Annotated in this window: 110 protein-coding genes and 2 tRNA genes (1 of these 112 running past the window's edge); 54 read left to right on the forward strand and 58 right to left on the reverse strand. The window is 35.2% G+C overall.

The features are described from left to right. Positions 1-532: 532 nt before the first annotated feature. The 11 genes from ACSVH9_RS00005 to ACSVH9_RS00055 all read right to left on the reverse strand — a co-directional run bounded on the left by ACSVH9_RS00005 (position 533) and on the right by ACSVH9_RS00055 (position 10957). Complete coding sequence (locus ACSVH9_RS00005; RefSeq protein WP_438061929.1) at positions 533-1243, reverse strand: DUF4369 domain-containing protein; 711 nt, start codon at positions 1241-1243, stop codon at positions 533-535. Between the two features lie 120 nt (positions 1244-1363). Next, complete coding sequence (locus tag ACSVH9_RS00010) at positions 1364-3220, reverse strand: peptidase M61 (protein ID WP_438061930.1); 1857 nt, start codon at positions 3218-3220, stop codon at positions 1364-1366. A 122-nt stretch (positions 3221-3342) separates the two neighbouring features. Then, positions 3343-3621 carry a DUF2805 domain-containing protein gene (locus ACSVH9_RS00015; protein ID WP_159686937.1) on the reverse strand — a complete coding sequence of 93 codons (279 nt, stop codon included), beginning with the start codon at positions 3619-3621 and terminating at the stop codon, positions 3343-3345. Positions 3622-3738: 117 nt separating this feature from the next. Next, positions 3739-4566 (reverse strand): sterol desaturase family protein, encoded by an 828-nt coding sequence (locus tag ACSVH9_RS00020; RefSeq protein WP_438061931.1) that lies wholly within the window; start codon positions 4564-4566, stop codon positions 3739-3741. 26 nt (positions 4567-4592) lie between these two features. Next, positions 4593-5195 (reverse strand): alpha-ketoglutarate-dependent dioxygenase AlkB family protein, encoded by a 603-nt coding sequence (locus tag ACSVH9_RS00025; RefSeq protein ID WP_438061932.1) that lies wholly within the window; start codon positions 5193-5195, stop codon positions 4593-4595. A gap of 68 nt (positions 5196-5263) precedes the next feature. Next, positions 5264-5971: an aquaporin Z gene (aqpZ, locus tag ACSVH9_RS00030; RefSeq protein ID WP_438061933.1), complete on the reverse strand. Its 708-nt coding sequence runs from the start codon at positions 5969-5971 to the stop codon at positions 5264-5266. A 50-nt stretch (positions 5972-6021) separates the two neighbouring features. Beyond that, positions 6022-6378, reverse strand: a complete 357-nt coding sequence (locus tag ACSVH9_RS00035; RefSeq protein ID WP_438061934.1) for a DoxX family protein — start codon at positions 6376-6378, stop codon at positions 6022-6024. A 74-nt stretch (positions 6379-6452) separates the two neighbouring features. Beyond that, positions 6453-7346 (reverse strand): EamA family transporter, encoded by an 894-nt coding sequence (locus ACSVH9_RS00040; RefSeq protein ID WP_438061935.1) that lies wholly within the window; start codon positions 7344-7346, stop codon positions 6453-6455. 70 nt (positions 7347-7416) lie between these two features. Further along, on the reverse strand, positions 7417-8586 hold the full coding sequence (locus tag ACSVH9_RS00045) for a DUF1501 domain-containing protein (RefSeq protein ID WP_438061936.1): 1170 nt from the start codon (positions 8584-8586) through the stop codon (positions 7417-7419). Between the two features lie 9 nt (positions 8587-8595). Continuing rightward, on the reverse strand, positions 8596-9978 hold the full coding sequence (locus ACSVH9_RS00050; RefSeq protein ID WP_438061937.1) for a DUF1800 domain-containing protein: 1383 nt from the start codon (positions 9976-9978) through the stop codon (positions 8596-8598). Positions 9979-10033: 55 nt separating this feature from the next. Beyond that, entirely contained in the window at positions 10034-10957 is a 924-nt protein-coding gene (locus ACSVH9_RS00055; protein ID WP_438061938.1) for a LysR family transcriptional regulator, read from the reverse strand. Positions 10958-11042: 85 nt separating this feature from the next. On the opposite strand from ACSVH9_RS00055, the gene ACSVH9_RS00060 reads away from it, so the two are divergent. From ACSVH9_RS00060 to ACSVH9_RS00080, 5 genes are read left to right on the forward strand one after another with little or no spacing between them, the layout of a single operon-like run. After that, a complete protein-coding gene (locus ACSVH9_RS00060; protein ID WP_315144636.1) occupies positions 11043-11222 on the forward strand; it encodes a hypothetical protein in 180 nt (59 codons plus the stop codon). Between the two features lie 19 nt (positions 11223-11241). Beyond that, positions 11242-11526, forward strand: coding sequence for a hypothetical protein (locus ACSVH9_RS00065; RefSeq protein ID WP_438061939.1), 285 nt, complete (start codon positions 11242-11244; stop codon positions 11524-11526). After that, a complete protein-coding gene (locus tag ACSVH9_RS00070) occupies positions 11504-12361 on the forward strand; it encodes a DUF6671 family protein (protein WP_438061940.1) in 858 nt (285 codons plus the stop codon). The genes ACSVH9_RS00065 and ACSVH9_RS00070 overlap by 23 nt, the downstream gene beginning before the upstream one ends. A gap of 3 nt (positions 12362-12364) precedes the next feature. Beyond that, positions 12365-13321, forward strand: coding sequence for an L-threonylcarbamoyladenylate synthase (locus ACSVH9_RS00075; protein WP_438061941.1), 957 nt, complete (start codon positions 12365-12367; stop codon positions 13319-13321). 20 nt (positions 13322-13341) lie between these two features. Then, positions 13342-14310, forward strand: coding sequence for a sodium-dependent bicarbonate transport family permease (locus tag ACSVH9_RS00080; protein WP_342693519.1), 969 nt, complete (start codon positions 13342-13344; stop codon positions 14308-14310). Here ACSVH9_RS00080 and ACSVH9_RS00085 read toward each other — a convergent pair. The 4 genes from ACSVH9_RS00085 to htpG form a co-directional block, all read right to left on the reverse strand. Then, positions 14283-14714 (reverse strand): DUF2721 domain-containing protein, encoded by a 432-nt coding sequence (locus tag ACSVH9_RS00085; RefSeq protein ID WP_438061942.1) that lies wholly within the window; start codon positions 14712-14714, stop codon positions 14283-14285. The two genes, ACSVH9_RS00080 and ACSVH9_RS00085, sit on opposite strands and share 28 nt — an antisense overlap. A gap of 100 nt (positions 14715-14814) precedes the next feature. Further along, complete coding sequence (locus ACSVH9_RS00090) at positions 14815-15648, reverse strand: hypothetical protein (protein WP_438061943.1); 834 nt, start codon at positions 15646-15648, stop codon at positions 14815-14817. A gap of 108 nt (positions 15649-15756) precedes the next feature. Beyond that, complete coding sequence (locus ACSVH9_RS00095) at positions 15757-16704, reverse strand: MASE1 domain-containing protein (RefSeq protein ID WP_438061944.1); 948 nt, start codon at positions 16702-16704, stop codon at positions 15757-15759. A gap of 148 nt (positions 16705-16852) precedes the next feature. Continuing rightward, on the reverse strand, positions 16853-18739 hold the full coding sequence (gene htpG, locus ACSVH9_RS00100; RefSeq protein WP_438061945.1) for a molecular chaperone HtpG: 1887 nt from the start codon (positions 18737-18739) through the stop codon (positions 16853-16855). 183 nt (positions 18740-18922) lie between these two features. On the opposite strand from htpG, the gene ACSVH9_RS00105 reads away from it, so the two are divergent. From ACSVH9_RS00105 to ACSVH9_RS00115, 3 genes are all read left to right on the forward strand, one after another. Beyond that, positions 18923-19423: a hypothetical protein gene (locus ACSVH9_RS00105; RefSeq protein ID WP_438061946.1), complete on the forward strand. Its 501-nt coding sequence runs from the start codon at positions 18923-18925 to the stop codon at positions 19421-19423. A gap of 10 nt (positions 19424-19433) precedes the next feature. Next, positions 19434-20123 carry an OmpA family protein gene (locus tag ACSVH9_RS00110; protein WP_315145774.1) on the forward strand — a complete coding sequence of 230 codons (690 nt, stop codon included), beginning with the start codon at positions 19434-19436 and terminating at the stop codon, positions 20121-20123. Positions 20124-20253: 130 nt separating this feature from the next. After that, positions 20254-21198, forward strand: a complete 945-nt coding sequence (locus ACSVH9_RS00115) for an ABC transporter ATP-binding protein (RefSeq protein WP_438061947.1) — start codon at positions 20254-20256, stop codon at positions 21196-21198. Between the two features lie 70 nt (positions 21199-21268). Here ACSVH9_RS00115 and ACSVH9_RS00120 read toward each other — a convergent pair whose 3' ends face one another. Then, on the reverse strand, positions 21269-23677 hold the full coding sequence (locus ACSVH9_RS00120; protein WP_438061948.1) for a prolyl oligopeptidase family serine peptidase: 2409 nt from the start codon (positions 23675-23677) through the stop codon (positions 21269-21271). A 401-nt stretch (positions 23678-24078) separates the two neighbouring features. Between ACSVH9_RS00120 and ACSVH9_RS00125 the strand changes: the two genes are divergently transcribed. The 16 genes from ACSVH9_RS00125 to ACSVH9_RS00200 all read left to right on the forward strand — a co-directional run bounded on the left by ACSVH9_RS00125 (position 24079) and on the right by ACSVH9_RS00200 (position 39740). Beyond that, on the forward strand, positions 24079-25086 hold the full coding sequence (locus tag ACSVH9_RS00125; protein ID WP_315144656.1) for a 3-oxoacyl-ACP synthase III family protein: 1008 nt from the start codon (positions 24079-24081) through the stop codon (positions 25084-25086). A gap of 172 nt (positions 25087-25258) precedes the next feature. Further along, positions 25259-25840 (forward strand): zeta toxin family protein, encoded by a 582-nt coding sequence (locus ACSVH9_RS00130; protein ID WP_438061949.1) that lies wholly within the window; start codon positions 25259-25261, stop codon positions 25838-25840. Next, positions 25830-25976, forward strand: coding sequence for a hypothetical protein (locus ACSVH9_RS00135; protein ID WP_201296286.1), 147 nt, complete (start codon positions 25830-25832; stop codon positions 25974-25976). Before ACSVH9_RS00130 ends, ACSVH9_RS00135 begins: the two co-directional genes overlap by 11 nt. Before the next feature lie 132 nt (positions 25977-26108). After that, complete coding sequence (locus tag ACSVH9_RS00140) at positions 26109-27104, forward strand: isoaspartyl peptidase/L-asparaginase family protein (protein ID WP_438061950.1); 996 nt, start codon at positions 26109-26111, stop codon at positions 27102-27104. Positions 27105-27604: 500 nt separating this feature from the next. Beyond that, the gene (locus tag ACSVH9_RS00145; RefSeq protein ID WP_438061951.1) at positions 27605-28279 is read left to right on the forward strand and encodes a copper homeostasis protein CutC; all 675 of its coding nucleotides are present in this window, start codon (positions 27605-27607) and stop codon (positions 28277-28279) included. A gap of 385 nt (positions 28280-28664) precedes the next feature. Continuing rightward, positions 28665-29057, forward strand: a complete 393-nt coding sequence (locus tag ACSVH9_RS00150; RefSeq protein ID WP_438061952.1) for a hypothetical protein — start codon at positions 28665-28667, stop codon at positions 29055-29057. Positions 29058-29111: 54 nt separating this feature from the next. Further along, positions 29112-30332 (forward strand): DNA cytosine methyltransferase, encoded by a 1221-nt coding sequence (locus ACSVH9_RS00155; protein ID WP_438061953.1) that lies wholly within the window; start codon positions 29112-29114, stop codon positions 30330-30332. Continuing rightward, entirely contained in the window at positions 30329-31468 is a 1140-nt protein-coding gene (locus ACSVH9_RS00160) for a restriction endonuclease (RefSeq protein WP_438061954.1), read from the forward strand. The genes ACSVH9_RS00155 and ACSVH9_RS00160 overlap by 4 nt, the downstream gene beginning before the upstream one ends. A 254-nt stretch (positions 31469-31722) precedes the next feature. Further along, positions 31723-32298 (forward strand): outer membrane beta-barrel protein, encoded by a 576-nt coding sequence (locus ACSVH9_RS00165; protein ID WP_438061955.1) that lies wholly within the window; start codon positions 31723-31725, stop codon positions 32296-32298. A 65-nt stretch (positions 32299-32363) separates the two neighbouring features. Continuing rightward, on the forward strand, positions 32364-34097 hold the full coding sequence (locus ACSVH9_RS00170) for a DMP19 family protein (protein WP_438061956.1): 1734 nt from the start codon (positions 32364-32366) through the stop codon (positions 34095-34097). Positions 34098-34656: 559 nt separating this feature from the next. After that, positions 34657-36105, forward strand: coding sequence for an FAD-dependent oxidoreductase (locus ACSVH9_RS00175; protein ID WP_438061957.1), 1449 nt, complete (start codon positions 34657-34659; stop codon positions 36103-36105). Positions 36106-36840: 735 nt separating this feature from the next. Beyond that, positions 36841-37470: a hypothetical protein gene (locus tag ACSVH9_RS00180; RefSeq protein WP_438061958.1), complete on the forward strand. Its 630-nt coding sequence runs from the start codon at positions 36841-36843 to the stop codon at positions 37468-37470. A 621-nt stretch (positions 37471-38091) separates the two neighbouring features. After that, positions 38092-38574 (forward strand): glutathione peroxidase, encoded by a 483-nt coding sequence (locus ACSVH9_RS00185; protein WP_024981277.1) that lies wholly within the window; start codon positions 38092-38094, stop codon positions 38572-38574. Between the two features lie 2 nt (positions 38575-38576). Next, positions 38577-39026, forward strand: coding sequence for a MarR family winged helix-turn-helix transcriptional regulator (locus ACSVH9_RS00190; protein WP_298297473.1), 450 nt, complete (start codon positions 38577-38579; stop codon positions 39024-39026). A 169-nt stretch (positions 39027-39195) separates the two neighbouring features. Then, the gene (locus tag ACSVH9_RS00195; RefSeq protein ID WP_438061959.1) at positions 39196-39432 is read left to right on the forward strand and encodes a hypothetical protein; all 237 of its coding nucleotides are present in this window, start codon (positions 39196-39198) and stop codon (positions 39430-39432) included. Next, positions 39423-39740, forward strand: coding sequence for a type II toxin-antitoxin system RelE/ParE family toxin (locus ACSVH9_RS00200; RefSeq protein WP_159686848.1), 318 nt, complete (start codon positions 39423-39425; stop codon positions 39738-39740). Before ACSVH9_RS00195 ends, ACSVH9_RS00200 begins: the two co-directional genes overlap by 10 nt. Positions 39741-39961: 221 nt before the next feature. Here the strand turns inward: ACSVH9_RS00200 and ACSVH9_RS00205 are convergent, their stop codons facing one another. Then, positions 39962-42376: a TonB-dependent receptor domain-containing protein gene (locus tag ACSVH9_RS00205; RefSeq protein ID WP_438061960.1), complete on the reverse strand. Its 2415-nt coding sequence runs from the start codon at positions 42374-42376 to the stop codon at positions 39962-39964. Between the two features lie 342 nt (positions 42377-42718). Between ACSVH9_RS00205 and argS the strand changes: the two genes are divergently transcribed. The 4 genes from argS (at position 42719) to ACSVH9_RS00225 (ending at position 49108) form a co-directional block, all read left to right on the forward strand. Then, positions 42719-44497 carry an arginine--tRNA ligase gene (gene argS, locus ACSVH9_RS00210; protein ID WP_438061961.1) on the forward strand — a complete coding sequence of 593 codons (1779 nt, stop codon included), beginning with the start codon at positions 42719-42721 and terminating at the stop codon, positions 44495-44497. A gap of 30 nt (positions 44498-44527) precedes the next feature. Continuing rightward, positions 44528-46006 (forward strand): SGNH/GDSL hydrolase family protein, encoded by a 1479-nt coding sequence (locus ACSVH9_RS00215; protein ID WP_438061962.1) that lies wholly within the window; start codon positions 44528-44530, stop codon positions 46004-46006. Positions 46007-46073: 67 nt separating this feature from the next. After that, a complete protein-coding gene (locus ACSVH9_RS00220) occupies positions 46074-47402 on the forward strand; it encodes a GDSL-type esterase/lipase family protein (protein WP_438061963.1) in 1329 nt (442 codons plus the stop codon). Positions 47403-47410: 8 nt separating this feature from the next. Continuing rightward, entirely contained in the window at positions 47411-49108 is a 1698-nt protein-coding gene (locus ACSVH9_RS00225) for an MBOAT family O-acyltransferase (RefSeq protein WP_438061964.1), read from the forward strand. Positions 49109-49330: 222 nt separating this feature from the next. On the opposite strand, the gene ACSVH9_RS00230 is transcribed toward ACSVH9_RS00225, so the two are convergent. From ACSVH9_RS00230 to ACSVH9_RS00245, 4 genes are all read right to left on the reverse strand, one after another. Continuing rightward, positions 49331-50758: a TolC family protein gene (locus ACSVH9_RS00230; protein ID WP_438061965.1), complete on the reverse strand. Its 1428-nt coding sequence runs from the start codon at positions 50756-50758 to the stop codon at positions 49331-49333. A gap of 33 nt (positions 50759-50791) precedes the next feature. Further along, positions 50792-53914 carry an efflux RND transporter permease subunit gene (locus ACSVH9_RS00235; protein WP_438061966.1) on the reverse strand — a complete coding sequence of 1041 codons (3123 nt, stop codon included), beginning with the start codon at positions 53912-53914 and terminating at the stop codon, positions 50792-50794. Between the two features lie 28 nt (positions 53915-53942). After that, the gene (locus ACSVH9_RS00240) at positions 53943-55055 is read right to left on the reverse strand and encodes an efflux RND transporter periplasmic adaptor subunit (protein WP_438061967.1); all 1113 of its coding nucleotides are present in this window, start codon (positions 55053-55055) and stop codon (positions 53943-53945) included. A gap of 101 nt (positions 55056-55156) precedes the next feature. Next, positions 55157-55492, reverse strand: a complete 336-nt coding sequence (locus tag ACSVH9_RS00245; RefSeq protein ID WP_438061968.1) for a hypothetical protein — start codon at positions 55490-55492, stop codon at positions 55157-55159. A gap of 518 nt (positions 55493-56010) precedes the next feature. Between ACSVH9_RS00245 and ffh the strand changes: the two genes are divergently transcribed. From ffh to ACSVH9_RS00275, 6 genes are all read left to right on the forward strand, one after another. Next, positions 56011-57369 carry a signal recognition particle protein gene (ffh, locus tag ACSVH9_RS00250; protein WP_300976866.1) on the forward strand — a complete coding sequence of 453 codons (1359 nt, stop codon included), beginning with the start codon at positions 56011-56013 and terminating at the stop codon, positions 57367-57369. Between the two features lie 100 nt (positions 57370-57469). Further along, positions 57470-58348: a bifunctional 5,10-methylenetetrahydrofolate dehydrogenase/5,10-methenyltetrahydrofolate cyclohydrolase gene (locus ACSVH9_RS00255; RefSeq protein ID WP_159686821.1), complete on the forward strand. Its 879-nt coding sequence runs from the start codon at positions 57470-57472 to the stop codon at positions 58346-58348. A 226-nt stretch (positions 58349-58574) separates the two neighbouring features. Further along, positions 58575-59501, forward strand: a complete 927-nt coding sequence (locus ACSVH9_RS00260; protein WP_438061969.1) for a magnesium transporter CorA family protein — start codon at positions 58575-58577, stop codon at positions 59499-59501. A gap of 66 nt (positions 59502-59567) precedes the next feature. Next, positions 59568-60182, forward strand: a complete 615-nt coding sequence (locus ACSVH9_RS00265) for a hypothetical protein (protein ID WP_438061970.1) — start codon at positions 59568-59570, stop codon at positions 60180-60182. A gap of 6 nt (positions 60183-60188) precedes the next feature. Then, on the forward strand, positions 60189-60482 hold the full coding sequence (locus ACSVH9_RS00270) for a winged helix-turn-helix domain-containing protein (protein ID WP_438061971.1): 294 nt from the start codon (positions 60189-60191) through the stop codon (positions 60480-60482). Between the two features lie 52 nt (positions 60483-60534). Continuing rightward, positions 60535-61914, forward strand: a complete 1380-nt coding sequence (locus ACSVH9_RS00275; protein ID WP_438061972.1) for a DUF4153 domain-containing protein — start codon at positions 60535-60537, stop codon at positions 61912-61914. Positions 61915-61958: 44 nt separating this feature from the next. On the opposite strand, the gene rluF is transcribed toward ACSVH9_RS00275, so the two are convergent. The 4 genes from rluF to ACSVH9_RS00295 all read right to left on the reverse strand — a co-directional run bounded on the left by rluF (position 61959) and on the right by ACSVH9_RS00295 (position 65651). After that, entirely contained in the window at positions 61959-62777 is an 819-nt protein-coding gene (gene rluF / locus ACSVH9_RS00280) for a 23S rRNA pseudouridine(2604) synthase RluF (protein ID WP_438061973.1), read from the reverse strand. A gap of 87 nt (positions 62778-62864) precedes the next feature. Next, complete coding sequence (locus ACSVH9_RS00285; protein WP_438061974.1) at positions 62865-63716, reverse strand: alpha/beta fold hydrolase; 852 nt, start codon at positions 63714-63716, stop codon at positions 62865-62867. A gap of 36 nt (positions 63717-63752) precedes the next feature. Then, positions 63753-64532 carry a zinc ribbon domain-containing protein gene (locus ACSVH9_RS00290; protein WP_298295269.1) on the reverse strand — a complete coding sequence of 260 codons (780 nt, stop codon included), beginning with the start codon at positions 64530-64532 and terminating at the stop codon, positions 63753-63755. A 3-nt stretch (positions 64533-64535) separates the two neighbouring features. Further along, the gene (locus ACSVH9_RS00295) at positions 64536-65651 is read right to left on the reverse strand and encodes a Nif3-like dinuclear metal center hexameric protein (RefSeq protein WP_438061975.1); all 1116 of its coding nucleotides are present in this window, start codon (positions 65649-65651) and stop codon (positions 64536-64538) included. Between the two features lie 227 nt (positions 65652-65878). Here ACSVH9_RS00295 and ACSVH9_RS00300 point away from each other — a divergent pair, with 227 nt between their 5' ends. The 3 genes from ACSVH9_RS00300 to ACSVH9_RS00310 are packed head-to-tail and all read left to right on the forward strand — an operon-like array spanning position 65879 to position 68484. Further along, positions 65879-66619 carry a hypothetical protein gene (locus tag ACSVH9_RS00300; RefSeq protein WP_438061976.1) on the forward strand — a complete coding sequence of 247 codons (741 nt, stop codon included), beginning with the start codon at positions 65879-65881 and terminating at the stop codon, positions 66617-66619. 55 nt (positions 66620-66674) lie between these two features. Continuing rightward, the gene (lpxK, locus tag ACSVH9_RS00305) at positions 66675-67700 is read left to right on the forward strand and encodes a tetraacyldisaccharide 4'-kinase (RefSeq protein ID WP_438061977.1); all 1026 of its coding nucleotides are present in this window, start codon (positions 66675-66677) and stop codon (positions 67698-67700) included. Further along, a complete protein-coding gene (locus tag ACSVH9_RS00310; RefSeq protein WP_438061978.1) occupies positions 67672-68484 on the forward strand; it encodes a purine-nucleoside phosphorylase in 813 nt (270 codons plus the stop codon). Before lpxK ends, ACSVH9_RS00310 begins: the two co-directional genes overlap by 29 nt. Here ACSVH9_RS00310 and ACSVH9_RS00315 read toward each other — a convergent pair. The 11 genes from ACSVH9_RS00315 to recF all read right to left on the reverse strand — a co-directional run bounded on the left by ACSVH9_RS00315 (position 68481) and on the right by recF (position 79916). Further along, positions 68481-70664 carry an ATP-binding protein gene (locus ACSVH9_RS00315; protein ID WP_438061979.1) on the reverse strand — a complete coding sequence of 728 codons (2184 nt, stop codon included), beginning with the start codon at positions 70662-70664 and terminating at the stop codon, positions 68481-68483. The two genes, ACSVH9_RS00310 and ACSVH9_RS00315, sit on opposite strands and share 4 nt — an antisense overlap. After that, the gene (gene gap / locus ACSVH9_RS00320) at positions 70664-71668 is read right to left on the reverse strand and encodes a type I glyceraldehyde-3-phosphate dehydrogenase (RefSeq protein WP_438061980.1); all 1005 of its coding nucleotides are present in this window, start codon (positions 71666-71668) and stop codon (positions 70664-70666) included. The genes ACSVH9_RS00315 and gap overlap by 1 nt, the downstream gene beginning before the upstream one ends. A 28-nt stretch (positions 71669-71696) precedes the next feature. Then, positions 71697-72566: a lipoyl synthase gene (gene lipA, locus ACSVH9_RS00325; RefSeq protein ID WP_342692863.1), complete on the reverse strand. Its 870-nt coding sequence runs from the start codon at positions 72564-72566 to the stop codon at positions 71697-71699. A 124-nt stretch (positions 72567-72690) separates the two neighbouring features. After that, positions 72691-73512, reverse strand: coding sequence for an energy transducer TonB (locus ACSVH9_RS00330; RefSeq protein ID WP_438061981.1), 822 nt, complete (start codon positions 73510-73512; stop codon positions 72691-72693). A gap of 200 nt (positions 73513-73712) precedes the next feature. Next, positions 73713-74264 (reverse strand): RNA polymerase sigma factor, encoded by a 552-nt coding sequence (locus ACSVH9_RS00335; protein ID WP_159686777.1) that lies wholly within the window; start codon positions 74262-74264, stop codon positions 73713-73715. Then, positions 74255-75361: a glycosyltransferase gene (locus tag ACSVH9_RS00340; protein WP_438061982.1), complete on the reverse strand. Its 1107-nt coding sequence runs from the start codon at positions 75359-75361 to the stop codon at positions 74255-74257. Before ACSVH9_RS00340 ends, ACSVH9_RS00335 begins: the two co-directional genes overlap by 10 nt. Before the next feature lie 73 nt (positions 75362-75434). Next, the gene (locus tag ACSVH9_RS00345; RefSeq protein ID WP_438061983.1) at positions 75435-76049 is read right to left on the reverse strand and encodes an FMN-binding negative transcriptional regulator; all 615 of its coding nucleotides are present in this window, start codon (positions 76047-76049) and stop codon (positions 75435-75437) included. Positions 76050-76224: 175 nt separating this feature from the next. After that, on the reverse strand, positions 76225-77238 hold the full coding sequence (gene murB / locus ACSVH9_RS00350) for a UDP-N-acetylmuramate dehydrogenase (RefSeq protein WP_438061984.1): 1014 nt from the start codon (positions 77236-77238) through the stop codon (positions 76225-76227). A gap of 31 nt (positions 77239-77269) precedes the next feature. Then, entirely contained in the window at positions 77270-77941 is a 672-nt protein-coding gene (locus ACSVH9_RS00355) for a DUF2461 domain-containing protein (protein WP_438061985.1), read from the reverse strand. A gap of 2 nt (positions 77942-77943) precedes the next feature. Then, positions 77944-78642 (reverse strand): thioredoxin domain-containing protein, encoded by a 699-nt coding sequence (locus ACSVH9_RS00360; protein WP_438061986.1) that lies wholly within the window; start codon positions 78640-78642, stop codon positions 77944-77946. A 194-nt stretch (positions 78643-78836) separates the two neighbouring features. Continuing rightward, on the reverse strand, positions 78837-79916 hold the full coding sequence (gene recF, locus ACSVH9_RS00365; protein ID WP_438061987.1) for a DNA replication/repair protein RecF: 1080 nt from the start codon (positions 79914-79916) through the stop codon (positions 78837-78839). Positions 79917-80117: 201 nt separating this feature from the next. On the opposite strand from recF, the gene ACSVH9_RS00370 reads away from it, so the two are divergent. The 7 genes from ACSVH9_RS00370 to ACSVH9_RS00400 all read left to right on the forward strand — a co-directional run bounded on the left by ACSVH9_RS00370 (position 80118) and on the right by ACSVH9_RS00400 (position 87922). Beyond that, positions 80118-80891, forward strand: a complete 774-nt coding sequence (locus ACSVH9_RS00370) for a tetratricopeptide repeat protein (protein WP_438061988.1) — start codon at positions 80118-80120, stop codon at positions 80889-80891. A 321-nt stretch (positions 80892-81212) separates the two neighbouring features. Then, a complete protein-coding gene (gene ribH / locus ACSVH9_RS00375; RefSeq protein WP_438061989.1) occupies positions 81213-81785 on the forward strand; it encodes a 6,7-dimethyl-8-ribityllumazine synthase in 573 nt (190 codons plus the stop codon). A 174-nt stretch (positions 81786-81959) separates the two neighbouring features. Then, positions 81960-83825: a DNA mismatch repair endonuclease MutL gene (gene mutL, locus ACSVH9_RS00380; RefSeq protein ID WP_438061990.1), complete on the forward strand. Its 1866-nt coding sequence runs from the start codon at positions 81960-81962 to the stop codon at positions 83823-83825. Then, the gene (locus ACSVH9_RS00385; protein WP_438061991.1) at positions 83822-84580 is read left to right on the forward strand and encodes a rhomboid family intramembrane serine protease; all 759 of its coding nucleotides are present in this window, start codon (positions 83822-83824) and stop codon (positions 84578-84580) included. The genes mutL and ACSVH9_RS00385 overlap by 4 nt, the downstream gene beginning before the upstream one ends. A 57-nt stretch (positions 84581-84637) precedes the next feature. Beyond that, positions 84638-85504 (forward strand): rhomboid family intramembrane serine protease, encoded by an 867-nt coding sequence (locus ACSVH9_RS00390; RefSeq protein WP_438061992.1) that lies wholly within the window; start codon positions 84638-84640, stop codon positions 85502-85504. Positions 85505-85553: 49 nt separating this feature from the next. Beyond that, complete coding sequence (locus ACSVH9_RS00395; protein ID WP_438061993.1) at positions 85554-86597, forward strand: endonuclease/exonuclease/phosphatase family protein; 1044 nt, start codon at positions 85554-85556, stop codon at positions 86595-86597. Between the two features lie 323 nt (positions 86598-86920). Beyond that, on the forward strand, positions 86921-87922 hold the full coding sequence (locus tag ACSVH9_RS00400) for an IS110 family transposase (protein WP_438061994.1): 1002 nt from the start codon (positions 86921-86923) through the stop codon (positions 87920-87922). 245 nt (positions 87923-88167) lie between these two features. On the opposite strand, the gene ACSVH9_RS00405 is transcribed toward ACSVH9_RS00400, so the two are convergent. From ACSVH9_RS00405 to ACSVH9_RS00440, 8 genes are all read right to left on the reverse strand, one after another. Next, on the reverse strand, positions 88168-88791 hold the full coding sequence (locus ACSVH9_RS00405) for a WbqC family protein (protein WP_438061995.1): 624 nt from the start codon (positions 88789-88791) through the stop codon (positions 88168-88170). 78 nt (positions 88792-88869) lie between these two features. Then, positions 88870-90426: a signal peptidase I gene (lepB, locus tag ACSVH9_RS00410; RefSeq protein WP_438061996.1), complete on the reverse strand. Its 1557-nt coding sequence runs from the start codon at positions 90424-90426 to the stop codon at positions 88870-88872. A gap of 35 nt (positions 90427-90461) precedes the next feature. Next, the gene (gene dapB / locus ACSVH9_RS00415; protein ID WP_438061997.1) at positions 90462-91166 is read right to left on the reverse strand and encodes a 4-hydroxy-tetrahydrodipicolinate reductase; all 705 of its coding nucleotides are present in this window, start codon (positions 91164-91166) and stop codon (positions 90462-90464) included. A 26-nt stretch (positions 91167-91192) separates the two neighbouring features. Continuing rightward, positions 91193-91753, reverse strand: a complete 561-nt coding sequence (locus ACSVH9_RS00420; protein ID WP_438061998.1) for a DUF5683 domain-containing protein — start codon at positions 91751-91753, stop codon at positions 91193-91195. After that, on the reverse strand, positions 91753-92652 hold the full coding sequence (locus ACSVH9_RS00425) for a ParB/RepB/Spo0J family partition protein (RefSeq protein ID WP_300978707.1): 900 nt from the start codon (positions 92650-92652) through the stop codon (positions 91753-91755). The genes ACSVH9_RS00420 and ACSVH9_RS00425 overlap by 1 nt, the downstream gene beginning before the upstream one ends. Positions 92653-92657: 5 nt before the next feature. Continuing rightward, positions 92658-93425: a ParA family protein gene (locus ACSVH9_RS00430; RefSeq protein ID WP_438061999.1), complete on the reverse strand. Its 768-nt coding sequence runs from the start codon at positions 93423-93425 to the stop codon at positions 92658-92660. 227 nt (positions 93426-93652) lie between these two features. Further along, positions 93653-94042: a hypothetical protein gene (locus ACSVH9_RS00435; RefSeq protein ID WP_438062000.1), complete on the reverse strand. Its 390-nt coding sequence runs from the start codon at positions 94040-94042 to the stop codon at positions 93653-93655. A gap of 85 nt (positions 94043-94127) precedes the next feature. After that, positions 94128-94766, reverse strand: coding sequence for a PliI family lysozyme inhibitor of I-type lysozyme (locus ACSVH9_RS00440; protein ID WP_438062001.1), 639 nt, complete (start codon positions 94764-94766; stop codon positions 94128-94130). Between the two features lie 231 nt (positions 94767-94997). On the opposite strand from ACSVH9_RS00440, the gene ACSVH9_RS00445 reads away from it, so the two are divergent. Continuing rightward, a tRNA-Pro gene (locus ACSVH9_RS00445) sits at positions 94998-95072 on the forward strand. A 220-nt stretch (positions 95073-95292) separates the two neighbouring features. After that, positions 95293-96240: a thioredoxin-disulfide reductase gene (gene trxB, locus ACSVH9_RS00450; protein ID WP_438062002.1), complete on the forward strand. Its 948-nt coding sequence runs from the start codon at positions 95293-95295 to the stop codon at positions 96238-96240. 205 nt (positions 96241-96445) lie between these two features. On the opposite strand, the gene ACSVH9_RS00455 is transcribed toward trxB, so the two are convergent. From ACSVH9_RS00455 to ACSVH9_RS00470, 4 genes are all read right to left on the reverse strand, one after another. Continuing rightward, positions 96446-97186, reverse strand: a complete 741-nt coding sequence (locus tag ACSVH9_RS00455) for a head GIN domain-containing protein (protein ID WP_315144195.1) — start codon at positions 97184-97186, stop codon at positions 96446-96448. A gap of 2 nt (positions 97187-97188) precedes the next feature. Continuing rightward, on the reverse strand, positions 97189-98913 hold the full coding sequence (locus tag ACSVH9_RS00460; protein ID WP_438062003.1) for a PspC domain-containing protein: 1725 nt from the start codon (positions 98911-98913) through the stop codon (positions 97189-97191). Between the two features lie 2 nt (positions 98914-98915). Then, positions 98916-99248: a PadR family transcriptional regulator gene (locus ACSVH9_RS00465; RefSeq protein ID WP_078212445.1), complete on the reverse strand. Its 333-nt coding sequence runs from the start codon at positions 99246-99248 to the stop codon at positions 98916-98918. Positions 99249-99370: 122 nt separating this feature from the next. Next, entirely contained in the window at positions 99371-99826 is a 456-nt protein-coding gene (locus ACSVH9_RS00470) for a DUF4870 domain-containing protein (protein WP_438062004.1), read from the reverse strand. Between the two features lie 254 nt (positions 99827-100080). On the opposite strand from ACSVH9_RS00470, the gene ACSVH9_RS00475 reads away from it, so the two are divergent. After that, positions 100081-100533: a DUF4442 domain-containing protein gene (locus tag ACSVH9_RS00475; RefSeq protein WP_438062005.1), complete on the forward strand. Its 453-nt coding sequence runs from the start codon at positions 100081-100083 to the stop codon at positions 100531-100533. Between the two features lie 53 nt (positions 100534-100586). On the opposite strand, the gene ACSVH9_RS00480 is transcribed toward ACSVH9_RS00475, so the two are convergent. Together ACSVH9_RS00480 and ACSVH9_RS00485 are read right to left on the reverse strand one after the other, a co-directional pair. Next, the gene (locus ACSVH9_RS00480; protein ID WP_315145814.1) at positions 100587-100769 is read right to left on the reverse strand and encodes a hypothetical protein; all 183 of its coding nucleotides are present in this window, start codon (positions 100767-100769) and stop codon (positions 100587-100589) included. 203 nt (positions 100770-100972) lie between these two features. Continuing rightward, positions 100973-101049 (reverse strand) — tRNA-Met (locus ACSVH9_RS00485). Positions 101050-101198: 149 nt separating this feature from the next. Between ACSVH9_RS00485 and ACSVH9_RS00490 the strand changes: the two genes are divergently transcribed. Then, positions 101199-101591, forward strand: coding sequence for an START-like domain-containing protein (locus ACSVH9_RS00490; RefSeq protein WP_315140340.1), 393 nt, complete (start codon positions 101199-101201; stop codon positions 101589-101591). Between the two features lie 55 nt (positions 101592-101646). Further along, positions 101647-102486 carry an aminotransferase class IV gene (locus tag ACSVH9_RS00495; RefSeq protein ID WP_438062006.1) on the forward strand — a complete coding sequence of 280 codons (840 nt, stop codon included), beginning with the start codon at positions 101647-101649 and terminating at the stop codon, positions 102484-102486. On the opposite strand, the gene ACSVH9_RS00500 is transcribed toward ACSVH9_RS00495, so the two are convergent. From ACSVH9_RS00500 to ACSVH9_RS00520, 5 genes are all read right to left on the reverse strand, one after another. After that, on the reverse strand, positions 102483-103043 hold the full coding sequence (locus ACSVH9_RS00500) for a YqgE/AlgH family protein (protein WP_159682461.1): 561 nt from the start codon (positions 103041-103043) through the stop codon (positions 102483-102485). The genes ACSVH9_RS00495 and ACSVH9_RS00500 overlap by 4 nt on opposite strands. 119 nt (positions 103044-103162) lie before the next feature. Beyond that, the gene (locus ACSVH9_RS00505) at positions 103163-103435 is read right to left on the reverse strand and encodes an HU family DNA-binding protein (protein ID WP_064714443.1); all 273 of its coding nucleotides are present in this window, start codon (positions 103433-103435) and stop codon (positions 103163-103165) included. Positions 103436-103610: 175 nt separating this feature from the next. After that, positions 103611-104558 (reverse strand): methionyl-tRNA formyltransferase, encoded by a 948-nt coding sequence (fmt, locus tag ACSVH9_RS00510; RefSeq protein WP_438062007.1) that lies wholly within the window; start codon positions 104556-104558, stop codon positions 103611-103613. 1 nt (position 104559) lies between these two features. Then, complete coding sequence (locus tag ACSVH9_RS00515) at positions 104560-106452, reverse strand: RecQ family ATP-dependent DNA helicase (RefSeq protein WP_438062008.1); 1893 nt, start codon at positions 106450-106452, stop codon at positions 104560-104562. Between the two features lie 46 nt (positions 106453-106498). Next, the gene (locus ACSVH9_RS00520; RefSeq protein WP_315140332.1) at positions 106499-107041 is read right to left on the reverse strand and encodes an ATP-binding protein; all 543 of its coding nucleotides are present in this window, start codon (positions 107039-107041) and stop codon (positions 106499-106501) included. A 300-nt stretch (positions 107042-107341) separates the two neighbouring features. Here ACSVH9_RS00520 and ACSVH9_RS00525 point away from each other — a divergent pair, with 300 nt between their 5' ends. The 4 genes from ACSVH9_RS00525 to ACSVH9_RS00540 all read left to right on the forward strand — a co-directional run bounded on the left by ACSVH9_RS00525 (position 107342) and on the right by ACSVH9_RS00540 (position 110679). After that, positions 107342-107638 carry a DUF493 family protein gene (locus ACSVH9_RS00525; RefSeq protein ID WP_159690785.1) on the forward strand — a complete coding sequence of 99 codons (297 nt, stop codon included), beginning with the start codon at positions 107342-107344 and terminating at the stop codon, positions 107636-107638. A 2-nt stretch (positions 107639-107640) separates the two neighbouring features. After that, positions 107641-108360 (forward strand): DUF4290 domain-containing protein, encoded by a 720-nt coding sequence (locus tag ACSVH9_RS00530; protein ID WP_300978096.1) that lies wholly within the window; start codon positions 107641-107643, stop codon positions 108358-108360. Between the two features lie 44 nt (positions 108361-108404). Then, complete coding sequence (gene murA, locus ACSVH9_RS00535; RefSeq protein WP_300978097.1) at positions 108405-109715, forward strand: UDP-N-acetylglucosamine 1-carboxyvinyltransferase; 1311 nt, start codon at positions 108405-108407, stop codon at positions 109713-109715. 97 nt (positions 109716-109812) lie between these two features. Further along, a complete protein-coding gene (locus ACSVH9_RS00540; RefSeq protein ID WP_438062009.1) occupies positions 109813-110679 on the forward strand; it encodes a cation diffusion facilitator family transporter in 867 nt (288 codons plus the stop codon). A gap of 182 nt (positions 110680-110861) precedes the next feature. Here the strand turns inward: ACSVH9_RS00540 and ACSVH9_RS00545 are convergent, their stop codons facing one another. The 3 genes from ACSVH9_RS00545 to ACSVH9_RS00555 all read right to left on the reverse strand — a co-directional run bounded on the left by ACSVH9_RS00545 (position 110862) and on the right by ACSVH9_RS00555 (position 114485). Beyond that, positions 110862-113351: a DUF5686 and carboxypeptidase regulatory-like domain-containing protein gene (locus ACSVH9_RS00545; protein WP_438062010.1), complete on the reverse strand. Its 2490-nt coding sequence runs from the start codon at positions 113349-113351 to the stop codon at positions 110862-110864. A gap of 82 nt (positions 113352-113433) precedes the next feature. Further along, positions 113434-113847 (reverse strand): type II 3-dehydroquinate dehydratase, encoded by a 414-nt coding sequence (aroQ, locus tag ACSVH9_RS00550; RefSeq protein WP_438062011.1) that lies wholly within the window; start codon positions 113845-113847, stop codon positions 113434-113436. Between the two features lie 74 nt (positions 113848-113921). After that, positions 113922-114485, reverse strand: coding sequence for a porin family protein (locus ACSVH9_RS00555; RefSeq protein WP_438062012.1), 564 nt, complete (start codon positions 114483-114485; stop codon positions 113922-113924). Positions 114486-114860: 375 nt separating this feature from the next. On the opposite strand from ACSVH9_RS00555, the gene ACSVH9_RS00560 reads away from it, so the two are divergent. Then, positions 114861-115343 carry the 5' portion of a hypothetical protein gene (locus ACSVH9_RS00560; RefSeq protein ID WP_438062013.1) on the forward strand. Its footprint extends 15 nt past the window's final position, so 483 of the gene's 498 nt are visible here — the first part of the coding sequence; its start codon is at positions 114861-114863; its stop codon lies off the right edge, out of view.

Here is a 115343-nt window from a genome sequence, read left to right on the forward strand (position 1 = left end):
CAGTAGCTGTTAGTAAATGTTATTAGTAATTGCTATTAATTAATACTGGTTTACATGAGTGTTAACGATTAGGCGATTCTTTAGTAATTTACTTTTAGACAATTGTACTATTACATTGATTGTTTGTGTTGACTTTTCTATGTTCAATTTTTTGGGGCTCTATATTTATCAGTTGCTAATGGTTATAAGTCTTATTGATTCTAAAGGAGTAGGTATTTTTATTTAGTTTTATTTTGTTAGAGACTAGGTTTCTTTTGTTTTTACAAGATTTTTTTATCTATTCAAGCCTGATAGGATGCTTTTTTTCATAAGTAATGATTTTAATTATTATTTAGTCTTTCCTATGTTTTCTATTTTTCTATGTCTTGCGACTTTAAAAGTAGTATGTCTGCTATAAATATAGTATCTCCTTATTGTTTTTGACTGTCTTTAACTAATCATTTTCATCTTATTTTAGCTTACTTTGATTTTGTTGTAACAAAAAAAGGCTGTCTATATATTATAGACAGCCTTTTTATCTGATGAATATTTTTTATTCCTGTTTTTTTATCTCGTTCACGAATTTTGTCAATTTTTTACCATAAAGTGATTGTGCCACTTTTGGTGTCATGGATTTTTGAATGGTATCTAAAAAGCGTATGTTGATATCATATATTTCTGAAAGGGCAATATATGGTGCTACTTCGTGATCTTTGTGGTTCACTGCAAAATTTGTAGCGTACAAGTATTTTCTTTTGATATTAGATTCTTCTTTAGTCTTTATACTATCAAGTTTTTTTAAATTATTGAACTTGATAGCTTTAAATTTTTGTTCAATTAATGTAAGATTTTCTTCTTTGAATTTATTGTTTATTTTCTCAAATTCTACGTATAAATCGTGGTTTACTGAGCCTGTAACTTTTGCACCATAGGAGAACTGATCTAAGTTTGTCTCAATGTTCATTTCGCCAGGTTCAGCAAAAAACAGCAAATTGTTGTCTAATGAATTAGAAACACCTCTGTTTAATGATAAGTAAAACATCTCTGGAGACTCTATTGCGATATTTGTTTCAAATTTTGAATCCCCTTCAATTTTTATGGAGTCTATAGTTACAAGTGAGGTGTCTTTTAATCGTTGTATGTATAAGGTTCCTTTTTTTAACCCTGACACATTTCCAGTTAAATGTAGGTTGTTTTTGGATTCTTTTTCAGAACAAGCCAATATTGTTGATAGTGCTACTAGAGCTAGTACAGTTTTTTTCATTTTCATTTTTAATTTGGCGCAAAATAAAGAAAAATGTTGAATTGTGACACTATCATTAGTAGTAAAATAAAAAAAATCCCAATCTATTTCTAAATTGGGATTTGTTTCTGTTAAATGGAATTAGCCTTTTAACCAAGCTTCTTTTAAAGTGTTTTTCGAAGTATCTTTTGCGCTAAAAGTTTCTTTTTCTTCGTAAGGCAAAGCTACTTTTCCATTTATCGTTTCTTCTTTACCATTTCTTTTTATTTTTAATGCGATAGCATCGTTTTCTTTCCATTCTTGACTAGTCGTTATCAATTCAAATATATTTTCTTTATTAAAGTTTTTACCATTGATGGCAACTATAATGTCACCACCTTTTAATGATAATGTTTTAAAAAATTCATTTAGTTCGATGTTTGGAAGTATTACAATTTCATTAGTTTGTGGATTAATTGTAATATATGGTCTTTGACCTTTCAAAAATATTCCTCCTGGCACTTTAACGGTCGATTTTGATACGCCTACTTTGTTTAGAAATAAGTCATAAGGAATTGGTGTTGCTCCAGAAACATAAGTCTTAAGGAAGTCACCCACTTCTGGATATGTTAATGATACAATTTTATCAAATAATTCTTTGTCATCAAAAGCTTTTGTTACACCATATTCATTTGATAGTTTGTGCATTAAATCAAGGATTCCTCTTTTTCCTTCTGATTTTTCACGAATAATAATATCAATGCACATTCCAATTAAAGCTCCTTTCTGATATACATTAAGGTATTGTGCTTTGTATGGTTCTTGAAGTACATTTGCGCTCATTGTAGTGAAAGGCATAGTGTCATTCATTCTTTTGGCTTGCTCGATTTTGTCAGCAATTCTATCATAGAAAGCTTCTTCTGTAATCAGACCTTGATTGATTTGGAATAGATTAGCAAAATACTCAGTTACCCCTTCGTACATCCAAAGGTGCTCTGACATTTTTGGCGTGTTATAATCAAAATATTGAATTTCTTTTGAATGTATGGTTAGTGGCGTAACAATATGGAAGAATTCGTGCGACACAACATCTTTCATTTGTTCTTGAAGCATGTTCAATGGAATTGTTTCTGGCATTACAACTGTAGTTGAAGTTGGATGTTCTAGAGCTCCAAAACCTTTCGCATCATTTGGTTTCATGCTTGATAAATACAATAGCACAGTGTATTTTTTATTTGCATTGATTTTACCCAGAAATGTTTTTTGAGCAATCATCATTTTCTTCATTTCTGGAGTAATGTTCTCAGCAGTTACTTTTTTTCCTGGAGAAAAAACGGCAATTGTAATGTCCATTCCATCAACCGTAAAAGTAGTATAGTCTGGTTTTGCATACATTACTGGGTTTTCAACTAACTCTCCATATCTTGAAACCACAAATTCGTCCGAGTTGTTTTTTGAATCTAAATCAATCATGGATGTAGCTCCCCAAAGTGTTTCAGGGTGTGTAATATTAACTCTGTATGGAATTTCTTTTTTGTCTTGAAAGTAGCCAACAAAACCGTGCATGTTAACCATAAAATTGGTTCCTACCTCAATGTTTGTTCCTGCAGGAGAAAAAATGTCTTCTTGACCAAAGCCAGCACCTTTTTCAGAATCAAAAGTGTCATTGACTAAGTAAGTGATTTTGTATAATTTTTTTGCAGCTGGAATGGTCCACGTATTTTCGTCCGTTTTTTTTACTTCTAATAGTGTACCTTTATTATCGAATGCTTTTAAATCGTCGATGTATCTGCCGTAATTGTCATTAGAGTAGGTTCCTGGGATGATTTTTGGAATACTATAGGTTATTTGGTCTGAGTTGATTTTTGGTGCCAAGATGGTTACTTGTACTTTATCGTCTTTTACATCAATAAGGTCTATGGTTACCTTTACCTCTTCTTTTTTATTTGAAGTAGCAACGGTTGATTTACAACTTAGCAGCACAGATGCTAGTGCTAAGGACACTATTATTTTTTTCATGTTTTTTGTTTAAGTTTTACATAGGTCGATTAGTTTGAGTAATTGTTACATAATTAGTAAGCCAAATTGTTTTTTCTTTTTTCAAAAAAAAACTCCTACATAAGAGTAGGAGTTTATCAGTGTTAGTCTAATTTATTTTTAATGTAATATTTGCCATCTAAATCTTCATCAAAATCGTCTATTTTTAATGGTTTAGGTTTAGGTTTACTTGCAATTGCTTTCTTCTTCCACATTTCATATTTTTCGGCAGGCATCTTCTTTTTCATAAATTCTAATACTTCTTTTTCAGAAAGTCCGAATTCTTTTTTAATTATCTCGAAGGGATTTCTTTCTTCTAAGGCCAACGTAACAAGCTTTTCTGTTTGTTCCCAGTTCAATTCTTTGCGGTTACTCTTTTTCATCACATGAAAATTAATTCAAAATTGGTGTTAATGATTAATAAAATAGGTATCTAACGATATATCAATATTAATAAAAATAATAATTACTTTAATTAAAATGCCATTTTTTTTTGCTTCTTATTCTATTTCAGGAGACCTGTGTTTTTGAAAAGGAATATTTAATAAGTTTTTTAACTCATTGTGTTCTTTTGGGTCTTGATGGGTATCAATACCGTATATTATTTCTTCTCTTGGCATGGATTTAAAGGTTCCAAACAGACGGTCCCAAACAGAAAAAATATTACCATAATTACTATCTGTATATGGGAGTTTGTAATGATGGTGAATTTTATGCATGTCCGGTGAAACAATGAAATAGCTTAAAAAAACATCTAACTTTTTTGGCAAGGCTATATTCGCATGGTTAAATTGAGTCGCCACAACCGATAATGTTTGGTATAAGAAGACCATCCACATTGGGCTTCCAACGATAAAAACTCCCAATAGTGTAAATGCAAATCGAATGACACTTTCACCTGGGTGATGCCTATTGGCCGTTGTAGTATCTATCCAAGTGTCTGTATGATGGATAAGATGAAAACGCCACAAAACTTTTGTTCGATGCTCGATATAATGAACTAAATACGCTCCAATTAAATCCAATAGCAATAATCCAATAATAGCGTACAACCATAGTGGCATTTCAGGAAGCACTTGAAGTATTCCAAAATTATTTTCAACAGTCCAATCGGCTGTTTTTAATAAAAGATAGGCTAAACAAAAATTAATGACAATGGTCGTTAATGTAAAAAAAATATTAATTCCGGCATGTTGCCATTTTTTATAATCAAAACGGAACAATGGAAATGCATTTTCGATAATCCAGAAAATCGTAATTCCTACAACTAAAATTAGGCTTCTATGCGAAGAAGGAATAGTGGTAAAATAAGAGACAATTTCATTCATAATCAATTTGGTTAAGTTTTTTGGTTTTATGTAATAATTCTGAAAGTTAGGTTAATTCTAGGGCCAATTGGTTTTGTTGTTTTCGGAATTTGATGTTTCCAAAAGTGCTGGGTAGTCCCTTTCATTACTAAAAGACTGCCGTGTGCTAAAGGTATATTTATTTTTTGATTTGGAATAGCATTGTGTTTGAGTTGAAACATTCTTTCTGCTCCAAAGCTCAATGAGGCTATGATGGGATTGGTTCCTAATTCTTTTTCATTGTCGGCATGCCATCCGTTACTGTCTTTGCCGTCCCGATAATAATTAAGTAATACTGTAGAATATATTGCCTCAGTTGCTTTTTCTACTTTTTCTTTAATGCTCATTAGCAGTGGTGACCATTTATGAGGATGCATAGTAATATTGGAGTACGAATAGGATTTTCCTTCGTTACCAAAAAGCGCTGTTAATCGCGGTTGTGGATATACTTTTCCGTAGACTTTGATGTCGTCTTGTTGCCAAGGAATTTCCTTTTGTAAAGTATCAAAAAGGATGGTTGCTTCTTCAGTTGAGAAGAAATTAGGGTAATAAATAATGGACGCATCTGGGACATCAAAAACAATAGGGTCAGAGTCAAAGAGGGATTTCATTTGGTAAAAATAAAGAGAAAAAGAACATGAATTTTGTCCTTTTTCTCTTTTTGATAAAAGATTATTTTTTATGCTTCTGAGTTGTCTTGTAATAAATTTTTATAAATAAAACCAGCTACTACAGCCCCTAATATAGGCGCAACCCAAAACAGCCATACTTGCCCTAAAGGTTCTCCTCCCACAAAAATAGCTTGTGACAATGAACGAGCAGGGTTTACAGAAGTATTGGTAATTGGAATACTGATTAAATGAATTAGAGTCAGTGCTAAACCAATGGCAACCCCAGCAAATTTTCCATTTGCAAATTTATCGGTAGCGCCAAGTATAACCAGTAGAAAGAACAAGGTTAAAACAAACTCTGCTATAAATGCAGCTTGCATAGAATAACCATCAGGTGAGAAAGCTCCAAAACCGTTAGATGCGAAAGCTCCAGCTTTGGTATTGTCAATCACGAAGCCTACTTTTCCAGAAGCAATAGTGTACAATGTTCCTGCAGCTGCTAATGCGCCAACACATTGTGCGATGATGTATGGAACTAAATCTTTGGCTGAAAATCGTCCGCCAGCCCATAATCCAAAAGAAACGGCGGGATTAAAATGCCCACCAGAAATGTGTCCAACAGCATAAGCCATTGTCAGTACTGTTAATCCAAAAGCTAGAGCAACTCCAGCAAAGCCAATTCCTAAATTAGGTATGCCCGCAGCGAATAAAGCGCTACCACATCCTCCAAAAACAAGCCAAAATGTTCCAAAAAATTCTGCAAATAGTTTTTTCATAAGTATTTAGTTTTTATATGGTTACTAGTTTGTTGTGAATTCTTAAAAGTTTATAAGGTATAAGTGTAAGCCCAATACATCAGTAGGAATTGTAAGGGTAAACGCAGGTATAGCAACCATTTGGGAAGTCCCATACTTGCTTTTGGATTGGTTAACATAAAAATATGTGTTGGAAAAATAGCAATTAGCAGCAGGATAATTCCCCAAGCTGCATATTGTGTAGTGGCGGGAAACAATAATGAAATTCCTAAAACAATTTCTATTGCCCCGCTTAAAATGTTTAGTAAAGAGGGATTAGGAAAATAGGTAGGTATGATTTTTTGATATAAACGAGGAACTCTAAAATGATTGATTCCAGCAATTATATAGAGAAAAGCCATTACATACAAATGCCAAGGTGAATTCATAACAAGTTGTTTGTTACGAATTTATAAAAAAATTAACAGTTTGATGGTGTTATTGAAAAATATTTTGGCTTTGATTACTTTTTTGAAGAATTGGTATTCATTATTATGATAGCAACGATGATTAAAACAATTCCCAACCATTGTAGGATGTTTACTTTTTCATTCAAAAGAATATAAGCCATTGTTACAGAAACGGGTAATTCAAGGGCAGAAACTATACTGCCAAGTCCAATTCCAGTAAGAGGAAAACCTGCATTCATCAACAAAGGAGGAATAATCGTTCCAAAGAGAGCCAAAACAATTCCCCATTTCATAAAAATTCCCATTTGAAAAGGACCTACTTGGGTAACTAGTGCAAAACCAAACACGATGATGGCACCGCCAAGCAGCATATATAAACTTCGTTGAGCAGATGAAATGTGATTAGCAATATGATTTGCAGTAAACATAGTAGCGGTAAAAGATGCAGCGGCAAGTAAACCTAAGACAATTCCTCTCCAATCCAAAGAAGCCGTTGTAGCCATTACGTTGGTAGCCAAAAACGTTCCTATTAAGACAATGATTACAGCAATTATTTTCTTGAGTGCTGGTAATTTTTTGTCGATGGCCATTTCTACGACTACCCCCATCCAAACGGTTTGCATCAACAGTACAATAGCAATAGAAACTGGAATGTATTTTACAGCTAAATAATAGAAAACACTCGTCATTCCCAATGAAGTCCCAGCGGCGATGAGTTTGAAAATGTTTTTAGAAGTTGCTTTTACAACCGTATTTCCTTTTTTGTTTTTTTGAAATAAATTAATCAATAGCATACCAAGAATACCAAGTACGAATTGAGCAGTCGTTACTTCTGGAGTTGAATAGCCTTCATCATAGGCCATTTTTACAAAAGTAGCCAACATTCCATAACTCGTTGCGCCTAATCCTACCAGAAAAACTCCTTTCAATACTTGATTCTTTGTCATTTTTTAATTTTTAAAAAGCGGGCAAAGATACGGCATTTCTTTTGAAACGATTCTCAAATGGTCAACTGGTTTAGAATAAACCTTGAAGGGGACTATTTTTTATGCCGATTTTCGTTGGGTCAAAGGCCAATTTCTGTTGTAAAAGAGAGGAATACACACTTCTAAAATCGATTTGGTATTTTAAATCGCCTTCGTCTAAATCTGTCAAGTTTGGATTTTTTCCAATAACGTTGCCTTTTGTGTTGCCACCAATGACAAAAAGTGGTGCTGCTGTTCCGTGATCGGTTCCTTTTCCGTTGTCTTTTACTCGGCGACCAAATTCAGAAAAGACCACAATAGTTGTGTTTTGTAATACTTGTGCTTTTTTCAAATCACTATAACAACTAAAAATGGCATCATTGAGTTCGCTTAATTTATTTTGATGAATGGCCAATTGATTGTCGTGCGTATCAAATCCTCCAAGTGAGGTATAGTAGACTTTTGAATTCAAATTTCCTTTTATCAATTTGGCAATCCATTCTAAATTTTTGGCTAAGCTAGTTTTTGGATAACTAACTTCAGAAGCTGTACTTTTTTTGAGAGCATCTTGAATGGCATCGGCGCCTTCTGAAACAGAATTGGCAATTTTTCTAACAAAATCCAATTGTGGGTTGTTAGATAATTGATCTTTGGTTTCTGCAGCGTTACGGCTGTTGAACCGATTGGGGTCTTTTACTGTAATACTGTTGGGTTCTTCGCCTTTTAATGCTAATGTATCAATGGTATCGATGTTGATTCCTGCTGTGGGTTGGTGGTCATTGCATTGTAAATCTAAGTAGCGTCCAAGCCAACCTTGACTAAGGTATTCTTGATTAGTAGGAGCAGTTTGCCAAATTTCTTGACTTCTAAAATGAGATCGGACAGGATTCGCATATCCCACATTTTGGATGATTGCTAAATCACCATTTTGTTGTATCCTAGCAAAATCCTTTAGCGCAGGATGGAAACCCATTCCGTTATTTCCAGCAATAACATTATGTTTCGCGATTCCAATTGATGGACGATGATGGTAGTACAACTCGTCTTGATAAGGAATGTAAGTATTGAGTCCGTCGTTTCCTCCATTCAACTGAATAAAAATCACGCATTCATTTCCCGTAACAAGTTGTTGTTGTGCGCCAAAGGCGTGAAGAAACTGAGGTAGAATCAATGTTCCTCCAGTAAAAGTTCCTGTTAGGGCTAAAAAATTTCTTCTGTTCATAACTTGGGATTAAATAAGTTGAAATTCAGGTGATTTTATAATGGCATTAAAAAGCCGTAAAACAGCATTATTGGCTCCAAGCGATTGGGGGTCAAAATCATACTTTAGTATTTTTTCAAGGTCTTGCTGTAAAGAGGTATCTGTAGAAAAAAGTAATCGGTCCGTTAGTTCTTTTATGATTTCTTTGTTTGTTCCTTTGGTATTCCAATCTAAACTGATAGAAAATGCCTGTTTTTTATTCACAGTGTTTTCTTTTTCTAGTTTAGGTCTTGGAATGCTTTTTCCGCTGCAAAGCAAGTCGGCAACATTGTTTCGCTGTAAGTAAATTTGTGAGGTAAGCCAACTTTTTCCGCCATCCCATCCTTTTACATTAGGAGGATTGAATAAATCCATTCCTTGTTGTTTTAAGAAAAAAGCAATAGTGGTAGATTCTGGTCTTTGAGTTTTTAATTCGCTAGTAAGTAATAGAATGTATTCTAATGGATTTTTAATTTTCGAACCTCCAGTATCGTTTTTAGCATATTCTTCCAAAAATATTTTGACTAACAATGGTTTGATTTCAAAATTGACTTTTCTGAAGTAGTCACCATAATAGGTCACTAATTCTTGTTTTGGTTCGTCATAAAGGAACCATTTTAGCATTTTTTGTGTGAGCAAATAGGGGATTTTTGGGTGATCAAAAATAGCGTCGACCATTTCATCCAGTTTTAAAATTCCTTTTTTACCAAGGTATTCAATGGGTTCATTGTCTTCTAAAAATCGGCGATACATCGCTGTGGTTTCTCCAATTCCTAATCCTGCCAATCCTTTGGCTCCATTTTTTATGTCGGTTTCAGAGTAGTTGCCTATGCCTAGAGTGAAAAGTTCTAGGAGTTCTCTGCTCAGGTTTTCGTTCAATTTCCCTTTTTTATTATCAACATTATCGAGGTAGCGTACCATTGCGTTGGTTTGCATTACTTTTTTGGTCAATGTTTTAAAATTGCCAAAAGCATTTTCTCTAAGGAGTTGGTTCTTTTGGAAAATCCAATAATTGACTTTGACTTTTTGATAAGCTGTAACAAAATGATTCTCCCAAAAAAGTGTCATCTTTTCTCTCAACGGAAACTCGGTTGTTTTCATTTCATCAATCCACCAAGCTTTTAATTCATTAGAGGTTTGAATTTCCTTTTTTAGCAATTCTTTACCAACTTCTGGATCTTCTTTTCTGGTTTGTCTGATTTTTTTGAGATCCTCTAATGACTTTGGACTGTCAGAAAGTAACTCAGGTTTGCTGGTATTATAAGGTGCTTGAAACGATTGTTGAAGAAAACGTTCCATCCCTAATTTTTGAATTGCAAAGGCTTGTTGATTGCTAAAACCTAATCGTTGAGACCATAGAAACTCTTTTTTCATATTCCAAGCTATTTCAGGATAAGACTCAAGGAGTTGCTAATAGTTTAATTAACCTTTAAATGGAATTGGCCCAATCAAATTTACTTTTGATGATGTCTTGTTTGTATTCTTCCAAAAACGCAAGATAGGCCTTGGCTATTGGAGAGAAGTTTTTGTTTTTGTGCCAAATTAAATTCCAAGTGGATTGAATCGGTAAGCCGCGCACAGGAATGATTTGAAGATTACCAGTAGTGATTTCATTTTTTATTCCAATGATGGGCATAATCGAACATCCTAATCCTGCAATTACGGCTTGTTTTACGGCTTCATTACTCGTTAGTTCAAGTTTTTTCTTGACGTTCAAATTATTCAAAAGCATGAATTGCTCCATACTTTGTCGGGTACCAGATCCCATTTCTCTCAGAATAATTGGAATGTTTTCTAAAATGTTTTTATCGTATATTTTTTCTGGAAACTCGGTAGCTGAGTTCGAAACTAGAAACAGGCGGTTGGGCATTAATTCAATGCGATTAACTGTTAAGGTTTCAGGTAAAATAGAAACTAAAGAAAAATCGACTTCATTTCTTTCTAAACTTTTAATAACTTTTGATTTATTGGTTACATCCAAAATTAATTCTACATCAGGATGCAGTTTTAAGAAATCGGCAAGAAAATAAGGCATGATGTATTTTCCAGTGGAGACGATAGAAATCTTAAGCCTTCCGCTCAATTTTCCTTGATAGGCCTGCATTTTATAATTGATGGCGTGTACTTCATTGATGATTTTTTCGGCGGCTAGTACAATTTCTTTCCCGAAATCAGTTACATACAATTTTCTACCAATTATTTCTGTCAGCGGAATTTCAAATTGATCTTGGAAATTTTTGAGTTGAATAGAAACAGCGGGTTGTGTCAAATGCAGTTCTTCAGCTGCTTTTGTAATGCTTTGGCATTGCGCTACTTTTAGAAATACTTGCAATTGATGGAGTGTGTAATTCATAAAAATATTTAATGATATTTATTACAAATATAAATAAAAATTAATGACTTGAATTATTGAATTTTGCCACAGATAAAATAAAATTATGAGCCATCAAGAATTGACATTATTTCAAAAAGTGAAACTGACGGCAGTACTTATTGTATTAGTTGTTTTGCTTGTTTTTGCTTTTTTAGAACCTGAGAATTCCTTTTTTAGTGTACTGTTGGTAATTGGAATTCTTTGTGGTACTCAGATTTTGAAAGATTTAAAATATAAACTTTAATTTAAATAGCCACTTTTTTATGGAAAATGACTTCCAATTTCAATTAATCGATGGAGAATTTACTCCAGCAGGAGCAGCCAAAGTGCTATTCCCTTTGATTAACAATAAGATTAATTATCATTCTTTGGAGAGTTTTAGTAATGAAATTCGGTTTGAGAAAGATGCTACCAACTCTAAGAAGAGAATTTCAGAGTTGCAAGAAGTACAGTTGCAAATTCAAGAATTATTAGAGAATGCAGAAGAAAACGGTTTTAAGTTAAAAATCACTAGCCAAATTAAAATTGAGTTGGACAACGCTAAATAGTTTCAAAGGGCGTCAGCTTGTGATAGCCACTATGCATCATAAAGAGCAAGTGATGGCTCCTATTTTAGAAAAAGGTTTAGGTGTTATTTGCACTACTCCAAAAGATTTAGATACCGATAGTTTTGGTACTTTTTCTGGTGAAACGGCTAGAGTTTCGGATGCGTTGACTGTGGCGCGTCAGAAATGTTTAGCAGCAATTGTTGCCACAGATTGTGATTTGGCGGTAGCTTCTGAAGGTTCTTTTGGTCCGCATCCTTCCGCTTATTTTGCAACAGCAGATGATGAGCTAGTGGTGCTGCTAGATCGAGAAAACCAACTGGAGATTATCGGTCGTTCAGTAAGTTTTAAAACCAATTTTTCAGGTTCATCTATTACCACTGAGCAAGAACTTTTGGATTTTGCTGCTCAGGCGAAATTTCCAAGTCACGGACTTATTCTTAGACCGAGTCAGTATAGTACCGAAGATATGGTCAAAGGAATTGTTTCTCCAGACGTCTTGTTAGAAGAGTTTCATTACCTAAAAACGAAGTACTCAACAGTATTCGTAGAGACCGATATGAGAGCTTTGTACAATCCTACCCGAATGGAAATCATTAGTATGGCTACAAAGCAATTGGTTCAAAACGTTCAGTCCTTGTGTCCAGAATGTCAAACTCCTGGATTTACTATTACAGATGTAAAAACAGGTTTACCTTGTTCGTGGTGTGGGAGTGCTACTTCCTCTGTATTGAGTCATATCTATAGTTGTAAAAAATGCGGCTTTGCCAAAGAACAGCTGTATCCTAATCATAAAAAAACAGAAGACCCCGGTTTTTGTAATTATTGTAATCCTTAAAAAATGAGTGATACTAAAGATTTAACAAAAGCAATACAATTGCTACAAAAGGAATCAGTAGTTGCTATGCCTACTGAGACTGTTTACGGCTTGGCTGGAAACATATATAGTGAAAAAGCCATCCGAAGTATTTTTGAGTTAAAGAATCGCCCAATGTACAACCCTTTGATTGTGCATTTAAAATCCTATACCGAATTAGAAAAAGTTGCTGCGAATATACCAGACAAAGCGAAATTGTTAGCAGAAACTTTTTGGCCTGGACCATTGACATTGGTTCTTAAAAAGCAAGATAATATTTCCGACTTGATAACTGCAGGAAAAGATACAGTTGCGGTTCGAGTGCCCAACCATCCTGTTGCGCTGGCACTTTTGAATCAGTTGGATTTTCCTCTAGCTGCTCCAAGTGCGAATCCATTTGGCTCAATCAGTCCTACTACAGCAGTGCATGTTGCCAATTATTTTGATTCTAATTTAGTACATGTTTTAGATGGGGGAGCTTGTTCGCAAGGCATCGAGTCTACAATTGTTGGATTTGAAGAAGACCAAGCTGTTTTGTACCGTGCAGGTGCCACATCCATAGCGGCTATTGAAGCATTAGTTGGACCTTTAAAAATTTTCACAAAAGATGATGCAGCTCCTATAGCTCCTGGAATGTTATCCAAGCATTATGCGCCTTCTACTAGTACAATTTTCTCAGAAGATGTTGAAAAATCACTTGCAACCCTCACAGAAAGAAGGGTAGGCGTGGTGTCTTTCTGCAAGAAATATAGCCATCCTGCAATTCATTATCAAATAGTCTTGTCAAGCAATGGTAGTTTAGAAGAGGCAGCCAGTAGATTGTATGCCACACTTCACGAAATGGATGCGCAACCTATTGATGTAATTATAGTTGAACAAGTTCCTAACGAAGGTATTGGGGTAGCCATCAACGACAAGTTGTTAAGAGCCTCAGCAATATAAATTTTAAAAAAACAAAACCTATGAATTTAGACTTATTAATTGAAAACGTTACTAATCCTGCATTGCTTTTCTTTCTACTCGGAATCATAGCCGTATACTTAAAAAGTGATTTAGAAATTCCAAACAATACCTCCAAGTTTATTTCTCTTTACCTTTTGTTTTCTATTGGGTTTAAAGGAGGGCAGGAGTTGGCGCATAGCGAAATCAATATTGATATATTTTGGTCCATTATATTTGGAATGGCAGTTTCTGTTTTGATACCCTTATACACTTTTTTCATCCTAAAGAAAAAATTTAGCATAGACAATTCAGGCGCTATTGCTGCGGCCTATGGCTCTGTTAGTGCGGTTACTTTTGTGACGGCGATTTCTTTTTTAGAGATGCAAGGTCATAGTTTTAGTGGACATATGGTCGCGGTTATGGCGCTTATGGAAGCTCCAGCAATTATTGTGGGTGTAATCTTAATCAGAATGTATAGTAAAAAAAGCGCTACTGAACAGCCATCTAAATTATCTGAGGTTATTAAACATTCATTTACGAATGGAAGTGTATTGTTAATTATAGGTAGTTTAATAATTGGTTTGCTGGCTAGTGATAAAGCAGCTTTAGGAATCAAACCTTTTACAACCGATATTTTTAAAGGGTTTTTGGCAATATTCTTACTTGATATGGGAATTGTAAGTGGTAGAAAACTAGGTGACTTCTTTAAAAGTGGTTGGTTCAGCTTTTTCTTTGCAATCATTATTCCGTTGATTAATGGTTGTATTGTTGCTTACCTGAGTCAATATGTTACTACAGATATTGGTAATCGCTTTATTTTTGCCGTTTTAGCTTCGAGTGCTTCTTATATTGCTGTACCTGCGGCAATGAAAATTGCAGTTCCAAAAGCGAATCCGGGGATTTTCTTACCAATGGCTTTAGCAGTTACTTTTCCTTTCAATATTACTTTCGGAATGCCAATTTATTTGTCGATTGTACTAGCGGGATAGTCTTTTGTTTTTTCTTTTTGAGTCAAATCACTAAGATGCAATCGCAAAGCACCGACAGAAATATTGATTTCCCAAAACGATAATCCCAAGGAAAGTAATAAAGCCAATAAACTAAAACCAAATAAGTAAATCCCAGCAATTTGTTGGTTGAGATATAGCAATAACATGGCGAAAACAGATAAAAACAAACTCATTACGCCTGCCATTTGCATGTACCGAATTAGTGTTAACCGCAAATTTAGATTTTTGATTTCTAACAAAATCATACTGTTCTCTTTCTCTTTGTAGGCTTTTTTTAACCCACGTATAATCGTGGCTAAAGTTAAAAAGCGATTGGTATATGCCAATAAAATCAAGGAAGTTGCAGAGAATAGTAGTGCTGGGGTTTCTATTTGTAGTGTCATCTTTTTTTTTACAAAGGTCGGACAACTTTGACTTGAATTCAAAAAAAAATCTTCGTTTCAATTACTGAAACGAAGATTTTTTTTAAACGAAGATTTTGAATTACATGGTTAAGTTAAAAACCATACCATTTTCATGGGTATAAGTGAATTTATTGTCACAATCTCCATTTCCGTAATCAATTGTACCGTTCAGTAAGGTGCCTTTTACGGTTAGTTTTCCTTTTGAAACATAATTACAATCGTATTTTTTTATCAAAGATTCAGCTACAGTTAAAGTTAAACTTGGTCCGTTTTCTTTGCTTACGGTATGATTTCCTTGTGTCATTTCGTAAGTGTTGTCCGAAAGGACTAATGGAGTACCTCCGCCTTCTGTTTGTTTGATGGTATGCGTTCCAGCATTCAAGAACACCATTCCTTCTAAATTGGTAAGTTTTCCATTGGTAATGGTTCTGCTCCATTGAGGGACATTAGGAGTTACAGTTTCATTAACATATACAATTGTTCCTTCTACTTTTAATCCGTTTACATAATAGTTTTCGCGTTCTATTTTCATAGTAGCTTTTGGAGTGCTTACTAAACCAGACAAAGTAACTTTCAATTTTCCTTTTCGAGTGATGTTGTTAGTAGTACAACCCGTTCCAAAGTCTATTGTTATCACTTTTGGAAAAACATTAGGCGTTAAGTTGTCTACGGTGATAGTAGCACAAGCTCCTACTAAAGAATTGACAGTAGATTTATTGGTTGATTTCGATAAAGAATTTTCGAAGGTAACTTGCGTTCCAGTTTTAAAATCCAGTTCGTTGATAGCATCAATAGTGGCAGAAGCAACTACAGTATTAGTGTCTGTAGCGTTTACGATTTCATCTTTGGTACAAGAAGTAACAGAAAAAGCGGCTGCAATTACTAATAGAAGAATTTTTTTTGCATTTTTCATACGGATAAGTTTAAGGTTTGGTTGCTTCAAAAATAGTAAAAGCAATGACATAGCCATAATAAATCTCAGAAAATAATTAACAGCTGTTTAAGTAAGTGGTTTCTTTTTTTACGCTTTTACTTTGTCTAGTTTTTTATGCAAATAATCAGAGTAGAAACCAGCCATTATCAAAGCGATTATGGTACTTAACCCGAAAAAGGAATTAATATAGGTCAATGAAGCTTCTGGCGTTGTCATGGCAAATGAACCATAGCCTAAACTTCCGTAAATCGTTGACAATAGTGCAAACAAAGCCGCAATAATAGAAACACCTCGAATTCTGAAACGGAATGTAGCCCAAAGTAAAACGATGATTAAAAGGTATTGGTCGTCTGCATGGTCGAAGGCAACCAAAACACAGATGAAAATAGTAAGCAATCCTAAAGCTAAAGCCTCTAATAACGAGGTAGCAATAATTTTGATATGATAACGGTAAAGCCAGGAAGTCAAAAATGGAGTAAGTATTATCGTTCCAATAAAGTCGCCTTGCCACCACGTAGTCCAGTTAAAAATAAAATGATTGGGAGCATTTAATCCAAAAAGAGATATGACGCTTACTCCAAGTAAAGAACAGATAGCGGAATAAAACACACTAATTGCCAAAAATATAATAACTCCCCATCCTGTCTTTAAAGGATAAGTCCCTTTGTTTAGAAGATTAATGAAATAGGCTCCTAAAGCTGCACCCAAAGTAACACCAGAAGCCACTAAAACTGCCGACAAAATGGTTGAAATTAAGGGTAATTCAAGCATTTGACTAGTATCCCAAAAAGAAAACAGATTAGCGACCACTGAGCCAATCCAAATGCCGATTAACGTTTTTCTCCCCATAATTAAAACCGAGGCTAATGCAAATCCAGCTGCGGTGTAAATTGGAGCGATGTTATCTGGAGTAACCGTAATTTGATAGCTAATAAAGGCTAGGGCATTATAAATAAAAGCGACTAATGCAATTTTTATGGGAGCTGATTTTAAAAAAGAGGGAAGGAAATAATCGTTGACTGTTTGTTTGTACATAATGGAATACCTTTGGAATTTCTCAATAAAAATACACAAAATTTTATGATTCGCTTAAACAGTTGTAAAAGTTCTATTTTTTCTCAGTAGAAAGCAAAAAAAAACCTGCAAATCTTCATTTGCAGGTTCTTCATTAGGTTTGAAAATTTTATTTAATCATTTCAAAACTTCTTTTTACAAAGGCAGTCAAAGCTTCTCCTTTCAATAAGTTTTGAGATAGTTTCGCCAAATCTAAAGCTTGTTTTACCAAGTTTTCTTGAACGGTTTTGTCTTCGTTGTTCAAAATGCTAGTAGCCAAATCAGAATTGGTGTTCACTACTAAGTTGTACATTTCTGGGAAATTACCCATTCCGAACATTCCACCGCCACCGGTTTGACTCATTTCCTTCATACGACGCATGAATTCTGGTTGCGTGATGATGAATGGCGCTGCACTGCTATCCAAAGCTTCTAATTGAACGGTGTATGTTTGTTTTGGAACGATAGTTTCCACTACCGTTTTCAAACTTTCTTGTTCTTCTGTAGATAATTTAGAAATCGCAGTTTCTTCTTTTTTGATTAAATTATCAATGTGGTCAGAGTCAACACGAACAAAAGTTAGTCCGCTATTGTCTGATTCTAATTTTTGAATCAAGTGAGGAATGATTGGAGAATCTAGCAACAATACTTGATACCCTTTGTCTTTAGCAATTTCGATATAAGAGTGTTGTGCTTCTTTGTTTCCAGCATACAATACTACCAATTTGCCATCTTTATCCGTTTGGTTTTCTTTGATGGCTTCTTTCAATTCGTCAAGCGTGAAATATTTATCATCTACCGTTGGATACAATACGAAGGCGCCTGCTTTTTCATAGAACTTGTCTTCAGAAAGCATTCCGTATTCCAATACAATTTTGATATCGTTCCATTTGGCTTCAAAATCAGCTCTGTTTTCGTTGAACAAAGATTTCAACTTATCCGCAACTTTACGAGTAATGTAGTTTGAAATTTTCTTCACAGCACCATCAGCTTGTAATCCAGAACGAGAAACGTTCAACGGAATGTCTGGTGAATCAACTACTCCGCGAAGCATCATCAAGAATTCAGGAACAATACCTTCTACGTTATCGGTCACGTAAACTTGGTTTTGGAACAATTGAATTTTATCTCTTTGGATTTGTAAATCAGCTCCTAATTTTGGGAAGTACAAAATACCCGTTAAGTTGAAAGGATAATCAACATTTAAGTGAATGTGAAACAACGGCTCTTCAAATTGCATTGGATACAATTCGCGATAGAAGTTTTTGTAATCTTCATCTTTTAAATCCACAGGTTGTTTGGTCCAAGCTGGATTTGGGTTGTTGATGATGTTGTCAACTTCAATAGTTTCTGCAGTATAATCTTCTGGAGCATCTTCAGGTTTAGGAAGCGTTTCAGTTTTAGTTCCAAATTTAATTGGAATCGGCATGAACTTGTTGTATTTGTTCAACAACTCTCTGATTTTGCTTTCTTCCAAAAACTCTAAAGAATCTTCTGCAACGTGCAACACGATTTCAGTACCGCGGTCGGTTTTGTCACAAGGTTCTAGTGAAAATTCTGGGCTACCGTCACAAGTCCAGTGAGCGGCTGGTTCGTCTTTGTAGGATTTGGTGAAGATTTCTACTTTTTCAGCCACCATAAAGGCAGAGTAGAATCCTAAACCAAAATGACCGATAATACCTGAGTCTTTAGCAGAATCTTTGTATTTGTCCAAAAACTCTTCAGCACCAGAAAAAGCCACCTGATTGATGTATTTTTCTACTTCATCAGCAGTCATTCCAAGACCTTGGTCAATGATGTGAATTTTTTTTCCCTCTTTGTCAATTTTAACTTCAATGATTGGATTGCCATACTCTACTTTAGCTTCTCCTATACTCGTTAGGTGCTTTAATTTTAGAGTAGCATCGGTTCCATTTGAAATCAATTCACGCAAGAAAATTTCGTGATCACTGTATAAAAACTTTTTGATTAGAGGAAAGATGTTTTCTACTGAAACATTAATTTTACCTGTTGTCATAATTATAATACTATTTTAAGTTGAATTAGATGCAAACCTTGCTTCAAATAGAATACCATTTGCTATGAAAATGACAAAATGTCGCAACAGCTGATTTTTTAAAAAAAAACAGTTGAATTCGTGTTAAAGCAATTTTTTGAGTTGTATCTTTGTTAATCTATTAATTTTAAACTAGTTATAGTTATGAGGAAATTTATTCTATTGGGCACCTTTGTTTTTTTGCTTTTCGCTTGTAAATCAAGTGCCCCAGCAGTTGCCCCCACCGCTCCCGTTGCAGCAACCAAATTGGATAAAAAATCACAAGTTGCCATTAAAGGAAATTGGCAAATTGCAGATGTCACGTATCCAGGTTCTGAGTATTTTAAAGTAAATTCATTCAACATTGCCGATTCTAAATGCTTTATTGGTAGTACTTGGAATTTTATTTCCAACAACAATAAAGGTAGTATGGCATTGGCTGGAGCTGGATGTGCCTCGTTTTCTTCGCCTATTGTTTGGAGCATTAACAAAGATGGAATGTTTGTCCTTAAGATTGTTGAAGCAGGTGTAAAATCCAAAACCGTACAATCCGGATTTTTATTGAAAGTTGCTAATCAAACCGAGACTAGCTTTGAACTTATCGATAAAATAGATGTTGCGGGACAACAGAAAGATATTGTTTATCATTTTAAAAAAACTAATTAATTTATAACTTATGAAAAAAATCACCATACTAAGTCTAACTGCTTTATTTCTGTTTAGCAGTTTTTTCACAGCTTGTAACTCAGTAAAAAATGCCAATAACACGCAAAAAGGAGCGGGAATCGGTGTAGCTGCTGGTGCTTTGATTGGAGGAATCCTTGGGAATAATTTAGGTAAAGGAGGAAATGCTGCATTAGGAGCGGCTATTGGAGCTGCTATTGGTGGAGGAGCAGGAGCCCTGATTGGAAACAAAATGGACAAGCAAGCTCGCGAAATCAGTCAAGCTTTGCCAGGAGCAGATGTGCAACGCGTGGGTGAAGGAATCCATTTGACATTGAATGAAAATGCCGTGCGTTTTGATTTGAACAAATCGAGTTTGACTCCTCAAGCACAAGCCAATCTAGACAAACTGATTCCAGTATTTAAAGAATACGGCGATACCAACATTGAAATTTTTGGGTACACTGATAGTTCAGGAAAACCAGAATACAATTTGACCCTTTCTGAAAAAAGAGCCGAATCCGTAAAAACCTATTTGATTGGAAAAGGATTGGACGCCAGCCGATTTAAAACCTCAGGTTTTGGAATTGCTGACCCAATTGCTCCAAATGATACGCCAGAAGGTATGGCCAAAAATCGTAGAGTTGAATTCGCGATTACTGCTAATGCCAAAATGATTCAAGATGCCAAAAATGGTCAATAATTCGATATAGAAAAGTAAGCTAAAAAGCTGTTTCTTTGGAGACAGCTTTTTTTTATATAAAATAAAATTTTCAACCGCTTATTTTTTCTAAAGCCACTATCTTTGTTTTTTATTAATGATACAATAAATAATGCTTGAAGTTCAAAATATTTCCTTCGCTTATACAGACAAAGCGATTATTCAGAATGTTGATTTTACCGTAGAAAAAGGACAAAATATTGCACTAATTGGCGAGAGCGGTTGTGGCAAAAGTACTTTGTTGAAACTTATTTATGGTATCTATGATTTAAATGAAGGGAAAATTTTCTTTAATAAGACACGTGTGCTAGGCCCCAAATACAATTTGATTCCGGGGATGCCCTTTATGAAATATCTGGCACAAGATTTTGATTTGATGCCTTATGAAACGGTTGCCGAAAATGTGGGCAAGTTCTTGTCTAATGGTTTTATGCCTTTAAAAAAACTGCGTATTCAAGAATTACTCGAAATGGTCGAAATGACAGAGTATGCCAAAGTGCGCGCCAAAGATTTGAGTGGAGGACAGCAACAACGCGTAGCCTTAGCCAAGGTTTTGGCGGTAGAACCTCAGGTGTTGTTGTTAGATGAACCGTTCAGCCATATTGATAATTTTAGAAAAAACGCTTTACGTCGTAATTTATTCGCTTATTTAAAGAAAAAAGAAATTACCTGTATTATTGCGACACACGATAGTACCGATGCACTCTCTTTTTCTGATGAAACCATCGTTTTACAACAAGGGAAAATAATTGAGAAAGCACCTTCTGCAGAAGTCTATCAATTTCCGATTAATAAATATGTAGCCTCTTTATTTGGTGAAGTCAACGAATTGAGAATGTCGCAATTAATGCCGATTGAGGGTGAGGATGAAATGGTGTTGCTGTATCCGCATCAATTGAAGGTCTCTCCAGTTGGAACGGTGAAAGCGGTGGTCAAACAATCCTATTTCAAAGGAAGCCGTTTTTTAATTAAAGCTGCTTTTGATAGAAAAGCCATTTTCTTTGAACACGAAACCGCATTAGAAGTGAACCAAGAGATACTATTGAAAATTATGTAACTTCTAATTGAAAGTATAAAAAAAGAGACAACTTTTCGGGTTGTCTCTTTTTTGTTGGAACTATTTTGCCTTAATTTTTCAAATGCTTTTCTAAGAATTGGTCTTGTTCCCATAGTAAGTGCAAGATGTTTTCTTTGGCTGCGTAACCGTGACTTTCTTTAGGTAAAATCACCATTCGTGCAGGGCCACCCAATCCTTTTATGGCTTGGAAATAACGTTCTGTTTGCAAAGTAAAAGTACCAGGATTGTTGTCCGCTTCTCCGTGAACTAATAGTAAAGGAGTTTTCATTTTGTCTGCGTGCATAAAAGGCGACATCGTATTGTATACCTCAGGTGTTTCCCAATAATTACGTTGTTCACTTTGGAAACCAAAAGGAGTTAAAGTTCTGTTGTAAGCGCCACTTCGAGCAATCCCACAAGCAAAAAGATTGGAATGTGTCAATAAATTAGCCGTCATAAAAGCACCGTAGGAGTGCCCACCTACAGCTACTTTTTTTCTGTTGATATAGCCCAAAGCATCAACCGCATTGATGGCAGCTTCTGCATTGTCTACTAGTTGGGAAATAAAGTTGTCGTTAGGTTCGGTTTTGCCTTCTCCAATAATTGGGAACGAAGCGTCGTCTAAAACCACATAGCCTTTGGTCACCCAATACACAAATGAGCCATAGTTAGGAAAGGTAAATTCGTTAGGATTTTGAGTACTTTGTCCCGCGCTGTTTTTGTCTTTGTATTCGGCAGGGTAGGCCCAAATTAGTAACGGCAATTTTTCTTTTTTGGCTTTGTCATAACCAACAGGCAAGTACAAGGTTCCAGATAATTCAACACCATCTTTACGTTTGTACTTGATTACCTCTTTGCTCACATTTTTAATGCTTTCAAATGGATTTTTGAAATCGGTGATAGGTGTGAGTTTGTCTTTTTGGTTGATGTTTCTAAAATAGTAATTTGGGTAATCGTTTTTGGACTGAATTTGTACCAAAACCGTTCCTTTTTTGAAATCCTCTACTTCGATTAAATCTTCTTTTTTGTCTTTAAAGGTAGAAGTGTACAAACGTTTGCTTTGTAACGTTTTTAAGTTCAATTCGTCAATGAATGGGAATTGTCCTTCTTTGGTGTATCCATCTCCAATACGGAAAGCTTTGTCGTTTTCGATAGCCAAAACATAGCGGTTGTATTGGTTTTTTCTAGTTTCAAAATTACCTGGATCAGCGTAAACGTCTTGTGAGTTTCTGTCGGTAATTACTTTTGGTTGTTGTGATGGATTTGACGGATTGATTAAGTATGTTTTGGTATTTCTGGTGTCATACCATTCGTCAGAAACAATGGCAACATTGTCATTCCCCCAAGTAATATCGCTAAAACGTTGAGGTGTTTTTACTAACGAAGTTGGATTGGCTGTAAATGGAGCTTCCCATAAAAACATTTCGTCTCTAAAGGCAACTTTATTTGCTGGGTCTCCTTCGTCTAGCGCTTGAACAAAAGCCAAAGTAGCTGGTTTGTCGTTTCTCCACATCAAGGATCTTTTTCCTTTTTGAACCGCCATAAATCCTTTTGGCATAATTTCGGTCAATGGGGTTTCGTTTACGATTTTTACTTCCCTTCCGCTTTTGTCATAGACTACGGATTTCATTGGGAAACGATTCAAAGGAACGATATAAGAAAACGGTTTTTGAATCGTAGTAATCATAATATAATTCCCATCAGGAGACAAACTCTGACCAGCAAACATATCTGCCGATTTGAATAGCGTTTTGTTACCACTTAAGGTGATTTTGTATAATTCAGAAGTGATGATGTTTTCAAAATTGATCTCGTCATTTTTGTTTTTCAACATGTCTGGATAGGTTCTGTTTTGGGATTTTGCACCACTAGCATTCGAGATGATTGGTCCAGCCGGCAAATCTTTTTTAGCATCCAATAAAGGTTTTCTGTCGCTAGGCAATAGTTTTACCAATACTGTTTCGTTGTCGCCAAACCAGCTAAACGGAGCGCCTAAGTTGGCATTCAAATTCGCCTCGGTTAATTTTTTGGCTTGAGCCGAAGCCACGTCAATTACCCAAAGTTCTACACCATTGGCAGCGGTATTTGTAAACAAAATTTTAGTGTCGTTTGGCGACCAAGATAGATTGCTGATTTTTGCATTAGCTGGTAATCCCGCCACTTGAACTTCGTTTTTATCTTTTATTTTTCGAAGTTTTAAGTTATTGATGTACGTTACTGTACTCGAAATGTTGGTAATAGGATTGATACGCAATCCGCCCAAACGCAATTCTTCTTGGTTGAGGTCGTCAAGGGTTTTGTAGGTGTTTCGGTAAGAAAGCAAAAGGTATTCTTTTTTGGTATCCATCGAAACCGAAGGAGCTCGTTCGTAATCGGCTAAGTCTAAAATGGATTTAGAAGGTTTTTGATAGCTCAGGTTTTCTTGGGCCATCATAGAAAAACCGAAACCTAGAAACAGGAGTGTGAGTTTTAACTTCATGAAGTAGTGAATTAGTTGAATGAATTAGTTATGGTATAATTAGTCCAACGGATGCGAAAAATGTTACAACTCGAAAGTGTTAAATTGATTTTTATTTTGACCTATGATTTTTTATGGTTTTATGAATCTATGGAGTCTTCAAAGCTGTTGTTTTCTAGGATTTCATTCATAGAAATGGATTGTAATAAAAGAGAGATGACTACTGCTTTTTTCTGGAAGAGATAGAAGATGTAGACTTATTTTTAGACTTGTTTTCAGTACAAGAGCCTATTGGCTTAAATATAAATGATTTATTTTTTTAGGTTAAAAATGATTATATCAAAAAAAAGACTAAATTGTATGGCGTCTTTTTAAAAGATGTTTAATTTTGCCAATCAATTTTTAATGAAAAACAAGTACTTATGTATCACTCTAAAATAGCAGGGTTAGGATTTTATGTTCCTTCGAATGTGGTTACAAATGACGATTTATCAAAGATAATGGAAACCAATGATGAATGGATTCAAGAGCGCACCGGAATCAAAGAGCGTCGCCACATTATCAAAGGGGAAGATACTACCACTACAATGGGAGTAAAAGCAGCCGAGATTGCTATTCAGCGTGCCGGTATTGCCAAAGAAGATATTGACTTTGTAGTTTTTGCTACTTTGAGTCCCGATTATTATTTTCCAGGACCAGGAGTTTTGGTGCAACGCGATTTAGGTTTAAAAACGGTTGGCGCTATTGATATTCGAAATCAATGTTCGGGTTTTGTGTACGGATTGTCAGTTGCTGATCAATACATCAAAACTGGAATGTACAAAAACGTTTTGGTGATTGGATCTGAGGTGCATTCTTCAGGATTGGACATGACAACACGTGGTCGTGGTGTATCTGTAATTTTTGGAGATGGAGCAGGAGCCGCTGTTTTGTCAAGAGAAGAAGATTTGACCAAAGGAATTTTGTCCACACATTTGCATTCAGAAGGGCAACATGCTGAGGAATTATCGCTTATTGCACCGGGAATGGGTGGTCGTTGGGTAAATGATATTTTGGCCGATAATGACCCGAATGACGAAAGTTATTTCCCTTACATGAACGGACAATTTGTATTCAAAAATGCAGTAGTTCGTTTTGCGGAGGTAATCAACGAAGGCTTACAAGCCAACAATTTAGAAGTTTCAGATATTGATATGTTGATTCCACATCAAGCGAATTTGAGAATTTCTCAGTTCATTCAGAACAAATTCAAATTGAATGATGATCAAGTATTCAATAACATTCAGAAATACGGAAACACAACCGCAGCTTCTATTCCAATTGCTTTGACTGAAGCTTGGGAACAAGGAAAAATCAAGTCAGGCGACACTGTGGTTTTAGCTGCTTTTGGTAGTGGTTTTACTTGGGCAAGTGCGATTATTAAATGGTAAACTAAAGTTACCACTAAGGATACGAAAAGGTCTAGAGCAAATGTTCTAGACCTTTTTTTTGTTAATTGGCATTGACTCGTGTAAGTTCGAGAGTTTTATTGTTTTTAGCGAATTCAAAAGACTTTAATGGTTTGTGAATGGATAGTAATTGATTTTTTCTATATTTGATAGTATGGAAGAAAGAAACTTATACATTATTGCAGGGTGTAATGGAGCAGGAAAAACGACCGCTTCATTTACAATTTTGCCCGAAATATTGGATTGTAAAGAGTTTGTAAATGCAGATGAAATTGCCAAAGGACTTTCTCCTTTTCAACCTGAAAAAGTTGCGTTTGAAGCTGGAAGAATTATGCTTAATAGAGTAAATGAACTTCTTTTGCAAAGGGTTAACTTCGCTTTTGAAACAACACTTGCGACGAAAAGTTACAAAAACAAAGTTCTTGAAGCTAAAAAGAGTAATTATAATGTTGTTTTACTTTTTTTTTGGTTAAAGAATCCTGAATTAGCCAAGGAAAGAGTAAAAACAAGAGTTTTTGAAGGAGGGCACAATATTCCAACAGATGTTATTGAAAGAAGATACTTTAAAGGGATTAAAAACTTATTCGATATTTATATACCAATTACAGATCAAGTTCTTATCTTTGATAACTCAGAAGGTAAACCTCAATTAATTGCTGAAAAATCAAGTACTGATCAACTTATGATTCTTGATGAAAAAAAGTTTACTGAATTAAAAAAATATTATGACCACTGAAACTAAAATAGAGCGAAGAAATAAAATTCTAAAGGGACTGGAAAAAGCCTATGAGAAAATGCTTGATTTTAAAAAAGAGCGTAAAAGTGAGCTTGTAATTATTAGAGACAATAAAATAGTGAAGATAAAATTATAAGATAGTTAAAGCACTATTCTTGCAAGTTACTTAGTTTTTCCTTTTTTTAATTTTTTTGATTATTGGTGTTTTGTTATATGTTTGGGATTGCATTTATTTCCCTAATTTGGTCACAACCAAAAAAACAGTACCATGACCAACCGTCGCCAATTTTTAAAAACCGCCTCAATTGCCTCAGCCGCTGTGGTTTTACCTTCGTTTGCTGCTACTTCAGAAGAAACATCTATTCCAGCCCCTTCCAAAGTCCGAAAACCTATAGTATTGTCCACTTGGAACTTTGGTCTTCAAGCCAATGCTGCCGCTTGGGAAGTCCTCAAAAATAATGGCAAAGCCTTAGACGCAGTAGAAGCAGGGGTCAAAATTCCCGAAGGCGATCCCAACGAACGCAGCGTAGGGTACGGTGGCCGACCTGATCGCGACGGACGTGTCACGCTCGACGCTTGCATTATGGACGAAAAAGCCAATATTGGTGCCGTGGGTTGTTTGGAACACATCAAGCATCCTATTTCGGTGGCGCGTGCTGTGATGGAAAAAACGCCTCATGTGATGTTGGTAGGTGATGGCGCTCTGCAGTTTGCCCTTTCGCAAGGATTTGCCAAAGAAAATTTATTGGTCGAAGCCAGCGAAAAAGAGTGGAAAGAATGGCTCAAAACCAGCAAATACAAACCCATTGCCAATATCGAAAACCACGATACCATTGGAATGATTGCTTTAGACAGTCACGGCGATTTGTCTGGCGCTTGTACCACTAGCGGTATGGCGTTCAAGATGCACGGACGTTTGGGCGATTCGCCCATTATTGGAGCAGGTTTGTATGTCGATAACGAAATTGGAGCCGCTACCGCCACAGGACATGGCGAAGAAGTGGTGCGTATTTCGGGTTGTCATTTGGTGGTTGAGTTGATGCGACAAGGAAAATCTCCACAAAAAGCCTGCGAAGAAGCCGTGGCACGCATCGTAAAACTCACCCAAAACCGTGGCAAAAACCTCAAAGATATCCAAGTTGGATTTATTGCGTTGAACAAGCAAGGCGAGTATGGTTCGTATTGCATTCAAGGTGGATTCAATTATGCGGTGCACGATGCTTCGGGCAACCAACTCATCGATGCGAACTACTTTTTAAAATAATTTAGAAAAAACAGTAAACGAAACCATTGAGAGAATGAGATATTTGATGAACAAAGGATAGTTAAATGTTTGCAGATACAAATTCCCCTCTTGAGAGGGGTTAGGGGTGTGTTTTTTTGCTTTTTGAAATAATAACTTTTTCGATTGCTAGTCTACTTTGAAAGCATCATATTTAAAAAAGTTAAATGACTTAGTTGCAAAAGTAGTGGTAAATTAGTTGTGCCAAATTAAACGGTAATGAATCTTAATTATTTTTATGCTAAAAAAACAATATAAAATGATGTTTACTTTGTCAGGTTGAGCGGTCATTCTGAGCGGAGTCGAAGGACGAAACCCTTCTTAAACAAAACGTAAATGGTAGTAGTTTATACTGAGCAAAGTCTAAGTACAGTCGAGAACCAGAAGAGCCTCTCGACTGCGCTCGAGGTGACAAAAAAGACGATAGCAACCGAATTAACGCTCTTCATAGTAAAAAGTAAAGTCTGTAACTAAGAATAAAAATGAACCAATTAGAAATCGCCTGTTTTAGCATAGACGCCATTGCCATCGCCCAAGAAAATGGCGCCGACAGAATCGAATTATGTCTCGACCGAGCCGCTGGTGGCATCACACCTCCTTTCGAAATGGTGCAAGCCGCTCGTGCTCTGACCACCGTAGCGCTCAATGTGATGATTCGCCCACGCGAAGGCGATTTTGTCTACACCGAAACCGAGTTCCAAGCGATGAAAAACAGCATTACCGCTTTCAAAAATCTCGGGGTCGATGGTTTTGTGTTTGGCATCCTCCATCCCGACGGCAGCATTGATTCCGAGGCCAATGCCGCTTTGGTGGATTTGGCACAGCCGTTGCCTTGCACCTTTCACCGCGCTTTCGATGGCATTGCTGACCCGCTGCAAGGGTTGGAAACGTTAGTGGCTTGTGGCTTCAAAACCGTCCTCACTTCTGGAGTGCGCACCAATGTGACCGAAGGCGCTGACCTCCTACAACAATTGGTCGCTCACGCCGGTGACCGCATTACGGTAATGCCCGGAGGCGGATTGCGTTCGAGCAATGCCCGTTGGCTGAGCCAAACCACCCGAGCCGTGTACTACCATTCCGCCGCGATTACCGACCACAGCGAACTTCCCAATCCCACCGAAGTCGCCTTGCTAAAACAGCAATTGAATACCCTTTAAAATCCTATTTTGGGCATGTCCCCGAGGCACACGATTTTGCTCAACCACAAGTTTCTGCACCTCGGGGTCGGGCTATACGCTATATCTCTTAGGGCGAACCCCGCCCCAAGAGGATGCCGCTCCCATCCCTCATGCGGGCAAGTCGGCAGTTTTTAGTGCTCAGAAAGCAGTAAGTAATGGTGATATTTTGTAAGAAGATTTCAGAAAATTTTTATAATTTTTGTGGAAAAATGGATATATTTGGGATTACATAAAGTATGACGCTTATCATACCTATATACCCTCAATTAGGGTGGATTTGTATTTATTTGTTATACATAAATATAAATATAAGTTGTAGAAATACAACCGAAACGCGAAGAAAAACAACTAAATAATAGAAAATATGCCAAATACCGGGAATTTTTACATTGCAACTCTTAAAAAAACACATTTAGGTTGGGGAACTCATAGAACAACAAACTCAAGACCAAAAATTAAGAATGAAGGATATATTCCAATACCGTTTAAATATGCTTTGTCTTTTCACATAACAAATTTGCATTATACTAAACAAAGTAATGTCTATAAGTTTAGCACCAATGACGGATTTATAAAAGACCATGAATTAAAAGCGTCAGGAAATCGAAAACGTGGAGATAAATATGCAAAAAACCTTCATGGGAATGGAGATTTGAAACTTTTGGGAACATGGTTTTTGCATAATAATATGCAAATTGGTGACCAAGTTAAAGTTGAGTTTGTAAGCCCGTCAGAAATTCTTTTGACAAAAATATAATCTTAAATTTCATTTAAAATTCTTAAATTGCAACTTTAATTTTAGATAAAGTAAATGAACGTATTAGAAAAAATAAGTATTGAAGAGTTTGATAGTAAAAGCTATCAGGTTAAACTTGTTGAACCATACGATAAAGCGCTAATTACACACTATTTACACAATTATCATAACGGAGTTTCAAAGCATTATAAAAAAGATGCAGTGAAAATTTTAAACAACTTTGTTGAATACAAACAAGTTGAAGAAAAAATAAATATTGTCGCAGAAGACGCTTTGCAACAACTTCTTTTTGAAGTTGAAAATGTTCCGTTTCCAACTCCAAAAAATTACACTTTTAAATTTATTGACCTTTTTGCAGGAATTGGTGGTTTTCGTTTAGCAATGCAAAACGTTGGTGGAAAATGTGTGTTTACAAGTGAATGGGAAACATCAGCTCAAAAAACTTACAGATTAAATTTTGGCGAATTTCCATTTGGAGATATTACAAAGGACCGTGTTAAAAATTACATTCCGCAAGAATTTGATGTATTATGTGCAGGTTTTCCTTGTCAAGCCTTTTCAATTGCAGGAAATAGAAAAGGATTTGCTGATACAAGAGGGACATTGTTTTTTGACATTGAGCAGATTATAGAAAAGCATAAACCAAAAGTTGTATTTTTAGAAAATGTAAAAAATTTAGTTTCTCACGATAATGGAAATACTTTTAAAACAATTATTTCAGTTTTAGAAGATAAATTAGGTTACAAAGTTTTTACTAAAATTTTGAACTCAATGACACATGCAAATATCCCACAAAATCGTGAAAGAATTTTCATTGTAGCATTTGACCCAAATCAAGTAGAAAATTATTCTCAATTTAAATTTCCTTCGGAAATTAAGTTAACAAAAACTATTCACGATATATTAGAAAAAGGTAAACAAGTAGATAATTTATATTATAAAGAAGACCATGCATATTTTCCAGAACTTGAAAAAGCGATGACTTCAAAAGACACAGTTTATCAATGGCGTAGAGTTTACGCAAGGGAAAATAAAAGTAATGTTTGTCCAACATTAACTGCAAATATGGGAACAGGCGGACACAATGTACCACTTATAAAAGACGATTTTGGAATTAGAAAATTGACTCCAAAAGAATGTTTTTTATTTCAAGGTTATCCCGAAAATTATATTTTGCCAAACTTGGCAAATAGTAAACTTTATATGCAAGCAGGAAATTCTGTAACTACAACATTAATTGAGAGAATTAGCAATGAAATCATAAGAGTTTTATGAAATCGTTCGCAGAAATAGACATTGAAAAAAACGGAAATTATTTGAAACTGCTTTCAGCAGTTTCAAAGCTTTCGGGTTTATTCAGTGATAGTGCGGTTCCGTTTATAAATTATCGTGTTGCCGAAAATATATTTTGTAGAAGTTTTGATGCGGATAATTTATCTCGTTCAGATACGGCTTTTGATGCAAATTATAATTCTGTTGGTGTTGGTTTGAAAACTTTTGTTTGTAATGGTAATTCTAGTACAGAAAAAATAGCGGAATTTAACTCATTATCAAGAACTTTACAAGATTTCAAAGGTGAAGAATTAGCTTTAAAACTTGGAGAGTTCAGAAACGATAGAATTAATTTAGCTAATCGTGTTTACAATATACAAGATTCACTTTATCATATTGTTGCTCGAAAAGAAAAGGAATTATTGCTTTATGAAACGGACTATAACATCATAGATGTTGCTAATATACATTCGGTTAAAGATAATAAAGCAAGTTTACAATTTGAAGATGGAAATAATTTATACACTTTCAATTATTCAAAAAGTACACTTTTTAGAAAATTTATAATTCCTCAAAATGCTTTTCATTTACCAATTGATATAATTGAAGACCCGTATTCCTTGCTCCTTGAATTGTTTGAGGAGAATAAGAATTTAAAAACTGCAACTGACAAACTTGTTAAGGGCGAAAATTATGTGATTTTGCCTCTTTATGGCATTCAGAAAGGAGAAAAATTTATTTTTGAAAGAAGTGGTTTGAATCAATGGAATGCGAATGGAAGAAAAAGAGATTTTGGAGAAATTTATATTCCAATTCCTGCGGAATTGCACAGGAAATATCCAAATTTTTTTCCAAAACGTGACCAAGATTTTAACTTACAAATTCCAACAGGAGAAATATTTACTGCAAAAGTTTGTCAAGAAAACTCAAAAGCCTTGATGACTAACCCAAATAAAGCTTTATCTGATTGGTTATTACGTAGAGTTTTGCAGCTTGCAGAAGGCGAATTGGCGACGATAGAAAAACTTGACAAATTAGGTTTTGATAGTGTTATAATTATGAAAGACGAAAAAGGAGATTTCAAAATTGACATTATGAAAACCAACACTTACACCGAATTTAATGCCGAAATTGCATAAAAGACATCAGTAATACATGCTACAAGTAATTTGGGAATTTGGCTTAATTTGAAATTGGTTTTGTATTTGGAATATTAGGCAAATTTGAATAATGGGCTTAATTTAGTTCCAAACTGCTTTAGCGCGGGAACGTTATCAGCAAGTTTATCCCCCCCGCTAGCGCGAGCGTCCCGCTCGTGTCCATAACGAAGTCTCATTACTAAAAGTAAGTTTACATAATTATAATAATCCATTTATCTAGATTTCAACACAAAATGAAGTATTTGACTTTTTCCTTACGTGCTATTGTTGCATTCGTTTTTTTTCTTTTTTCTTTTTCATCCCAAGCACAATTACAACCGGGTCGCTATTTTAATGCTTCGTTGGGTATTGGGTATAGCTTTCCTAATTCAGATATTGATGTAAGCGGTTCTGGGTTTTATGCTCAAGGTGAGTATGTGTACAATCTAACCAAATGGTTCGGACTTCGTCCTTATGCAGGTGTTATTCTTACCTCTCCAGATGATAACAAAGACCAACAATTTCCAGGAGATTTTCAGGTTAGTACCAAGGCTTTTGTACTTGGAGGAAAAGCTCGTGTTGCAGCACCCATTCCGTGGGTAGCTCCTTATTTTGAAGTCGGTATTGGAGCTTCGATGGGTTCATTCAAAACCATCACACCCGAATTCAATATCAAAAAAAGCGGCGTTTTGCTGCACGTGCCTTTTAGTATTGGTTTGGCTCTTGGTCGTAAGCATAATTTTGATGTTGGATTTACGTATTATATCCACGATGCTGCTGAGCAATTTAATGGTGCTTTTGCCATTGGATATTCTATTCCTTTAGAGTGATTTTTGTTATAGTAGAGCCACTTTTATAGTTGAAACAATAGTTGTAATAACGAACATTTTTACTGATGAAATATTTAATTATAAGATCGATAGTTCTAATAAGTTTTTTAAACTTTTTTGTTTGTAAAGCTCAAAATGAAGACGATCCTTATTGGAAGTTTGATAAAGACAAGCATTTTCGTCCTCAACTTGAAAAGGGAGATTTTTTTAAGTTAAAAGGTTATGATTTTGGTTGGTTTGTAGTTGAACCCATATCTAAATTTTTAAAGGATAAGAAGCAAGAAGTTCAACTTGTTCAGTCATTGTCTTTTGGGCAAAAAGCACTTTACTACTGGTTTAATTTCGATTCTCTTGTTGCAAATGGAGGGTTTTCTCTATTTTATGAAAATGATAATTCAAAATATGTTCCGACAATTATTAAAGGTCTAGAATACGTTGGAGCAACTGAGGCGGCAAGTCTTGTAAAAAAATCATTTATAATCTATAACAAAAACAAAAAACAAGAAGCTAAAAAACAGGATGTTGATTTGTTAGATAGTGATTTTAATGATGATTTTTATGAAATGTCTTTGTTGGATGAAGAGTATATGCGAATTAATGAAAAGACAATGACAATAATTGAAGATTACATTCGTAAAAATTCAAATGAGATTTGTCTTGATGAAAATGGCAATGAGTTTTATATGAATAGTAAAGGGCTTCAAAAGACATTTTATCCCAATAAAAATATTAAAGCAGAATTTAGTCTCGAACAAGGTTTGATAAATGGTAAATTCAAGTCTTTTTATGAAAATGGTAATCCAAAAGAGATAGTAGAATATAAAAATGGAAGACAAACAGGGGAGCGTAAAGAATATTTTGAAAATGGAAAATTTAAATATGATGTTTCAATAGATGAAAAGAAAGATTTAGCAATTCATAAATGGTATTATGAGAATGGAAAAGCAAAAAAACTTGAAACAAAACTACTCAATAAAGACGAAAGGTTTGGAGAGTACAAAGAATGGCACGAAAACGGAAAACTAGCAGTAATTGGATCATATAAATCAGGACGCGATGGACAATGGCTTGAATTTTATAAAAATGGTGGACCGAAAATCAAAGCTACTTATGCTGGTGGAGATTTCAAATTGATAAATTGTTGGAACGAAAAAGGGGAACAGACACTTACAAATGGAACTGGATTGTATGTTTATGAAATTTTAACGTTCGATAATAAAGTTCAGAGGCACGAGGAAGAGTATAAAAATTATAAAAGACACGGCAAGCAAAAAATCTATACTGATAGAATTCTTACTTTCTATCAAGAAATGGAAAACGGTAAGCATAACGGAATTACTAGACGTTATTATTTAAATGGGAATTTAAGGGATGAAACTATTTATGAAAATGATAAGGAGATTTCTTCATTCAAAAGATCAAAATTTCAAAATCCAAAAGTGAGCACAGTTATTGTATCAAAGTTATGTTCGGAATGTTATAAAAATTATGAGGATTATGTATTGCCTGATAATACCCCTTCACCAGTAAATCATTTAATAATCGCAGAAAAATTTAAAGCAGAAACGTCGATTTTCGAGCATTATAATGATGACTATATTTTGACTTATGGTTATTTTTTACATGTAGATGAAAAAGGAGCCATAGTTGAGATAAATTTTGCTGTAGCTGATAATGGGTGGTTGGATGAGCAAGTTAAAGCAAGTATGTCTGAATTGCTATTTGAACCAGCATTGAAAAATGGAAAGCCTGTAAAAAGCATACATTATGTTCAGTATAAATTAAAATTGACGGAATAGTCTATATCCCGCTCCCCACACGATTCTTACTTTTATATAAATTTATTGTATGTGCTGCTCGAACGTCTCTGACTTCGAGCTATTGTACGTCGTGTTGCCATCCGTAGACGTGATTAAAGTCTCACGACTTTTTACGATAACTATCTTTCGAATGATTACCTCTTCAAAAGGTTGAAAAAACTACAAAATAACCATTGGGCTATTTTGTAGTTTTTTGTTTTTTATAAGTTGTTATTGGGTTCTGAAAACAAAACGTCTCGCCTAGCCCCGATTGTAGTGGAAATCCTCTTGTGCCGGGGTTCGGCATAAGAGATTGTAGCGGAAAGCGGGACGACTCGTGTGGTGCGCAAAGAAGTGGTGCTTCTAGAAAAAATCACCGTTGTCGCCAATGCTCTCTCAGCTAAACATCAGGGGTATTATGCTTATCGCGCTTTTTTATTTCTACTTTTCTATTCCTGCTTTTTATTTGTCCCTTTAGATTAGTACGCCAACTCCAAAAAGCAGACTCGTATTTTATCGCTATTTTTGCACCCGATACGGTTGAGTAGTTGAATAGGATATGGATAAAAAGAATACGCCTTGCTGGAGCAGCTGTCCAGACTGTCAGGGGCAAGGCAAGAAAAGCCAAAGACTTCGAAAAAAAGTGCGATTGCAGTACCAGCAGTTGGTAGCCAAACTTTCGGCTGATGGTGAAGTGGTGGTGCCTGAAGCGCCCAAAGCACCTTTGGTGTCTTGTTCGTTATGCGGTGGTTCGGGTTTGATTCCTTCGGAAGCGTTTCCTGTAGTTGCTACTGAAAACTATCCGCATATTGCCATTATTGGTGGCGGAATAGGTGGCGTGGCGTTGGCTGTGGCTTGTTTGCATCGCGGCATTCCGTTTACGCTTTTTGAACGCGATACCCACTTTGAGGCACGTTCGCAAGGCTATGGACTGACCTTGCAGCAAGCGAGCAAAGCCATAGAAGGTTTTGGAATTTTTTCTTTGACCGAAGGCGTGGTTTCTACACGACATTTGGTGCACAAAACAGACGGAACCGTAGTAGGCGAGTGGGGCATGCGAAAATGGGTGCAGCCCACCGAAAAAAAATACACCAAACGCTCCAACATTCATATTGCGCGACAAGCTTTGCGTTTGGCACTAGTGGAGCAACTCGGCGGAAATGACAACATACAATGGGGACATCAGTTGCTCGATTTTCAAGAGGAAGCTTCGGGTAAAATCCAGTTGCGCTTTCAAGTCGGTGAGCAAGTCAAAACAGTTCCAACCGATTTGGTGGTGGGTGCCGATGGGATTCGAAGTGTCGTCCGTCAGCAATTGATTGGAGAGGAAGTTACTCCTTTGCGCTATTTGGGTTGTCTTGTGATTTTAGGGATTTGTCCTTTGGATGCCTTAGCGCCGCTTACCTCAGATTTGTTGGATTCGGCTACGGTTTTTCAGACCGCCAATGGTCACGAACGTATCTATATTATGCCTTTTACAGAGGATTCGGTGATGTGGCAATTGAGTTTCCCGATGGAAGAAGACGAAGCCAAAAAATTTAGCGCACAAGGCGCACAAGCCTTGAAGGAAGAAGCGTTTCGAAGAACGCAATGGCATTCACCAATTCCGCAAATAGTCGATGCCACAGCGGCTGCTCAGGTATCGGGTTATCCCGTATATGATAGAACTTTGTTGACCACAGCCCAGTTTGAAAACGCAGGAAATAGCACTTTGATAGGCGATGCCGCGCATCCGATGAGTCCGTTCAAAGGGCAAGGAGCCAATCAAGCTTTGTTGGATGCTTTGGCGTTGGCTCGTAGCATCACCAAAGGCTGTAAAGCTTCCTCTCACTGGAGAACAGTAGGATTGCGAAAAAGTGTTTTACTTCCATTTGAAGCTGAAATGATTGCCCGAAGTGCTGTTAAAGTCAAGGATTCTGCCGCCGCCGCTGAATTTCTGCATTCGGATATCGTGCTTTATGAATCGGATGAACCGCGTGGACGAATACTCAAACGCAAAAAGCAGTAAGATTTAAAACTAGAACGCGGATGACACGGATGGTACGGATTTTCGCTGGTTTGTTTTATATTGAATCTGTTTAAATCTGCGTCATCTGCGTGCCATTTTCAAAGTGTTTTCTAGTAATGAATTGTCTAAGCCAAAGTATAAATTTTATCATTATTAGAACGCGGATGACACGGATGGTACGGATTTTCGCTGGTTTGTTTTATATTGAATCTGTTTAAATCTGCGTCATCTGTGTGCCATTTTCAAAGTATTTTCAATAACAAGTTGTCGAAGCCAAAGTATAAATTTTAATCATTATTAGAACGCGGATGACACGGATGGTACGGATTTTCGCTAGTTTGTTTTATATTGAATCTGTTTAAATCTGCGTCATCTGCGTGCCATTTTCAAAGTGTTTTCAATAACAAGTTGTCGAAAGGAAAGTATAAATTTTAATCATTATTAGAACGCGGACAACACTGATTGTAGGGATTTTCGCTGGTTTTATATAGAATCTGTTTTTATCTGTTTAAATCCGCGTCATCCGTGTTCCATTTTCAAAGTGTTTTCAATAACAAGTTGTCGAAGGCTAAGAGAAAATTTTGGCTTGCTTTTTGGTTAAAGTGTAGATAGTGTTCTTTGCTACAGTATTTTATTATTGGAAAGAAGGTTTTGGATTCCATTGCATTCTTCTCTATTTTATAAAGTTGTTTTGTAGTCAAAGCGTATTTTATTAACTCTTAAAACCAAAAAAAGATGAAAAAAGTAGTGCTGTTATTTTGTGTGCTAGGAATTATTTCTTGCAAAAAATCTGAAGTAGCCTTTGCTGAAGCGCAACCTGAAAAAACCTCTGATTTATCGTCGTTTCCCAAACACTTATTAGGGGAATATTATAACGTAGAACAAGAAAAAGGCTTGAAAATTAGTCCGTTTCAAATCGTCAGATCGATGGTTATGAAAGATACCTTTAGCCGAAAAGATTTATCGAAATATGAGCGTATTACTGAAGATACATTAACCAATTTACAGACTTCAGAAAAATACGTTATCAAAAAAATCAACGATTCTCTTTTTACAAATTATGTGTTTGTGGATACTGTTTTTACTATCAATAAGGAAAATGTCTTACGCAAAATGAAAGGCTATTATTTCCTTAACTCCAAAAGCAGCAATGATGTATGGTTGGTAAAAAAACTTTTTCTTAAAAAAGGACAATTGGGTATTAATGCAATTGCCAGCAAAGAGGATATCGCCTTGCTAGAGCAAATTACAGAAACCAAAAGAGATACAACAACGCCATTTATAGTGCAACCTACAAAAAAGCAATTTAGAGCATTTGTCAAGAAAAATGGTTTCTCGGAAGGAGAAGTGTATTTGAAGAAATAGTTTGTTTTCCTTTATTACCTCGCTTACAAAGAAATAAAGGCTGAATAGAAGCACGAATTTCTCGAATTTTTTATCAATATATTGGGCTTGTTTGTTGATAGTCATATATAAATTGGTGTTAATTCGTTTAATTCGTGTTTTTTTTATTTACAAAATGCTTACATTTGAATCGCACACGATTTAATCGTAAAAGATAAAAAAATGAAAACAACATTCTTTCAAAACAGTATGCGCATTCTTTTGGGCGCATTTATGACTTACGCAGGTGTAAGTCACTTAACATTTAATAGAACGGCATTTTTAGCACAAGTTCCCAAATGGCTTACAACAGACCCTGGTTTTATGGATTTTGTGGTGTTGTCTTCTGGGATAGTCGAAATGGCATTGGGCTTAGCACTTATTTTTTGGGTGAGCCAAAAAATATACGTTGGAATAGCGCTTGGGATATTCTTTATTTTGATTTTTCCTGGGAATCTTTCACAATACTATTACGGCATTGATTCTTTTGGTTTGAATACCGATAATAAGCGTTTGATTCGTTTGTTTTTTCAACCTGTTTTAGTGCTTTGGGCACTTTGGTCCACTGGAGCTTTGACTTATTTATTGAAAAAGAGAAAGGCTATTTCGCAACAGTCTTTTTATGATTTTGAAGCCGAATCCATTCAAGGTAAACGCATTCCAATGAGTGCTTATAAAGGAAAAACAGTACTCGTTGTAAACACCGCTAGTCAATGTGGATTAACGCCTCAATACGAAGGTCTTGAAAAGTTGTATCAAAAATATGAGAGCCAAGGGTTGGTAATTTTGGGATTTCCTTGCAACCAATTCGGGAAACAAGAAAAAGGAAGCGCGACAGAAATTGAAACCTTTTGTCAAGTCAATTATGGTGTTAGTTTTCCAATGTTTTCGAAAGTTGAGGTGAATGGAAGCCAAGCGCATCCTTTGTTTGTGTATTTGAAAGCAAGTTTAGGAGGTATTTTTGGAAGCACCATAAAATGGAATTTCACTAAATTTGTCATCGATAAAAACGGGCGTCCTGTACAACGTTTTGCACCGATTACAACCCCTGAAGCCATCGAAAAATACCTTCAAGAAATCCTCTAACAATGGAAAAAGATTTTAGCACGTTATATCTCGAGAACCAACTTTGTTTTCCGTTGTATGCGGCTTCTCGTTTGACCACAAAGCTGTATACTCCTTTTTTGGAAGACTTAGGGATTACGTATCCACAGTATTTAGTGTTACTGGTTTTATGGGAAAAGAATGCACAAACCGTAACAGAAATAGGCACTCGTTTGGCTTTAGAATCCAATACGTTGACGCCTCTTTTAAAACGCCTCGAACAAAAGGAATTGCTCACTAGGTCACGTTCTTCGAAAGATGAACGAGCCGTTTTGGTTACTTTAACAGCAAGCGGGCAAGCACTCAAAGAACAAGCCGTTTGCATTCCGCAAAAGATTATGGAATCTTTTGCGAATGCTTCTGTCAGTCAAGAGGAGCTTTTAGCTTTTCAAAAAACATTGACTAAGTTGGTGGAGTTGTTGCGTGAAGAATAGTGGTTGTATTTTCCTTACTTGAGGTAGCCTTTTATTGTTCGTTTATAGAGCAAAAAGTTATCTTAAAAATGTCTTTTAATTCATTAGGTTGTATAATCTTTATTTTTAAAATAGTCATAAAGCAATTTAGGAGTTATTTTAATTTGTAATTTTGAAAAAAGATTGGAAAATGGATTTACAAACACGAAAATTAAATTTCATCCAAGACTTTCTAAAATTAGAGAGTGAAAAAACGATTGCTCAATTTGAAAAGTTACTTAGGAACACAGTTGCGAATGAGGAAGAACTGAATCCAATGACAGTGGATGAATTTCATAAAAGAATTAATAAGTCTCTGGAAGATGTTAAAAATGGTAAAGTAACGGATGCGAATGACCTTTTAACAGAAATTGAAAAATGGAGTTAAAAGTCAAGTGGACCGATTTTTCTAAGAATGAGTTGAAAAATATTTTTGAATACTACAAAGACAAAGCCAGTGTTGCTATTGCTAGAAAACTTGTCACAGGAATTGTAAATGAAACGTTGAGGTTAAAGCTTCAACCGACAATTGGACAAGAGGAAGAATTGTTGAAAAATAGTGATAAGGAGTTTCGATATATAGTTTTTAAAAATTATAAAATCATTTATTTCGTCAATAGTCAACTGAATACGATTGAAGTAGTTGATGTTTTTGATACTAGACAAAATCCAATCAAAATCAAGAGAACTAAATAGTAAATGCGATTGTAACTATTGTTTTACACCGTGCATTTCAAAACAAAGAACCCCTAGAGTTGGCAGTCTCTAGGGGTTCTTTTTCTACAAGTTATACCTAACGATAAGATATAAACTCAAAAAAAATCTGGTATAATGCCGATATAGTATGAAAATAGTTCAATTTTTATTGGACTATATTGAAGACATAATCGGTATAAAAAATAAAGATTGAATTGGGATTAAAACATACCTCCGCCTCCTTTATTCGTATTGTCATCTCTTTGTTTGCGTTGTAAACTTTTGTTTTTTCCGCCACCAAAACCGTAGGTTACACCCAAGTATACTGTTCGGCTTTCCCAAGTAAATTCTCCAGTTTGTGGATAAGGATATTCAGCATCGAAAGCATAACGCATAGTGTTGAACATATCGTTGAAACGCACACTAATGTTCATTTTGTTGTTTAGCAAAGTATAGCGAACACCGCTGTCAATTTTGTACATTTCTTTGCTGTTGTTTTGCAATCCATCCACACTTCCTCTGTAGAATCCGAAAAGTAAAAAGCTCAAGCGCTTGTTGGCTTTGAAGTTAGAATTCAATCGACCGTTGAAAGCTGAAACAGTCACATTTCTATTAAAAGGTTCGCTCTTGTTGGTAGTTTCGTTAATTCTAAAAACTACTCCTTGTTGTTTGATGCTTGAGAAATCAATAGCTGGTTGTATGTCCCACCATTTGGTGATTTTATAATTGGCAGACACTTCAAATCCGAAAGCTGTATTGTTGTCGAAGTTGGTGTAGGACAAAATTTGGCTTTGGCCACTAAGGTCATTTTCATCAGGTGACAAGATACGGCTGATTTGGTCGTTGATGCTTCTAAGGAATACGCCTGCGGTAATGCTACCTTTTTCTAATACTTTGGTATAGTTTACTTCAATTGAGTTGGTAAATTGTGGACGTAATTTTTGATTACCTAAAGAAGTAACCAAAGGAGTTGCAAATTCACGGATAGGTTTGGTTTGTTCTAAGCTTGGACGGTCTACACGACGGCTATAGCTCAATTGCAAGGTGTTTTTCTCATTCAAATTATAAGTCAAATAAGCAGAAGGATAAACAGTAATGTAATCGTCATCAAAGGTGGTTTTTCCTCTGTTTAGGTTAGCAGCTACTTTGTAACTTTCAAAACGAGCCCCTATTTGGTAACTAATCTTTTTGAATTTTTGACCAAAAGTGGCATAGGCAGAATAAATATCAATATCGTACGTGTAATTCGATTGTTGGTCGGCTGGAGCAACTAATGGATTTCCGGTGCTATAATTGTTCTCTGTTCTTGTGATTCTGGCTTCGGCACCAGCTTCAAGTGTTGATTTTTCGTCGATTGGATTAACGTAATCAATGTTGAACGTGCTTAGTTTTTGAGCGTCTTTGATATTGTCTTTGAAAAAAACAGTGCTGTTGGAATTGTTAGTCGTAGTCGTTTCGGTATCAAAACTAGCTCTTTGGGTTTCTTTGTAATCGTTAAAGTTGGCTTCTACATCTAGCGTGTGGCCTTCTTTTTTGAAAATATGTTTGTACGCCAAGTTGTAAGTTCCTGTTTGATTAGGTCCTTCGTAAGTAGATTTTTGCAGAATTCTGTCAATCGTTCCTCCGTTGTTGTAGTCAATATTGGTGTTTACATTACCTGTTCCATCCGCTTTGTTTTGGGTGGTGTAAAAAGACAAGGTATTGTGGTCGTTGATTAAATAATCCATTCCCACTTTGTATAAAAATGAATCATTTTCATTCGATACATCTAATCGTTGCACTAGGTCTTGGTCCAATCTTGAGATTTTCCCATCGTTGAAATAAGTACCAAAGTTGCGTCCTCCGTTACCAAAGAAATTCACTTTGCCTACTTTGTAATTCATATCCAAAGATTGGTTGTATTTGGCAGTTTCACCAAAGGTAATTCCACAACTAAAACTTCCGTTAAAACCAGTATTGGCATTTTTGTGCAAGATAATATTGATGATGCCCGACATTCCTTCAGGATTGTATTTGGCACTAGGATTGGTAATCAATTCTATTTTTTTGATAGAAGTCGATGGGATTTGTTTTAACAATTGCGCTGGGTCAATGTTGGTCGGTCTGCCGTCAATTAAGACACGCACATTTTCATTGCCACGCAACGATAATTTTCCGTCTTGGTCCACATTTACTGAGGGAATATTGTTCATAATGTCAGAAGCCGATGCACCTGCCGTGGTCAAATCTTTTCCGACAGTGATTACTTTTCGGTCGATTTTTTGTTCAATAGTAGAGCGTTCGCTTACGATGTTTACGCCTTTCAATTGCGTCGCTTCTTCTTCTAAGCTAACTTTAAAAGTAGCTTCTTTTTTGTTTTCACTTAAAATGGCTGAACCGATGTATTTTCTAAATCCGATGTATTGAATTTCGATAGTGTAGCTTTTTAAAGCCAAATTTTTAATGGTGAATTCACCATTGTCATCGGTGTTTGCGCCCGAGATAACTTTTCCGTTGTCTTTGATTGAAACGATAGCATAAGATATCGGAGCGTTTGAAGTTTTTTCAGTGATTTTTCCGGTGATTTTCCCAGAATTTTGTGCCGTTCCTATTCCAACGACGCATAGTAGTAGAAAGGTGATTAGTTTGATTTGCATGATTGATTGATTTTGATTGATGTTTTATTTAGACTGAAAAGCTTGCGATATGTTACAAGAAAAATTAAGAAATGTTTATTTTGAAACACGATTATTCCTTTTTTCTAGGCTTTTGAGGCTCATTTTGGTTAAACAATGTTTGGTTTTAATCGATTTTTAGTCAGGAGCTTATCGATAGAAAAGGATGGGGTGAACTCTTTTTTTGGAACCCTTTCAAAAAAAATAGAAAACACGCTCATTTTTTTGAACTACCTTAAGAAAAATCAAACAAATTCGTTGAGCAAGCGGTTTTCTAATTGCTAAATAAGCAGTATCTTTGCGCACTTTTAAAATACAGTATACATGTCATTACAACAGATTCTTACTCCGTCGATTCACAAAGCCGTTCAAACCTTGTTTGACGTAACTCTTGATAAAGTTGAATTTCAAGCGACTCGAAAAGAATTCGAAGGAGATATTACCTTAGTCATTTTTCCCTTATTGAAAGTAATCAAAAGTAATCCGGTAGAGTTAGGAAACAAAATAGGAACTTATTTGGTAGAAAACGTAGCCGAAGTGGCTCGTTTTAACGTAGTATCTGGTTTTTTGAATATTGTCATTGCCGATGCCTACTATTTGAATTTCTTCAACGGAATCAAAGACGACACCCGTTATGGTTTTGTAACGCCAAGTCCAGATGCGAAAGCGGTAATGGTAGAATATTCTTCGCCCAACACCAACAAACCTTTGCATTTAGGGCACGTTAGAAACAATCTGTTGGGGTATTCTGTTGCTGAAATTATCAAAGCCTCTGGAAAAAAAGTATACAAAACACAAATCATCAACGATAGAGGAATCCATATTTGTAAGTCGATGTTGGCTTGGCAAAAATTTGGAAACGGCGCCACTCCAGAAAGCACAGGCTTGAAAGGAGATAAATTGGTGGGGAATTATTACGTGGCTTTTGATAAAGCGTACAAAGAAGAAATCAATCAATTAATGGCTGAAGGTAAAACCGAAGAAGAAGCAAAAAAACAAGCGCCTATTCTTTTGGAAGCCCAAGAAATGCTATTGAAATGGGAAGCGGGTGATGCTGCCGTAAAAGCCTTGTGGAGCACAATGAATCAATGGGTGTATGATGGTTTTGCGACTACTTACAAAAACTTAGGAGTTGATTTTGATAGTTATTACTACGAAAGCAATACCTATTTGCTAGGAAAAGACGTAGTGCAAGTAGGATTAGATAAAGGTATTTTCGAGAGAGACCCTGATGGTTCGGTTTGGATTGACTTGACTGATGAAGGTTTGGACCGTAAGATTGTTTTGCGTTCAGACGGGACAGCGGTTTATATGACGCAAGACATTGGAACAGCCATTCAGCGTGTAAAAGACATGTCTGATGTAGGAGGAATGGTGTACACAGTAGGAAACGAACAAGATTACCACTTCAAAGTATTGTTTTTGATATTGAAAAAACTAGGTTTTGACTGGGCTTCTAGCTTGTATCACCTTTCGTACGGAATGGTAGATTTGCCTTCTGGAAAAATGAAAAGTCGTGAAGGAACTGTTGTAGATGCCGATGACTTGATGCAAGAAATGACCGATACCGCTCAAAAAATTGCAGAAGATTTAGGGAAATTAGACGAATATTCAGCCGAAGAAAAGGCTGCTTTATATAGCACCATTGGATTAGGAGCTTTGAAATATTACATTCTAAAAGTTGACCCTAAAAAGCGCATTTTGTTTAACCCAGAAGAATCTGTAGATTTTGCTGGAAATACAGGTCCGTTCATTCAATATACTTATGCCAGAATCCAGTCGATTATTCGTAAAGCGGCTTTTGATTTTTCAGCGCCAAGTGCTCTAAACGAATTGAATGAAAAAGAAAAAGAACTCATCAAACAATTAGAATTGTTCCCAGAAGTGATTCAGAATGGAGCTCAATATCATAGTCCAGCATTGATTGCTAATTATACGTATGAGTTGGTTAGAGAGTACAACTCGTTCTACCAAGCGGTTTCTATTTTAGGAGAAGAAGATTTGCAAAAGAAAGTCTTCAGAGTACAATTGTCTAAAAAAGTAGCCGATACGATTGCGGCAGCTTTTAGTTTGTTGGGAATCAATGTTCCAGAACGTATGTAATTTTAATCGTAAAAACCAAAAGACATTCTTGTGAATACACCAAAATCGTATTTTCTTCGCTCTTTTCTGATTATCCTAATGGCTGCTTGCTTTTTCTTAGGATTAAAAGAAGTGTTGCCAAAAAAAATATTTGCAGCGGCCAAAGGTCCTTCTAAAAATGTATTGATTGACAGTATGTTGATTGATGCTTTTGAGTCGGAGCCCGACAGTGTAGCGATTACGCCCAATGATACGATGTCCGATCAAAAAATTGTTTTTGAGGAGTCCTTTGGCGTAACTTTTCCTGAAGAATCAATGGATAGTTACAAGGGATATCAGTATTTGATTCCTTTTTACGAACGATTGTATCGATTAGAAACCAATCAAAATGGTAAAGTTCGTATCGCTTATTTTGGTGATTCTATGACCGATGGCGATATGATTGTGCAAGATGTTCGTTCGGCATTTCAAAATAATTTTGGTGGAAAAGGGGTTGGTTTTGTTTCAATTACTTCAGAGTCTGCAGCTTCTAGAGGTTCTGTGTTGCACCAGTTTTCTGAAAATTGGAAAATGCAATCGTATCTGAATGTGAAAAATCCAATTCGTCCTTTTGGAGTAAATGGTCACGTATTTTTTGCCAATGATACCAATAAAGATATTTGGGTGAAATTTGGCGCTGGTAGAGCTAGAAATACAGCCTCTTTAGATAATCCTACTTTGTTTTACGGAAGTTCCTCCAATACTTCGGGTTACATAAGTTACCAACTCGAAAAAGACACCATCAATAAAAGTTTGACAGCTAATAATTTGCTTAATACGATTGTGTTGAAAAATGGCAATATGAAAGCGCTAAAGGTGAATTTCAAAAACGCGCAATCGGTTCCAGTATATGGGTTTAATTTTGATGACGGAAAAGGGGTTCACGTTGATAATTTTTCACAACGTGGAAATTCTGGAATTCCTATTTCAAAGTTTGATCCCGCTTTGATGCAAGCTTTTCAAAAGAAATTAAACTATAATTTAATCGTTTTGCATTACGGTACAAACGTCTTGAATTATGGTACAAAAGATTACAATTGGTACGCCAGAAGTATGACTAAAACCGTAAATCGTTTACGAGAAGGTTTTCCGGGAGCTTCGATTTTGATTGTTTCAACTGCTGATAAAGCTTCGAAATACAAAACCGAAATGAAAACCGATTCGGCTGTAGTGCCTTTGACTAATGCTCAGCGCAACTATGCCCTCAAAACCCAATCCGGATTTGTGAATTTGTACACGCTAATGGGCGGAGATGGCTCAATGGTAAAATGGGTTGAGCAAGAACCCGCTATGGCCAATAAAGATTATACGCATTTCAATATGAGAGGGTCTAAAAAGGTAGCAGGGATGATTTATGACCAAATTATGAATGGCTATCAGGAATACAAAAGATTGCGTAGAACAATAAAAACCGTAAAACCGGTAGCTCCTAAGGATAGCGTCATAGCGCAACCCGTTGTTCCTAAAACAGAAGAAACCGATGAGAACTAAATTCCTTTTTTTCTTTTGCTTTGTAGTCTTTAAAATGTTTTCTCAAAACACGCTTTTACCTGTGCTTATGTCAATATCATCTGTTAACGAAATGGTGGATCCTGAATTCTATCCAAGAGGAATTCAGAACACGGAGCGACTTACGACATTTTTTACCAAATTAAAAGTGTTGCAAAGTACCCAAAAGGGAAAATTGAATATTGTCCACATTGGGGATTCTCATATTCAAGGGGATGTAATGACGGCAGTTTGTAGAAACAATTTGCAAAAGAATTTTGGGAATGCTGGTCGTGGTTTGGTGTTTCCTTATACACTTGCGCATACGAATGGCTCTCCAGATGTCCGTTTTTCATCAAATGTAAAATGGACGAATCACCGCAATATCTTGCCTTTGAACGGAAGCCCAGTCGGTATAAGCGGTATTTCGTTGACTAGTAAATCAAAAAGTTTGCGTCTTACGTTACAGGTAAAAAACAAAGACTATTTTTTTAATACTTTAAAAATAATCACCCCAAACAACGAATCCCTTTTTGAAAGAGCGGGTGAGGTTGAAAAAACGGTTACAATCAAGACAGTACCCAAGAAGGTCGTTCATACCATTAAAAAAGGCGAAACGCTTTCTACCATTGCGGATCATTACAACGTAAGTACGGCAAAACTTAAAAAAGAAAACAAACTCACAAGTACTAAAATTACGGCGGGTAAGACATTAAAAATTCCTACCAACCAAACCAGTGAGAAATCGGTAGTAAAGACAAAGTATCATTCTGAATCTTTTGAAGAAGATATGAATTATCATTTTTTTGAGTCCGAAAAACCATTAGATCGTTTTGTTCTTTTGCCAAATGAAGAAGCTCCCTTGTATGCCTTGAATGGAGTGGTTTTAGAAAGTAACAACCCCGGAATTATCTATCATAATATTGGTGTAAATGGCGCTAAATACTCTGATTACAATAAATATCCGCTGTTTTTTGATCAGTTAAAAGCCCTGCAACCCGATTTGATTATTGTGTCTTTGGGAACCAATGAATCCTATGGTAAAATCACACCATTGGATTATCTAAGACAAGTACAGGAATTTTTATTGAAAGTTAGAGCACAAAATCCAGAAGCAGATGTTTTGATTATTACGCCACCGCCATCATTTTTGCCTCATCATCGTCTTAACACTTATGTAGATGAATATGCTAAGAGTTTGGTGAGTTATGCAACCTTAGGACAATACGCAGTTTGGGATTTGTTCCAGACGTTAGGCGGAATGCACGGCGTTAGTAAAATTTATGGCAAAGGATTAATGAATCCAGACCGGGTACACTATACGACTAACGGGTATCAGCTACAAGGAAATATGCTGTCGAATGTGTTGCTGAATGCTTTTAAAGAATTTAATAAATAAACTAGATTGTGATTACTATTACAGATATAACAAATTGGTTAAAAACCACTTTTGGTACTATTGATGCAGCTCAAGTGAATGAATGGATTACGTTCAATCCCAAAGAGCCTATTCTTTTTAATACCGCTTTTTTCTTAGGATTGTTTTTATTGTTCTATCCAATTTATATTCTTACGACCAAAGCCAAAACAAGGGTGTACCGACACATTTATGTTTTTGCTTTCTCGTTGTTCTTTTATTATAAATCCAGCGGAATCTATTTTTGCCTCTTGTTGTTTTCTGGTTTGGTCGATTATACGTTGGCTAAATTTCTTTATGAAGAAACTAAAGAAGGCTATCGTAAATTCTTTTTGATTCTTAGTATCATTTTCAATTTGTCTTTTTTAGGCTATTTCAAATATTCTAATTTCTTAATCGACAATTATAATCAGCTATTCGAAGGTCAAATCCATTTTATCGATGTGATTTTGCCAGTTGGAATTTCGTTCTATACCTTTCAATCGATGAGTTATATCATCGATATTTATAGACGAGAATTAGAACCAACAAAAAATATGTTGGATTATATGTTTTTCGTGTCCTTCTTTCCACAGTTGGTAGCGGGGCCTATCGTTCGTGCTTCGGAGTTTATTCCGCAAATTTATAGCAAGATTCAATTGTCTCGCGCCGATTTTGACTCAGCCGTATTTCTTATTATGGGCGGTTTAATCAAGAAAACCGTCATTTCAGACTATATCTCTTTGAACTTTGTGGACCGTGTATTCGATGCGCCCAAAAGTTATACCGCCTTCGAAAACCTAATGGCATCGTATGGCTACACGATTCAGATTTATTGTGACTTTTCAGGTTATTCCGATATGGCTATCGGGATTGCTTTATTGATGGGTTTCAAATTGTCAGTCAATTTTAGAACCCCTTATCAATCGGCTTCTATCACCGAGTTTTGGAGAAGATGGCATATTTCCTTGTCGACTTGGTTGCGTGATTACTTATACATTTCCGTAGGAGGAAACCGTCGTGGGAGTTTTGGAGGGTTTTTATTTCCCTCGTTGTTCTTTGCTGGTTTGATTGCTTGGGCAACTTGGTATTATCCAGTGAGTCCAATTCCGTTGGTGATTGCTATTGCTTCTCTTTTTGTTTTCTGTTTGACATTCTTATTGGCCAAAGACAAGAAAAGAACTATGTTTACCAATGTGAACTTAATGACTACGATGTTGCTAGGTGGTTTTTGGCACGGCGCAAGTTTGAAATTTATTATTTGGGGTGCTTTACACGGCATTGCTTTGGCGGTTAATAAATTGTTTTCGGATTATTTTCCTTCTTCCAAAGATTCTAAATTCACGTTTTGGAAAGCCATCACAACAGCTATTTCGGTATTAGTTACGTTTCATTTTGTAGTTTTCTGTTGGATATTTTTTAGAGCCAAAGATTTCTCTGTGGCCTTAGATATGATTACTTCAATTGGGGAATTACAATTCAATTGGGAACAATGGGCGATAGTTATTTCAGGTTACGAAAATGTATTTATAATGATTGCCATTGGGTACGCGCTTCACTTTATCCCAGCCAAAATCACTCAAGGACTAAAAACAATTTTCGACAGGCTACCGATGCTTTTCAAAGCCCTAATTCTTGCGCTTACCTTCTGGTTGGTTGCTGCAATGGCATCAAGCGAATTAGTACCTTTTATTTATTTCCAGTTTTAATTTTTTAGGATTGTATCAGTTGCAACACTAGATTTAGCAATACTTGTCAAGTGTAAAAAAAATTGATTTATATAAAACTTCAGAAAGTACGTATCATTTTGTTCTGATGATTTTCTGGTTTTATCATATTATAACTGAACTCTTATTTAAGTTTAGTATAAAAACAACAAGGGCTTTAAGCCCTTGTTGTGTAAAGTAATATGACTAGCAGAATAAGTTTTACTAGTTTATTCCACCACCTAAAGCTTTGTATAAATTGATAATGGCTTGATGTTGTAGTTTTTTGGTAATGATGAGGTCAATTTTGGAGTCCAAAGCTATCCTTTGTGCCAATAGTACTTCCAAGTACGTTGCTCTACCTGATTTGAACAAATCGTTTGCAATTTCAGTTGATTGCGCATAGGAAGAAACCTCTTTGTTTTTTAATTCATAAAGCTCTTTCAAGTTTTTTACATTGGACACTTCATTGGACACTTCGATATAGCCGTTTAAAATTGTCTTTTGATAATTGAGTAATGCTTCAGTTTGACTCGCTTTCGTCGTATTAAATTGTGATTTAATAGCACTTCTGTTTAAGATGGGTGCTGTCATTCCTCCAAGAATAGTGTATGCTATTGATTGAGGAGATTGAAAAAGCAATCCAGTAGTAAAGGCTTGGAATCCAGCTATCCCAGTAATTGTAAAGTTAGGATAAAAGGCTGCTTTTGCTGCTTTCACATCACATTTAGCCGCAAGTAGCGTAAGTTCTGCTTGTCTGATATCGGGTCTATTTGTGAGTAATTGCGAGGGAATACCTAAGTTAACAATACTGGGGTCTAAGGTGTTGAATTTAGTTTTGTCACGAATTATAGTTTGCGGAAATTGACCACAAAGAAAATTAAGTTTATTTTCTACTACTGTAATTTGTTGCAGTATTTTAAATTCAAATCCTTTGGAATTATTGACTTGCCCTTCAAATTGTTTTACGGCCAATTCATTGAGTATGCCCGTTTGTTTTTTTACTCTAATGATATCAAGAGCAGCTTGTTGAAGCGCAATCGTTTCTCGAATAATATCGAGTTCATTGTCTAAGGCTAGTAAATCAAAGTAAGTCGAAGCGACCTCTGCAATTAATGCCGTTTGAATTGCATTTCTACCTTCTATAGAACTACTAAAGCGGGCAACTGCTGCTTTTTTATTAGAGCGAAGTTTCCCCCAAACATCAACTTCCCAGCTTGCATTGAAGCCCGCAAAGTAGTCAGGTAGGTTTTCTGGAACGACTCTTCCAGGTTGAATATCGGTACTGGCGTTTCCAGCGCCATCCATTGTATATAATCCAAATTTGCGTTGAGCGGCCGATAATCCTGCACTTAAAACAGGAAGCTGAGCTCCTTTAGTGAATTGAACTCCTGCACGAGCAATTTCAATTTTTTGAATCGCAATCTGCAAATCATAATTATTGTTGATGGCAGAGGTAATCAGTTTCTTTAGATTATCATCTTTATAAAATAGCTCCCACTTTACCCTCGCACTGTTAAGCGTGTCTTTTGATTCCAAATAAGTAGCGGGTAAAGGCGTAAGTTGTTGTTCCGCTACATTATTTGTTGTCTTGCATCCAAAAAGAACAAGGGTTATAATGAGGAAAAAAACGATTCTTTTGAATTGTAACATAATTGTTGAAGTTGATTCTTTAATGAATAAAATTTATTTTGCGGCTGTATTTTTATAAGTCAAACTTGCAAAAATGTAGTAAAGCCCCGGTATGATAAGGATTCCGAAAACGGTACCAAACAACATTCCTCCAGCAGCAGCTGTACCAATAGTTCTATTGCCTATGGCACCAGCACCCGAAGCAAGCATAAGTGGGAGCAAGCCTGCAATAAGTGCAAATGAAGTCATTAGAATAGGTCGCAAACGAGCTAAGGCTCCTTCTATGGCGGCCTGAAACGGAGTTAGTCCTTCTTTTTGTTTGAGAATGGCGAACTCAATAATTAATACGGCATTCTTTCCTAGTAATCCAATAAGCATTACCATAGCGACCTGAGCATAAATATTGTTTTCTAGACCCAATGCGACCAAGAGGAAAAATGCTCCAAATACTCCCGTTGGCAAAGATAAAATCACCGGCAGTGGCAAAAGAAAGCTTTCGTATTGTGCCGCTAACAAGAAATAAATAAATAGTAAACAAATAAGAAAGATATAAATAGCTTCATTACCAGCATTCGCTTGTTCTCGTGAAGAACCACCCCAGTCAAAACCGTATCCCTTTGGAAGTTTTTCACTTGCAACAGCTTTGACAGCAGCAATGGCTTGCCCACTACTGAAGCCCTCTTTTGGTTCACCGTTTAACATAGCTGCTGGGTACATATTGTAGCGAGTGATTTGTTCCGGGCCATATACTTTTTCAATGGATAAAAAGGAGGACATCGCAACCATTTCACCTTGAGAGTTCTTAGTATAAAGCTTTAAAATATCCTCAGGCTTTGTTCTGAACTCAGGAGAGGACTGCACCATAACTTTATACATTTGATTAAATCTGATAAAATTGGTGGCATATTCACTTCCTAAATAGGTTTGTAGCGTATTCAGAATTTCGCTTATTACCACCCCTTTTTGCGCAGCTTTGGTATTGTCAATGTTTACAAGGAATTGGGGAAAGCTTGCATCAAAAGAAGAGAACGTGTTTTTTATTGCTTCATTTTTGTTCAATTCTAAGGCAAAATTTCGTGCTACTTCTTCTAATTTTTTCAAATCACTTTTGCCCGTTTTATCTAGAATTCGCAATTCAAATCCACTTGAGTTTCCATACCCAGGAACAGGAGGAGGGGTAAAAAATTCAATTTTACCATCTTTGATGTTTTTAGTGTCTTCTTTTAGCTTCTGGATTATTTCCTGGTCTGTCGTTCCTTTTCTTTCTTTCCAGCTTTTTAAGCTAATTAAGTTCATCCCGAATGACGCACCAGTTCCATCGGTAAGGAAATTGTAGCCTGCTAAGGTAGAAACAGAGGCAACACCTTCTATTTTTAAAGCAGCTTCTTGTATGGCATCTACTACTTTTTCAGAGCGTTCTAATGTGGCGCCTGAAGGAGTTGTGATACTTGCATAAATGGTTCCTTGGTCTTCATTTGGAATAAAACCGGTTGGTAAGAATTGTCCAATTCCAAAAGTTCCAACGCAAAATAAACCAAGCGCTAAGGTCGTTACTACACGTCTATTCACAACGTACTCAAGTATTTTTCGGTATCGTATTGCTACTGAATTATAGCGAGCGTTAAAGGCATCTATAAAGCGATTGATAATGGTGTTTTTGCGTTCTTGACCATGAGTGTTCTTTAGCATAAGAGCACACAAAGCGGGTGTCAATGTTAATGCAATAACACCTGAAAGAACAATTGCTATGGCCATTGTTACAGAAAACTGTCTGAAAAACACTCCTGATGGTCCCGGTAAAAAGGCTACCGGAATAAACACAGCAGACATCACTAAAGTAATCGCTATAATGGCTCCACCAATTTCTTTCATAGCACTTTCTGTAGCTTCTTTTGGATTGAGATGTTCTTCTTCCATTTTGGCGTGTACGGCTTCCACAACAACAATGGCATTGTCTACCACAATTCCAATGGCTAAAACCAATGCAAAAAGCGTGATTAGATTGATACTAAATCCAAAGAGTTGCATAAAGAAAAATGTACCGATTAGTGATACAGGAACTGCAATAGCAGGAATCAAAGTAGACCTAAAGTCTCCCAAGAAGATAAAAACGACTAAAGCAACCAATAGAAAAGCTTCTATCAGTGTATAAAGGACACCCTCAACAGACGCATTCAAAAAATTGGAAACATCATAACTATAGGTGTATGATATTCCTGCGGGAAAAGAGGACTTTAACTCGTCCATTTTATTTTTAATGTTTTCAATTACATCGCTTGCATTACTTCCCGGACGTTGTTTTAGAACAATTGCAGCAGATGGTTTTCCGTTTTCTTTGGATAAAACATCATAATCTAGTGAGCCAAATTCTACATCGGCTATGTCTTTCAAACGCAACAGTTCTCCTTGAAAATCACGTTTTATGATTACATTTTCATATTGTTCTTTGGTATTGTATTTTCCTGTATATTTTACTACATATTGTAGGGATTGTTCTATTTTTCCAGAGCTTTCGCCCACTTTCCCAGGGGCAGCTTCTATATTTTGCTGCTTAAGATTTTGAATGACTTCTTCGGTCGAAATATTATAAGCAGCCATTTTTACTGGGTTGAGCCAAACACGCATTGCATATTCTCGTTGCCCCATTATATCGGCATAACCCACTCCTTCAATTCGTTTTAGTTCTGGTATGATATTGATATCAGCAAAATTGAATAGGAATTTTTCATCAAGATTGGTGTCTGAACTTAATATGTTAAGATACAACAGCATACTGTTTTGTACCTTTTCAACAATTACTCCAGACTTAATTACTTCTTCGGGTAATTCATCCAGAACAGAAGAAACCCTATTTTGTACGTTGACAGCGGCAATTTCTGGGTCTGTCCCCGCTTTAAAGATGATGTTGATGACACTGGTTCCGTCGTTTCCTGATACAGACGACATATAAGCCATTCCAGGCACACCATTCACAGCACGTTCCAAAGTAGTTACTACTGCTTTTACACAGGCTTCAGCATTTGCTCCAGTATATTTAGTGGTAACCGTCACTTCTGGTGGAGCAATATCTGGGAATTGGGTCATAGGTAATTGTGTCAATGACAATACCCCTAAAAGAACAATAATTAATGAGATAACTATTGATAGTACAGGTCTATGTATAAATTTTGAGTACATTGTTTTGTTTTTTTAAAGTCTACAGACTTTATAGTTTTGAAATTAATTCTTGCATTCGTTTGGTTTCAGGGAATATTTTATCTCCTTCTTTTAAGTTCTGAATGCCTTCATATATAATTCTGTCCGATGTTTTTAATCCTGACTCGATTACATACAAGTGTTGAATGCGTTGTTTGATTTCAATATTTCTTGCGCGTACAATGTTGTTGTCATCTACGACATAAACGTATACTTTGTCTTGTATTTCAAAGGATGCTTTTTGAGGAATAAGCAAGGCTTTTTTTATAGTATTGGTCAGCTGAATTTTTCCACTTGACCCATGCTTTAATAGTAAATCAGGGTTTGGAAATTTAGCTCTAAAGGCTATATTTCCAGTTGTTTTGTCAAATTCTCCTTCAATCGTTTCAATGCTTCCTTTGTAAGCATGTGCTTTGTTATTGGCTAAGAGTAAAGTAATATCTGCTGCGTTATTCTCTTTTTTTTGCTCTTTAAACTGCAAGTATTCCTTTTCGGATACATTAAAATAAGCATAGACAGAGCTGTTATTGGATATTGTGGTAAGAAGCGTTCCCTCATTGATTAAACTTCCAATTTTGAAAGGAATTCGATTGATGACGCCGTCAAAAGGAGCTTTTATTTTTGTCAATGAAACTTGAATTTCTGCACTAGATTGATTCGCTCGGTATTCATCTATACGAGCTAAAGCGGCTGTATAAGCGGCTTGCGCTTTTTCTAATTCTGTTTTGGATACAATGTTTTTGTTGGCTAGTGTTTTAATGTTTTGCAAATCAAGTTCTGCAGTTTTTGCCTCAGCTAAAGCATTTTTTACCATAGCTTTCGCTTTAAGAACATCTTTTTGTAAAGTTTGACTACTTATGGTGAAAAGTAATTGTCCTGCTTTTACAGGTTTACCTTCATCAACGTATATTTTTTCGATGTAGCCATTAATTTTTGTTCTAATCTCAACATTTTGCAGGGATTGTATTTCTGCTACATGGTCTATCGTAAAAGTGGTGTCTACCAAAATAGGATTAGTAGTTGGGTATTTTTCTAAAGCGATTTTTTCACTTTTATTTGAGTTGCATGAGAAGGTAGTCCCAATAGCAATAACTAGGACAAAAATCAAAATAATTTTGTTCATTTTTATGAAAATTAAATAATAGTAAGTACAGTGTTTTTCTGTTACATTGACAAACCTTTCTTGGGAAGTACAATAAAACAGCTACTTAGTGTAATAATTATTTAATTTTCTGGAGGAGGAGGAACAATATCTTGGTAATACTGACGTGGCTCTATATGGATATAATTATCAGATATTTTTCTGAAATTGAAAGCCAATGGTAGTTGAAAATGAAAGGTAATAGGGAATAAGGACGTCTCGAAACTATCTTCTATTTCGTTTACTGAGTTTTGGTCACTATCGTCCGTTGTTTCAAATGGTAAGTTTGAGTTCGTATTTTTAGTGGTATTCGATACATCATTCAAAACAGATTGTTTGCTCTTTTGACTGCTTGATGAAATAGTCGAATAAGCCCCAGTACTGGCAAGTGCAGTAATGTCAACAAAGAGTAGTAGCATTATAAGCCATATCAATACTGAGCGCATATGAAGATACTTTTTTTCCATTATGAGCTGCAAATATATACGAATTCCTTAATGTGGTTTGCTATTTAAGAATATCTTAGGTATTTTTTAGTAAAACCATAAGACTTGTTTTTTAACTCTTTGTGTTTTCTTGAATTTGGTGGGTTACAGCAATGATTTTGAGTGAATTGGTACCTTTTGTTTATTTCCAATTCTAGCATACCATACTTTTTAGGAGCGGAGGCAATAGGCTTTTCTTGTAGACAGGTTTCCCGCTGTCCACTATATCTCCTGCCTTGTTTGGTCACAAGTCAGGAGGGTGCCGTTCCCATCGGGGCTAAAAAGTAAGCATAAAGCTTTTTTGGATTCATACCAAAAAGTAAAATTTAAGAAGCTGCTTTATAGTGGCTTTTTTGTTTTCAAAAACGCCTAAATTCTCCAAAGTTTAAAGTTCAAATCTTTGTGCCTCTAAACCTTTATAGTATATTTGCATCTCAAAAAAATAGAAAATTATGTTCGATAATTTAAGCGATAAGTTAGATAAAGCGTTCCATATTCTAAAAGGACACGGAAAAATCACCGAAGTCAATGTAGCCGATACCTTAAAAGAAGTTCGTCGTGCGTTGCTAGATGCCGATGTTAACTTTAAAATTGCCAAAGATTTTACAGCCAAAGTTAAAGAAAAAGCCATTGGTCAAGACGTATTAACGACCTTGCAACCAGGACAATTGTTGGTGAAATTGGTTAAAGACGAATTAACCGAATTAATGGGAGGCGATGTTGCTGGAATCAATTTGTCTGGTAATCCATCCGTTATTTTGATGTCAGGGTTACAAGGTTCTGGTAAAACTACCTTCTCTGGTAAATTAGCCAATTATCTTCAAACCAAAAAAAATAAAAAAGTACTGTTAGTTGCTTGTGATATTTATCGTCCAGCAGCGATTCAACAATTATATGTTGTTGGAGATTCTATAGCCGTTGAGGTGTATTCTGAACCAGAAAACAAAAATCCTGTAGAGATTGCACAAAATGCGATTAAGCACGCAAAATCCAACGGATTCAATGTGGTAATCGTAGATACCGCAGGTCGTTTGGCTGTGGATGAAGAGATGATGAACGAAATCGAACGCGTTCACAAAGCCATTCAGCCACAAGAAACCTTGTTTGTAGTCGATTCTATGACAGGTCAAGATGCCGTAAATACAGCAAAAACTTTCAACGATCGTCTAAACTTTGATGGAGTTATCTTAACGAAATTAGATGGTGATACTCGTGGTGGAGCAGCCTTGTCTATCAAGACTGTTGTAAACAAACCGATTAAGTTTGTAGGAACAGGAGAAAAAATGGATGCCATTGATGTATTCTACCCTGTTCGTATGGCAGAACGTATCCTTGGAATGGGAGACGTTGTTTCTTTGGTAGAGCGTGCTCAAGAGCAGTTCAACGAAGAAGAAGCCAGAAAATTACAAAAGAAAATTGCTAAAAATGAATTTGGTTTTGATGATTTCTTAACCCAAATTCAGCAAGTAAAGAAAATGGGTAATATGAAGGATTTGGTTGGAATGATACCAGGTGCTTCCAAAGCAATGAAAGATATCGAAATTGAAGACGATGCTTTCAAACATATTGAAGCCATCATCCATTCTATGACACCTGGAGAAAGAAGCAAACCAGCCCTAATCGACGCCAAACGTAAGATTAGAATCGCTAAAGGTTCTGGAACCAAAGTAGAGCAAGTCAATCAATTGATGAAGCAATTCGACCAAATGAGCAAAATGATGAAAATGATGCAAGGTCCAGGCGGAAAGAATTTAATGAAAATGATGGGTGGGATGAAAGGAATGCCGGGAATGCCAGGTATGCCTAGATAATAAAGAAATCAGTTTTCGGTATCCAAATTTTGATACTACAAATTGCCTAGTACCTATTGAGTATTTTAAAACAATCAACTACAAACAATAAACAGTTCTTATGCAACTACTAGACGGAAAAAAAACATCAGAAGATATTAAGAAAGAAATTGCCATCGAAGTGCAACAAATGAAAGACAATGGGGAGAAAGTGCCTCACTTGGCTGCAGTAATTGTGGGTACAGATGGTGCTAGTTTGACTTACGTAGGTAGTAAAGTACGTTCTTGTCAGCAAATTGGTTTTGAATCAACATTGGTGAGTTTGCCAGAAAGTATTACAGAAGCTGAGTTGTTGTTGAAGATTAAAGAATTGAATGAAGATGATGATTTAGATGGCTACATCGTACAATTACCATTGCCAAAACATATTGATGAACAAAAAATATTAATGGCAATTGACCCTGACAAAGATGTTGATGGCTTCCATCCAGCTAATTTCGGAAAAATGGCACTAGATATGGATACTTTTATTCCTGCTACGCCCTTCGGAATTATGCAATTGTTAGAGCGCTATAAAGTGGATACAGTAGGGAAACATACGGTTGTAATTGGAAGAAGTCATATTGTAGGTCGTCCGATGAGTATCTTGATGAGCCGCAAAGGAAACCCAGGTGATTCAACCGTTACTTTAACGCATAGTAGAACCAAAAATATTGAGGAATTTACTAAAAATGCCGATATCATTATCACCGCATTAGGTGTTCCTAATTATTTGAAAGCGGATATGGTAAAAGACGGCGTTGTTGTTATCGACGTAGGAATCACTAGAGTGGAGGACGCTTCTCATCCAAAAGGATATGTTATCACGGGTGATGTTGATTTTGATGGAGTAAGTAAAAAATCCTCATTCATAACTCCTGTTCCTGGAGGAGTAGGTCCTATGACTATCGCGATGTTGTTGCAAAATACATTATTAGCGAGAAAAATGAGAATGAAGTAATAGTCTTTTATAAAAATGATAAAGCTCAAACGCAAGTTTGGGCTTTTTTTTGTCTTAAGATTTGCATAAATACTGTACTTCAAAGAGCAATTTAAAATTTAAACAATACTTTTGCAACACTTAAAATAAGCAGCCCCAATGGACGATTATTATTCGGAAAAATTGAAAAAATAAAGCTCTTGAAAATCATTTCAAGAAGCTATAACTTAACCTGTAGATTATTGAAATGAAAGCGTTTTACAAAAACAATAACGGATTGTTTGAGTCAAAAGAATGGACTCCTAATTGTTGGATTAATGTTGAATGTCCAACAGAAGATGAAAAAAATTACCTGCTTGAAGAACTAAAGGTTCCCGAAGAATTCTATAATGATATCGAAGATATTGACGAAAGACCCCGTATTGAGATAGAGAACGGTTGGACCTTGATTATCATTAGAATCCCAGTAAATACCAATAATATAAAATTACCTTTCAATACAATTCCAGTTGGAATCGTTTTTAAAGGTGACATTTGTGTGACGATTAGTTTTCATAAAACAGAGATGTTGACGGATTTTGTGGTGTACACACAGCGTAAAGGCAAAAACATCAAAGATAATTTTGACTTAGTTTTGAAATTGCTTTTATCTTCGAGTGTTTGGTACTTAAAGTATTTAAAACAAGTCAATCAAAAGATTAAGCTTGCAGAAGACAATTTGGAAGAGTCTATCAAAAACGAGGAATTGCAAGCGTTACTTCAAATTGAAAAATGCTTAGTATTCTTTATGACTTCTTTAAAAGGAAATGATATTTTACTACATCGAATAAAAAATCTAAAATCCCAAAGAGATTCTTATGACCCTGAATTGTTAGAGGATGTTGAGATTGAGTTGCGTCAAGCACAAGAAACGACAAACATTTATAGCGATATATTGACAGGAATGATGGATGCTTATGCTTCAGTGATATCGAATAATTTAAATGCGATTATGAAGCAAATGACCTCTATCTCTATTATACTAATGATTCCTACTGTAATAGCAAGTTTGTATGGTATGAACGTGCCCAATAATCTCGAAGGCAATGCTTATGGTTTACCAATAGTCATTCTTGTTTCTATCATCTTATCGGTTTTTGGTGTGTTTTTGTTTAAAAAGAAAAGATGGTTTTAAAAAAGGCAACTTTTTCTTTTATATTTCATTTATTTATTTAACTTTGTATTTCAAAGTACTTTTATTATGACTGAAAAGCATCAAGAAGATTTAGTGCATATCCGTTCCATGATGGAGCGTTCTTCCCGTTTTATTTCTTTAAGCGGTTTGTCTGGCGTTTTTGCTGGTTTGTCTGCTCTACTAGGCGGTGTATATGTTTATCAATTGTTTAAAGCCAATGGTATCGAGTATTTTGAAGACAATCATCAGTTGTATTCTACTAGTTTAATAACCAAATTAATCCTTACAGCATTTGTTATCTTGTTCTTTGCACTTGCTTTTGGTATTTTTTTTACAGTTAGAAAAAGTAAAAAATTAAACTTGCCAATCTGGACTTCAGCTACAAAAAATATGCTTTTCAATTTAGCAATTCCTCTAATTGCTGGTGCTGTCTTTTGTTTTGCACTTGTTTATCATCAGATGTTTATTTTGGTAGCGCCTAGTACCTTGATTTTTTATGGTTTAGCCTTGCTAAATGCAGAGAAATATACTTACTCAGATATTAAATACCTAGGATTTTCAGAGGTAATTTTAGGAAGTATTGCTTTGTTTTTTGTAGGATACGGTTTGGTGTTTTGGATTCTCGGTTTCGGTATATTGCACATTTTCTATGGTTTATTATTATTCAAAAAATATAAATAACCATCGATGGGAATTATAGATAAACTAAATAAAGATTTCGAGAGTCGCGTCAGATTAGGCATTATGTCTATTTTGATGGTTAACGATTGGGTAGATTTTACCGAAATGAAATCGCTATTGGATATAACCGATGGAAATTTAGCCAGCCATTCCAGTGCTTTAGAAAAGGGGGAATATATCGAAGTTAAAAAAGAATTTGTTGGTAAGAAACCCAAAACTTCGTATCGAGTAACGAATAAAGGACGTGTTGCCTTTGAACAACACCTCAAAAGTCTTGAAAAATTATTGAAACCTAAATAACTATTTTTTTGTCTAATTACTTTGAAATACAAAGTACTTTTAAATTTTAATTATGAAAAAACACCATTTCATTTTCGCCTCAAGCTTTGTTTTTACCTTGCTTTTTTACAATCAATCTGTTGGTTTAAACCTTGCTATTTTTGGTTTGTTCCTGACAGTAATGATTGTTTATTTTTTTAAAAATCAGTTCGCAAACAAATCCCATTGGTGGCTAGTTTTTACTTCTGTCTTATCTTGTTTGTCGTTTGCTTGGTATGGCGATTTTGCTTCTTTTTTAGCGCTTTTTCTCTCCATTATTATGCTACAATTTAGGACGCAATTGGTCGAGTTAAAATTGATTCAATTAGTCCCATTGATTGTTGTTAATGGATTTGCTTCTTTAGGTCGCCCCTTTTTGTTTTCGCAATGGTTACCTAAACGAGAATTAAAAAATGATTTTGCCAAAAAGTTGATTGCTTATGTGATGATTCCGCTAGTGTTTTTACTGCTATTTTTTATTGTATATTCTTTTGGTAGCGACCATTTTTCGGCACTTTTTACAGACTACACTTTAGATTTGGATATTTTTGAACTGCTTTTAATCGTCTTGATTGGGTTTTATATTTCCTTTAGTTTTTGGAATTATTGGGTTCCCGACATGTCCTATGAACTTAATGAAAAGTTAGCTAATGACTTCGTAATAGCCGAGGAGGTAAATGAACCCACTTTTTCTTTTTTGGATTTAGATTTTGAAAGGAAAAGTGGTGAAATCACTTTGTGGTTGCTTAATACTATGCTTTTGGTTTTTATAGTCACCTACAACTACGAACAATTTTTTGAAGTAACAGCAAGTAGCTCATTGAGTAAAGCGACGCACGAAAGAGTGAATGCGGTTATTTTTTCAACGATTATGGCGGTTGGTGTTTTATTGTTTTACTTTAAAGGTGGTTTTAATTTTGATAAAAAAGCTATTAATCTTAAACGTTTGGCCAAAATTTGGATTGTTTTAAATGCTGTATTAATCATAAGTACGTTTGTTAAGAATTCTGAATATGTTGCTTTTTTTGGTCTGACATACAAAAGATTGGGGGTTTATGCCTTCTTGATTTTGGCTTTTATAGGTTTGGGGTATACTTTCATAAAGATTATTCGTCAAAAGACCAATGCTTATATTTTTAATCAAATGGCGTGGTTTTTTTATGGAACCATTCTGGTGTGTGCTTGTATCAATTGGGGAAATGTAATTACAGTCTACAATATTTCGGTAGGGAAAGGAGTGGAGCCTACTTTTTTATGTAGCTTGAATTTTAATGATGAAGCGAGGGAAAACTATTTTTTAGCGAACAAAATCAATGCTCCTGAGCAATATTCCTATAGACAAGGTTTTGTCCATCAACAAAAAAAGGAATCCTTTTTATCTAAGGTTTTGTATTATGAGTTTATAAAAGACTAAGACATAAATAATAAAACCCAAGACTCTCATCTTGGGTTTTCTATTTAGTATTCTCCTCTTTTCTTAAATCTAGGGTCGTCTTTTTTGATGAATTCGGCTCTTCGTTTTGGAGTTTCAGCTTTAGCTTTAGGCAAACTGGCTTCTTCTGTTTTACTTGAAGGTTCTATTAGCGTATTGAGTTCTTTTATTTCGGCATCGGTTAAATCTCTGTAGCGTCCCACTGGAACATCCAAAGAGATATTAATGATTCGGATTCGCTTCAAAGCAGTTACTTCATACCCTAAATATTCGCACATTCTTCGAATTTGACGATTTAAGCCTTGTGTTAAAATAATTTTGAAGGTGTATTTACTGATTTGCTCTACTTTGCATTTGCGAGTTACTGTTTCCAAAATCGGAATACCGTTACCCATTCTTTGAATGAAACGGTCGGTTATGGGTTTGTTTACGGTAACTGTATATTCTTTCTCGTGGTTGTTTCTAGCACGCAAAATTTTGTTCACAATATCTCCGTCATTGGTCATAAAAATCAAGCCTTCACTGGCTTTGTCCAATCGGCCAATAGGAAAAATACGCTTAGGGTAATTAATGTAATCTACGATATTGTTACGAACTTCTAGATTGGTTGTACACTCAATGCCTACGGGTTTGTTGAAAGCCAAGTACACTAATTTTTCATGCTTTTCGGTAATCAATTTTCCGTCTATGCGTACTTCATCTTGAGGCGAAACTTTAGTTCCCATTTCAGGAACCACACCATTAATGGTTACTCGGCCTTCTTCGATTAGTTTATCGGCTTCACGACGAGAACAATATCCTGTTTCTCCAATGAATTTATTGAGTCGTTTTAGATTTTCTTCCATAATGCAAAAATATAAAATTGAATAGCAGTTTATGGTACTAATACAATTGTTTGTTTTTATAATTAAAATTGTGTTTTGGGAGGATTCTTAGCTCTCTTTTTCGAATAAAAAATCACTTACTTTATGATACAGTTGGTTGTCGTGCATACTGTGTCCCAAACCATTAGTCTCATAGAAAATGGCATCTTTCCAAGTGGCAGCAATTTTTTTAGCTTCTGCAATTTTAACCACAGGGTCTAATGTATCGTGCGCAATAAAACCTTTTGTATCCACTTTTTTAGCAAACAGTTGACTTGAGAATTGATGAATGTCTAACTTAAAATGGTTTAAATAATGATTCTCGATATTTTTAGCAATGGTAGTATTGAGTCGCAATAATTTGATAAAATTGGAAAGTATAATGGTAAAATCACTTGGAGTACCTAAAATCACCATTTTTTTTATCGCTTTGTTTTGATACATCGATTGGTAGTACAAACACGTTTGACCTCCAATGGAATGACCAATAAGGTAATCTGGATTGAATTTTTGAACCGCAAGATGAATGAATGCTGCATATTTTGGAATACTAAATTCTTTACCGCTAGACTGACCGTGGGCAGGTGCATCAATTGCGACAATCGTACTACCAGACTTTTTTAGGAACGGTAATAACTTTTCCCAACGAGAGGCATTGCTTTCCCATCCGTGTACTAATAAAATTATAGTGTCATTCCCTTTCCAAGTATAGGTTTGAAAAAAAGAGTCTTCATAACTTATTTTTTCGGATTGTGCCTGTTGTAGAATCTCAGGAAGTTGTTCGTTATTTAGTTTTCCAGCTCTTGGTTCGCTAAATAAACCATAAGCAATTTTGGTTGCTTTTTTTGGGAACGCAAAACTTAGTAGATTTAGTCCTAAACCTAAGAATTTGATATAAAGATAAAGTGCGGTTTTTTTCATATCAAAAAAGCCTCCTAAAAAGGAGGCTTGTTGGATTTAGATTGTTGAGAACAATTGTTCCATTTTTTCTCTTTCTTCCTCAGCAAGGACACTATCAACCAAGATTCTTCCTGAGTGCTCATCGATGATGATTTTCTTTCTTGCAGCAATTTCAACTTGCGTTTGTGGTGGAATAGTAAAGAATGAACCTGCAGAAGCTCCTCTTTCAATAGAAACTACCGCTAATCCGTTACGAACACTGCTTCTGATTCTGTTGTAAGCAGCCAAAAGACGTGGTTCAATATTCGCTTGATATTCCGCAGATTTTTCAGTTAAAAATTGCTCTTCTTTTTGAGTTTCAGCCATAATAGCTTCTAACTCTGATTTTTTATGTTTTAAATGAGAAGTTTTAGCTTCTAATTTTTCTCTAGAATTAGTGATAACTTCTTTTTTGTGTTCGATAGAAGCTTTCATTTCTTTGATTTGCTTTTCAGCCAATTGAATTTCTAATTCTTGAAACTCTACTTCTTTTGTCAAAGAATTGAATTCGCGATTGTTACGAACCGTTTCTTGTTGTTTGGTGTATTTTTTAATCGCTTCTTTGTGCTCATCGATGGCATTTTTCTTTACTTTAATCAAGTCTTCGATAACCTCAAGATCTGCTTTTAATTTTTCGGTACGAGTGCTTAAACCTGCAACTTCGTCTTCTAAATCTTCCACCTCTAAAGGAAGCTCTCCTCTTACGTTTCTAATTTCGTCAATTCTTGAGTCAATAAGTTGTAAATCGTAGATTGCTCTTAACTTTTCTTCAACACTTAATTCTTTCGTAGTAGCCATATTCTATAAGTACTTAACTGGATTTGTATTTTCTTCTGATAAAATGATTCCGCTTGGTAGCGAGACGGGTGCAAAATTAAGGATTTTTTTTCGAAGATACTCAACAATATAATTTTTTGTATAACGTTCGCTTTCAAAATGTCCGATATCAGCTAAAAGTATCCGATTTTCTGCTTCATAAAACTGATGATATTTCAAATCTGCGGTCAAATAGGCGTCGGCTCCTGCCTGAATGGCTTGTGAAATGGCAAAACTTCCTGCACCACCTAAAACGGCTACTTTTTTGATGGGACGACCCAAAAATGCCGAATGTCGAATGCCTTTTGCTTGCATTTTTTCTTTTACAAAATGCAAAAAGGACGATTCTTCCATCGGTTCTTCTAGTTCACCGACCATTCCTAGTCCGATTTTTTGGTAATTGTTTTGCAAATCATAAATTTCGTAAGCTACTTCTTCGTAGATATGAGTAGCAAATAATGCTTTTAGAATTTTTGACTGCAAATGTTTTTCAAAAACAACTTCTATTTTGGTTTCTGTTCCTGTTGATAAAACGCCTTTTTGCCCTACCACAGGATTGCTGTTTTCGTTGCCTTGATAGGTAAAAGTCCCCTCTGAATTGAAGCTGCAATTATCATAATTACCTATACTTCCGGCGCCTGCTTGAAACAAAGCGTTTCGAACGGCATCTGCATTTTCTCTTATCGTGTAGGTAACTAATTTGCGAATATAGTTTTGTTTGGGAACCAATATTTTGGTGTTTTTTAGTCCCAAGGCATCACAGAAGATTTGATTTACACCTTCAGGATGATTGTCTAAAGCGGTATGTACAGCATATATGGCAATGTCGTTTTTAATCGCTTTTAGAATCGCTTTTTCAACATAATTTTTGCCAGTAATTTTTTTAATGCCCGAAAAAAGAATGGGGTGAAAGCACACGACCAAATTGCAATTTTTGTTAATTGCTTCTGTGATTACATTTTCTAGGGCGTCGTGACAAACCAAAACACCAGTAGCTTCGGCATCTTGGTCACCCACTAATAAGCCTACATTGTCGAAATCTTCTGCATAACCTAGTGGCGCCATTTCTTCGAGTAAAGCAAGGATTTGTTTTATTTTCATTCAAAAGAATTTTGAGTATTAGTTTGATTTGTTTTTCAAAGGGAGTACCTGAAAAGCCTAACAAATATACGCTTTTTAGTTTTTTTATTGAATAATTATAAAAAGGCTATTTGTTCTCTTTTTTTCTTCGAAGAACAAATTTAAATATTCATTAACAGTAAATTAGGATAGTTTTTGAAAGGCAGAACGATAATTGGGTATTTTTGTAGTCTAATTTTTATGTAATTATGAAGCAACTGGCCATTGTTTTTGGGCTTTTATTTTTTTCTTTAGGAAAGGCACAAACCACTACTTTGTTAAGAGGAAAGGTGATGAGTGATACATTGGCAGTAAGTGGCATAGAGGTAATTAATTTGAATACTGAGCAAAGTACCAAAACCGATAGTCGAGGTTTTTTTGTGATTTCTGCCAAAAATAAAGACGTTTTGGCGTTCTATTCAAAAGAGTACATTTTTAAAAAAGTCGTTGTTATTCCCGAATATTTTAAAATGGAGCTATGGGAGGTTAAACTTGTCAAATCGGCAATAGAATTGGATGAAGTAGTTGTTAAAAATACCAAATTGAATGTCCCTAAGTTTACTTATGAGCAAGCGGCTGCAGCTCGAATTGATAAACAAGCTGCTAATCCAAAAAATCCTTTTGTTTATGATGGTACCATTACCAACGGGATGGATATTAATGAAATTGGAAGAAAAATAATTAGTCTTTTCAAAAATCCAGAGAAACCAAAACGAAAAAAACAGCCTGAGGAAGATTTCATAGCTTATGCTAAAGCTAGTATTGACGAGTCTTTTTATAAGCAGAAGCTTGGTCTTCAGAAAAATGAAATAGATAATTTCTTAAGCTATTGCAAAGAAGACCCTGAATCAAAAAAAGTTTTTATAAACAAAGATGAATTGACTTTGTTGGATTTTTTACTCAAGAAACAAAAAGCATATCTAGAGTTAATTCGTGAGAATAATAAGTAATGACTTTTTCTTAGATGATGCATCTCAAATGCTCAATTTGTTATAATTTCGTAGTATGAAATTACTCCGAATATTACTTTTTCCTTTTGCTGTTGTATATGGCGTTATTACTACTATCCGAAATTTTCTTTTTGATATCGGATTTTTAAAATCGTATTCGTTTTCAATACCCATTATAGCTGTTGGTAATTTAAGTGTTGGCGGAACGGGCAAGACCCCACAAATTGAATATTTGATTCGGTTGCTTTCGAGCAAATACAGTGTGGCAACTTTGAGTCGAGGGTATAAGCGACAATCTAAAGGTTTTCTTCTAGCGGATTCATCTGTAAATGCAGCGATTTTGGGAGATGAACCTTTTCAGTTTTTTCAAAAGTTTCCTGCTATTCAAGTAGCTGTAGACGCTGACAGGAGAAATGGTATCGAGCAATTGTTGTCTCAAAAAAAATCTCCTGAAATTATTTTATTAGATGATGCTTATCAACACCGCAAAGTAAAAGCAGGTTTTTATATTCTATTAACGGCTTACGGAGATATTTATGCCAATGACTATATATTGCCAACAGGAAACTTAAGAGAAAGTAGAAGGGGTGCCCAAAGAGCAGCGATTGTAGTGGTAACCAAATGTCCAAAAAACCTTTCTTCCTCGGAACAAATAAGGATAAAAAACCAACTCAAGTTAGTCGATAATCAGCAATTATATTTTACCTTTATTGATTATGAGGATTCGGTTTACTCAAAAGAGACCAAGCTAAAATTGGCCGATTTAGAAAATGAATCCAAATTGCTTTTGGCAGGAATTGCAAAACCGGAATCTTTTTTTGAGCAGCTCAAAGCAGAGGATGATGAATGTTTGATATTTCCAGACCATCACCATTTTAGCGAAAGCGAAATTAGCGCTATTCAAAAGCAAGCCAAGGGTAGAAAAATTATTACCACCGAAAAAGATTATGTTCGATTGAAAGATTCCATTCTTTCTGAACAATTGTATTATTTACCAATTCGAAGTTCTTTTATCTGTAATGAAAAAGAATTCGACCAAACCATTTTAGATTATGTGGGAACAAGTTCAAGAAACCGTTAGTTTTATTCAAAATAAAATCAATTTTGCACCTGAGTATGGGGTGATTTTAGGTTCAGGATTAGGAAGTTTTACAGAAGAATTGGAAATTGTGTACACGTTGCCGTATACCGAAATTCCAAATTTTCCAGTATCAACAGTGCAAGGTCATAAAGGAGCCTTGGTGTTTGGAACGATTGGAGGCAAAAAGGTAGTGGCGATGCAAGGGCGCTTCCATTTTTATGAAGGCTATTCAATGAAGGAAGTGACCTTTCCTGTTCGAGTGATGAAATATTTAGGCATAACCAAATTAATTGTTTCTAATGCTTCGGGAGGAGTAAATTCTGAGTATCAAGTTGGTTCAATAGTGGTATTGAAAGACCATATCAATTTCTTACCAGAGCATCCTTTACGTGGGAAAAATGACGAACGGTTTGGTCCTCGTTTTGTCAATATGAGTGAACCTTATAGCCGAAAAATGATTGCTCACGCTGCGTCTTTGGCGGAGCAATTAGCCATCAAAGTGCATATCGGAATATATTTAGGTTTGCAAGGGCCTACTTTTGAAACTTTGGCTGAATATAAAATGGTGAAAATTCTAGGCGCAGATTGTGTTGGAATGTCAACTGTGCCAGAGGTTATCGTAGCCCGTCATATGGATGTCGAGACTTTTGGGGTTTCCGTTATAACCGATATGGGGGATGCTGATAGTATTGATACCATTTCACACGACGAAGTCCTCGAAGCAGCCAAAGGTGCTGAGCCTAAAGTCAGACAATTAATTAGAGAATTGATTCTGACCTATTAATTAGCAATGTATTTTGATATGATAGTGTAAAATTCTTCTGGTATGAATGGTTTGGTAATCACATCATTCATGCCGTAAGAAAGTAGTGTTTCTCTATTTTCGTCTAGTGAAATTGCAGTCAAGGCTATAATTGGGACAGTATTATCAAATTCTCGAATTTGTTTGGTGGCTTCGGTGCCATTAATGCCTGGTAAATGCACATCCATTAAGACCAAGTCGTATTCGTGGTTGTGCATCAATTTAACAGCATCTTCTCCATTGTCTATAATGATGCAAACAATTCCTTTATTCTCAAGCATTTTCTTGGTAATCATTTGGTTGATTTTGTTGTCTTCTACCAATAATATTTTTTTGCTTCTGAATTGCTCCTCATCGTAGTTCGTCACTTTTTCTGTAACCTCTTCTAAACTTTCTGCTATTTTAAATGGTAAGCTAAACGAAAAAGTCGACCCTTTTCCTTCTTCACTCACCAGCTTTATTTTTCCACCCAAGACTTTGACTAGTTTTTTTACAATGGTTAATCCTAACCCTGTTCCACCGTATTTTCTGTTGATTTCTACCGAACCTTGAGAGAAGTTTTCAAAGACTAATTCGAGTTTATCCTGTGGGATTCCAATTCCAGTATCGATAATTTGAAAGTTGATTTTAGCTTTGTCGCCTTTAATTTTGATTAAATTAGCTACGATAGTAACCGTTCCGTCGTGGGTAAATTTCAAAGCATTATTGATTAAATTCAAAAATACTTGCGAAAGTTTTGTGGGGTCGCCAATGAGATAATTCGGAATATTGTTATCAAATTCTAAATTGAATTCGTTGTTGTTAGTTAAAGCAAATTTGTTTAGTGAGCTTTGAATATTTTCTAATAACTCTTTTAAGTGAAACGAGATGCTCTCTAGTTCAATTTTATTGGACTCGATTTTGTTAATCTCAAGAATTTCATTGATGAAAGTCGCTAAATAATTACCTGAAAATTGAAGCGATGCCAAATAATTCAACTGCGATTTTTTAGGTTTTTCCTCTAGTAACAAATGGGTGATTCCGTTGATGGCATTGAGTGGTGTTCGCAATTCGTGGCTTACAGTGGAGAGGAATTCAGCTCTGGCTTTAGAAGCTTTTTCTGCATTGTTTTTGGCAATGATTAATTCTTGATTTTTTTCTTTCAAGAGCTTGTTGCTTTCGTTTCTGATGATGTTGTTTTTGTACAAGGACAAACTCAAAAGTGACAAAATCGTGATTAGAGCAATGGCTAAAATGTTTATTAGTTTAGAGTACTTATTAGCATCTTCTGCTTGTTGTTGCTCTTTGTTTTTCTTTATGATGGCTTTGTAAGCTTCATCACGCTTGAATTGTTTGAAGTTTTCTTGATTTTGCTTTGCGTTGATGATTTCGGCCAAATGCATTTTGAGTAAATGATATTCTTCCAAGTAAGAATAGGCTTGGTCAAAATTTCGCATTCCTTTGTAGCATTTGCTGAGTTGTAGCAGGGTGTTTTCCTTACTTTTTAGGTTTTTGGTGGTTTTATTCAATGCCAAAGCTTTTTCCAAAAGAGCAAGTGCTTCTGGATATTTTTTGTTTTGAAGCGTTATAATTCCAGTATACAGATAGACTGCTTCTATGTTGTTTTTTTCAGTAGCAGGGTCTGAATTAGAAAGAACTCTGTCGAAATTAACAGCCGCAATATCGTATTGATTGTTGCTGAAATATAGTTTTGCCTTTCTTAAAAGCAATAAATTGACCTTTTTTTTGAGTGCGGGCGTAATCGGTAAATTGTCCGCTTTTGCAAATGAAAGGGATGCTTTGTTCCAATCTTTTTTCTCAATAGCACAATAACCTACAAAATAGATGGCTTTGAATTTATTGAAATCCGCTGGGTTTTTGGTGTTCAGTTGAAAGCTTTGTTCAAAATAATTTTGGGCCTCATTGTATTTTTTTAAATCAAAATACAGCTTACCAAGCACAAAGTTTCTTTCGATTTGTGCTTCAATATTTTTGGTAGTTTGACTGTATTTTAGCGATTTATTTGCAAAATGAAGGGCTTTCTCGTAATTGTGAATTTTGAAATTGTATTGTGATAAATTATGATAAATAGAAATACTGTCGATGATTTGTGTAGTGGTAGTAGATAGCATAGTGCTACTGACCAATAATAGAATCCAAAAGTATTTTATTTGTTGTTTCATTAGTTGTATTCCTGTTTTGTGTGTAAAATCAAATCAATAATTCTTGAGGAATAGCCTATTTCATTGTCATACCAGCCAACAACTTTTACCATTTTGTCTATCACAGAAGTTAGCTGACCGTCAAAAAGACAAGAGTGGGTGTTGCCCAGAATATCTACAGAAACGATAGGGTCTTCAGTGTAATCTAGAATTCCTTTCAGTTCATTTTGAGAGGCATTCTTAAAAGCTTTGTTGATTTCTTCAATCGAAACGGCTCTTTTTACATTAAAAGTTATATCAGTTAGAGAACCATCAGGAACGGGAACACGAATACCACAACCTCCAATTTTGCCTTCCAATTTAGGAAAAATTTTTGTGAGTGCTTTGGCTGCACCTGTTGTCGTGGGGACGATAGATTGACTTGCACCACGAGCTCTTCTTAAGTCTTTGTGGGGTTGGTCATGTAGGCTCTGGTCGGTTGTATAGGAGTGGATAGTAGTGATATAAGCTTGCTCAATACCGCATAATTCATCAATAATTTGAATCATAGGTGCGGCATTGTTTGTGGTGCAACTAGCATTCGATATAATGGTTTCGGTTCCATCAAGAATGTGGTCGTTTACACCTAAAACCACCGTTTTTATTTGTTCTACTTCGGCGGGAGCAGACAAAATTACTTTTTTGGCACCTGCTAAAATATGTGCATTAATCTCGTCGAAAGTTTTGTATTTACCAGTAGATTCAATGACATAGTCAATGTTGTGTTTTTTCCAGTCCAGATTGGCTATGTTTTTTTCATTAAAAAACAAGTAATGTTTGTCGGCAATGATAAGACCAGTAGTGTCGTGACTTACTTTTTCAGGTAAGATTCCGTGAATACTGTCGTATTTTATCAAGTGAGCCATTGTTGCTACATCGGCAATGTCGTTTATAGCGACAACTTCTATGGTAGGATGGTTGACCAAAAGGCGGAATAAATTACGTCCAATCCGTCCAAAACCATTAATTGCAATTCTTGTTTTCAATTCTGTGTGTGGTATTTTGAAAATCCTTTTATAAAATATGTTTTTGTGCTTTGTAAGAAGAACGAACGAGCGGTCCGCTTTCTACGTGTCTGAAGCCAAGTTCTAAAGCATAGGCTTCGTATTTAGCAAATTGTTCTGGCGTGATAAATTCTTTTACAGGAAGGTGTTTTTTGCTAGGTTGAAGGTATTGACCAATGGTAACAACGTCTACTTTAGCTTCGCGTAAATCTCTAAGTGTTTGAAAAACTTCCTCTTCTTGTTCTCCAAGACCTAACATAATTCCAGATTTGGTTCTGTTGATGCCTTTTTCTTTTAAATAACGCAGTACTTCTAGGCTACGGTCGTATTTGGCTTGGATACGCACTTCACGAGTCAATCTTCGCACAGTTTCTACATTGTGAGAAACCACTTCTGGGTTGGCTTCAACAATGCGGTCAATGTTTCTTTCTATGCCTTGAAAATCTGGGATAAGTGTTTCCAGTGTGGTGTTTGGATTCATTCTGCGAATCGCTTTTACGGTTTCGTTCCAAATGATAGAACCGCCATCTTTTACATCATCTCTGTCTACACTGGTGATTACAGCGTGTTTGATGTTCATTATTTTTATTGACCGTGCTACTTTTTCAGGTTCGTCCCAGTCAATGGTTTCTGGCCTTCCTGTTTTTACACCACAAAAACCACAAGAACGAGTACAAATGTTTCCTAAAATCATAAATGTAGCGGTTCCTTCTCCCCAGCATTCTCCCATATTTGGGCAGCTTCCTGAAGTGCAAATGGTATTTAAACTGTATTTATCAACTAATCCACGTAGTTCGGTATATTTTTGTCCAATCGGCAATTTTACTTTTAACCATTTTGGTTTGCCTACTGGTAAGGTGTTATCTGTTAAGGTTTCCATATCTTCATTTTTTCAGAGTCACAAAGATAGGGCAAAGTTATATGTAAAAAAAGGAAGTTAACACATCAGTTTTTGGGAGAATTTTGCATAAAAAAAGCAGAACATTTTGTTCTGCTTTTTGAAGTTATTCTGCTTTGATGACTATGGGTAGGGTGTAGGCGGTGCGCATAGGTTTACCGTTTAAAATTCCGGGTGTCCATTTGGTTTTTAAAGATTTCAAAACTCGAATGGCTTCTTGTCCTAATCCATAACCAGGGTCTTTTAACACGCGGATATCAGTCAAACTTCCGTCTTTTTCGATTACAAAAGCTACCGATATACGGATGGTTTCTAATCCTTCGATATCTGGTTTTGCAAAGTTATTCCCTACGTAGCTATAGAATTTTTTCATTCCACCAGGAAATTCTGGTGATTTGTCTAGTATAGCGGTGTTAACAATGCTATTATTAGGTACTTCTACTTCAGGGGTTGTGCCTTGTGTTGCTGTGTTCACCGTTCCAGTTGTAGCCTCTCCTGTAACAGCAGTTGTCGTATTCGATTGTGAAAACTCATTGTTTTTTGGAACGTCTGGAGTAGCTGTTTGAGCATCCACAACTTGTGGATTGGTCATGTTTTGGGCGGTTACTACATTTTCTACAGGATTTTTTACCGTTGGGAGTGCTGTTTTTTTAACAGGCTCTTCAGGTGTCACCGGAATGATGTCATCTAAATCTATAGGTCGTATTTCAAATTCTGGAATTTCAGGTGCAACGATGGTATTTGGACTTAGTTTGTTAATGACCATAGCAATGCAGACGATAGTAGTAATTAATAAAACTCCAAGAAAAAAAGCAGATACCGTGTTTTTGGTACTTTCTTGTCGTAATTGATAGGCTCCATAAGTTTTGTTTTTGTCTTCAAAAACAAGGTCAATCCAGCGGCTTTCGTAAATACTTAATTTAGACATGGTGTATAGTTTTAGAGGTTAAGTAACTATAGAATCATAAGCAGTATTTTTATATTTAACAACGTTAATAAGTATTGTCTTATTGTGTTAAATTATAAAAATAATTTCAAGTATTTAACTTTATTAGTGCAAAATGTATTGTGATTGCTTGTTTTTATTGAAAAAAAATTGAAGGAATGAAGTTTTGTTTTTTGATTAAACTAGCGTTTTTGCTGGATAATTTCTGCTAGTAACTTTTTAGCTCTCAGGAGTTTAATTTTTACATTACTAATGGGTTCGTCAATTTTAGTAGCGATTTCTTGGTAACTTAATTCTTGAAAATAACGCAATTGAATGACTTCTTGGTAATGTGGTTTTAATTCTTTGATGAATTGTAGTAAACGAGATAAATTTTGTTCCGTAATCAGTTCGTCTTCTGCTGATGGAGTAGTGTCAGCAATATTTTGAGCTTGTCTGTCTTGTTCTTCGGTGATTTCTACGAAAAGATTGGATTTTTTTTTGCGCAATAAGTCGATGTGGACATTTTTTGCGATAGCAATTAGCCAAGTATTGAATTGAAATTCGCTGTTATAGGTGCTAATTTTATCGAACGCTTTAGAGAATGTTTCTATAGTGATGTCTTCCGCATCGGTTTCGTTTTCGGTTCTTTTGAGCATAAAGCCGTATACCTCATTCCAGTAGTGGTCTAGCAAGAAAGTGAAGGCAATTTGGTCCCCTTTTTTAGCTTTTTCAATTTTTTTATTTATTTCCAATGTACAGGTTTTGAGAAAATATTGGTAATAAAGATATTAATTTGTGTGAATATAAGCCAAAATTCAAGAACAGGATACCAATAGATGATGTCTTTTTCTTTTAGTTTTTTGGCGCCTAATCCAAAGCTAATCCAAGTGAATAAATATCGGAAAGCAACTAGGCTTGCAACGATTATCCATTCAAATTGAAAAGCTAGTAATACAATAGCAGTTATTATGAAAAGTAATTGCGAACAATAAAAGACACCAAGTTGGAATTGGTCTCCCCATTTGTAATGTTCAGCGGTAGCTGCGTGTCTTCTTTTTTGTTTGAACCATTCTTTGAATGTTTTTTTAGGCTCAGAATACGTAAAACTTTCGGGAGTGTAAGCAATGGTTGTATTTTCTTTATTGGCTGCTTGATTTACAAATAAATCATCGTCGCCAGAGCGCACTTGAATGTGGTCAATAAATCCGTTTACATCAAAAAAGACTTCTCTTTTATAAGCTAAATTTCGTCCAACGCCCATATATGGACGTCCAGCTTTTGCCCACGAAAAGTATTGTATTGCTGTTAATACGGTTTCGTAGCGTATGATTTTGTTTAAAAAAGAATTGGCGACTTTGGTATAACCTCCATAGCCTAAAACTATTTTTTTGTCACGGTCAAAATGAGCGGACATATTGGTAATCCAGTCTTTGGTAAGCGGGAAGCAATCGGCATCTGTGAATAGCAAATGCTCGTATTTTGCGGCTTTAATCCCTAAGGTCAAAGCGTATTTTTTATTGCCCCAAAAAGCTTCGTTGTTTTTTACTTTTACTAATCGAATGTTGGGATATTGTTGTTCGAAGGCTTCGAAAACCTCTAATGTTTCGTCGCTGGAAGCGTCATCTATCAGCACTAATTCAAAGGTTGGATAGTCTTGTTGTGCAAGAATAGGAATGTATTCTTTTACGTTTTCTTCTTCATTTTTGGCACAAACGATTACCGAAATAGGAATGTTTTTTGGGGTAACTGCTTCTGGTTTTGTGAAGGAAAATTTACTAAAAATACCGATATAGTATACAAATTGTATTACAATTAAGGTGATAAAAAAGTATAGTAGATATAAAAACATTGTACTAATTGGTTTCTGATAAGATGGCTGCAAAGTTAATTATCAATTGTAAACTTTCCATACAATCGGTCATTTACTTTCTTAATTTTTTCATTTCTTCTGCAACGGCAATAGCTGAAGATGATTGCGTTTTTTCTAGCTCTTGAATTATGTTTTTGTAATTGTGTTCGTCGCGATTTTGAGACATTTTTTGTGTCGCTTCAATCTGAGTGATTTCAATTTCAAAACCTATCACGCCCTTGGCTTGTCGCATCGTAGCTTTGGACAACTCACTGACTTTTACCGGACAGGCTGAAGCTTGTTCGTATTTGTCTACCAATTTTGTTAGAGAATCGATTAGGGCTTCTCCGTGAATGATTTTTACTTTTCCATATACGTGAACGGCGGTGTAATTCCAAGTAGGGACGTTTTCGTGGTCGTACCAAGAAGACGAAATGTAAGCGTGCGGACCCGTAAAAACAGCCAAAACTTCCGTATTGTCTTCAAAAGCGCTGCCTTGTGGGTTTTCTTTGGAGAGGTGACCGTGCAAGATTTCTTTTCCTTCGCTATTATAATCCAATTCCATTGGGATGTGCGTTGCCCACAATTTTCCGTTGGTTTGATTGATTAATATACCAAAAGCATTTTCTTTTAGAAAGGCGCGAATGCTATCGGGATTTTCTAGTTGGTAAATATCGGGTGTGTACATTTTTTGGAATTTTTAGATGTTTACAAAAATGCCTTTTGTGGCTCGCTAGCCCCGATTGCAGCGGAAATCCTTTTGTGCCGGGGTTCGGCACAAAAGATTACTTCGTCAATTCGCTATCGCTCGGGTATAGCGAAAAGCGGGAACCTTGTTTCCTGAATAGCCTATTGTTTCGCTCCTAAATGATATTCACTTCGGCTTCGATGTGGATGCCAAAGGTGTTGAAAATGGTTTCTTGGATGTTTTTGGAGACCGCCACGATTTCTTGACCCGTTGCGTTGCCGTAATTGACCAGCACTAGCGCCTGATTTTTGTGGATTCCGGCGTCGCCAAAGCGTTTGCCTTTGAAACCCGCTTGCTCGATTAGCCAACCAGCAGGTACTTTGACCTCGGTTGGTGAGACCTCAAAAAAGCGCATTTCGGGGAATTTTTTATGAATGCTTTCGAAATCCGCTTTCGGAAGGATTGGGTTTTTGAAGAAACTACCACTGTTGCCTAATTCTTTTGGGTCGGGTAATTTGCTTTGTCGGATGGCGATTACGGCGTTGCTCACGTCTTTTAGCGTGGGTTGCGTAATGCCATTTTTGGCTAATTCTCCAGTAATATCGCCATAAGAGGTGTTGATGTGGTGATTTGTTTTGGTTAATTTGAAAACCACACTAGTGATTACGAATTGCCCTTTTACTTCGTTTTTGAAAATACTTTCGCGGTATCCAAAATGGCAATCGGCATTGGTGAAACTTTTGATTTCTTGAGTGGCTATGTGCATAGCGTTGCACGAAACAAAAGTGTCCTTGATTTCGGTGCCGTAAGCGCCAATATTTTGAACGGGAGTGGTGCCTACATTACCCGGAATAAGCGACATATTTTCTAGTCCGCCAAAATCTTGGTCGATGGTCCAAAGTACGAACTCGTGCCAGTTTTCGCCAGCTTGGGCTTCCACCCAAACAAAATCGTCATTGGCATCGATTATTTTTTTTCCTTTCAAATCGATGTGGATGACCAAAGCGTCAATGTCTTGGGTCAACAACATATTGCTGCCTCCACCCAAAATGAATTTTTTTTCGTTGGGATGCTGTGCTAACACTTGTTGTAGCTCTTCTGTAGAGTGAACGGCAACGAATTGTTTGGCTTTGGCTTCAATGCCAAAAGTGTTGTATTTTTTTAATGAAAAATTTTCGAGGATTTCCATAGGGAGTAGTATTTTGTCTGTTACAAACAGGTTATTCTATTTCTAAAGCTCTGTTGAGGAATTCGTTCAATGGTCGCAAAGCAATCATTTTTTGGACCATTAACGGAATAAAATCTTTGTGGGTCAAAAGTTCAGGATTGAAATTTTCGGTGGCGGTGTAGCTTTTTAATTTTAAAAATTCAATCGCTGGGTTGTCTTTTTCGTAGCCTCTTGGCGGATTTTTTAGCGTTGAATTTTCGTCACGATTCAGTGCTTTGTAGTTGGAAACAAAATCTTTGTCGCTAGTTATAGCTACTAAATCATCATAAAAAAAGTTGATTTCTTTTCGGATTTTCTGAATTTGTTCGGGTTGAGGACAGTACATTCCGCCTCCAACAAAAGGATTTTCGGCATCGATTTGTAAATAATATCCAGCCGATTCTACATTTTTTGCGCCAGTAGAAAGCCAAATACCTAAATGGGTCTTGTAAGGTGATTTGTCTTTTGAAAAACGAATATCACGATTGATTCTGAATATACAGTTTTTTACTTCCAAAAGGGCTAAGGCTGGGTCCAGAGCTTTCATACTATCCAATATATCAGCAGTTAGTTGGTAGTATTCTTTTTTGACAGCTTCGTATCGTTTTTTATTGTCTAAAAACCACTCTCTGTTGTTGTTGGTTTTTAAATCTTTTAAGAATTGTATCGTGCTTTCAGAAACCATAGTTATAGTATTTGTTTTTTCAAATCTTCTTCGCTTACAAAACCGCTACTTTTCCATTTTAGGTTGTTGTTTTCGTACAAAAGTAAGGTTGGAAGTTCTTCTACTTTTAGTTCTTTCATAATGGTTTTGTTTTCATCGGCATTCAAACGAATAATAACAACTTTGTCGCTATTTTCTTTTTGCATTTTTGAGATGTACGGTTCCATTTGTTTGCAAGGCGCACACCAAGAAGCGAAGAAGTTGATTAGTACTTTTTTGTCTGACTTCAAAAGTGCTTCAAATTGTTGACGATTGATTCCAACAAGTTTGTCACTTGGTATTGAAAGCCCCGCTGCTTCCCATTTTAATATCCCACCTTGTAAATCATAAACAGTGGTAAACCCCATTTCTTCTAATTTTGCTGCGGCTTTTTGACTACGACTTCCTGCTTTGCAATACACAAAAACTGGTTTTGTTTTGTCTAATGTAGCTGCATTTGTAGCAAAATCAGCATTGAGCCAATTGACGTTTTTGGCATTTTCAATATGGTCGCCTGCAAATTCTTGAGGGGTTCTTACGTCAAGGATTTGTGCGTTAGGGGTGTTTTTTATTTTCTCTGCAAAAGCGGAAGCTTCTAATACTTGTGTGTTTTTTGAAGTTTGACTTTGGCAAGAAGTAAAACTAAAAAGCATTGCCAATGCGATGATAAAAATGTTTTTCATATATGTAAAATTTATTTTTTAGTGGTCATATATGGAATCGCCTTTTATTTATTGGTGTTTGCTTGCAGCAAACTCTTTGTTAATGGCGATTTCATAGGTATTGAATGATTTTATGTAAAAGTAATTATTTTTTAGGCTTTGGTTGAAATAAAACACTTCAAATCTTGAATGCTACAGCGTGTTCTTTTTGGTTGTTATAAATTGAAAACCTTATAGCTTTGGTAAGTCGATTGCAATATGGCCTCGGTTCTTTCGGGATGAGTGTCCGAAATAAAGAGTTGTCCAAACGAATCATCTTTTACCATTTCGATAATTTTGGCTACTCGAAATTCATCTAGCTTATCAAAAATATCATCAAAAAGCAGTATCGGTTTTACGCCACTTTGTTGTTTTAGGAAATCAAATTGAGCAAGTTTTAGGGCAATCAAAAATGATTTTTGTTGGCCTTGTGAACCAAACTTTTTGATGGGAAACGAATCAATCTCAAACGACAAATCGTCTTTGTGAATCCCAACGCTGGTGTACTGTAGCGCTCGGTCTTTGGCTAAATTTTCATTTAGTAAATGCAAGAGTGTATTCTCATAAAGATGGCTTTCATAAACCAGTTGCACTTGTTCGGCACTTCCTGTAATGGCTTGATGATGCTTATTGAAAATAGGTAAAAATTCAGCAATAAATGCTTTTCTTTTTTCGAAAAGTAATGCAGCAAAACCATCCAATTGTTCGTTGTAAATAGATAAAGTGTCCTTGTCAAAAACGTGGTTCAAAGCAAAATACTTCAATAATGCGTTGCGCTGACTGATGGTTTTTTGATACTGAATCAATTGCTGTAAATAGGTCGCGTCGAGTTGCGAAATCACGCTGTCCATAAACTTTCTTCGGGTTTCGCTTCCTTCTATAATAAGGTCGCGGTCGGCGGGCGAAATAATGACCAGTGGAATGAAACCAATATGGTCAGAAAATTTGTCGTAGGCTTTGCCGTTTCTTTTTAAAATCTTTTTTTGCCCTTTTTTGATGCTGCAAACAATTTGTTCGTTGCGTTCATTTTTTTCGAACAAAGCATCAATTACAAAAAAATCTTCACCGTGTTTAATGTTTTGAATGGCTAGCGGATTGAAATAACTTTTACCGTAAGCCAAATGATAAATGGCATCCAGAACATTCGTTTTTCCAATTCCGTTTTTGCCAACAAAACAATTAATCTTGTTGTCAAATTCAAATTCAGCTTCGGCAAAATTTTTGTAATTGAATAAAGAAATTTTTTTTAAATACATAGTGAAAGCTCCCTTTTTATTGACAACAACCTCGTTTATGAGTGCTAGTTTAGAGGGGCGCAAATTATTGAAAATTATCCATATTATTAAGGTTTTCAAGAATTGAAAAAAGAAAGAAGATAAAACTGAATATAAAATCAATTTTTTTTACGTCTGTTTCAATAAAAATTTTATTTTTGCGGCTCACTAAATTAATTTTAAATGGCTACTTACAGCAAACGAGGATATAAAACACCAAAAGAGAAAGAAGTAAAAGAACCAATCGAAGAAGTTCAAATTAATGAAAAAGACAGCGCTACTGCTGAAGTTTTCTCTAAGCTAGACGAAACAGCATCAAGAACTGAAGATTTTGTTGCCAAAAACCAAAAAATCATTATTGGTATCGTAGCAGGTATTGCTTTGATAACTGTAGGATATTTAGCATATCAAAAATTTATTGCTACTCCACACGAAGAAGAAGCTGCTAACGAAATGTTCGTAGCACAACAAAACTTCCAAAAAGCAACAGACGGTGTAGCTAGTGATTCTTTATACAAATTATCATTAAACGGGTCTGAAGGTAAATTCGGATTTATCAAAATCGCTGACGAATACTCAGGAACCGCTGCAGGAAATTTGGCGAATTACTATGCTGGTATCGCTTACCTAAATACAGGTAAATATGCAGAAGCTATCTCTTACTTAGAGAAATTCAAGTCTGATGACATTATCCTAAGCGCATTAGCAAAAGGTGCTATTGGAGATGCTTATGCTCAAACCAACAAGCAAGAAGAAGCTTTAGATTTTTATGTAAAAGCAGCTGAAGCCAACAAAAACGATTTTACTACGCCACGTTTCTTGATGAAAGCTGGTAAAACGGCCTTGAGCTTAGGTAAAAAAGAAGACGCTTTGAAATATTTTACAGATATCAAAGAAAATTATGACGCAACTCCAGAAGCAGCAGTTGTAGACGGATTAATAGGATTAGCGCAATAAAAAAGCCCTAATTCTCCAAAAAAATTAGAGGTTAGAAACCAAAGGAGTTCGAATTAATTTTTGACTACTTTCATTTCTAACCTCTTTTTTTATGCCTATATTTACTACTGCTTTTTAGGAGCAGCAACAATAGGCTTTTCAGGAAAAACAGTCCCGCTGTCCTTCCTATCTTTTTTATAAAGCACACCGTTTTTTGAGAAAACCGTGTGCTTTATAAAAAAGGATATTCCCTCCCATCGGGGCTAGAGACCGGCAATTTTGTCTGTTTGAAACATCCTGAATAGCAATGAGACAAGCGTTTAATTTAAATAATAAAATACAATGGCAACCGTAAACAAAAATTTATCGGATTACGACAAAAACGAAGTTCCTGATGCAAGAGCCTTCCGTTTCGGAATTGTAGTAGCAGAATGGAATGAGAATATAACAGAAGGGCTTTTTAATGGTGCTTACCAAGCCTTGATAGAAAATCAAGTGCCCGCTCAACAAATTATCCGTTGGAATGTTCCAGGTAGTTTTGAGCTAATTTATGGCGCAAAAAAAATGTTGCAAACGCAAAACGTAGATGCGGTTATCGTAATTGGGTGTGTTATTCAAGGCGAGACCAAACATTTCGATTTTGTTTGCGAAGGCGTTACACAAGGCATCAAAGACCTAAACGTACAAACCGATATTCCTGTTATCTTTTGCGTACTAACGGATAATACGATGCAACAATCTATAGACAGAAGCGGAGGAATCCACGGTAACAAAGGAACCGAAGCCGCTATCGCTGCTATTAAAATGGCTTACATTCGTCATCAAGCTACGCTAACGCACCAATTTCAGCATCAAAATCTTTTAGGAGCTGGCGCTTTGCAAATCGAAGACAAGCCATTACAGCTTGAAGAATAGCGTTATAATTTCTTAATTTATACAACCTATACTTCGAATTTTAAAGTATAGGTTTTTTGTTTTTTTTATGAGTGCGACCCTAGTAAAACCCAATAGTTTTTGCTTAAATTTGTCCTCCTCGGTTTTTGATTTTTTTAATCATAAATCCTTAATCTCTAAATCTAATTTTTTTTAATGTCGAGTATTATTCAATTGCTGCCAGATCACGTCGCTAACCAAATTGCTGCTGGAGAAGTAGTGCAAAGACCTGCATCTGTAGTCAAAGAATTGCTAGAAAATGCAGTCGATGCCAAAGCAACCGACATTAAATTAATCATAAAAGATGCAGGAAAATCTTTAGTTCAAGTCATTGATAATGGCGTTGGAATGAGTGTGACGGATGCGCGTTTGTGTTTTGAACGCCACGCTACTTCCAAAATTCGTTTAGCAGAAGATTTGTTTTCATTAAACACCAAAGGGTTTCGTGGAGAAGCATTGGCTTCTATCGCTGCGATTGCCCACGTAGAAATGAAAACCAAGCAGGACCAAGACGAATTGGGTACTCACATTATTATCGAAGGAAGTAAATTTGTTTCCCAAGAAGTCGCTGTTTTGCCTAAAGGAACTTCTTTTGCTGTAAAAAATCTTTTCTTTAATATTCCAGCTCGTCGCAATTTCCTAAAATCGGATACTGTTGAATTTCGTCACGTGGTCGATGAGTTCCAACGTGTGGTTATGGCGCATCCCAAAATACATTTCACTTTTTATCACAACGGAAATGAAATGTTCAATTTACCTCCAGCCACTTTACGTCAACGTATAGTTGGAATTTTTGCTGGTAAAACCAATGAAAAGTTAGTTCCAGTTAGCGAAGAAACGGAGATAGTAAGCATTCAAGGTTTTGTTAGTAAACCCGAATTTGCCAAAAAGAGTAGGGGAGAGCAGTTTTTCTTTGTCAATGACCGATTCATAAAAAGTGGTTATTTGCACCACGCGGTAATGGCAGCTTTTGATGGTATTTTGAAAGATGGTTTGCAACCTAGTTACTTTTTGTACCTCACCGTTGAACCCAATACGATTGATATCAACATTCATCCTACAAAGACTGAAATTAAATTTGACGATGAACATGCTTTGTATGCTATTCTAAGAGCTTCAATCAAGCACAGTCTTGGGCAATTTAATGTAGCTCCTGTATTGGATTTTGATAGAGATGCCAATTTGGATACGCCTTACCATTACAAAGATTTGGAAGGCTCTTTTCCAACGATTGAGGTGGATGGGAATTTCAACCCTTTTGCCGAAACCGCTCCAATACCTCAAAAATCCTATTCAAGTTATAAGAAACCAGAAGCTACGGCAAGTTGGAAAAGTTTGTATGTTGGGCTAGAACCAGAGATAGAACGTGACCCAGAACCTGAGCAATTTTCTAGTATGGCTTTTGAAACAGATGCGATTTCTTCCTCATTGTTTTCGGATAATGAAGTAGAACAAGCGGTTCAAAAAACATATCAAATACATAAAAAGTATATTGTTTCGCCTATAAAATCAGGAATGGTTATAGTCGACCAACAGCGCGCTCATCAAAGAGTGTTGTACGAGCAATTTCTTGCCAATATGACCATGCACCAAGCGGCTAGTCAGCAGTTGTTGTTTCCGTTGAATTTGTTCTTTTCTACCGATGAAATGGCGTTGATTAAGGAGTTGCAAAGTACATTGACTGCAACAGGCTTTGTTTTTGATACTTCGGCTACAGACCATGTGGTGATTTCGGGTATTCCTGTTACGATTTCTGAAAGTGAAGTAGCTTTGGTTATCGAACAATTATTAGCCGATTTACACGATGGGATTCCAGAAAACAGTTTTAGTCAAAGCGATACTATTGCCAAATCAATGGCCAAAAGCTTAGCAGTAAAAACAGGTACCTATTTAACCGAAAAAGAGCAAGAAAATGTGGTAAACGGACTTTTTGCTTGCAAAGAACCCAATATTTCTCCTTTTAATAAACCTACTTTCATTACCATGCGTGTGGAAGATTTAGATAAAAAATTTGCTGTATGATGAATATCACACCTACCGTTAAGCAATTGTTGATTATTAACGTGCTGTTTTATATTGGTTCTATGATTGTGGGCGAACCCGCGTATCGTTTATTGTCTATGTATTATTTTGACAATCTAGATTTTCATAGTTGGCAAATTTTTACGCATATGTTTATGCATGCTCCATTACCAAATGTCATGCATATCTTGTTTAATATGTTTGCTTTGTATTCTTTTGGTTCTGCCTTAGAGCACTTTTGGGGCGGCAAAAAGTTTTTGTTTTTTTACATTTCATGTGGATTAGGAGCGGCTTTGTTGCATACAGGGGTGAATTACTATTTCTTTGAAAATGGATTGAATACTTTAATTTCAAATGGTTTTACAAAAGCTGATATTTTGCAAGTTTTGAATGAAGGAAAAATAAATACAAGATGGCAAGAGTTGCTTACAGTTACTGAGTTCAATGAGTTTGTAGGAGCTTATTTTGGGACAGTAGTTGGTGCTTCAGGAGCAATTTACGGACTGTTGGTTGCCTTTGCTTTTATGTTTCCTAATGCAGAGTTAGCTTTGATGTTTATCCCAATTCCAATCAAAGCAAAATACTTTGTGCCAGGATTATTATTAATCGATTTATATTCTGGTGTAACTGGAGGTTCTATTTTTGGAGGTTCTTCAGGAATTGCACACTTTGCGCATTTGGGAGGTGCTCTGTTAGGTTTCTTGATGATGTGGTATTGGAAAAAAAATCAATTCAATAACAATCGTTGGAATTAAAAAAGCTAGTTCTTTTTTATAGCTTTGCTTATATTTGAGTCATTAATGCATCACTTTATGAATATATTCGATGATTTAAAATCGCGTTACCGTTTGGGAGATGTTGCATTGCAATTCATTTTCTGGAATGTAGGCATCTTTTTAGTCTCTATACTCCTTTTTTACCAATTTAAGTTTGGTCAATTTGTATTTCCTGATTGGATTGCTTTATCATCAGACCCACTGGTTTCTTTACGACATCCTTGGACGTATCTATCGTATGCTTTTTTTCACGACGGGATTGGTCATTTGTTCTTCAATATGCTTGTTTTGCATTTTTGTAGTCAATTATTTTTGACCTTTTTTACTACCAAGCAGTTTGTGGGACTCTATGTGCTAAGTTCTATTTTTTCGGGGATAGTGTTTGTAGTGTCTTATTATTTTTTGCAATATACTTCGTTAATAGTTGGCGCATCAGCAGCCATTTACGCTATTCTAATGGCCACAACAACTTATCAACCACTTATGGAAGTCCAATTATTTCTATTCGGAAGGGTGAAGTTGTGGTACATCACCGCTGTAATTCTTTTATTGGATGTGCTTCAATTTCGTTTAGAGAATATGGGCGGGCACATCGCTCACTTTGCTGGTGCTTTTTTTGGTTTTTTATTTATAAAACTATTGGTTAATGGTTTGGATTTGAGTAAATTGGTTTCTGGAATAACTGATTTTTTTGTGAGTCTGTTTCAAAAGAAAGAGAAAAAACCGTTCAAAAAAGTACACGTTAATTACGCAAGAAAAGAACCAACAAGAACGACTTCTAGAATTGTTACTAAAGACAAAACCCAACAACAAATTGATGAAATTTTAGATAAAATTAGTCAGTCGGGGTATGATTGTCTGACCAAAGAAGAAAAAGAATTTTTGTTTAAAGCCGGAAAATAATGTCGTTTTAGATAATATATCTAAATCTTCAACCTGAAACTAATAGAAAATGAAAAACCTATCTTGGTTCAATAAAATAATGTTTTTCTTGAATATAGTGCTAACTGTATTCACTTTTACGGCTTACATTTTTCCTTTTTTGTCGCCTAAAGTGTTTCCGTTGTTTGCGGTTTTTACACTTTTTATGCCTGTCTTTTTTGTGCTTAACGGTTTGTTTTTCATTTATTGGGGGATTCAATTCAAAAAGCGAATGATTCTATCGGGTTTGGTTTTGCTAATGGGAATTACTTTTATCAATAAATTTTACAAGTTTTCACAAAAAGTCCACCCTGAGTCTCCAAAGGACTTTAAAATAATGAGTTACAATGTTCGTCTTTTTAACGTATTCAAATGGATTGACAGAGACGATATTCCGCAAGTAATCTTGGCTTTCATCAATCAAAATAATCCCGATATTCTATGCATTCAGGAATATTCCAACCACGGAAATATTGATTTAAAAGTCTATCCCTATCGTTATATTTTTATCGAAGGCGACAAAATTCGCACAGGTCAAGCCATTTTTTCAAAATTTCCAATAATTAATCAAGGCAATATTATTTTTCCTCATTCTAATAATAACGCCATTTTTGCTGATATTAAGCGAGGAAAAGACATTATTCGCGTATACAATATCCATTTTCAATCGATAAAAATATCACCTGACGTTCACGAAATTTCCGAAAATATCGAAGTTATCAATCAACAAAAATCACAGAAATTATACAACCGAATTAGCAAAGCTTTCAGACAACAACAAGAGCAAGCCGAAATATTTATCGCTCACAAAAAAGAATGCAACTATCCGTTAATCATTTGTGGCGATTTGAATAACAGTGCTTTCTCATATGTGTACCGCAATGTAAAAGGCAAATTGAGAGACACTTTCGAAGAAGCAGGAAAAGGTTTCGGGCAAACCTACACGTTTCGTTATTACCCCGCAAGAATCGATTATATTTTTGCCGATAACCAAATGGAAGTTAAAGATTTTCAAAGTTTCCCCGAATTTCAAAACTCAGACCATTATCCCATCATAGCCAAATTGAGTTTTTAAAAGTAGTTTTTGGAGCGAAACAAAAGGCTTTTTTGGAGTTATGGTTTCCCGCTTTTCGCTATAATCTTATGCCCCGAACCCCGGGTCATAAGGATTTCCACTGCAATCCTTTAGATTTGCTAAATAAATTTAAAGTACTTTTAATCAACAACCAAACTGACAAAGTGAACCTTCTCTTCGATCAAAGTTAGCTACTTATGCCCCGATTAGGACTTTGTCAGTTTTATTGAATAATCTTCAGAATAGTAATTAAGGTTATAATGCCTATTATCAAGGATATGAATGTATTCAATAGCTGGTTGCTAATTTTAAAACATTATCTTATGAGCAAATTTAAACATTTTCTAGGCATCGATGTATCCAAAGAGTATTTTGATGTAGTTTTAATTATGAATGGAGAAAAAGAAAAACCAATTCATAATCAATTTGTAAATGATTCCAAAGGAGTAAAAACATTAAATCAATGGCTTAAAAAGCAAAGGGCTACAAATCTAGAAACCCTTGTTTGCTTAGAACATACTGGTATGTATGGGAAATTAATCATTAAATATTTAATGATTTTTAATTATTCTCTTTGGGTGGAGATGTCTTTAAAAATTATAAGAAGTATGGGACTTCAAAGAGGTAAGAATGATAAAATTGATGCAGAAAGGATTGCTATTTATGCAATGAAAAATCTGCAGGATGCCGTAATTTATAAAGCTCCCAGTAAAACTGTTGAAAAAATCAGAAGTCTAATGTCATTAAGGGAAAAGTTGATTCTTACCAAATCTACTTTGATGCGAAATTCAAAAGAAATAAAATCTTTAGATCCCGAATTATCAAAACTCTCTGAGAAGTTTCAAAAGAAAACCTTAAAAGGGATTACTTCGGATCTAAAAGAAATAGAGAAACAATTAGATGTATTCATAAAGGGAGATGAAAACTTAAACAAAATTTATTCGCTAGCCATTTCGGTTCCTGGAGTTGGTAAAGTAACGACTTTATATTTAATCTGTTTTACTAATGAATTTAAAGCCTATTCATCGCCACGACAACTAGCTTGTTACGCGGGTGTGGTTCCTTTTGAGTATACTTCAGGAAAAAGCATAAGATCAAAACCGAGAGTTCACCATATGGCTAATAAAAAACTTAAAAAGCATTTGCATATGTGTGCGCTATCAGCAGTGAATCACGACCCCGAGATGAAAGAATATTTTAAAAGAAAAGTGGCTGAAGGAAAAAATAAAATGCTTGTAATTAACAATATACGAAACAAATTAGTACATCGTATATGTGCTTGTATTAGAGAGAATAAAACATTTGAAGTTAGAAAAGCAGCATAAAAAAATGTTCGTTTTTTACAGTTTTACATTGATTAGGGTAAGAGCAAACAGGTTTATTTGAAAAGAAACTTGTCTTGATAAAATTTATGATGTTTACGAATAAAAATAACTTATGAAAGGCACAAAAACCTTTGTGTAATTCTTATTCGAAGGTTTGTTATGTCTTTTTTTAAACTAAAAAATAAATAATTTTTTAGTTTGTATATGTCATAGTAATCGGGGCTAAAGGACCGTCAATAGGTCATTTATTTCACAATAATCTTTTGATTTTTCAGATAATCCAAAGCAAATTTTCCTTCATTAAAAATCAAATCCAACACACTTAAGTTGTTAATGAAGCCGTGTTTGTCATCAAAAACTTGAGTGTAGGTTTCAAAAACATTAGGGTCTTTTTTGCCATTTACTAGGCTTCTAGCATCAAAAATGTCATTTGCTACTTCGTGAAAGTACTCATTGGTTTTTTTGAATTCTAGCGAATATCGAAGGCATTTCTCCACCAAAGCGATGGTTTCAAAATTCAAATCCATCAAAAAGTGGTGTTTTTTTTCAAAGAAAGGCATAAAATCATCTTCAAAAAACTCAAAGAAGGGAGAGCTTCTATAACCCGCTTCAAGAGATTTAAAGTGCTGCTTTTGCCAATCAAAATCATTTTCAATGCTAATGTCTTTTGTTTTTTGATGTCCTTTGTTGGCGTGCTTTATAGGAATATTTAGCATTTGAATCCCATTCGGACTATAAATGTAAGTTCTATTTCTATTGGTCTGTTTTTGAAAATTATCTTCAACTTCAAAGGTCACCACTTCCGACTGTACCATAGCCGCAAACTGACTGATAGAAGGGAAATACGAAGGGTGTAATAAGGTATTCATACTGCTTTTTTTAAAGTCAAAAGTCATATCTATCCGACAAGGAAAAATATGACTTTTGAAGAAACGTTGTACATTGGGTTAAATCTCAGTTTTAGCTTTTCTTTTTTTCCAAAAATATTCTCCAATAAAGAAAGCGACTAAAGCAAACAAGAAATACTTGAAATAAGATTGTGGTTGGCCTTCTCCGCTAACCGTTGTGAAAACGCGGTCCCAACGAATTTTGTTGATGCCTTTTCCGTTAGTATCCCAGCTTAACCAAATAAAAATAGGTTTACCCACAATATGGTTTTCTGGAACAAATCCCCAATAACGACTGTCTTCAGAGTTATGGCGATTGTCTCCCATCATCCAATAATAATTTTGAGCAAAAGTATAGTTTGTAGTTACTTTACCGTCAATTCTGATTTCGGTTCCGTTTACTTCTAATTTTTTATTTTCATAATCGGTTATGATATTTTTGTAAAAAGGAAGCGTTTCTAGATTCAAAGCCACCGTTTTTCCTTTTTGCGGAATATAAATTGGACCGTAGTTATCTTGATTCCAGTTTTTGGTATGAGGGAAGACACTTTTCTCTGCTCCTTTTGAGATTATTCTAGTCACCGAAGTAATACCTGGTACTTGTTTAAAGCGTTCAGCTCCAGCAGCCGTTAGAGCACTAATAAATAAAGTGTCTCTTTTTTGGTCATCTAAAAAGCCTGCAGGGTCTGTAATGTCTAGTTCTTTGAACAAAGTTTCAAAATCAATTGGCGTTTTGCCATCCAAAGCCAATTTGTACGAATATTGCGGTTTGGCTCTTTCGGGTAAGATAAGTTCTTTTCCGTCAATGTAAATTAAACCGTCTTTTATAGATAAATTATCGCCAGGTAAACCTACGCAACGTTTTACATAATTCGATTTTTTATCGATAGGTTTGTCAACACGCAATCCAGATTTGTCTCGAAATTTATATACTGTATCTACTGGCCAGTTGAATACTACGATATCATTTCGCTTGATGTCTTCTATAGAAGGAAATCTCATATATGGTAATTGTGGCCAATTTAAATACGATTTTTTCTTAGTTAGCGGAATAGTATCGTGAACCATCGGCATCGCTACAGTTGTCATTGGAACTCTTGCGCCATAGTTCATTTTGCTTACAAACAAAAAGTCTCCTACTAATAATGATTTCTCTAAAGATGAAGTCGGAATGGTAAACGGTTGAATGAAATAGGTGTGAACAATAGTGGCAACAATAACCGCAAACAATAATGAACTAACCGTATCAGCCGCTTTATGGTCAGGTGCAGTGTCTCTATCTGCTATATAATTCAACGGTTGTGTATAATTGATGTAGTACAAATAAAAACCAAAGGTTAGAATCACCAAGATGGTATCTATTGTAGAACGTCTTCCGAAACTACGTAAGGTTTCTACCCAAACTACAGGAAACATAATTAGGTTGATTACTGGAATGAACAATAAAATGGTCCACCAAGTTGGTCTTCCAATTATTTTCATTAATACAATAGCATTGTAAATAGGAATCGCCGCTTGCCAGCGTTTTCTTCCAGCGCTTTCGTACATTTTCCACGTACCCAAAAAATGGATTATTTGAACAACTAAAAAGAATACAAACCAAGAATATAGTGTCATAGAATTCGGTTTTTTAAGCTAAATTAGCGCTATGATTATTTAAAATTTAAAACATCTTTCATTGTGAAAACGCCTTGTTTTCCTGCCAACCATTCTGCTGCAATAACAGCACCTAAGGCAAATCCTTCTCTGTTGTGAGCAGTATGCTTAATTTCGATAGAGTCGATAGGAGAGTTGTAAGTTACGGTATGAGTTCCAGGAACTTCACCTGTTCTTATGGCTTCAATAGGAAGTTCGTTTTCTCTTGGACTAGCATCCATTGTCCATTTTGAATAATTGCTATGTTCTATAACTCCTTCGGCTAGGGTAATAGCAGTTCCGCTTGGTGCGTCTAATTTGTGGATATGGTGAATTTCTTCCATAGCCACTTTGTAAGAATCATAAGGAGCCATTATTTTGGACAAATAAGAATTCAATTCAAAAAAAAGATTTACACCTAAACTAAAATTAGAGCTGGAAATAAATCCGCCCTTTTTTTCTTTACATAAGGCAATCATTTCGTCATAGTGTTCCAACCAACCAGTTGTACCCGAAACGACAGGGACATTGTTATTAAAACTAGCTGAAATATTGGCAACTGCTGCTGCTGGGACACTAAAATCTATGGCAACATCGGCTTTTTCTAGTCCTTCGTAAGTATTGAATTCGTCTTTTTTCAAAACGATTTCGTGGCCTCTTTCAAGTGCAATTCTTTCAATTACTTGGCCCATTTTTCCGTATCCTAAAAGCGCAATTTTCATTTTTTTTGATTTAAAATAAGTACTTCTTAAAAAGTATAATTAAAAGTTAGTCCAACGTTGGGACGAAACGTTACATCGTTTGGGTAAATTTCAGGTTTCAATGATAGATTTTCGTTTACATTAAATTGTATTAAAGCTGCGTCAACATTGGCGTCAATAATATTTAATACGTAAAAACCAACCGTTACTAATGCCGATAAATCTCTGTTGCGTTGGTAGAATTTTTGACCTGCAATGAGTCGGCTATTGTCTAAATAAGAGAATTTATCGTCGGTGTAGCCTTCTAATCTTCTTTTGTAAGCGTCTCGGTATTGATTGTATTTTCTATTGTTGTCAATATAAAAATACAAGCTTGTGCCAATTCCACCATAAACTAATGGAATTTTCCAATACTTTTTGTTGTACGCTTGACCTAAACCTGGTAAAATTGCCGAATAAAAGGCAGCTTTTGCAGGTGTTAATGGGTCAATATCATTGGATTGGACAGTGTCTTTTGCAACTAAACCTTCAGTTTTTTTATCTTGTGCAAAAACAAAACCATTACCGAGAAAAAAAGAGAGGATACATGTGGTTAGGAATTTATTCACTACCCTTTGATTAATTTAATAATTCTGTTTAAATCTTCTTGAGAGTGAAATGGAATCGTAATTTTTCCTTTCCCGTTATTGGCTACTTTCAAGTCTACTTTGGTTCCAAAATAAGAATTAAAACTGTGTTGTTGTTCGTCATCTATTTCAAAAGCTGCAGATTTTGAAGGAGTATTTGATTTTGGCAACAAGCTTTCGTGATAGTTTTTTACCAAAGTTTCTGTTTCACGCACAGATAGATTCTGGCTTACAATTTTCTGATACATTTGGGCTTGCACATCTAAATCCTCAACATTGATGATGGCACGACCATGTCCCATACTGATGAAACCGTCTCTAATCCCTGTTTGAATAATTGGGTCTAGTTTTAAAAGGCGTAAATAGTTGGCAATGGTAGAGCGTTTTTTACCCACTCTTTCACTCATTTGTTCTTGAGTCAGTTGGATTTCATCCATTAAACGTTGGTAAGAAAGGGCAATCTCAATTGGGTCTAAGTCATGACGTTGAATGTTTTCCACCAAAGCCATAACCAATGATTCATTATCATTTGCGATACGAATGTAAGCAGGTACTGTGGTAAGTCCTACTAAAACAGAAGCACGCAAACGACGTTCTCCAGAAATTAATTGGTATTTATTAAAATCTAATTTACGAACCGTAATAGGTTGAATCACACCTAATTCTTTGATAGAAGTGGCTAGTTCACGCAGTGATTCTTCATTGAAATTAGTCCTAGGTTGAAATGGATTAATTTCAATAGCATCAATTTCAAGCTCAATAATATTACCAACAACTTTGTCTGCATTTTTGTCCTCAACCGACTTAATGTCGTTTTCAGGGTCTTTTAATAATGCGGATAATCCTCTACCGAGTGCTTGTTTTTTTACTGCTTTTGTCATAAAACCTATTTGCTATTTTTCTTTATTATTTCTTGAGCTAAGTGAATGTAATTAACCGCTCCTTTGCTAGTTGCGTCATAGTTAATGATGCTTTCACCAAAACTAGGTGCTTCACTCAATTTTACATTTCGTTGGATTACTGTTTCAAAAACCATATCATTAAAGTGTTTTTGAACTTCTTCCAAAACTTGATTAGACAAACGTAATCTAGAATCATACATCGTTAATAATAATCCTTCGATGTCTAAATCTGGGTTGTGAATTTTTTGAATACTTTTTACGGTGTTCAATAATTTTCCTAATCCTTCAAGTGCAAAATATTCGCACTGAATAGGAATAATTACAGAATCAGCTGCAGTAAGTGCATTCAGAGTTAATAAACCTAAAGATGGCGCACAATCAATCAAAATGTAATCGTATTCGTCTTTGATGGTGTCCAATGATTTTTTGAGCATGTACTCACGGTTTTCTTTGTCGACCAATTCGATTTCGATAGCCACAAGGTCGATATGGGAAGGAATCACGTCTACGTTTGGAGCTGTACATTTAAGTAAAGCTTCGTGTGGCGTATGACTGTGTTCTAAAATTTGATAGGTGCCAATTTCAACTGATTCGACATCAATTCCTAGGCCTGATGTGGCATTGGCTTGAGGGTCAGCATCAATTAATAAAACTTTTTTTTCTAAAACACCTAATGATGCTGCAAGATTTACGGATGTTGTAGTTTTTCCAACTCCTCCTTTTTGATTAGCAATCGCAATGATTTTGCCCATTTGTTTTTTGAATTTTGAGCGGTAAAAATACAATTTTTTATGGTTATTGAAAATCTATTTAATAACATTTGTGATTGTTTTCTGAAACCATTTTCAAGGCTATATTTTTTACAAGCGAATTCGCTTCTTTTTGTGGAATTATTTTTTTTAAGAGGTTTTTATAAGTATTCGTTAAATTTTAAATTCATAAAAAAAGGGGTCTGATAACAGGCTCCTTTTTAAGATTTTTATCTACAATGTGTTGATGGTACTATCGAGGTTATTCTGCGGTCTCTACTTGTGGTTTTAATGCATTGTCTGCTGTTTCTATTGTACCATACTTTATAGGTATTGCCGCCTTGTTGATGTGTTTTTTGTTCATAAAAATTTCTATTTCGAAGCGTTGAATAAGCATTTAAAGCACTTCTTCCAACTAAATCCTGATTGTTGTAATTTTTACGGTTGTCATATCTGTCTTTGCTGTATCTGTCATAGTTGTTATTGTAGTTATAATTGTCATTATTATAGTATTCTTTATCCTTCTTTTTGTTGTGCTTTTCTTTTGATTGTCCGTAAGAATTTATTGAAAATAAAAACGCTACTAGTAGCAGTCCTAAAAGTTTAATTTTGTTTTTCATATAGCTTGTTTTTGGGTTATTGTTCTTTTTATGTAGTGCGAATTGATTTTAAATACTGTAAAATTATATTTTAAATGCTTGTTGATTAGTATTCAATGATTTTGTCGATTGCAAAAACTTTTGAAGCTTCTCCGTTTTTAAGTTTGTACTGAATTTGTCGAGTACCTCCAGTGGGTTTGCTATTGGTGTCACCTTCTTTATAGATAGGAAAGCGTTGTACCAAAGTGCCTTCAACAAGCGCAAATTCATCGTGACCCATATAACCTTTGTTGGCTTTAGGATTGTCTATGATACTTGGAATTGCAATTTCGCTCAATGACTTATTATTGTTCCCTGAAAAACCAATTGCAGTTCCGTAGCTTCCACTTCCAGCACTAGTGACATAAATCAATAATTCTGGTGAGCCATCTGCATTAACATCGTCAACTTCTACATTATTAATTGAACCATCAATTGTTTTTGTAATAATAGAATTGTCTTCTGAAAAACCTTTTGGTTGGATGGTCAAATTGCTTCCTGTTACAGCAATAGCGAAGCTTATATCTTTATAAGTAACCTTTTTTGTGTAATCTGCCTTTTGTTCTTCCGGTTTTGAAATGGAGGTAGTGGTACTATCTTTTGTTTGATTCGATTCACTAGATGTTGTTGTTTCCGATTTCTTTTGACAACTAATTGATAAAAGAGTTAAGGATACGACTAAGCTGGTTAAAATATTTTTTTTCATCTGAAATAATTGGTTTTTAGTTGATTAGAGGATTAAAGTTAATGAAAATGAAATAATAATCCCAATTCTATTTTCAAAAAATGATGTATAAGAGGTTATTCAAAGTTGGTCTAAGTAATTGTAATTGAATCCAATATTTTATTTTACTGTTTTGCGCAAGGCGTTAAATAATTTTATTTTTGAAATAACTTGTGATAGCCAAAAAAGTATTCTATATTTGCACCCGCGTTACGGGGTGTAGCGTAGCCCGGTTATCGCGCCTGCTTTGGGAGCAGGAGGTCGCAGGTTCGAATCCTGCCACCCCGACAAAAAACCTTTCTGAATTTCAGAAAGGTTTTTTTTATTTTGTACTCGTCACCTCTAGGATAAGCGACATTCAAAAAAAACACTTGGAACAAAAATTATTATAGTATTCTTAATAAGAATGTGTTTTTTTATTACCCCATAATCAAAACAAATACTTCAAATCGAGTTATTATTTTTTAAAATCCTATTTTTGCGTGTATTTTAAAAAACTCAAAACACAATGTCAAATACTATCGAAAAAATAAAATGCCTAATTATAGGTTCAGGTCCTGCGGGTTATACCGCGGCTATTTATGCTGCTAGAGCCAATATGAATCCAGTTTTGTACCAAGGAATGCAACCTGGTGGACAGTTGACAACGACCAATGAAGTTGAAAATTTTCCAGGTTATGTAGATGGTGTAACTGGACCAGAAATGATGATTCAGTTGCAACAACAAGCACAACGTTTTGGCGCTGATGTGCGTGACGGTTGGGCTACAAAAGTTGATTTCTCTGACGATATCCACAAAGTTTGGATTAACGACACTATCGAATTACACTGCGAAACCGTGATTATTTCTACAGGAGCTTCTGCAAAATATTTAGGTTTACCATCAGAACAACATTATTTAAAAATGGGTGGCGGAGTTTCAGCTTGTGCCGTTTGTGATGGATTTTTCTATAGAAACCAAGAAGTGGTAATCGTTGGAGCAGGAGATTCAGCTTGCGAAGAAGCACACTACTTATCTAAGTTGTGCAAAAAAGTTACGATGTTGGTTAGAAGCGAAAAATTCAGAGCTTCCAAAATTATGGAAGAAAGAGTACGCAAAACCGAAAACATCGAAATCCTTTTAAACCACGATACCGTTGAAGTTTTAGGGGATGAGCAAGTGGTTTCGGCTATCAAAGTAAAAAACAAAACCACCGATGAAGTGTATGACATTCCAGCAACTGGATTTTTCGTAGCCATTGGTCATAAACCTAACACCGATATCTTCAAAGATTACTTGACTTTAGACGAAACAGGTTATATCGTTAACGTTCCAGGAAGTTCAAAAACGAATGTAGCAGGAGTTTTCGTTGCAGGAGACGCCGCCGATCACGTGTACCGCCAAGCCATTACCGCTGCAGGTACAGGTTGTATGGCAGCATTGGATGCCGAGCGTTATTTGGCAGCCAAAGAGTAATTTTTTTAGGAGCAGTAGTCAAAGCGCTTTTTTGTATTCAAAGTCCCGCTCTCCGTTATAATCTTTGTTGCCGAACCCCGGCAACAAAGGATTTCCACTGCGATCGGGGCTAGAGAGTAACAATGAGAATTTTGGGTTACATTCTTAATTTTAGTCACAAAAAAAGTCCTTCACGAAGAAGGACTTTTTTTGTATCAACTAAAAACTATTCTTGGCTTATTGAACCACCAGAATTTTCGCTTTTTTTCAGACTTTTAGGTTTGTTTTTATAGGATATATTTCCTCCACTAGACGCTTCGGCATCAAGACTCACCAACGGATGTAGCGATTGAATACTTCCTGATGAAGCCTGCGATTTGATATCGTTTGCCAACAACTCGCCAGCATTAATAGAACTTCCGCTCGAAGAATTGGTTTGGAGCTGAATAGCTTTTCCTTTCAATTCAATGCTACTTCCGCTACCAGAATCACAAATTATTTTTTCAGATTCTATGTTCAAATCCAAAGAAGCCGCACTCGAAGCATCAATCTTAAATTCAGAAGCTTTAAGGGTTGATTTACTATTTACCGTCGAAGCGCTATTGGCTTCAATGCCTTCAATAATAGGTGCTCGAACGATTACTTTTTTAGAGTTAATATTTATGAAAGAACTGTATTTGCATCCAATAATAAGCTTGCCGTTTTCTACTTTGGTAGTGATTTCTTTTTGCAAATTATCATCGGCTTCTACTATAATCTCAACTTTATCGGCTTGTTCTATTACCAAATCGATAGCGTTTCCTACTTCAATACTTTTAAAATCGCCATTTACAATTCTCTTTTCGGTGGTCACATTTCCACTTCCAGTGATGGAATTGAAATTTGTAGACAAATTACAAGAGGCAAACAGTAAAGCGGTCAGCGTAACAATGATGAATTTTGTTACTAGTGTGATTATTTTTACCATAGCTATTCGGTTTTGATGATTATTCCGTCTTTATTGATTTTTAATTCTTTTATATCCTTATTGGATTTAATTAAAGTATCTTTTTTAATAGAAATGCCATTTTCATTGATGGTAACATTAGTAGCGGTTGAATCATTTTCTACATCATTCCACTCGTCCTCATCCTCAGGGCAATTTAAACATTTTATTTGAGAATCAGTCACTTTGTAAACGTAATTGTCTGAGCTATAGTGTAAATTGAAGAAATCATTATCTGAACGATCATAGTTTTGTACTGATGCATCTGGTTTTAATAAAGTACCTTCTGGTAAATACAAATATAATTCTACTTCTTGATCACGGAATTTGTTTTTTACATCGGTCAACAAATAATTGTCTAAATACAAATGATTTCCTTCTACTTTTATACCATATTGAATTTTTTCAGCTCTGAATTTTGCGTCTTGAAACGATTTTCCTTTAGCCGTTCTTTCAATTTGAATGTAAGGTGTTTTTTCATCGGTGTATAAAATTCTCAAGCTTACATTATTAGAATAGATCAACTTGTTGTTCGCAGAATCTTGTACAAATTCAAATTCAGTATGATCATCGATATCTTTAGTATAATAATCATTATATCTGAATTTTACGAACAAAGTATCGTTTGCATTCAAAGGAATATTTTGTTTAGCTACTGTTTTTCCGTCATAGGCTACTTGAGTGGCTGTTTTTACTCCTATAGAGATTAAGATGGCAATAGAGATTAACCACAAAGCCAATAAACTATATTTAGCAATGTTTCCAATTGACCCAATAGTTGGTGATAATAACTTGAATCCTAATATAGTTAGGAAAAAGAAAGGGATTCCGATAGCAAAAAACATCAATAATCCAAAGCTCCAAACAGGATAGTCAGCAAAGTTCCCTGCTTCGACAAAGTTTTGCCAAGGAAAATCAATAAATGCTGAAGAGCCTAATGTAAATACTCCAATAAATAAGCTAACTAGTGTAAAAAGTCCTGTCAAGATTAAAATAACACCCAAGACTTTAGAGAAAACTTTGAAAAGAGTCATAATAAAATCACCTAAAGAGTTTCCCAACTTTTCCGCTCCAGATTTTACTTGGTTTCCCATTTTGTCATAATCGGCATTTTTAAATTTGCCAGATACATTTTCAAATTCTTCACGAACTTTTTTCTCGATGTTAGAGATGGTTACAGGTTCACCAGTCATTTCAAGTTTTTCTGAAGTGGTGATGGCTTCTGGAGTGACAATCCAAAGGATGATATATGCCAATATACCTGAACCAAATCCAGCAAAAACAAAGATTAAGAACATGATTTTTAACCAAACCGCATCGATTCCAAAGTAATGTCCTAGACCTGTAGCTACACCACCAATCATTCCTTTTTCTTTATCTCGGTATAATTTTTTGGTAGCTCTTGTGCTATAATCATTAAATTTTCCTGAAGCGCTTGTTTCTTCTTCAATGATGTAATCTTCAGGTTGTCCCATTACAGCAATTACTTCATCTACATCTTTCAGTCCTACTACGTGTTTTTCGCTTTTTTGTTTTTCATTTAATAATTCTGAAACACGCATTTCGATATCTTTAATGATTTCTTCTTGTCCAGATGATTTAGACAAAGAACGTCTGATAGCTTCAAAATATCGAGTTAATTTTTGGTATGCATCTTCATCAATATGGAAGAACATTCCTCCTAGGTTTATATTTACAGTTTTGTTCATGACTATTGTTTTTGGTTGGTTATTAGACTTACGGCTTCGGATAATTCATTCCAAGTGCCGCTTAATTCAGTTAAAAAGGTTTGGCCTATTTCAGTTAGACCATAATACTTTCTTGGTGGTCCTGAGGTTGATTCTTCCCAACGATAGTTGAGTAATCCGTCATTTTTTAATCGTGTTAGCAAAGGATAAATGGTTCCCTCAACTACTAACAATTTTGCGTCTTTTAAAGTGTCTAATATTTCAGAAGTGTAGGCATCTTTTTCTTTTAAAACTGATAAGATGCAAAACTCGAGAACACCTTTACGCATCTGGGCTTTTGTGTTTTCAATGTTCATAATTTTCGTTTTGATGTTTTGTTTGATTAGAACTGTTCGTTTTTTGATTACTTTCCATTACAGGTGATAGTTGAGATGATTTATAGAGTTGATTAGACTACTATATACTACTTTATAATTGATTACTTTATAAAGGGAATAGTGAATGGATATTGGTATTTTTCTCCATTTGATGTTTTTACAGCTGCAATAATTATTAAGAAGAATTCTGCTATTTTGAATCCAACAAAAGCAAGAGCAGCGATGATTCCAACTGTAATAAGTCCAATATGGTCTTCAAAATTAAAATCTCTAATCACTAATCCTTGATTGTGGTAGAATTCATCAAAAGTCATATTGTTAAAAACAGTAAAAATTAAAATTGGTAAAGCAATTACCGCCATAACCAGTGAGTAAATAAGGATACTCAATTGAAAGTTAATAGCTTGTTTTCCGTGATGGTCTACAAATTCTGATTGATCCTTTTTTGAAGTCCAAATCAAAATAGGGAAGATATAATTTCCAAACGGAATTATATACTGGCTCAATGTACTCAAATGAGTAAAGGTTGCGATGTTTTTTTCTGATGATGTTTCCATGATTTAAAGTATATAGTAATTTCTTATGCAAATATATGTCTAAAAGAAAGTATCTTGTATCGCATAGTAGTAAATATTAACAAAATATTAACAAAATAATTTTTTTATAGTTGCTGCTTATTTAGTCACTTTCTATTGATTAATAGTACTTTGAGTGTGTTATTAGGTGATGTGGGTACAGTTTAGGGGTGATATTGTAATTTTATATGTATGCATAGTATTTTTTTGTACTTTTACCCAAAAACCAATATATAATGGAAATAAACGTATCAAAATTGAATCAATTCTTATTTTTTAAATTGCCTTCGGCTTTTTTGTGTGGAGTAAGAGTAAAAGCTATTAACGAAAAGAAATGTGTAGTAAGTGTAAAACACCGTTGGATCAATCAAAATCCGTTTAATTCTATGTATTTTGCTGTTCAAGCTATGGCTGCTGAGTTGTCTACTGGTGCTTTGGTAATGTATCAAATTCAAAAAAGCGGTAGAAAAATATCCATGTTAGTAGCTAACAACAAAGGGAATTTTACCAAGAAAGCCACAGGCAGAATTACATTTATCTGTAATGATGGGTATTTGATAGAAGAAGCAATAAAGAAAACTATTGCGACAGGTGAGGGGCAAACCTTTTGGATGAAATCCATTGGAACCGATGAAAAAGGAGTTCAGGTTTCTGAAATGGATTTTGAATGGAGTGTTAGAGTAAAATAGTTAGTTCTAGATTTAAGTAAACAATAAAAAAAAGCCTCAATTGAGGCTTTTTTTTATTTTGATTTTTTAGAAGAGCAACATTTTTTACCTTCTGCTTTGCATTCGGTCTTTGTTTTTGTTGCTTCTTTTTTAGTTGTTGAAGTTTCTTTTTTTGTTTTTTCTTTAGCTGGAGCTTCTTGTGCTTGAACTGACAAAGCAAAGAATGAAAAAGCTAAAATTGCGGCTACTTTTTTCATTGTATTTAAGTTTAGTTTATGATATACTTTTATATGCTATCAAATATAACAAGAAAATCAATTGTACGATTTTTGAGGCTCTCTTTTTGATAAAAATTAACAAAAATCTTTAACTTCTTTATTGGTAAGGGGTTAAAATAGTAAAGTAACGAGAGGGTAAATTAGGATATAAAAAAAGCCTCAAATTTTAAATTTGAGGCTTCTGGTAGCGAGACCGAGATTTGAACTCGGGACCTCAGGGTTATGAATCCTGCGCTCTAACCAACTGAGCTATCTCGCCTTATTCTGGTTAATTAAATAACCCCTGAATGCGGGTGCAAATATAAAAATAAAATTAGAGTTGACAAGCATATTGGTGTAAAAAATATTTTTTTTTAAAAGCGTTTTATTTTGGCTTTATATTCTTATATTTCCAAAAAAAAAGTAAGTATGGATCAAAAAGTAAGATATGAGATTGAATTCCCTATAAACTCATCTCCGCAATTGTTGTATCAATATATATCTACACCTTCGGGGTTGGCGGAATGGTTTGCTGATGATGTGAATTCAAGAGGGGAATTTTTTACTTTCATTTGGGATGACACACAAGAAAAAGCGAGATTAGCTTCGAAAAAATCTGGTGAAAAAGTGAAGTTTCGATGGGTAGATGATAAAAACAAAGACACAGATTATTTTTTTGAATTGCATATTCTTGAGGATGAATTGACTAAAGATGTTTCTTTGTTGGTGGTCGATTTTGCCGAAAAAAATGAAATACCTGAAGCATCACAATTGTGGGAGAATCAAATTTCTGATTTAAAACATCTCATCGGTTCCGTGTAGTAAATGTCTATTTTAAACTATATCTTTGCCCTAAACTAACTTTAGGGCTTTTTTTATGATTAATTTTAACGGAATACTTCAGGATTCAGATACAAATTTGTTAGACCAAAATCGTGGTTTTTTATATGGAGATGGTGTATTTGAAACACTTAAAATCGTTGATGGTAAGATTTTGTTTTTTGAAGATCATTATTTTAGATTAATGGCAGCTATGCGAATCGTTCGTATGGAAATCCCAATGATCTTTACATTAGAGTATCTTGAAGAACAAGTTTTGTCTTTGGTTAAAAAGAATAAAATTGAGCAATCCGCTCGCGCTAGAATAACAGTCTATAGAAACAATGGTGGTTTTTATTTGCCTACGAATAATACAGTGTCTTTTTTGATTCAAACTTCGGCAATAGAGAGTCCAGTATATAGCATTAGTGAAAAGGAATATGAAGTGGATTTGTATAAAGACTTTTATATTCCAAAGCAATTATTGTCTACTTTGAAAACGACCAATAAAATGATTCACGTTACGGGCAGTATTTATGCAAAAGAAAATGATTTGGATAATTGTATTCTTCTAAATGACAGTAAAAATGTTGTAGAAGCTTTGCAGGGTAATTTGTTTATGCGAATGGGGAATACATTAATCACTCCGCCAATAAGTGAAGGGTGCTTGAATGGAATTATGAGAAAGCAAATTTTGAGTTTGGCTAAAAAAGAAACCAATTTAGAAGTTGTGGAGCAAGTTATTTCTCCTTTTGATCTTCAAAAAGCAGATGAATTATTTGTTACCAATGTTATTCGAGGTATTCAGCCTATTACGAAATATAGGAAGAAAGAATTTGAGCAGGATACTGCAAAAGTATTAAATACAATACTTAAGCAGCATTTGGGGATGGTTTAATTTAGATATGGATTTTCGGGAGCATTAGACCAAATTAAATAGTCGCCACCTAGTTCCATTAATTGTTCTTTCCAGAAATGAGTGGATGATTTTCCGATTATTTTATTCTCGTATGAATTCCTTGCGATAATCCAGGAGTTATCTTCCATCTCGTTTTCAAGTTGTTTTTCTTCCCAACCAGTGTATCCTAAGAAAAAGCGAATGTTGTTTTTTCCGATTAGGCCAGAATTTATTAATTCCTTTGTTGATTCAAAATCACCTCCCCAATATATTCCATTAGATATTTCAACACTATTTGGAATAAGATCTGGAATATTGTGAATAAAATAAAGATTATCTTGTTCAACTGGTCCACCATTGTATATTTTGAATCTTGCAACAATTTCAGGAATCAAATCATTAATGGTGTACTTGAGGGGTTTGTTTATAATAAAACCAATGGAGCCTTCTTGGTTGTGGTCTGCTAATAAGATTACCGATCTATTAAATGATAAATCGCCAATTAACGAAGGTTCTGCGATTAGCAGGTGTCCTTTTTTTAATTTTTCTGTTATCATAATACTTCTTTTTTTTATTAAATTTAACTAAAATAATTTTAGATCCACAAAAATAATCGTTAAAGTGCAAAAAAAAACCTTCCATATGGAAGGTTTTGATGTATTTACGTTAGAGAGGATTAGTTAACTGCTCCTTCTAAATCTGCTCCAGCTTTAAATTTAACAACATTTTTTGCTGCAATTTGAATAGTTTTTCCAGTTTGTGGATTTCTACCATCTCTAGCCGCTCTTGAAGAAACTGACCATGATCCGAAACCTACTAAAGATACTTTTCCTCCTTTTTTCAAGGTACCACTTACATTTCCTAAAAATGATTCTAATGCTAATTTTGCAGCTGCTTTGGTAATTCCTGCATCAGCAGCAATAGCGTCGATTAATTCTGATTTGTTCATAATAAATAGTTATTAATTGTTGGTTAAAATGTTATAAGAACAAATTTAGTAGGATTTACGTTCCTCACAAGTGTTTTTGTAATTTTTAGCTGAAATTGTTAATAACTTGCTTTTTTTGTTCATAAAAGAAGGTGAAAAATGAACTAAAGTTTGGGAGCTCCCAATTTTACTGATGTTAAGCCACTATCGCATTTTCAGAAAAAGTAATTCCATTTAGTAGTTCGAAGGTCTTCATTCGTTTTTTTCCAGGGAATTGTAAACTTAGAATTTCAATAAAGCCATTTTGTACGGCTATTTTTAACTCTTTTTTGGTACTAACGATACTTCCAATAGGTTTAGAATGAGATTCTGTCACTATTTTTGATTCATAAATCTTAACATTGTACTCGGTAGAATTGTCTTTAAAATAGCACCAAGCAGCTGGGTAAGGACTTAATCCGCGAATCAAATTATGAATATTTTCGGCAGATTGATTCCAATCTATTTTGCAATTTTCTTTGTTAAGTTTGTAAGCTGTTTTGATTCCTTCGTTATCTTCTTGAATCGTAGTGTTAACTTTGTTGGATTCAATAAGGTGTAAAGTTGATACAACTGTTTCGCTTCCGATATGCATTAGTCGATCGTGAAGCATTCCTGCATTCTCTTCTTTTTCAATTATTGTTTCTTTGCTAAGAATCATAGCTCCTGTATCGATTTTATCATCAATAAAGAAAGTGGTAACTCCAGTTTTGGTTTCCCCGTTGATAATGGCCCAATTAATAGGTGCGGCACCTCTATAATTAGGTAACAAGGAAGCGTGAAGATTAAAGGTTCCCAATTTTGGCATTTCCCAAACAACTTTTGGAAGCATTCGGAAAGCAACTACAATTTGTAAATTGGCATTTAGTGCTTTTAATTCTGCTAAAAAGTTTTCGTCTTTTAAATTACTGGGTTGTAGAATTGTTAATCCTTTTTCTAATGCATATTCTTTTACTGCGGAATACTTAATCTTTTGCCCGCGTCCAGCTGGCTTATCTGTTGCGGTAATTACCCCAACTACTTCAAAATTATTTTTGATTATTGTATCCAGAATTCCCACGGCAAACTCAGGAGTTCCCATAAAAACTATTCGTAATTTTTCCATTTTATTGTAAAGTGTATTTATTGTTGGGTAGTATTTTAATTTTGTCTTGCTCTAGCAAGGTTTGTAGTGCAAAGATAATAGCATCCGGGCCTTTTCGAGTCTTTTTTTCTAGTTCTCTTGAGTCTGAATCTTCTTTTTGCAAAAGTTCAAGAATAGTATTGGGAAGTTCTTTGTCAAACGGCAAAGGTTTTGAATTCGAGATGCAATAAGAACAAATGCCGCATTCGGGACACGATTTTTCTCCAAAATAAGCAAGAAGCAACTGACTTTTGCATTGATTATGGTTCTGTACGTAACCAATGACACTGGCAAGGTGCTCTTTTTTTAATTGATTTTGCTGGTCCAAATGTTTAATCACTCGATTGATGGTTCGTTCGTCTTCTCTAACTTCATTAAAAAGAATAGTTGCGTCATTGTTTTTAGCGTGGTACTCAATGATTTCTTTTTCGGTTAATTTTTTCAAAACCAAATGAACGGCTTCTTCCTTGACGTTTGCCTTTTTTGCTATCAACGAAAGATTGAAAGGTGTTTGCATTTCATAAATTCCAGGATAAGTTCGAAGAATGGCCAAAATAATCTCTTCGTCGTTTGGATTAAGGCTATTGTATCGAATAACTTCTTTGGATGGAATTAGAAATTGCAGGGTTATTTTTTCTGAAAACTCCTGAGATAAATTAATAATGCCTTGTTGGTCTAGGAATTGTAACGCTTGATATGTTTTTAGAATAGGAAAACTATATTTTGTGCAAAAATGATTTAAATTAAAGGTAAACTGTTCGTTTATGCCTTCTCCGTAAGCGATTTGAAAATAATTACAAAGTTTGACATAAGCCATATTCAAGAATGGGCGATCCGGTAGGTTATTGATGAATTGTGACTCCGCTTGAAGACTATCAGAGGGACTATTCAGCAAAATTGCATACGCTTTATTGCCATCTCTTCCTGCTCTTCCTGCTTCTTGGTAATAATTTTCTAAATTTTCAGGTAATTGAATATGAATAACAGTTTTTACATTTGCTTTGTCAATTCCCATTCCAAAAGCATTGGTGGCAACAATAACTTGTGTTTCTTCGGTCATCCAGCTTTGCATATTTTTTTCTTTCTCTTTATAAGATAAGCCGCCGTGATAATAGGTTGCTTTGAAGCCTAAAATGTTCAATTGTGAGGCAATGTCTAAGCAAGACTTTCTATTTCTTACATATATAATAGAAGGAGCAGGGTTCTTTTTGAGAATTTGTTGTATGCGATGTAATTTATCTTCCACTTCAAAAACCATATAGGCCAAGTTATCCCTAGAAAATGATTTTTGAAAAACAGCGGGTTGCTGTAAATTAAGATCTTTAATGATGTCTTCTTTTACTTTAGGTGTAGCAGTTGCTGTTAATGCTAAAAAAGGAATTTTTGGAAAATGTTCTTTGAGATGACTGATTTTTAAATAAGCAGGCCTGAAATTATGTCCCCATTGTGAGACACAATGCGCTTCATCAATTGCGATTAAATTGATAGGAAGGTTTTTGATTCTATCCATAATCCAATCCGATTGAAGGCGTTCAGGAGAAAGATATAAGAATTTGTAATTTCCAAATTGGCAATTGTCTAATAAATCAATGACTTCTTCTGTCGGTATTCCACCAGTTAGTGCAATTGCTTTGATGTTGCGTTGCTTTAGGTTGGCAACTTGGTCTTTCATCAAAGCTACTAAAGGCGATATTACTAGACAAATACCCTCTTTCATTAGAGAAGGCACTTGAAAACATATTGATTTTCCTCCACCCGTTGGGAGAATTGCCAAGGTATCCTTACCGCTATGAATCGATTCGATAATTTCCTTTTGAAGGGAGCGGAAGCTATCGTGTTTCCAGTATTTATTTAGAATTTGTAAGGCTTCTTGCATGGATTTCAGTTTCGTTCGAACTAGAAATCTATTTCCGATTTCTTTATTATTTGCTAGAAATTCGGTCTAAGATAAAAAGAATTCTGTTATCAACCGTATCTTTTGGAACTTCGATTAATTCGTAGCCATAGTTTTGATAGGTTTCTTTCAGATGCAGGTATATTTGTTGTGCTTGTTCGTAGTTTTCGTAGCGTTCACCATCGCTTTCGTAAATTTCTTCCCATGGTGGAAGCATAAATATTTTTGAATAGGTACAAGTCACACAAGCTTCTTCAAAATGGGGAGGGTAATCGTCTCCAATAAAATTCATGTAAGCGACTACATCAGGTACACCTCTGTCTATAAATACTACGGGATGAGCTTCTTCTTGTGCATCGTTAAATTGCTTAATTCTTCCCTCGAGTAGTTTTTGACTAAACAGCAAAGGGTCTTCTAGAAATAATTGGTCAATTCCTAGTTTTTTTGCTTCGGCAGTTACTTGTCTGGATATTTCAGGATAACAACAATGTCCTAACGAGGTAAGTTGATTGATGATAGTTGATTTTCCCGTTCCAGGACCACCAATAATAACGATGATTTCTTTTTGCACGTTTTGTAAATAAGGGCGCAAATTTACCTAAACTTATTGGTTTTTAAAACATTTTTTGATAGGATTATTAATAGCAATAGGTTTGCTCGATTTTTGTTGTTTCATTTTAGAGTGAGTGGAGAACAATTTATTGGTTTTTAATGATTTAGTTTTGTTTTGTTTTGTTTGGTGGCATAAAACTAGTAGTGGTTTAATGTTGCTTTTAGTAGCAATGCTATTCTAAAAAAAAACCTAAATCCTGGTTCTAAATTCTTGAATCTGTTCTCAAAAATGTATATTTGCGTTTATTTTAAATTAGTAATGGATAAAGACAAAGAAAAAGAGACCGCTGCTTTTTATGAAAGATTACAAGTAGAATTAGATAATAGTAATACTTGGCCAGCAGAATACTTGTTTAAATTTATTGTTCCTTCAGTAGATGGAAATGTGAAAAAAGTAGAGGAGGCGTTCAATTGTATGGGAGCCGTAATTAAAACTACAAAATCAAAAACGGGTAAATTTACTAGTGTTTCTGTTGATGTAACTATGAAAAATTCGCAAGAAATTATTGAGAAGTACCAAGAATTATCTACAATTGAAGGTATTGTTTCCCTATAAATATGATCGAAAAATATAAAAAAGAGAACGCCAATGATGTAGTGTATCATTTAGAATACAATTCTGAAAGAAAACATTTAATCATTCCTGAGTACGGTCGTCATTTGCAAAAATTGATTGAACAAGCAACCATTATAGAGAATGATGAAGAGCGCAACAAAGCTGCTAGATACATCATTCAAGTAATGGGAAGTTTAAATCCTCATTTGCGTGATGTGCCTGATTTTCAGCACAAGTTATGGGATCAATTGTTTATTATGTCCGACTTTCGTTTGGCGGTAGACTCTCCATATCCTATTCCGTCTCGTGAAGTTTTGCAATTGAAACCTGAGGTTTTGCAATATCCTCAGAACTATCCTAAGTATAGATATTATGGTAATAATATCAAGTATATGATAGATGTGGCGAATAAATGGGAAGAAGGCGAAATGAAAAGTGCTTTGGTCAAGGTAATTGCCAATCACATGAAGAAATCGTATTTGAGTTGGAACAAAGACACCGTAAAAGACGATGTTATTTTTGAGCATTTGTATGAGCTCTCTGGTGGAAAATTGAATTTGTTGCAAAGCAAAGAAGAGCTTTTGGGAACTACAGATTTACTTCGAACAAACAAAAGAATGTCGAATAAAATTACGCCTTCCAATCAACAAAAGAATCAGAATAATAAAAATAAATCGGGCAAAACTCCGATGCACAAAAATCAAAACAGAAAACAGCAGTAATTATATTTTGGGTAATTATTGATTAATATAAATTGGTATAACAAATGGGAATTTTCAAGATCGAAGGTGGAATTCAATTAAAAGGAGAAATCACCCCACAAGGAGCAAAAAATGAGGCATTACAAATTTTATGTGCTGTATTGCTTACTCCAGAAAAAGTAACAATCAATAATATTCCAGATATTATTGACATCAACAAGTTAATCACTTTGTTGGGCAATCTAGGAGTTAAAATTCAAAAAAACGGCAATAGTTCCATTACTTTTCAATCGGATGAAGTAAATATGGGCTATTTAGAGACTGAAGCCTTTAAGAAAGAAGGAGGTTCTTTGCGTGGTTCGATTATGATTGTTGGTCCATTATTAGCTCGTTTTGGTAAAGGTTATATTCCGAAACCAGGTGGAGATAAAATTGGAAGAAGAAGATTGGATACCCATTTTGAAGGATTTATCAATTTAGGTGCTAAGTTTAGATACAATAGAGAAGATCATTTCTATGGAGTAGAAGCTCCAGATGGACTTACAGGTACAGATATGTTATTGGATGAAGCCTCTGTTACAGGTACAGCAAATATCGTAATGGCTGCCGTTTTGGCTAAAGGTACAACTACAGTTTACAACGCTGCTTGTGAGCCTTATTTGCAACAATTATGCAAAATGCTGAATGCAATGGGAGCTAAAATTTCTGGTGTTGGATCTAATTTGTTGACTATTGAAGGAGTAGAAGCATTAGGTGGATGTGAACACCGTATTCTTCCAGATATGATTGAGATTGGTTCTTGGATAGGATTAGCAGCAATGACTAAATCTGAGATTACTATAAAAAATGTAAGTTGGGAAAATCTTGGAGTTATTCCAAATGTATTCCGTAAACTAGGGATTACACTTGAGAAAAAAGGTGATGATATCTTCATTCCTGCTCACGTGAATGGTTACGAAGTTAAAACAGACATTGATGGTTCTATTTTAACCATTGCAGATGCGCCTTGGCCTGGTTTTACTCCAGATTTATTGAGTATTATTTTGGTAGTAGCGACTCAAGCAAAAGGTGATGTATTGATACACCAAAAAATGTTCGAAAGCCGTTTGTTTTTCGTAGATAAACTAATCGATATGGGAGCAAAAATCATTTTGTGTGACCCTCATAGAGCGGTAGTTATTGGTCACGATTTTAAATCACAGTTGAAAGCAACTACGATGTCTTCACCAGATATTCGTGCGGGTATTTCGTTATTGATTGCTGCTTTGTCAGCGAAAGGAACGAGCACTATTCAAAATATTGAACAAATTGATAGAGGATACGAGCGCATTGATGAGCGTTTAAGAGCTATTGGAGCCAATATTGTAAGAGCTTAATTTTTTTTAACCTATAGTTTAGTCCTTAGTGATTAGTTCTTTTTCAAGACTAACTACTAAGGACTAATTGCTAAATACTAATCACTAATAGCTACTTATGTCTAAAGAACAAACGGCGATAAAAGCCACCTACTTCAGTATTATTGGTAATACTTCTTTGGCTATTGTAAAAGGATTGGCTGGTTTTTTCGGTAATTCTTATGCGTTAATTGCGGACGCGATTGAATCTACTACTGATATTTTTGCGTCTTTTTTGGTGCTTTTTGGAATCAAATATTCTAATAAACCTGCTGATGATAATCATCCTTATGGTCATGGTCGTGCAGAACCTTTGATTACGTTTTTGGTAGTTGGTTTTTTGATTACTTCTGCTACTATCATTGCTTATGAGAGTATTCAGAACATTGGGACACCTCATGATTTGCCCAAATCTTGGACGCTTTATATTTTGGGAGCCATTATTATTTGGAAAGAGTATTCGTTTCAGTTGGTGATGAAAAGAAGTAAAGAAACCAATAGCTCTTCTTTGAAAGCCGATGCGTGGCACCATAGAAGCGATGCTATCACTTCGGTAGCGGCTTTTTTGGGAATTTCTATCGCACTTTATTTTGGGAAAGGATACGAATCTGCAGATGATTGGGCGGCTCTTTTTGCTTCTGGTTTTATTTTATTTAATAGTTATAAAATATTTAGACCGGCTTTGAGCGAGATAATGGATGAACATCTATATGATGAATTGGTGGAGGAAATTAGAGTTGTTTCCTTAACGGTTCCAGGAGTTATAGATACAGAGAAATGTTTTATAAGAAAAGCAGGAATGCAGTATCATGTAGATTTGCACGCAAGGGTAGAAGGTACCATTACAGTTAGAGAAGGACATGATATTGCGCATGATTTAAAAGACACCCTTCGAGCGAAAATCCCCTCTTTGGGACATGTTTTGATTCATGTAGAACCTAATTAATTTTAAGTCACTACGAAAGCAAAAAGATAGGATGCTTCCTTTTAGCCCCGGTAGTAGCGGCATCCTTTTTTTAATAACCCTTCTGGAGTTTTGAATTCTAGAAGGGTTTTTGTTTGGGGTATTAAAAAAAGATATAGCGGATGACGGGACTTTGCCCACAAGAAAGCCTATTCTTTCCGCTCCTAATCTAAAATATTTAAAAGTTTTAGTCCAAAAATTACGCCGTCACCTTGAAAACCATTTTGGTAAGAGCGGACATAATCTACTCTGAACTGTTTGAATTTCCCGATTCCTAAGTTATCGAGTCCTATGCTGATTTCTTGATAAGGTTTGCGATTTGGAATGGCTAAGTTGTGAAAACCGAGCATTAAACTGCTTTTTAAAAGGTTCAGCCCCGGTATTTTGTTCATGATAAAACCATTGTCGCTGTACTCTGAATGTAATTCAAAATACGCATCGTTTGTGCTATTGCTGTAATAAGGTAACAGGTTGAAAACGTTTAAATAGCGTTCGGTTTGGCCAATTCGTGTTTGATTGCCATTGAAATGCTTGTAGTCCATGAAAGCAATATTTTCGGCATTGAAGAATTTGCCTGCTCTTAGATTTACACCTAAATCACCTTTGTTGGCCAACGGAAGGTCATACAGAACACGTGCACTTATTAAGTCGTACTCGTAGTTTTTTTGGCTAGCAGCAAAGGCTTTTTCGTAGCCTAAAAGCACAGTTGGATACTTGTCGTTTCGGAGGTTGAATTTTCCGTCAGGGCGCGAAATGTATTGGTTGCCAAAGTTAATGCGCCAGTTCAAATTAGCTTTTAGTAACTGATGAGTTGAGAAACCAGCAGTTGAATAATCATTAGAATCCAAAGGATTGTTTGAAGAATAAAGGTCGTCATTTTTGATAAAGGTATAGTTAGTAGTATTAAATAAAGGTTTGCGTTGACTGTATTCTAATTTTCCGGTTAAGTTGATGCCGTTGGCTATATTCTGTGAATAAGTCACATTGAAAAACTCTTTGTTGTACAATTTCATAAAATTGTTTTTGAAAAAGAGCGTGCTTATCGAATTGATAAAAGGGGAAATTGGATTGTTTTCGTTGAATTGTTTAACCGCCGTTCCTCCAGAAACCCAAATTGTGGCATAATTTTGATTGTTAAAACGATGGCTAAAATTTCCGACCACTCGAAGACGCTCGTCTGAAAAACCATAATTGAAAGTAGTTGCAATGGCTGTGCTTTTTCCAGATTCATCATCCCATTTGCGATAAGTAAAGCCTGAGTCAAGATTGAAACCTTGAACCGTATTGAACGTTAATGAACTTATGTCCATTAATCCAGCATAATCGAATGACCATTTTTTGAAAGTATTTCTATAATTATAACCTGTTATTGGGTCTAATAGTTTGAATTTATTTCGTTTTTGGTCGATAGAATCCAAATATGTTTTGGATGAACGAATGGTTTGAATGCTGTCTTTTTTGAAATAATCTTTACTCTCTTCTTCGGTGAGCGGAATGGGTCTTGTGCTCTCCCAAAAAGTATCCTCTTTTTTGTTGGCGTTGTTTTCAAAACTTACAATTTCATTGCCAAAGGTCTTTTTATCAAAAGCATCAAAGAATTCATAATTGCTGTACACATAATTGAAAGTACCTGAGAATCCGATACCGAAAGCACCAGCGGTAAAAGCTAAACTTTGGGCATTTTTGCTCCAAATTTTAGTTTTGGAATTGTAATTGAAGTTTTGTTTTAAGGTCATCACTTCGGTGAATTCATTGCGCATGCGATAGCCTTTGATATCGAAATCAACGGCATAAATCGCCCAACTGTCTTCTACAATATATATGTAACCTTCAAAAACGGGTTCTTTGTCTCGTCTTGGAATGACTTTAATTTTGTTGATTTGATGATTGCTTTCGTCGAAAAAAGTGCTTTCGAGTTTGTATTTGTAATATTGAAAGGCATTGCTAGCTATGGGTGAAATCATTTTTACATTAAAATCGACTGTATTGTCATAAAAGTCGTAAAATGAAGAACGAGCAGTATTGTAACTAAAGCCTTTGTCGTTCCCGGAAATTTTAGAGGCAATAATTCTTTCTTTATAATTGTTTGGTTTTTCGAAGGTGAGTTTTGATACGGTTTCAGATAAGTACAAAATACCACTTCCAGTTGAATCTAAACCAGTAGTCATTTCGTCTGGCATATCTAATTTCATTCCTAAAATCTTTTTAGGTAGATTTTTGATTTTGAATAATCCACGAGAATAAAAATCGGCGGTGAATCGAGCTGTTTTTTCAGCGTTTTCTTTTCGTGTTGTAATTGCACTTTTGATAATGGCGTTGGCAGGATTATTTTTCGGATTGATAACTACTTCGTTGAGGTTGTAATTTTCTTCCGATAACTGAATGTCAATTAATATTGGTGTTTTCTCGTAATGAATCGTTTTCTTTACGGTTTTGTAACCAAGGAACTGGAACAATAGGGTGTAATCACCTTCTTTTTTGAGGTTCAGTTCGTATTTTCCTTTGTCGTTGGTGGTAGTTCCTGAATAGGAATTTTGAATGATTACGGAAACAAAAGGTAATGGATTTCCTTTTTCGTCAGTAATAGTACCTTTTACTTGTGCTATAAAAGGCGAAGAGATTAAAAATAAAATAAAAACGTAAAATTGTTTCATCTGCTTTTTTTTGTAAAATTAAACAGATGAAAAAACTTACATCATAAAAACTTGTTAATTTATTGTGTTAAAAATCTTAAGGTTATACAAAAGATTGAATCGCGAGTTCATAACTTTTTAAACCGAACCCTAGAATAACACCTTTGGCATTTCCTGAAATATAGGATTGATGTCTAAAACTTTCTCTTGAAAAAGTATTGGAAATATGTACTTCGATAACAGGGGTAGTGATGGCTTTTATGGCATCGCCAATGCCTATGGATGTATGGGTATAAGCACCAGCATTGAGAATGATTCCAGTATAAGAAAAGCCGAATTCTTGAATTTTATCGATTAATTCCCCCTCTATATTACTTTGAAAATATGAGAATTGAATATGAGGAAACTTAGTTTTTAGTGTTTCAAAATAATCTTCGAAGGTTGCTGTTCCATACACTTCGGGTTCACGTTTTCCTAATAAATTAAGATTGGGGCCGTTAATAATAGCAATTTGCATAATGGTTCTTTTTGGTAAAAATAAAAAAACCGTACTAAATAATAGTACGGTTTTGTAGTTGATTTTGTTATTTATTAAAACATAAATCCAGCAGAAACTTGCACCACAGAATTTTTTGCTTTTGCATTGGTAGAAACTTCAGTTAATCCTAGTCCGTAACGAGCTTGTACAAAGATGCCTTTTGTAATTTTTACACCTAAACCACCAGCAACCGCAAAGTCAAAAGTTTTTGAATCTTCTAAATCAACATTGTCCTTTTCACTTAATAAGAAAGAAGCTTGTGGACCTAATTCTAAGCTGAACGTATTGTTTAAATAGATTTTTGCCATTACTGGAATCGATAAATAACCCAATTCATTTTTGATTTCTTTAATTGCGTTTTTATAACTAGCTCCTTGAGTAGAATACAAAAGTTCTGGTTGTATCCCGAATTTTTCTGTCAATTTTACTTCGGCCAATAAACCAATGTGGTAGCCAGTAATAGCGTCTGATTTGTAGTTTTCTGAATTAACAGTAATATCAGTACCTGTTAGATTTGCATAATTGATACCTGCTTTAGCTCCTAAATGTAATAATTGTGCTTGTGAATTCAATGTTCCTAAAAAGATTAAAGCTGCAATAAGAATGGTTTTTTTCATTTTTTTCTTTTTTAAAATGGGGTTTTATATGGTTATAAACTGTATTTTGAACTAAATATTGTTTTGCAAAAAGTCAAGTCTATAACTAGATAGTTTTGTGTTGCGAAATAACAATAATTTTAATTGGTTTCCAAAATAACTAAAATAAGTTTTAACTTGTTAAAATTTTATTTATACTTAAGTTTTTGAAAAATACCTGATTTTAGTGAGAGGTGTTTTTTTAGTCTATTGATATGTAGCTTTTTATGTTTTTGTGTTGCTTTTTATTAATGCCTTAAAACGTCTTTGTAGGAGGTTTGTTTCAATGCTTTTTTTCTTTATTTGATTTTGAATTATTAGTTTAGCTGAATAATCTTAATAAACTAAAACAAAAAAATGAAAAAAATTATTTTAACTGCTGTTGCAGTATTTGGATTCGCATTTGCTAATGCACAAGAGGGAAATTTTAAATTAGGTGCTAATTTAGGTTTACCATTAGGCGATATTAAAGATAGCTATTCTTTAAATATTGGAGTTGATGCTGCATATACATGGTCTGTATCTGATAAGTTTAATGCTGGAGTTGGTGTAGGTTATTCACATTATTTAGGCAAAACAATTGATTTTGGTGGGTTTGAATTAGACGTTGAGGATGCTGGTTTTATTCCTGTTTATGGAACAGCTCAATACTCTTTATCTGACAAATTTTTCTTAGGTTTAGATTTAGGCTATGCGATTGGGGTTGCGCCAACTGAAAATGATGGTGGATTTTTATATCAACCAAAATTAGGTTACTCTTTTGGTAAAACAGATTTGTTTTTAGGTTACAAAGGGATTTCTGTTGATGGAGGAACATTTTCTTCATTAAATCTTGGAGTT

It is taken from the genome of Flavobacterium sp. RSSB_23 (genome assembly GCF_051547145.1).
GTDB lineage: Bacteria > Bacteroidota > Bacteroidia > Flavobacteriales > Flavobacteriaceae > Flavobacterium.

Coding starts and splice junctions, on each gene's coding strand:
- ACSVH9_RS00005 (WP_438061929.1), bottom strand. CDS start 1,243: ATGAAAAAAACTGTACTAGCTCTAGTAGCACTATCAACAATATTGGCT.
- ACSVH9_RS00010 (WP_438061930.1), bottom strand. CDS start 3,220: ATGAAAAAAATAATAGTGTCCTTAGCACTAGCATCTGTGCTGCTAAGT.
- ACSVH9_RS00015 (WP_159686937.1), bottom strand. CDS start 3,621: ATGAAAAAGAGTAACCGCAAAGAATTGAACTGGGAACAAACAGAAAAG.
- ACSVH9_RS00020 (WP_438061931.1), bottom strand. CDS start 4,566: ATGAATGAAATTGTCTCTTATTTTACCACTATTCCTTCTTCGCATAGA.
- ACSVH9_RS00025 (WP_438061932.1), bottom strand. CDS start 5,195: ATGAAATCCCTCTTTGACTCTGACCCTATTGTTTTTGATGTCCCAGAT.
- aqpZ (WP_438061933.1), bottom strand. CDS start 5,971: ATGAAAAAACTATTTGCAGAATTTTTTGGAACATTTTGGCTTGTTTTT.
- ACSVH9_RS00035 (WP_438061934.1), bottom strand. CDS start 6,378: ATGAATTCACCTTGGCATTTGTATGTAATGGCTTTTCTCTATATAATT.
- ACSVH9_RS00040 (WP_438061935.1), bottom strand. CDS start 7,346: ATGACAAAGAATCAAGTATTGAAAGGAGTTTTTCTGGTAGGATTAGGC.
- ACSVH9_RS00045 (WP_438061936.1), bottom strand. CDS start 8,586: ATGAACAGAAGAAATTTTTTAGCCCTAACAGGAACTTTTACTGGAGGA.
- ACSVH9_RS00050 (WP_438061937.1), bottom strand. CDS start 9,978: ATGAAAAAAGAGTTTCTATGGTCTCAACGATTAGGTTTTAGCAATCAA.
- ACSVH9_RS00055 (WP_438061938.1), bottom strand. CDS start 10,957: ATGAATTACACACTCCATCAATTGCAAGTATTTCTAAAAGTAGCGCAA.
- ACSVH9_RS00060 (WP_315144636.1), top strand. CDS start 11,043: ATGAGCCATCAAGAATTGACATTATTTCAAAAAGTGAAACTGACGGCA.
- ACSVH9_RS00065 (WP_438061939.1), top strand. CDS start 11,242: ATGGAAAATGACTTCCAATTTCAATTAATCGATGGAGAATTTACTCCA.
- ACSVH9_RS00075 (WP_438061941.1), top strand. CDS start 12,365: ATGAGTGATACTAAAGATTTAACAAAAGCAATACAATTGCTACAAAAG.
- ACSVH9_RS00080 (WP_342693519.1), top strand. CDS start 13,342: ATGAATTTAGACTTATTAATTGAAAACGTTACTAATCCTGCATTGCTT.
- ACSVH9_RS00085 (WP_438061942.1), bottom strand. CDS start 14,714: ATGACACTACAAATAGAAACCCCAGCACTACTATTCTCTGCAACTTCC.
- ACSVH9_RS00090 (WP_438061943.1), bottom strand. CDS start 15,648: ATGAAAAATGCAAAAAAAATTCTTCTATTAGTAATTGCAGCCGCTTTT.
- ACSVH9_RS00095 (WP_438061944.1), bottom strand. CDS start 16,704: ATGTACAAACAAACAGTCAACGATTATTTCCTTCCCTCTTTTTTAAAA.
- htpG (WP_438061945.1), bottom strand. CDS start 18,739: ATGACAACAGGTAAAATTAATGTTTCAGTAGAAAACATCTTTCCTCTA.
- ACSVH9_RS00105 (WP_438061946.1), top strand. CDS start 18,923: ATGAGGAAATTTATTCTATTGGGCACCTTTGTTTTTTTGCTTTTCGCT.
- ACSVH9_RS00110 (WP_315145774.1), top strand. CDS start 19,434: ATGAAAAAAATCACCATACTAAGTCTAACTGCTTTATTTCTGTTTAGC.
- ACSVH9_RS00115 (WP_438061947.1), top strand. CDS start 20,254: ATGCTTGAAGTTCAAAATATTTCCTTCGCTTATACAGACAAAGCGATT.
- ACSVH9_RS00120 (WP_438061948.1), bottom strand. CDS start 23,677: ATGAAGTTAAAACTCACACTCCTGTTTCTAGGTTTCGGTTTTTCTATG.
- ACSVH9_RS00125 (WP_315144656.1), top strand. CDS start 24,079: ATGTATCACTCTAAAATAGCAGGGTTAGGATTTTATGTTCCTTCGAAT.
- ACSVH9_RS00130 (WP_438061949.1), top strand. CDS start 25,259: ATGGAAGAAAGAAACTTATACATTATTGCAGGGTGTAATGGAGCAGGA.
- ACSVH9_RS00135 (WP_201296286.1), top strand. CDS start 25,830: ATGACCACTGAAACTAAAATAGAGCGAAGAAATAAAATTCTAAAGGGA.
- ACSVH9_RS00140 (WP_438061950.1), top strand. CDS start 26,109: ATGACCAACCGTCGCCAATTTTTAAAAACCGCCTCAATTGCCTCAGCC.
- ACSVH9_RS00145 (WP_438061951.1), top strand. CDS start 27,605: ATGAACCAATTAGAAATCGCCTGTTTTAGCATAGACGCCATTGCCATC.
- ACSVH9_RS00150 (WP_438061952.1), top strand. CDS start 28,665: ATGCCAAATACCGGGAATTTTTACATTGCAACTCTTAAAAAAACACAT.
- ACSVH9_RS00155 (WP_438061953.1), top strand. CDS start 29,112: ATGAACGTATTAGAAAAAATAAGTATTGAAGAGTTTGATAGTAAAAGC.
- ACSVH9_RS00160 (WP_438061954.1), top strand. CDS start 30,329: ATGAAATCGTTCGCAGAAATAGACATTGAAAAAAACGGAAATTATTTG.
- ACSVH9_RS00165 (WP_438061955.1), top strand. CDS start 31,723: ATGAAGTATTTGACTTTTTCCTTACGTGCTATTGTTGCATTCGTTTTT.
- ACSVH9_RS00170 (WP_438061956.1), top strand. CDS start 32,364: ATGAAATATTTAATTATAAGATCGATAGTTCTAATAAGTTTTTTAAAC.
- ACSVH9_RS00175 (WP_438061957.1), top strand. CDS start 34,657: ATGGATAAAAAGAATACGCCTTGCTGGAGCAGCTGTCCAGACTGTCAG.
- ACSVH9_RS00180 (WP_438061958.1), top strand. CDS start 36,841: ATGAAAAAAGTAGTGCTGTTATTTTGTGTGCTAGGAATTATTTCTTGC.
- ACSVH9_RS00190 (WP_298297473.1), top strand. CDS start 38,577: ATGGAAAAAGATTTTAGCACGTTATATCTCGAGAACCAACTTTGTTTT.
- ACSVH9_RS00195 (WP_438061959.1), top strand. CDS start 39,196: ATGGATTTACAAACACGAAAATTAAATTTCATCCAAGACTTTCTAAAA.
- ACSVH9_RS00200 (WP_159686848.1), top strand. CDS start 39,423: ATGGAGTTAAAAGTCAAGTGGACCGATTTTTCTAAGAATGAGTTGAAA.
- ACSVH9_RS00205 (WP_438061960.1), bottom strand. CDS start 42,376: ATGCAAATCAAACTAATCACCTTTCTACTACTATGCGTCGTTGGAATA.
- argS (WP_438061961.1), top strand. CDS start 42,719: ATGTCATTACAACAGATTCTTACTCCGTCGATTCACAAAGCCGTTCAA.
- ACSVH9_RS00220 (WP_438061963.1), top strand. CDS start 46,074: ATGTCAATATCATCTGTTAACGAAATGGTGGATCCTGAATTCTATCCA.
- ACSVH9_RS00230 (WP_438061965.1), bottom strand. CDS start 50,758: ATGTTACAATTCAAAAGAATCGTTTTTTTCCTCATTATAACCCTTGTT.
- ACSVH9_RS00235 (WP_438061966.1), bottom strand. CDS start 53,914: ATGTACTCAAAATTTATACATAGACCTGTACTATCAATAGTTATCTCA.
- ACSVH9_RS00240 (WP_438061967.1), bottom strand. CDS start 55,055: ATGAACAAAATTATTTTGATTTTTGTCCTAGTTATTGCTATTGGGACT.
- ACSVH9_RS00245 (WP_438061968.1), bottom strand. CDS start 55,492: ATGCTACTACTCTTTGTTGACATTACTGCACTTGCCAGTACTGGGGCT.
- ffh (WP_300976866.1), top strand. CDS start 56,011: ATGTTCGATAATTTAAGCGATAAGTTAGATAAAGCGTTCCATATTCTA.
- ACSVH9_RS00255 (WP_159686821.1), top strand. CDS start 57,470: ATGCAACTACTAGACGGAAAAAAAACATCAGAAGATATTAAGAAAGAA.
- ACSVH9_RS00260 (WP_438061969.1), top strand. CDS start 58,575: ATGAAAGCGTTTTACAAAAACAATAACGGATTGTTTGAGTCAAAAGAA.
- ACSVH9_RS00265 (WP_438061970.1), top strand. CDS start 59,568: ATGACTGAAAAGCATCAAGAAGATTTAGTGCATATCCGTTCCATGATG.
- ACSVH9_RS00270 (WP_438061971.1), top strand. CDS start 60,189: ATGGGAATTATAGATAAACTAAATAAAGATTTCGAGAGTCGCGTCAGA.
- ACSVH9_RS00275 (WP_438061972.1), top strand. CDS start 60,535: ATGAAAAAACACCATTTCATTTTCGCCTCAAGCTTTGTTTTTACCTTG.
- rluF (WP_438061973.1), bottom strand. CDS start 62,777: ATGGAAGAAAATCTAAAACGACTCAATAAATTCATTGGAGAAACAGGA.
- ACSVH9_RS00285 (WP_438061974.1), bottom strand. CDS start 63,716: ATGAAAAAAACCGCACTTTATCTTTATATCAAATTCTTAGGTTTAGGA.
- ACSVH9_RS00290 (WP_298295269.1), bottom strand. CDS start 64,532: ATGGCTACTACGAAAGAATTAAGTGTTGAAGAAAAGTTAAGAGCAATC.
- ACSVH9_RS00295 (WP_438061975.1), bottom strand. CDS start 65,651: ATGAAAATAAAACAAATCCTTGCTTTACTCGAAGAAATGGCGCCACTA.
- ACSVH9_RS00300 (WP_438061976.1), top strand. CDS start 65,879: ATGAAGCAACTGGCCATTGTTTTTGGGCTTTTATTTTTTTCTTTAGGA.
- lpxK (WP_438061977.1), top strand. CDS start 66,675: ATGAAATTACTCCGAATATTACTTTTTCCTTTTGCTGTTGTATATGGC.
- ACSVH9_RS00310 (WP_438061978.1), top strand. CDS start 67,672: ATGTGGGAACAAGTTCAAGAAACCGTTAGTTTTATTCAAAATAAAATC.
- ACSVH9_RS00315 (WP_438061979.1), bottom strand. CDS start 70,664: ATGAAACAACAAATAAAATACTTTTGGATTCTATTATTGGTCAGTAGC.
- lipA (WP_342692863.1), bottom strand. CDS start 72,566: ATGGAAACCTTAACAGATAACACCTTACCAGTAGGCAAACCAAAATGG.
- ACSVH9_RS00330 (WP_438061981.1), bottom strand. CDS start 73,512: ATGTCTAAATTAAGTATTTACGAAAGCCGCTGGATTGACCTTGTTTTT.
- ACSVH9_RS00340 (WP_438061982.1), bottom strand. CDS start 75,361: ATGTTTTTATATCTACTATACTTTTTTATCACCTTAATTGTAATACAA.
- ACSVH9_RS00345 (WP_438061983.1), bottom strand. CDS start 76,049: ATGTACACACCCGATATTTACCAACTAGAAAATCCCGATAGCATTCGC.
- murB (WP_438061984.1), bottom strand. CDS start 77,238: ATGGAAATCCTCGAAAATTTTTCATTAAAAAAATACAACACTTTTGGC.
- ACSVH9_RS00355 (WP_438061985.1), bottom strand. CDS start 77,941: ATGGTTTCTGAAAGCACGATACAATTCTTAAAAGATTTAAAAACCAAC.
- ACSVH9_RS00360 (WP_438061986.1), bottom strand. CDS start 78,642: ATGAAAAACATTTTTATCATCGCATTGGCAATGCTTTTTAGTTTTACT.
- recF (WP_438061987.1), bottom strand. CDS start 79,916: ATGTATTTAAAAAAAATTTCTTTATTCAATTACAAAAATTTTGCCGAA.
- ACSVH9_RS00370 (WP_438061988.1), top strand. CDS start 80,118: ATGGCTACTTACAGCAAACGAGGATATAAAACACCAAAAGAGAAAGAA.
- ribH (WP_438061989.1), top strand. CDS start 81,213: ATGGCAACCGTAAACAAAAATTTATCGGATTACGACAAAAACGAAGTT.
- mutL (WP_438061990.1), top strand. CDS start 81,960: ATGTCGAGTATTATTCAATTGCTGCCAGATCACGTCGCTAACCAAATT.
- ACSVH9_RS00385 (WP_438061991.1), top strand. CDS start 83,822: ATGATGAATATCACACCTACCGTTAAGCAATTGTTGATTATTAACGTG.
- ACSVH9_RS00390 (WP_438061992.1), top strand. CDS start 84,638: ATGAATATATTCGATGATTTAAAATCGCGTTACCGTTTGGGAGATGTT.
- ACSVH9_RS00395 (WP_438061993.1), top strand. CDS start 85,554: ATGAAAAACCTATCTTGGTTCAATAAAATAATGTTTTTCTTGAATATA.
- ACSVH9_RS00400 (WP_438061994.1), top strand. CDS start 86,921: ATGAGCAAATTTAAACATTTTCTAGGCATCGATGTATCCAAAGAGTAT.
- ACSVH9_RS00405 (WP_438061995.1), bottom strand. CDS start 88,791: ATGAATACCTTATTACACCCTTCGTATTTCCCTTCTATCAGTCAGTTT.
- lepB (WP_438061996.1), bottom strand. CDS start 90,426: ATGACACTATATTCTTGGTTTGTATTCTTTTTAGTTGTTCAAATAATC.
- dapB (WP_438061997.1), bottom strand. CDS start 91,166: ATGAAAATTGCGCTTTTAGGATACGGAAAAATGGGCCAAGTAATTGAA.
- ACSVH9_RS00425 (WP_300978707.1), bottom strand. CDS start 92,652: ATGACAAAAGCAGTAAAAAAACAAGCACTCGGTAGAGGATTATCCGCA.
- ACSVH9_RS00430 (WP_438061999.1), bottom strand. CDS start 93,425: ATGGGCAAAATCATTGCGATTGCTAATCAAAAAGGAGGAGTTGGAAAA.
- ACSVH9_RS00435 (WP_438062000.1), bottom strand. CDS start 94,042: ATGAAAAACAAAATTAAACTTTTAGGACTGCTACTAGTAGCGTTTTTA.
- ACSVH9_RS00440 (WP_438062001.1), bottom strand. CDS start 94,766: ATGAAAAAAAATATTTTAACCAGCTTAGTCGTATCCTTAACTCTTTTA.
- trxB (WP_438062002.1), top strand. CDS start 95,293: ATGTCAAATACTATCGAAAAAATAAAATGCCTAATTATAGGTTCAGGT.
- ACSVH9_RS00455 (WP_315144195.1), bottom strand. CDS start 97,186: ATGGTAAAAATAATCACACTAGTAACAAAATTCATCATTGTTACGCTG.
- ACSVH9_RS00460 (WP_438062003.1), bottom strand. CDS start 98,913: ATGAACAAAACTGTAAATATAAACCTAGGAGGAATGTTCTTCCATATT.
- ACSVH9_RS00465 (WP_078212445.1), bottom strand. CDS start 99,248: ATGAACATTGAAAACACAAAAGCCCAGATGCGTAAAGGTGTTCTCGAG.
- ACSVH9_RS00470 (WP_438062004.1), bottom strand. CDS start 99,826: ATGGAAACATCATCAGAAAAAAACATCGCAACCTTTACTCATTTGAGT.
- ACSVH9_RS00475 (WP_438062005.1), top strand. CDS start 100,081: ATGGAAATAAACGTATCAAAATTGAATCAATTCTTATTTTTTAAATTG.
- ACSVH9_RS00480 (WP_315145814.1), bottom strand. CDS start 100,769: ATGAAAAAAGTAGCCGCAATTTTAGCTTTTTCATTCTTTGCTTTGTCA.
- ACSVH9_RS00490 (WP_315140340.1), top strand. CDS start 101,199: ATGGATCAAAAAGTAAGATATGAGATTGAATTCCCTATAAACTCATCT.
- ACSVH9_RS00495 (WP_438062006.1), top strand. CDS start 101,647: ATGATTAATTTTAACGGAATACTTCAGGATTCAGATACAAATTTGTTA.
- ACSVH9_RS00500 (WP_159682461.1), bottom strand. CDS start 103,043: ATGATAACAGAAAAATTAAAAAAAGGACACCTGCTAATCGCAGAACCT.
- ACSVH9_RS00505 (WP_064714443.1), bottom strand. CDS start 103,435: ATGAACAAATCAGAATTAATCGACGCTATTGCTGCTGATGCAGGAATT.
- fmt (WP_438062007.1), bottom strand. CDS start 104,558: ATGGAAAAATTACGAATAGTTTTTATGGGAACTCCTGAGTTTGCCGTG.
- ACSVH9_RS00515 (WP_438062008.1), bottom strand. CDS start 106,452: ATGCAAGAAGCCTTACAAATTCTAAATAAATACTGGAAACACGATAGC.
- ACSVH9_RS00525 (WP_159690785.1), top strand. CDS start 107,342: ATGGATAAAGACAAAGAAAAAGAGACCGCTGCTTTTTATGAAAGATTA.
- ACSVH9_RS00530 (WP_300978096.1), top strand. CDS start 107,641: ATGATCGAAAAATATAAAAAAGAGAACGCCAATGATGTAGTGTATCAT.
- murA (WP_300978097.1), top strand. CDS start 108,405: ATGGGAATTTTCAAGATCGAAGGTGGAATTCAATTAAAAGGAGAAATC.
- ACSVH9_RS00540 (WP_438062009.1), top strand. CDS start 109,813: ATGTCTAAAGAACAAACGGCGATAAAAGCCACCTACTTCAGTATTATT.
- ACSVH9_RS00545 (WP_438062010.1), bottom strand. CDS start 113,351: ATGAAACAATTTTACGTTTTTATTTTATTTTTAATCTCTTCGCCTTTT.
- aroQ (WP_438062011.1), bottom strand. CDS start 113,847: ATGCAAATTGCTATTATTAACGGCCCCAATCTTAATTTATTAGGAAAA.
- ACSVH9_RS00555 (WP_438062012.1), bottom strand. CDS start 114,485: ATGAAAAAAACCATTCTTATTGCAGCTTTAATCTTTTTAGGAACATTG.